Source organism: Mycobacterium sp. E2989 (genome assembly GCF_001667595.1).
GTDB lineage: Bacteria > Actinomycetota > Actinomycetes > Mycobacteriales > Mycobacteriaceae > Mycobacterium.
Map to the genome: position 1 here is coordinate 1 of NZ_LZJX01000119.1, position 112,886 is coordinate 112,886.

A 112,886-nucleotide genomic window follows, 5' to 3' on the forward strand; every position below is an offset into this window, starting at 1 on the left:
CAACCCGCTTTGCAGGAAGTTCTGGATGGCGCTGGTCAGCCAGGTGAACGGCCCGGGCGGTGTCGTCGCGGCGGTGCTGGCCTGCTGCACGGCGGCGGCTTGCGGTGCCAGCGCGGCGACCTGGGTGGCGTTGGAGGCCACCGTCTGGGCGGTGTTGCCCGCCGGCTGAGTGGCCGCCTGGCTCACCGCCAACGCCTGATCGGCCAACCCATCAGGCGTGGTCGTGTTGGGCGGCGCGGCAAACGGGGTCAACTCCGAGGCCGTGGCCGAGGCCGCCGCATACCCATACATCGCCGCCGCGTCCTGGGCCCACATCTCCATGTACTGAGCCTCGGTCGCCATGATCGCCGGGGTGTTCTGACCAAAAAAGTTCGTCGCGACCAACGTCGCCAACAACACCCGATTCGCCGCAATCACCGGCGGCGGCACCGTCATCGCAAACGCCGCCTCAAACGCCGCCGCGGCCGCCCGACCCTGACTGGCCGTCTCCTCGGCCAACCCCGACATCGCCGAGAGCCAACTCACAAACGGCACCACCGCGGCCACCATCGACGCCGACGCCGGACCCACCCACGGCCCACTGGTCAACTCCGAAACCACCGAGCCATACCCACTGGCCGCCGTCGCCAACTCCGCGGCCACCTCATCCCACGCCGCCGAGGCCGCCATCAACGACCCCGAACCCGGACCCGCATACATCCGCCCGGAATTCACCTCCGGCGGTAACGCCCCGAAGTCAAACACCTGTTCTCCTCAGTTGGCCGCGATCGCTTGCGACCGCGGCAGTCGCATCGGAATCAGTGGTGGCCGTGGTCACGGCTTCGTAAGCATTCGCCACCCGCGGGTAGCTGACCGCCCGGAACCACCCGACTCAGACCCCTCGGTCTGCCACCCCAGTCGGCGGGCTGGCCGGCGCATCCTGCCAATTCCGTGTCGGGCGCCCAATTGTGGTCTCGCACCACGCTTCTCAGACGTCCGGTCAGGAACAACGTGCACCTTTAGCCTCGATTGATCCCTGCTGTCAGCAACCGAGCGACAGTCCACTGTCTGCCAGAACTGCCGCTCGCGATTGAGATTAGTTCGTTATCGGGGACGCTCCGATACGCAACGCCAAGTGTTCATTCCAGGCCAGCGATTGTTCATTCCCCGTCGACTGGCGTTCATTTCCGGCAACGGTTTGTTCATCTCCGGTTTGCTTCTGGCGCAGTCAGTCTTCGTCGAGAACCAGCGCCATCTCCGGGCAGGAGGCGACCCCGTCGCGGGTCACCTGCTCGTCCTCGGGGCGCACCTCGTGCTCTTCGAGGATCGAATAACCCGAGTCGTCGATCGGGAACAGGTTCGGGTCGACGGCGTAGCACTGGGCGTGGCCCACGCATTTGGATTGTTCGAGACGAACCCTCACGAGGTGTCCTCCCTACCCGGGATCAGTCGCCCAAGTGTAGAAGATCGACGCGCAGCCGGACCGGCCGCTGTAGACCCTTGCGACACATGCGATATTGGGGTGCCAACCGCAATCGGTGCCGACGACGCCCCCGCCGCCGCGGTTGGGAGAACAATTCGGACAAGCGGAGAGCTTATGAGCACTCCTGGCCAAGGCCAGCAAGACACCTTCCACCTGCCGCGGCTCGATTTCGAAAAGCTGCCGATGACCGTGGACCGGGGCGTCGGGTGGAAGGCGCTGCGGGACGCCGGGCCGGTGGTATTCATGAACGGCCACTACTACATCACGCGCCGCGAGGACGTGCTGGCCGCGCTGCGCAACCCCAAGGTGTTCTCGTCCACCATCCTGCAGCCACCGGGCCACCCATTGCCCGTGGTACCGCTGGCTTTTGACCCTCCTCAGCACACCCGCTACCGCAAGGTGCTGCAGCCCTTCTTCAGCCCGCTCGGCCTGAGTTCATCCCGGCCGGTGCTCGAACGCCACGCCGCGGAAATGATCGGCGCCCTTGCCGGCCAAGGGAAGTGCGAGGTGATGGCGGATTTCGCGCACCTGTATCCATTCCAGGTCTTCATGGACCTCTACGGCTTGCCGATCGAAGATCGCGATCGCCTGATCGACTGGAAGGACGCGGTCGTCAGCGACAAGCCCTACGTCACCCAGTCCGATATCGAGAAGAGCGAGCTGCTGCTTCAGTATCTGGCCGACGCGATCCGGCAGCGCAGGCAGCATCCCGGATCCGACATGCTGTCGCGGGTCATGGCCAGCGACGGTAACTTCACCGATCTGGAGCTGTTGGGCATGAGCCACCTACTGATCCTGGCGGGCCTGGACACCGTCACGGCGGCGATCGGATTCTGCCTCTTCGAATTGGCCCGCCGGCCGCAGCTACGCGAGGCGCTTCGCGACAACCCAAGGCAGATCAGGGTTTTCATCGAGGAGATCGTCCGGCTGGAGCCTTCGGCGCCGGTGGCGCCGCGGATCACCACGCAGTTCGTCAACATCGGCGGGATGACGCTGCCCCCCGGCACGTCGGTGCGGCTGTGCATGGCGGCGGTCAACCGCGACGGCAGCGACGCCACGTCCGTCAACGATCTGGTCATGGACGGGAAGGTGCACCGCCACTGGGGATTCGGCGGCGGGCCGCACCGTTGCCTGGGCTCTCATCTGGCCCGGATCGAACTGACGGTAATCGTCGGGGAATGGCTTCGGCAGATTCCCGACTTCGAGGTGCCCGCCGACTACGTCCCCGCGATCAACTACCCGTCAAAGAGCTTCGCGCTCAAAGAGTTACCGCTGCGCTGGGGCTGATTCAGCCCCAGCGCAGCGGTATCCGCCTTACTTGCGAAACTCCGTCGCCGCTACCTGTACGAACACACCGGTGTCCTCGGCCATCAGCAGGCCTCGACCGCGGGGCAGCGGGCCACCCTTCATCTTGCCGCGGATGAAGCCCTCGTCGGGGTCGGCGTCCATCACCAGCAGCGGGGCGTTCGCCTGGGCCAGCGCCCGCAGCATCGGGTCGCTGCCCGCGGACGACCAACCACCGAAGGTTCGCGTGACGAGCACGTGCAACCCGACGTCGGCGGCCCGGGTCACCCACGGCGCGGCCTTGTGCAGCGGTGAATCGAATCCGGCCGGCAGCTGCTGGATGTCATCGACGATCAGGAAGATCTCCGGGCCGCTCCACCACGACCGCGACAACAACTCCTCGGCGGACAGGCCGGGCGGCGGTTCGCGTCCGGCCAGGACCGCCGCGAGCTCGCCCATCATCGCCTGGACGCCGTCCAGGTTGTACGCGAACTTCTCGACGTAGTCCGCACCCAGCGTGGTCAGCAGCTGACGCCGCGGGTCCACCAGCCACACCTGGGCCGACGGCTGGCCGGCCGGCGGGGTCGGCGCGCTGCTGGCCCCCGGCGCGTACAGCCGGCCGATTTCACTCATGATCGTGGCCAGCGTCGTGGTCCGTCCACATTCGCGTCGACCCGTCACCATCAGGTGCGCGTTCTCGGCGAAGTTGAGATAGACCGGCGACAGATCCAATTCCGAGATGGCCCAGGCGATTCCGCCCGCGCCGACGCCCTGGCGGGTGTCCCGTGCGGCGACCTCGCGCAACTGCTCCAGGTCGAACCGCGCGGGCAGGCGGCGCACCGGCGGCGCCTGCGCGCTGGTGAGGCGGCTGACCGCGTCGATGATGCTGTCGGACTCGAACACGTAGTCCGGCGTGTTGGCCAGCGCGGGCCGCGCGACCAAGGTGTGCAGACCGGCCTGTGGGTCGGAGTCGAGTCGGACGTAGTTGACCGCGACCATGCCGCGGCCCGGCTTGACGGGCACTTCCTTGGCGAACCGGGAACGCACCAGCTTGGCGTCCTCCACGGCGGCCAGTCGCAACTCGACCCGAGAACCGAAGCCACTGCGCACCGGTGGTCGCAGCTCCGACTCCCGGTCGGCGGTGACCACCACGTGGACCCCGAACGAGGGGCCCTGGTTGATGATCAGGTTCACCTGCTCGATCAGCACCTCGTTCTCTTCGGCCAGCGCCCGGTAGTTGTCCACCACCAGGTAGACATCGCCGAACCCGTCGTTGGGCACGGGGCCCGGCTCGCCGCCGAACTTGCGGCGCCGGAAGACCTCCATCGAGGCGATCCCGTACTCGAGGAAGGTGCGCTTGCGGTCGCGGACCAGGGCCAGCAACTCGGCCACCGTGCGGCGCACGCCGTACGGGTCGGTCGGGCCGGCCACCTCACCCACGTGCGGCAGCCGGGCGACGGTGGTCAGGGCGGTGCTGCTGTAGGCCAGGCAGTAGAACTGGACCTGCTCGGGCGTGTGGGTCAGCGCGGCCGAGCAGATCAGGGTCTGCAGGGCCGTCGTCTTACCCGAACCGCCGGCGCCCAGGATCAGGACGTTGGCGCCCGGCCCCGAGGTGTCGACGGTCCACGGCGGCTGGTCGTGCTTGAACGGGCGGTCGATGATCCCGATCGGGAAGACCAGGTCCTTGGCCGAACCGTAGTCCTCCTGCCACGGGTGGCCGAGGAACCGGTTCACCAATTCGTCGATCGCGACGGGCTGGTTCAGCGGCGGCTGCCACAACCGGTAGGGCTCGAAGTCGATCTTGCGCAGCTGATCGATGATGACCGTGCCGACCTTCGGCACCCGGATGCCCTCGATGTCGTCGTCGTCGCGCGTCGCGCCGTCGGCGTCGAGCGTCTCGCCGTTGGTGATGGCGGCCGGGGTCAGCTCCGGCCCGCCGACGCTGACCTCGAGCGGGGTGAACGAGTTGGTAAACAGTTGCGGGCGAACGTAATCGATGCTGTGCACCAACGCCGGGGCTTCTTCGCCGTCATCGTTGAGCCCGCGCGGGAAGTAGTCCCGCCACAGGAACTCGGCCTGGAACCGGACGATGTCTTCCAGGCTGCGCCGGAAGTAGCCGAGGCCGGCCTGCGCCGGCAGGTTGACGGCGTTCGGCACGCCCGCGGCCTGCGCGGCGCCCGCGGTACGCGCCTTCAGCACCAGCCGGTAACCCATGTTCTCCATGAGCTTTTCGGCGCGGCTCTCGATGGTCTGCGAGGCCATCATCAGGTGGATCCAGTAGGCGCGGCCCTGGCGGCCGATCGAGTCGAGCACGTCGACCGCGGTCGGCATGATCCGGAACCACTCGTAGAACTCGTCGATGACGACCACGAGCATCGGCAGCGGCGCCATGTCCTGGCCCCGCGCCCGCATCCGCAGGCGCACGGAGTTGTACTCCTTGGCGTCGTCGACGCCGGCGCTGTCGCAGATCGCCTTGCGCCGGGCGATCTCACCCCACAGGGCGTCCAGGAAGCGCTCCATCAGCGCCTGGTCCTCTTCCAGGTCGGTGATGATGCGCGACACGTGCGGGACCCCGGCGAACGGCTTGACCGCCGACCCACCCTTGAGGTCGGCCAGCACGAATTGCAGCTCCTCCGGCGGGTGGCTGAGCATCAGCGATTCGATCACGGTCCGCACCAGGGTCGACTTACCCGAACCCGTCGTTCCGGACATGACGCCGTGCGGGCCGTCGCCGCCCTCGTCCAGCGACTTCATGTCGAGGAACAGCAGCTCGCCGTTGTCGGACCGAACACCGAACGGCGCCCGCAGCCGCGAGCGGCCCATGGAGTCGTTGCGGCTGCCCCAAAGCGCCTCGAAGTCGATGTGACCGGGGTCGTCGATTCCGTAGTAGGCCATGATGTCCCGGGCGCCGATGTGGGCCACCCGCTGGCCGATCTCCTCGTAGGCCTCGGCGAGCCGCCAGCGCGCCAGCGCCTGCGCGAATTCCTCGGCCTCGGCGATGCTGATGTGGTCGGTGAGCGCGAAGAACCACGGCTTCTCGTCGATCACCATCCAGGTGTCGCGGTCGCGGGGCAGCGCCTCGATCACGCCCTTCTCGTCGAACCGCAAGGTGCGCTCGGGAACCGATGTCCACATCGAGGAGCCGGTCAGGTCGAAGAAGGTCACGCCGTCGACGCCCTCGGAGCTGATCACGTATTCCCACTGGGGGTCGACGACGTCGGCGACGATCACCGTGTGGGGCGTCGGGGTCTGCGCCGACGAACTGGCGTGCCGGGGCGTGAAAGAGCCACGGCCGGCGAACAATTCGGCTTGCTCGGCGGCGAACTCGCGCACCGAGCTGTAGACCATCCGCGCGTTGCCCGCGGCGTCCTGACGCCGGGGGTCACCGACGTGCGGAAGCCACTTCACCCAGTCCCACTCGTCCAGATCCGAGGTGACGACGACCAGCTGCACGTGGTCGGGGCCGTGCGAGAAGGCCAGCTGACAGACGATTGCCCGCATCAACCCGAGGACCTGTTCGCGCTCGCCGTCGAGCGCGTACCAGGGCTCGACCAGCAGCGAGATCATCTTGGGCAGGTTGTAGACGACGCTCTGGTAGCGCCCGAATTCCTGCAGCGCCTTGCCCGTCACCGGTTCCAGCTCGATATCGGTGGGCATGTTCTGGGGCTCACCCCAGGTCACCTCGGGCCGCGTCATGCCCACGCCGACTCGCACCACCCCGAAGTTGAGGTCCTTGCCGTCGGGCTTGCGTTCCCACATCCGCGGCGATCCCACCGCGGCGGACAACGTGGTGGGCGCCGGGTGGTACCACCGGTAGTTGGCGTCCATGCTGTCGGCCGACTCGTGGGCGGTCTCGCGCAGCATGTCCAGCATCAGCATGAACTGGGCGCGCATCGCGTCCAGCTTGGGCCGGCTCATCTGCTGCTGACCGCCGAACCGGCCGCCGAACATCATCATCGCGACGCCACCGATCATGAAGATCGGGAAGATGGCGCCCGCGCCGCCGAACACGCGCGAGCCGCTGGCGAACGTCATGCCGACCATGCCGATCAGCAGGCCGACCACGAGGACGCCGACGACGACCAGCCACCAGGGTTTGCCCTCCGGCGGCGGAATGCTCAGCGGCGTCGGAAGGACGATGTTTTCCGGCTTGATGACCGGAGGCTTCTCCGGGGTCGGCCGCGCAAACCCGCGTTTCACTTAGGCACCGCCAATTCTGCTGGGGACATATCCATCGGAAGGGTGTCGTGCTCCACGAGCGCATCCGCCCGCGAGAGCGTCGGACCCTGTGGGAGCAGGCGCAGCGCCACCCACGGCGCCAGGCTGGGTTTCGTCTTCAGGCCCAAAGCCTCGCGGACGTCGCGGGTGTCGTCGACGCCAAACCGGGCGCCCGCGTCGGTCAGCCACCACAGCGACTCCGTGGTCTTGGCGCCGGGGTCGTTGCCGGTTACCGCCACGAAGTTGCCGTAGTCGGGGCCGAAGTACACCTGGTCGGCCACCCGACCGGTGGTGTCGGCCTTGACCAGCGACACCACCTTGTTCTCGTCCTTGGCCGCGACCGGAATGGTCGCGCCGGAGATGACCTGGATGCGGGCCCGGTTCTCGCCGGAGGTCTTCTGCCACCACCAGCAGGTCGCCGGGTTCTCGCGGATGTCCGCCACGTTGAGCGGCGCGTCCGGATAGGAGGACAGGTCCAGCTTGTTGACGACGGGCATCTTGGCCAGGGCGGACGGTTCCACGGTCACCGGCCGGGTGTTGCCCGGCCCGGCGTTCTGCAGGATCTGGGCGACCAGCGGCGGCAGCGTCTGCACGCCGTCGGCGAGCACCAGCGAATACTGTTGCGGGCCACTGATTTGCGGCGTGACGATCACGGTGCCGATCGGCCCGGGGGCGCCCGGGAACGACGCGGCGGCGCCGGCGTTCTGCACCTGCGGCACGGTCAGCTCCGGGCCCACGGGCAGCGCGTCGAACAGGGCCCGGCTCATGGGCTTCGCCTGGCCGACCTGTTCGGGTGTCAGGCCCAGCGGCAACAGCACCGACCGGTTCGTCGCGTCGATGCGCGACCGGCGACCCTCTCGGATCACCCACGCGTCCCCGCTGTAGTTCAGCACGACGGCGTCCGATCCGTTGAGGACGCGGCGGTGATTGCTGAGGTCGGGGTTGCCGTCGATCACGGTGACGGTCACGCCGGACGGCGCGCCGACCCCGGTCGAGGTGGCGACGGTGTCGCACACCAGCCACGACGACGTGGACGGGCTGGTGGTGTGGAAGTTCGACGGCGCGCCCGGGATGCCCACCATCGGCCCGCGCGGCATGGTGGCGATCTGGCTCGACCGCACCAGGTGCGGATTGTCCGCCCGGCCGGTGATCAGCCGCGCCGAAGCCAGGTTCAGCGCCGGGTACAGCCGGTCCCCCACGCGGACGTACAGCGCGCCGGAATCCCGGTCGGCGATGATCGGCGACTCGTTGATCTGCCCGGACGGGCTGATGAACGACCAGAGCAGGGCGCCCAGGCAGATCACCATCGCCGCCGAGACCGAGGCCACCACGGCCAGCGTCTGCCGCCGCCCCGGCTCGACCTCCATGCGGACGCGCCACCGGGTGAGCGCCATCGCGGTGCGGCGAGCGAGGAACTGATAGCCGGTCACCTGGGTCCGCGTCGACAACCCGAGGCCGTACCCCGACCCGCGTTGGCCGCGACTCTCTTCCGCCACTTAATTCACCATCCGGTCTGCTAGAACGCCTGGATATTGTCCCTCGCGCGAATTACATCGACAACGGTAAGGCACCGGTACCGCCCTCGCCACGCGGCGCCGATGGCGTTCGCTGCTACATCTGTTTATCTGCCGGTGTCCGGTGCTCGCCCGCCCGTCCGCGCCGGCCGTGCGGGCAACGCGCCAGGCGACGTTGAACTGGCACTTCGGGTTTTCCCCGCCGATCCCCGCCCGGACTCCTCATGTCTCCTCAGGGCATCGTAATGGCGCACGGGCAGTTCGTCCTGTTGAGCGGGCGCCGGAGCCTGGCAGCAAGATGAGCGGTATGAGTGAGCTCGCGCCGTCGCTGGTCGAACTTGCCAAGCGGTACGGCATCGCGACCGAGTACCAGGACTGGACGGGGCGGCGGGTGCCGGTCTCCGAAACCACCCTGGTGGCCGTGTTGGCCGCGCTCGGCGTGGCGGCCGGCACCGAACAGGAGCGCAACGCCGCCCTGACCGCGAAGCTGCGTGCGTATTGGGCGCGCCGGCTGCCGCCGACGATCGTCGGCCGCGCCGGTGAGCAGACGCGATTTTGGGTGCACGTGACCCACGGCGATCCCGCCGAGGTGTTGGTGCAGCTCGAGGACGGTTCGGTGCACGGCGGGATTCAGCAGGTCGACAACTTCACCCCGCCGTTCGACTTGGACGGCCGCTGGGTCGGCGAGGCCAGCTTCGTGCTGCCGGCCGACCTGCCGCTGGGTTATCACCGGGTGCGGCTGCGCTCCCGCGACGGTGAGACCAGCACCGCGCTGATCATGACGCCGGACTGGCTCGGGCTGCCCGAGCGGCTCGGCGCCCGCCGCGCCTGGGGGCTGGCCACCCAGCTCTACAGCGTGCGGTCCAGCCAGTCGTGGGGCGTCGGCGACCTGACCGACTTGACCGACCTGGCCGTGTGGTCGGCGTCGCGGCACGGCGCGGACTACGTGTTGGTCAACCCGCTGCACGCGGCGGCCCCCACTCGCCCCATGGAGCCGTCGCCCTATCTGCCGACATCGCGGCGCTTCGTCAACCCGATTTACCTGCACGTCGAGTCGATTCCGGAGTTCGCCGAGCTCGACAAGCGCAGCCGGGTGCGACGGCTGCGCTCCGAGGTCCAGGAGCGGGCCGCCCGGCTGGACGCCATCGATCGCGACAGCGCGTGGGCGGCTAAGCGGGCCGCGCTCGAGCTGGTGCATCGGGTGCCGCGCTCGGCGGGCCGCGAGCTTTCCTACGCGGCCTTCCGCGCCCGGGAGGGCGGCGCGCTCGACGACTTCGCCACGTGGTGCGCCCTGGCCGAGAAGTACGGCGACGACTGGCATGCCTGGCCGAAGTCGCTCCGGCACCCCGACGCGCCGGGTGTCGCCAAATTCGTCGAAAAGCATTCCGAGACAGTCGATTTCCATCGCTGGCTGCAATGGCAACTCGATGAGCAACTCGCCTCGGCGCAGTCGCAGGCCGTGCGCGCGGGCATGGCGCTGGGCGTGATGCACGACCTGGCCGTCGGCGTGCACCCCAACGGCGCCGACGCGTGGGCCATGCAGGACGTGTTGGCGCTCGGCGTGACCGCCGGCGCTCCCCCGGACGAGTTCAATCAACTCGGCCAGGACTGGTCCCAGCCGCCGTGGCGGCCCGACGGGCTGGACGCGCAGGAATACCGGCCGTTTCGGGCGTTGATCCGGGCGGTGCTGCGGCATGCCGGCGGTGTCCGCATCGACCACATCATCGGGTTGTTCCGGCTGTGGTGGATCCCGGAGGGCGCGCCGCCCACCCAGGGCACTTACGTGCGCTACGACCACGAGGCGATGATCGGCATCGTCGCCCTGGAAGCGCATCGCGCCGGGGCGGTGGTCGTCGGCGAGGACCTCGGCACGGTCGAACCGTGGGTGCGCGACTACCTGCTGCTGCGCGGCCTGCTGGGCACGTCGATCCTCTGGTTCGAGCTCGACCGGGACGGCAACGGCGGTCCGCTGCCGGCTGAGCGCTGGCGCGAGTACTGCCTGTCCTCGGTCACCACCCACGATCTGCCGCCCACGGCCGGCTATCTGGCGGGCGACCATGTGCGGCTGCGCGAATCGCTGGGATTGCTGACCCGGCCCGCCGCCGACGAGCTCGCCTCCGACCGCGCGGAGCTGGCGGGCTGGATCGCGGAGTTGAACCGGGTGGGCTTGCTCGACGAGGGTGACACCGACCCGGACAGCGTCGTGCTCGCCCTGTACCGCTATCTCGGGCGGACGCCGTCGCGGCTGGTGGGCGTCGCGCTGACCGACGCGGTCGGCGACCGGCGGACCCAGAACCAGCCGGGAACCACCGACGAATACCCCAATTGGCGGGTGCCGCTGACCGACCCCGACGGCCGCCCGCTCCTGCTCGAAGACGTGTTCACCGACGCCCGGGCGGCCGCACTGGTCGACGCCGTGCGCCGGGCAATCGCGCCCGCGGCCGTCGAAACCGCGCCTGTTAGCTTCTGAGGCCATGAAGGTTTCCGTCGTCGCCCCGGTGACCGACGGCGTCACCGCGGACCCCGAGTGGATGGTGGGCTTCGCCGGGCACCTCGAGCGGTGCGGGTTCGAATCGATCGTCGTCGCCGAACACACCGTCCTGGCCACGACCTACGACAGCGTCTATCCCTACGACAGTTCGGGGCGCGTCGGGATGGCGGCGGACTGCCCGATCCCCGATCCCCTGGAAATGTTGGCGTTCCTGGCGGCCCACACCGCCCGGCTCGGGTTGGCCACCGGCGTACTGGTGTTGCCCAACCATCATCCGGTGATGCTGGCCAAACGCGCGGCGACCCTCGATGTGCTCTCGGGCGGCAGATTGCGGCTGTGTGTCGGCGTCGGCTGGCTCAAAGAAGAGGTCCAGGCGTGCGGCGCCGCCTTCGACAGCCGGGGCAGGCGCGCCGACGAGCAGCTGGCCGTCCTGCGGGCGCTGTGGGCCGAGCGGCCCCAGGGCGTGTCGCACCACGGGGAGTTCTTCGACTTCGACAACGTCATGTGCTACCCCAAACCCGTTGCCCGCGAACGGCTCCCGATACACATCGGCGGGCACAGCAAGGCGGCCGCGCGCCGCGCCGGTCGGCTCGGCGACGGGTTCCAACCGCTGGGCGTCACCGGTCCCGAACTCGCGTCGCTGATCGCGCTGATGCGCGACGAGGCCGCCGCGGCCGGACGTGACCCCGCCGCCCTGGAGGTTTCGCTGGGCCACCTGGTCACGAAGATCGATGCCGAGCGGGCGGGCGCCCTGGCCGATCAGGGGGCCGACCGCCTCGTGCTGGGCATGCCGCCGACGACCGACATCGAGCAGGCCAAGGACTGGCTGTCGGCGTGCGCGCAACGCCTTTCGTTGATCGCGTGACCGCGATGACCCTGTCAGCCGACGACCGATCCGCGCTCAGCGACCTGGTGCACCGCTACGCGGCCCGGGTCGACGAGCGCCGATTCGATTCCGTGGCAGCGCTTTTCACCGACACCGCGGTGCTGCAGGTGCCCGAACCGCCCAAGTCGCTGGAACCGATCCAAACCCATCGCGGTCGGGACGCGATCGCCGCCGCCGTCGCCACCGTCGCGGCGGTCGTTCGCACCGAGCACGCCATCGTCGGCGAGGTGTATGACGGGGGCGACCGACCGGGCACCGCGCGCGGTCGCGTCGCGTGCGTCGCGCACCACTGGGACCGCCGCGGTGACGAGTTGGTCGACGTGGTCTGGCACCTGCGCTACGACGACTCCTACGAGCTGACCGACCGCTGGCGGATCGGCCGCCGCGCCTTGACCATCAATGCGATCGAGACCCGTCCGGTCCGCCGAGTCCGGCCACCCGACGCGAATTAGCTCAGAAGCATTCGCCCGTTAACTGGGGCACACCTGCTTGACCCACCCGTCGACAAGCTTGTTGTTCTTGGTGTAATCCGGGTCATCGAAGTGGGCGCCGCCCACGCTGGCGAAATGTTCGATGGCATCTTTGACCGAAGCCGGCGGGTTGTATCGCTCCAGGGTGTCGGCGGCCTTGCGCGCGGCGTCTTTGTCCGATGCGGCCAGCAAATCGACGTTCGCCCCGGTGACATCCACGCACTGGCTGGAATCCAGGGTTGCGACGGCGGGCGCGTTTGCGGAACTGGTATCGCTCGACGCAGCGCTGGACGAGCTGGTTGCTGTGGAGGTCGAACGACTGCTCGTGGCCGAACTCGCCGGAGAACTCGCAGGTTTGCTGCTCGAGCAGCCGGCCATTAGCGCCGCCGCAAGGACAAGGGCCGCAATCAGCCACCGTCGCATCATGTAAACCTCCAAATCGAATTGTATTTTTATTTGCCCGGACATTGCCTGTCGATGCGCGGTCATCCGGACGCCGTACAGTAACCCAACTTTGGTGGGAACGCTCGGCTTTGTGCCGCGAATTCATTTTGCTGGCGGGTGCCAAACGCCGCCGTTTCGGCGGGATCACGCCGTGGGCGGCGGTGCAATAGCGCGGGACCCGCTTCCGGAACCCGGCCTGCGCGCCGATGGGTGGCGCCCGGCGCACCGGACCGGGATCATCCAGACACTTGTGCCCAAATCCACAGGCGCCTTTAAGGAACCGTATATGCGGCGATATCAGCGGATTTATTGGGCAAATGCTGAAACGTCTATCCGTGCCGGGGCGGATTTTGCCCGTCGGCAACTGTTGCCGGCGGCCGCACCGTCTCGGACGCCGCGTGGCGGCGCTTTTCTTCCCGATCGAGTCCAATTAATCCAATTGCGTTCGTGTATTTTCGGCCGCGTGACGAACACCGAACATCGGAACCGCAACGTCGACACTCCTGAAGCCCCCGCGGAACGGCAGGCACCGAACGGCAACGTATCGACACTCGCGGTGGGCACGCCGCTTCAGTCCGCCCCGGACTACCGCAACGAGATCCACACCGCCGAAGACATCATCGATGTCGAAACCTACGGTGGCGGTTTCGATCTCACCCGGCGGGCGACCGCGCCGAAGCTGCGCATCGGCCGCGACCGGTGGTTCAACCTGCTGTGGCTGATCCCGATCGGTTTCGCCCTGCTGGTCGTGGGCGTGGCGATCGGCAAAGGCCTGCACAACATGCCGGCGGTGCAGTCGTTCATCCAGCGCTACCCGGGAACCGACACCCACACCGGCGTCAGCCCGGGCCTGCCCGCATGGATCGGGTGGACCCACTTCTTCAACCTCTTCATGATGATGTTCATCATCCGGACGGGCATCCAGATCCTGTGTGACCATCCCCGCCTTTACTTCAGCCGCAACGCCACCCCGGGCAAGGACGAGTGGTTGCGGGTGGGGCCGCCGGTGCCCGACGACGAACTGTGGACCGCCAACGCCGACACCGTCGCGCTCCCGCCGCAACTCGGGCTGCCCGGATTCCGGCATTCCATCGGGCTGGCCCGGTGGTGGCACCTCGGCATCGACGTGCTCTGGCTCGTCAACGGGTTGGTCTTCTACGTGCTGCTGTTCGCCACCGGCCAGTGGCGCCACATCGTGCCCACCAGTTGGGATGTCTTTCCCAACGCCGTATCCGTTGCGGTGCAGTATCTCTCGCTGGACTGGCCGAAGGACAACGGCTGGGTCGCCTACAACGGCCTGCAGCTGCTCGCCTATTTCACGACGGTTTTCATCGCCGCGCCGGCGGCCCTGATCACCGGCTTGGGCATGTCGCCGGCACTGTCGCAGCGCGTCCACTGGCTGAGCAAACGGCTCAGCATTCAGCACGCGCGCTCCCTGCATTTCGTTGTGCTGGTGTACTTCTTGTTCTTCATCCTGGTCCACGTGACGATGGTGTTGACCACCGGCGCGCTGCAGAACCTCAACCACATGTTCGCCTCGCGTGACGACGACAGCTGGGTGGGTTTCTGGATCTTCGCCGCGGCCATGGTGGTGACGGCCGTCGCCTGGGTGTGGGCCACGCCCTTCACCATTCGCCATCCCCGGGTGATCCAGCGGGTCGGCTACGCGCTCGTCGGCCCGTTCCAGCGCCTGCTGGAGCAACTCGACCCGAAGCCGGGCGCCTTCACCGAAAAGGACATCTCGCCGCACCACTGGCGCAACGGCCGCCTGCCGGAGACCGTCGAATACAAGGAACTGGAGGCCAACGACTTCAAGGACTGGCGGCTCAAGGTCTACGGTCTGGTCGAGCACCCGATGGAGTTCTCGCTCGAGGACCTGCAGGCGCTGCCCTACCACGAGCAGATCAGCCAGCACTTCTGCATCCAGGCCTGGTCGGGCGTCGCGAAATGGGGTGGCGTGCAGATGAAGACGATCATGGACATCGTCAAGCCGCTGCCGGAAGCTAAATGGGCGGTGTTCTACTCGATGGGCCTGGGCGCGACCGGCGGCATCTATTACAACGCCCACCACATCGGTCAGATGGATCACCACATGACGATGCTCGCCTACAACATGAACGACCAGCCGCTCCCCTACATGCACGGCAAGCCGCTGCGGTTGCGCAACGAATTGCAGCACGGGTTCAAGCTCGTCAAGTGGATCAAGGGAATCGAGTTCGTCGCCGACTACCGCGACATCGGCAGCGGCTACGGCGGTTACAGCGAGGACCACAAGTACTTCGGGCGGCATCAGACGCTGTAGGCCCCGCGCACGCGTCGTTTGTTCCGACGGCGATTCGGGTAGCTCCACGGAAGCGCCCGAACGAAGCGACCGGAGGAGGCGGCCATGACGCACGGCCCTGTCGACAGCACCACCCGCCGGCGCGGTCCCAAGCCGGATTTCGACGATTTCGGGCGCACGCCCGGACTGGTCATCGTCGGGGCCGCGGTCCTGGCGTTCGCGGTGTGCGTGGCGACGTTCGCGCTGGGCGACGCCGGCGTGGGGGTGGCCGCCGCCATCTTCGCCATGCTCGCGTTCGGGGCCGGCCTGGCATGGCTTGCCATGGACCGCAGGCGGATTCGCGAGGCGGAGCGGGACTGGCCGTTCGGCCACGCGGCGCGCTAGGCGCTCTCGACTATTGCGGCGAGCCTATTGCAGCGAGGCGAGGTTTTTCACGGACTTTTCCACATCGGAGCGCAGAACGCGGGCAACCAACCCTCCGATCGGACCGCTGAGCAATCCGCCCCGCAGGTCGGCGGTGAGGTGAAAATCGGTCCCCGGATGCTTGTCCGTGACGGTCATCGCGACGCCGAGACGAATCCCGCCGCGCCCGCGACCTTGCAGCTCAATCGATTTCGGTTCGTCGTAGCGGGTGACCGTCCAGTGAATGACGTTGCGGAAACCCTTGACCTTCACGCACGACGACACGCAGGTGCCCTCCTCGATCTGGTCGGGAATGGGCCCGCGCCAGCCGGCGAAAATCGTCATCCACTCGTCGAATCGGCTCAGGTCGGACGCCAGCTTCCAGGCGGCCTCCGGGTCCACCTTCGACGACACCGAAACATCTACTCGTGCCAAGTCCTGCCGCTCCTCCCCAGACGATGATGGCGGTTGGCGCCGGCACGGCAACCCGAGCCGCCAGCGCGCACCTCGCAGGTGAGTACCCCGGCCGGGCCGGGCCTATGCGTTACCCGCTAGGGCCAGGTTTCGTTCAATTGCTGGGCCACGTCGATTATCTGCGCGGACTGCGACTGGGGCGCGTCGATCTCCTCGGCGACGTACTGGGCGACGAACCGGCGGATCTCGCCGTCGACTCCGGCGAGGATGCGCAATACCTCACCGCGGAAGGACTTCGACGACACGTTGACCGTGATGTCCGAGGGACGCGGCTTGGCGACGTCGACGATCAGCAGCAGCGGCTCGGCGGCCCGCGCCGTCGCCCGCAACGCGATGTCTCCGGAGACCACGAACCGCTGCTTGTCGAGCCGAAGGTCGAGCAGCAGATCGATCGACAGGGGGATGTGGATGACGAACGTGATGCTGTCACCCAGGCGACGGGTGACCTTGGGTTCGTGGATCTTGACGTTGGCGCTCACCTTGGCGATGCCGCCGGGCCCCTGCGCGATGGGCTCCATGGCGAACTCGTTGCCGGCGATGTCGGCGAAGGCGGCCGCGACACGCTCGGGGGTGACGGCGACCTCGAAGAATCTGCGTCCGAACTCTTCGTAGGTGAGATAATCGTGATTCTCCATAGGCTTATACCGTCTCATGTCGGCCGTCGGAACCGTCGCTGATCTGCACGCGTCGCCAAAAATCCGCGTCCCGCCCGGATCACCGGCGATTCGGCCACGTTGTGAAGCACGCCACACGGGGGGCCGTTCGATTCGGTGCGGCGGCCGGTGGCCTGGGAGGCTTGTTGACTTGGGAGGTGTTTTCGATGTGCGCCCAGATGGTTACCGACCGGCGCTCGGACGTGTCGCCCGCGGGCGTGCTCACCTGGCTCGGCGGCGGGCAGTCGCGGGAACTGGGTGAGCGCCACGAGCGGTCCACGCACGCCGTGGCCGGCGCCGTGGTGTTGTTCGGCGGGTTGCTGGCCTGGTTGGTCGCGACCCTGGCGGTGAGCGAGTCGGCCCGCTGGCCACTGCTTGCGGTCGTGCCCCTGACCCTGGTCTTCGGCCTGCTGGTCGGCGCGGTCACCCGCGCCACCACCTCGGGGTCTCACCGCGGCCGCCCCGGCGTTGCCGCACGCGCGGTGGTCGCGGCGGCGCTCGGCGTCGTCGTCGGTGAACTTGCCGCCATCGTCCTGCTATCCGGCTCGATCGACCACCGCCTCGACGAACGCGCCCTGCGCGGCGCCGGATCGACGGCCCCGGTCGCGCAGTCGTCGGCGGCGCTGCAGCAAACCAGGAGCGCGCGCGCCGCGCTCGACGGCGCCGTCGACCGGGCCCACCAGCAGCAGGATCAGGCCCTGGTCACCGCGCGCTGCGAATACCATCCGACTCCCGGCTGCCCGCAAACCCGAATCACCGGCGACCCCGGCGCCGGGCCCGAAACACGAACGGCGAACGAACTTCTCGCCGACAGCCAGCGCGAACTCGACAGTGCCCTGGCCGCACGCGACCGCCAGGCGCCCGCGCTGGACGCGACGATCGCGCGCCAGGAGCGAGCGCTGGACGAAGCGCGTCAGGGCGTGGTCGCCGGCGCCGATCACGGACTCGGCGCGCGCTGGGTCGCGATGAACGACCTGGGCGCTGGCGCGCTGACGCTTCGGCTGCTGACCGACGCCTTTTGCGTGCTCCTCTACCTGCTGCCGCTGATCCTGGGCCGCTGGCGCGGCGAGACCACCCACGATCGCCACACGGCGGCGCGCGCCGAGCGCGAACGCGCGGAACTCGAGGCGGACACCGCGATCGCGATCAAGCGGGCCGAGGTCCGTCGGGAGGCCGAGATCATGTGGGCCGAGCACCAGCTGACCCAGGCCCGGCTGGCCATCGAAGCCCAGACCGAAATCGACCGGGAGCAGCAGCGCCGGCGGATCGCGGATGCCATCGAACCTCCGGTGGTGAAGGCATCGTCGCAACGCGCCTTCGAGCCGGCCCTCGAGCCGGCCCAGGACGACATCTACCTGCCCATCGCGGCGGAAGCCGAGGCGGCCAGCCGCGCGGCCATGGGGCTGCAGACCCCGACGCACAGCGCCGAGGTGGAGAACTTGCCTGCGCCCGTCGCGCGGGAGGTCGCGCCCCGTGAAGAGCGCACCGCGTCGCCGATTCCGTCGATTCCCGACGCCACCAAGGCGGCCGCGCGGTGGATCCGCCCGCTGGTGCCGCCGTTCGTCGCGCGGGTGATCGACACCACCAGCGCGCCGCTGCGCACCGCTCGCCAGGTCTTCGAAGAGGTCGAGGAGATCACCTTCGCCCTGCGCCGCACCCACAAAATCACGCTGGACTCCGAAAGCTCCGAGCCGGGCCAGGGGGCCGCCGCGGCCCCCGCCAGCGAATCCGATTCCCCGAGAAGCGGATTCATCGACTCGTCGCGCGCGGACCGTCCGGTGGTGACGCACCGGCAGGTGGGCGGCCGGGCGCGGCGTGGCCCAGCGCTCGGCACGTCGCAGCGGGGCACGGATCCGGAACTGACGCGGCGGGACGGACCGGCGGAGCTGGATTCACCCGCCGGCCCGCGACAGCTGCCGCCCGCCTGACGACCTGCGCTGGTAGAACCTGCGGACCCGGGCCCGGTTGCCGCAGTCGGCCGCACTGCACCAGCGGCGGTTGTGCCGGTGGCTGGTGTCGAGAAACAGCCACCCGCATTCGTCGTCGCCGCATCGCTTGACGCGCGAGCCCGGGGCCCCGGTCAGGAACGTCACCGCCTCCACGGCGAGCCGGTGTAATGGCGTGGCCGTCGTCAACGCCGTCTCCCGCCAGCCCGCCGAGCCCCGCTCGACCACCAGGCGCCTGGCCCGCAGCGCGGATCGGTAAGCGCCGGCCACCACCTCGCCGTCGCGCGCCGATCCGCTGCCGGTCCAAATGCGGTGAAGGGCCTCCCGCAACTGCCTCGTCCGCTGCACGGTTCTTTCGGCCGCGCCCGGCTTCCCGGCCTCGGCCAGTGCGCGCGACTCGCGCGGCGACAACACCCCGGCGTGCTGTGCCCACGCCACCAGGTCGGAATAGTCCACCAAATACTCCGTGCGGCGGTCGGGGTCGCCCCGCCAGGCCACCGTGTTGACCAGGTCGACCGCGGGATGTCCACCGCGCAGGTCGAGACTGGCCGCTGCCGACCGCACCATGAAAATAATGCTAATGGGTAATTGATGATTTACCCATTAGCACGACGGGTATCCGTTCGGGCATGGACAGTGTGCGCGCGAGCTCAGTGGACCGGATCGGATTGGCAACCGGGGCGTTGTGCGTGTCGGCGTCGGCGGTCCTGCTCAAGTTGGCCGGTACCACGCCGGCCACCGCCACGGCGGCACGCTGCCTCATCGCGTTGCCCGTCGTCGTGGCCCTCGCGATACCGGAATGGCAACGCCGACATGGCTTGTCGCGCCGCGGGCTGCTATCGGCCGCGCTGTGTGGCGCGTTGTTCGCCGGCGACATGTTGTTGTGGACGCAGGCCATCCCGGAAGTGGGAGCGGGGCTCTCGACCGTCCTCGTCAACGCCCAGGTCGCCCTCGTGCCCCTCCTGGGCTGGCTGGTGGACCGGGAGAGGGTCGCACGCCGGTTCCTGCTGACCCTGCCCGCCCTGTTGCTCGGCGTCCTGCTGGCCGGCGGCATGCTCGAGCACGGGATTTCCGGGAGCGATCCCGCGCGCGGAACCGTGCACGCCGTGGGGGCGGCGCTGTGCTACTCCGGATTTCTCTTTCTGTTGCGCCGCGGCGGCCAAGCCGGTCAACCCATGCAGACGTACAGCGTCGTGCTGGCGACCTCCGCGGTGGTGGCGGTGGCCGTCGGTCCGTGGTGGCACGGCCTGCAGGTGTGGCCCGGCTGGCGTGCGGCCGGCTGGTTGGTCCTGGTCGCAGCAACCGGGCAATTGCTCGGATGGCTGCTCGTCGCCTTCTGCTCGGGCCGCCTGCCCAGCACGGTCAGTTCCGCGCTGCTGTTGCTGACGCCGGTGGGCGCCGTCGCGCTCGGCGCCGTCGCGCTGGGCGAACGCCCGTCCGCCCTCCAGCTCGCCGGTTGCGCGCTCGTGCTGTTGGCGGGCTACCTCGGCAGCGCGCGAGAATCCGCACCCGCTAACCACCGCGCCGAGGCGCCCGAGGCCACCCTTGCGTCGCCAGCGGCCGTCTATTCGTCGCCGAAGGCCTCGAACAGTTGCGGGAGGAAGCCCGCCAGGTGATTCATCTCCTGGGCGCAATGCACCATCAGGTTGCGCGCGCTGGTCTCCGCGTTACCGAGCACCCGCGCGGCGATCGGGCGCACCGCCCGCGACGCGACGCCCGGCACGTTGCGCACCTCGATGTGCCGTCCGCCCATCCAGAAGCGCGACCGCATCTCGGCCCCGGCCGGGGTTGACCGGACGTGGTGGATGAACCATCCGACGTCGACGGGGGCCTCGCTGGAGCCCAGCCGGGCACAGATCGCCACCGCCGCATCGCTGTCGGGCGGGCAGCCCATGCTCGCCGGATCGACGAATTGGATTGCGCCGTTGAGCATCGTCGAGCCGATGTACTCGCTGATCAACGACCAGCGTCCGATGTAGCGCCGGCGACTTCCGGCGCCCTCGTCATCGCGGCCGTCTTGCCGCTGCCCTTTCCAGGCGGCGCTCAGGTGCGCCCGCGGGTGCCACAGCTTGTAACGCCGGGTGTCGCAACCGTGCCAGCCGAACCACCAGGACCACATCGCGGGCGTGACGTCCGGCATGTCGGTGCGCACCGACACCTGGTAACCGCCGTCGTCGAGGACCCCGTAGCCATTCTCGGTCCGCTGGTAGCCGTCCTCGGCGACGCTCGCGGCGTCGTCGAACGCCGGCAGCGCCATCGCGCCTTGCGGCCCGTGGTTCAGTGCCTCGACGACATGGCTTGGCAGCGGGGCCATTTCGGGCATGAAGAACTTGCCGAACGGGGTTTTCGCATCGTCGTCGCGGTAGCCCAGATACAGGTTGCCGCCCATCACAGTCGCCCCATCCAGCTGTTGAACACGCCGTCGGGGTCGTACTCGGCGCGCACGCGGTCGAGCTTGGCCATGGCTGCGTCGCTGGCGAACCGCGCCGGCCGCCGGCCGAGGTTCTCGTCGGCGAGTTGAATGCCGATGGCGAACTCGGACATCGCGGTCATGTTGGACTGCGCCCAGTCGGCATACTTCGTCTCGTCGGCCGGGTCCTTCCAGGACCCGTAGAGCGCCAGGTAGATGTCGCCCTCGATGCTGTAGGCCATGTCTTGGCGCGGCGGGCAGGGTCCCCAGTTCAGCCACAGAAAGTGCGCGGGATGCGGGGGCATCGTGTCCAGGATCGTCCGGATGCCCGGCAGCAGGTCTGCGGCCGGCGCCGAGGTCCACATGTTGTCCACCGCGTAGTGATGGTCGGACAGGTAGTGGCTCATCGCGACGTCATACCAGGTGGGCAAATCGGTTGGCAGGTAAGGAATCTTGACGAGCGCTTGGTCGGCGACCGGGCAGGTGCCGAATAGCGACAGCGCCTTTTCGGCCTCCTCCTCGGAGTCGGCAAACGCCGGCGACGCGAACGAGATGCACGGGACTTCGATGCCCATGTTCGGCTCGCCGCGGGAGGCCACGGCCTGCAACTCGACGCGGGGGTCCACGTCGGCGCTGACCGCGCGGGCCCAGGTGAAAACCTCGTCCGCCAGCTCGAACGGATAGACGTAGACGCTGGTGCCGCACACGGCGGGGCGCGGATAGAGCTTGAGGTAGAACGCCGTGACGACGGCGAAGAAGCCCGGCCCCGCGCCGCGCGCCGCCCAGTAGAGATCGGCGTTGTTGCTGGGGTCGCAGTGGATCTGTTCGCCCTCGGCGGTGACCACGTCGAGGCCGACGACGCTCTCGCAGGCCGGTCCGTAGACGCGGCTGTTCCAGCCGTAGCCGCCCTGCAGCAGGTAGCCCCCGAGGCAGACGCCCTTGCAGTGGCCGCCGGGGAAGAACAGGCCCTGCGCCTCGAGCTCGGCCATCAGCAGGCTGCCGCCCTTGCCCGGGCCCACTCGGGCGAGGCCCTGCTCGGTGTCGATCGAGACGTGGTCGAGGCGGCTGACGTCGAGCAGCACGGAGCCGTCGCGCAGGTGGCTGGCGGCGAAGCTGTGCCCGCCCGAGACGACGCTGACTTTCAGCCCGTGGGTGGTGGCGTAGCGGATGCCGGCGACGATGTCGTCGGCGTCGACGGCCTGCAGGATCACTTCGGGATAGCGGTCCGGCACCCGCTGGTGCCACACGGTGCGCCGGCGGGCCGCCTCGTAGCCGTCATCGCCGCGGAAGTGGTGCCGCCCGTCCGGTAGCCCGCTCATCCGAATCCCCTTCGATTCGTAATTCGGATCTTCACGATCCGCGATGCGGAACACTATAGTGGACGGATGCCGTCCCCGGGGAGAAATCATTCGGCCGCTCGCGACGAAGGGATCCAGGTGCTGCGGCGCGCCGCGGCCGCGCTGGACGAGATCGCCGCGGAGCCCGGCCGGCTGCGGCTCGTCGACCTCGGTGAGCGGCTGGGCCTGGCCAAGTCCACGTCCCGCCGGCTGCTGGTGGGCCTGGTGGAGGTCGGGCTGGCCAGCGTCGATTCCCAGGGGCGCTTCTCCCTCGGCGACCGCTTGCTCGGGTTCGGCAATTCCGACGGGGCGCGCCTTTCGGCGATCTTCCGGCCGACGATCGAACGGGTGGCGCGGGCGACCGACGGCGAAACGGTCGACCTGTCGGTGCTGCGCGGGCAGCGCATGTGGTTCGTCGACCAGATCGAATCGACGCACCGCCTGCGCGCCGTATCGGCCATCGGCGTCCGGTTCCCGCTGGAGTCGACCGCCAACGGCAAGGCGGCGCTGGCGGCCCTCGACGACGCCGACGCCGAGGCGGTGCTCGCGCGCCTGCCCGCCGAGACCGCCGACCGGCTCCGCGCGGAGATCGACGAGATCCGTTGCACGGGAATCGCTTTCGACCGCGACGAGCACACCCCGGGGATCTCCGCGGCCGCGATCGCGCGGCGCGCCACGGCCGACAACATGGTCGCCATCTCGGTGCCGGCGCCGACGGAGCGTTTCGGCGAAAAAGAAGAGCGCATCGTCGCCGCCTTGCGGGCGGCGGCCGAATCGCCGGCCTGGGCCCGCTGACCTCTTCGAGGTGATGTTGGAGACGGCCGGGTTTACCCCTCGAAAGCTCGGCCGTCCCAACGGGTCAGCAGGGCACCGCGGCCGACGCGAACAGCTGTCCCCACTCGTGCCGAGCCGCGGACTGCGCATCGGTGAAGCTCGGTGTCTTCTCGCCGTCGCCGGCCAGGTGCACCAGCGCCCAGGCCATCGCGAATACCGGCACCTTGTGCCGCAACGCCGCGCTGTGCAGCTCGTCCAGCGCGGCGTCCGACGGACAGCGGCGCAAGCCGATGAGGATGCCCCGCGCGGTATCGAGAATGCGGCCGGAGTGCGGGCCACACGAAGTCTGGGCGGGAACCCAATTCGTCGTCATTGATGGATACCTCCTGCGGCGCCGTCGCGAATCCGCACTCGCGTAGCGGATGAGGAATTCCTGCGCTACGCATCGTCGCGGCCGCAAACCTCAATAGCGCCCTGTGCCATGATTTGTCGATCGGGCACGTTGTGCCAGAGCACCGCCGAGATCGATACGCGCCCGTGACCGTTTCGGGATCGGCTGCTAATCAACCAATCCCATGTCGTCCGGGAGTTTCGCGATAGACCGCGTAATTCGAATTAGCTTGCCAAGGCGAGTAATTCGTCGAAACCGCTGACGATCGCGTCATGGAAAACGTCGTAGTCGGGAATCGCGGTAGTGTCGATGTTCAAACCGAGCGCGCAGGTGTCGACGTACGTGAGCAGGGTGACGTTGACCGCCGATCCGATCGTGGGGCCGAAGGCATATTGCGCGCGCACCGCGGCGCCACCGAGGAACACCGGCACCGGAACGCCGGGCACGTCGCTGGCCACGAAATCCACGTGACGCAGGACGGAGCCGATGTACCACCGGGGCGCCAGGTTCAGCACCCCGGCGATCAATTGCGTGTACGGCAGCGACCTTTCGTTGCGCACGGCCGCGGTGCGCCGCCGTATCGCCGCGATGCGCTTCGCCGGATCGGCTTCGCCGACGGGCACGTCGAAGCGCATCAGCGTGATCCGGTTCCCGCCCATGCCGTCGTCTTTGGTTCGAAGGCTGATCGGCATCGAGATGTGCAAGTCACCCACCTCGACGCCGTGCTTCTCGTGGTAGATGCGCAGTCCGCCCGCGACCCCGGCGACGAACGCGTCGTTCAACGCCCCGCCGCAGCGGTGGGCCGCCTCCCGCAGCGGCCGCTTCGGCACCTGATGCACGCCGAGGCGCCGGATCAGGCCGCGGTCGGTCGCCAGCGACGACCCGGTCCGGTTTATCGGCCGGACGGTTCGGTAGACCGACGCCGCGGTGGTCGCCGCGGACCGGATGGTGGCCACGGGCCGCCGAACACCGTCGTACATCAAGCGCGGCACGCGGGTGGCCGCGCCGGTCAGGGCGCCGTTGAGCAGGCCCGTGTCATAGCGCACCGCATCGCGATAGCCCCCGAGCAGCGACGACTCCCCGACCTCCGGTTCGGGCGGCAGGGATTCGAGCGGATACAGATCTTCGGAGAGATCGAACAGGTTCATCGCGATCTGGACACCGCCGACCCCGTCGGTGAGCGCGTGGTGGAACTTGCAGATCATGGCGGCCCCACCGTCTTGCAGGCCGTCGACGAACGTGGTCTCCCACAGCGCGCGGGCCCGGTCGAAGTCCTGCATCTCGGCCACCCGCGCCATCTCGAGCACGTCGTCGAGGGTCGCGGGCGCGGACAGGGTTGTTCGCCGCAGGTGGTAGTCCAGGTCGAAGTCGCGATAGTTCTCCCACCGCGGCGGGGCCGGCGGGGGCGACTGCACCACCCGCTGCCGGAACATCGGCAGCGTGCGGCTGATCAGGTCGAACCGCGTCCGCACTTCGTCCCAGTCCGGGGACCGGTCCAAAAGCACGACACTGACCACGGTGGATCGCAGCCGTGGGTCACTTTCCATTGCCCAGGTGAACGCGTCGCTGGCGCGCATGAATGCAGTCATGTCGGTCTCCTCGCACCGAACGTACGACTGCGGGCGGCCCAGGTCACCCGGTTATCGGCACGCGATGACTTTGGTCCTCATAGATTGCGCCTTTCGTCGATGCGCCCTAGAGAATGGCGTTGAGGTCCTTGGCCCTGGCGATGTCGTCCCAGTCGACGTCGAGTTCCAGCAGGATCTCCTCCGTGTGCTGGCCGTGTTCCGGCGCTCGTGCGGGCCCCGGCGGGGTTTCGTCGAACTGAACGGGCGCGGCGACGATCCGGTACCTCTCGCCGTAATCGTCGACGTTGGTGATCACATACCCGTTGGGCTCGACCTGCGGATCGTTGAGGGTTTCCCGCGGCGTCGCCAGGGCGCCCCACACGCCGGGCTCGTCCTCGAGCGCCTTTTGCCAGTGGGCCAGGTCGTGGCGGGCGAACACGTCGGTCAGGATCTCGGTGGCGGCCGCCGCGTTGGCTATCAGGTTGCTGGACGGCACGAAACGCTCATCGGTCGCGAGCTCGGCCAGGCCCATGCGCCGACAGAAACCCGCCCAGAACTTGTCCGGCTGCAAGAACACCAACTGGATCCACCGGCCGTCCCGGGTCTTGTACCTGTTGACGAGGGGGTTGATGGCCAAGCCGGGCGGTGCGCCGGGGATGCCGTCGATGTCGAAGAAGTCGGCCGCGCAGATGGACGGCGCAATCGCCCACATCGCCTGGGCCAGCAGCGACGAATCGACGATCGTCGGCTCGCCGGTGCGTTCGCGATGAAACAGCGCGGCGCACACGCCGCCGGCCAGCGTCGCCCCGCCCTGCAGGTCACCGAACCCCGGACCCTGCACGGCGGGCGTCTCGGTGCCGAACGGCGTGAGCGTGTAGGCGACGCCGCCCCGCGCGAGGTAGGTGGCCGCGTCGAACCCGCCGCGGTCGCGATCCGGCCCGCGCACCCCAAGCCCCGTGCCGCGCGCGATGATGATTTTCGGGTTGAACGCGCGGATGTCGTCCACGGTCAGCCGGGCCCGCTCCAGCGCGCCGGGAAGCCAATTGGTAAGGAACACATCGGCACTGGCCAACAGGCGGCCGAACAGCTCGCGACCGGTCTCGGACTTGATGTCGATGGCGATGCTGCGCTTGCCGCGATTGCCCAGCTCGAGGATGAAGTCGGCATCCGGGCGCGCCGCCTGCCGGGTAAACCCGCCCACCACCAGGGCGCGCCCCGGATCACCCGAGGCGACGCCTTCGACTTTGATCACGTCGGCGCCCCAGTCCGCCAGGGCCGCACCGGCCGACGGCACGTAGGTCCACGAGGCCAACTCGACCACCCGCACCCCGGAAAGGACACCACCGCGCACGTCCGACATTCCCGACTCCTCGCCCAACGACCATTCCTTGCTATTTTAGATATTCTAGCTAGTCTAAGGCGTAGCGGTAGACCCGCTGCAGGTCAGGGCAGTTTTTTGGAAAAGAGATGCGATGGATCCGACCGTCGGCGCCGTTCCGACACCCGTGACCGCGCATCCGGGCGCAACCGGGTCGCCAACCGCGCCACCCGCTTCGCGCGGGCGGCGACGCAGACGAATCGCATTGGGCCGCAACGCGGTAGCGGGACACGGGACGAAGGACGGGCGATGGGCAGGGTAACGGGCAAGGTGGCCGTGATCAGTGGCGCGGCGCGCGGTCAGGGGCGTTCACACGCGCGCATGCTGGCCGCCGTGGGCGCGGACATCATCGCGGTGGACCTGTGCGCCGACATCGAGACCAACGAGTACCCCCTGGCCCGCCGGGAGGACCTGGACGAGACGGCCCGGTTGGTGGAGAAGGAGGGCCAGCGGGCGTTCACCGCCGTCGCCGACGTGCGCGACCGCGCGGCGTTGTCCGCGGCGATCGACGAGGGCGTCGCCGAATTCGGGCACCTGGACGTCGTCGTCGCCAACGCGGGCATCTGCCCGCTGACCGCGGGGCTGCCCCCGCAGGCGTTCGCCGACGCGGTGGACGTGGACCTGGTGGGCGTGCTGAATCTGGTGCACGCGAGCCTAAAGCATTTGCAAGCCGGCGCGTCGATCATCGTGATCGGTTCCAACGCCGCGTTCATGTCGTCGATGAACACCACGGGCATCGACGGGGGCCCCGGCGGGGCCGGGTACGCCTTCGCGAAACTGGCCGCCGCGCACTATGTTAACGACTTCGCCCTGGCGCTGGCCCGGTTCTCCATCCGGATGAACGCCGTGCACCCCACCAACGTCAACACCGACATGCTGCACAGCCCGCCGATGTACCGGGCCTTCCGGCCCGACCTGAAAGAGCCGACCCGCGAGGACGCCGAACCGGTCTTCCCGTTCGTGCAGGCGATGCCGATCCCCTACGTCGAACCCGAGGACATCAGCGAGGCGGTGCTCTTCCTCGCCTCCGACGCGGCGCGCTACATCACCGGGCAACAACTCCGTGTCGACGGCGGGGGCTTTTTGAAGGTCAAGCCGTGGTCGGGTGCGTGATCGCATGAGCGAGGGGGCGACGGGCGTCGAGCGCCGGTTGTACGAACTGATGGCGCTGATGAAGGCGGCCGACGACCGGCTGTCCAAAGGCATTGGCACCGGCGAGTTCATGTGCGTGTACTGGCCCTCGCGCGGACAGGAAGCCATCGCCGCCGCGATGGGGGTCGCGCTGCGCCCGGACGACCAGTTGGTGACCACCTACCGCGGCCTGCACGACCTCATCGGCAAGGGCGTCCCGCTCGAGGAGATCTACGGCGAGATGATGGGCCGCACCGTCGGCGCCGGCCGCGGCAAGGGCGGCACCATGCACATCGCCAATCCCGCTCGGGGCGTGATGCTTTCGACCGGCATCGTCGGGGCCGGACCGCCGGTGGCGGTGGGGCTGGCGATGGCGGCCAAACGCAAGGGCTCCGATCGCGTCACGGCGGTCAGCTTCGGCGACGGCGCCACCAACACCGGCTCCTTCCACGAGGCGGCGAACATGGCCGCGCTGTGGGACCTGCCGATCGTCTTCGTCTGCCAGAACAACCTGTACGCCGAGATGACCCCCACGGCCGACACGATGAAGCTCGAACACGTCGCGGACCGGGCGGCGGGCTACGGCATGCCAGGGGTGCGCGTCGACGGAAACGACCCGCTGGCAGTCAAATCGGCGGTCGAGGACGCACTGCGACGCGCCCGCGCAGGCGAAGGCCCCACCTTCATCGAATGCGTGACGTTCCGGTTCCGCGGCCACTACTTCGGCGACCGGATGCCCTACATCCCCAAGGATCAGCTGGCCGCCGCCATGGAGGCCGACCCGGTCCCCCGATTCCGCGACCACCTGGCCGAAACCGGCATCTGCGATCGCGAAGACCTCGACCGCATCGACGACGAGGCACTCGCGACGGTGGAAACGGCGCTGCGGACCGTGCTCGCCGCGGATTCGCCCTCGATCGACGAGCTGGACCTCGACGTGTACGCGACCCCGATCAAGTTCCCGGTGTGAGCAGGCAAGACGACGACATGCAAGAACAAGAGATGACGATGCGCGAGGCGCTCAACCTCGCGCTGGACCAGGCGCTCGCGGCCGACGCCCGGGTGTTCTTGCTCGGCGAGGACATCGCCGACCCAGGAGCGTCCGGGCCGACCGCGGGTCTGTCGACGAAGTACGGCCACGAACGCGTCTTGGACACACCGATTTCCGAAGCGGCGATCGTCGGCGCGGCCATCGGCGCCGCCATCGACGGCCTGCTGCCGGTGGCCGAGATCATGATCATGGATTTCATCGGCATCGCCGCCGACCAGCTGATCAACAACGCGGCCAAGCTGAGATTCATGACCGCCGGACGCACGTCGGCGCCGATCACCATCCGCACCCAGGTCTACTCCGGGCTGGCCACCGGCGCCACGCATTCGCAGAACCTGGAGGCGTGGTTCATGCACATCCCGGGCATGAAGGTGATCGTGCCCGCCACCCCGCGTGACGGAAAGGGCCTGCTGACGACGGCGATCTTCGACGAGGATCCCTGCCTGTTCGTCGAAACGATCCGGTTGCAGGGCAAGAAGGGGCCCGTGCCCGTCGACCCCGGGTTCTCAATCCCGTTGGGCCAAGCCGACATCAAGCGGCCCGGCACCGACGTGAGCCTGATCGGTTACGGGCGCTGCGTGCACGACGCGCTCGCCGCCGCGGCCGCACTGCAGGAACAGGGTGTGAGCGCCGAGGTCGTCGACCTGCGCACCCTGGTGCCGCTCGACGTCGAAACCATCGTCGACTCCGCCCGCCGCACCCGCCGGGCCGTCGTCATCCACGACGCGGTCCAATTCGCCGGTCCCGGAGCGGAGATCGCCGCGATCCTGCACTCGGAGCTGTTCGCCGAACTGGCCGCGCCGGTCGAACGAGTCGCCGCCCGATTCGTGCCGAACCCGGCCGCGGCCGCGCTCGAGGCGCAGGTATACCCCTCGCCGGAGCGGATCATCGCCGCCGCGCAGCGGACCCTCGAAAAGACGGGTGCGGGGGCGAGAGTGCATGGCTGACTTCATCATTCGCATCCCGCGGGTCTCGGTGGCCGTGTCGGAGGCCGAGCTGACCGGTCTGCTCGTCGACGCCGGGGAGCACGTGGAAGCGGGCACGCCGATCTACGTGATCGCGACCGAGAAGGTAGAGCAGGAAATCGAAGCCGGAGCGTCGGGCACCGTGCGGTGGACGGGGCAGGTCGGAACCACCTATGACATCGGCGCCCAAATCGGCGTCATCACTTCGTGAACCAGGAAAGGTGAGCACGTATGGATCTCAACGAGACTCGCGAGAGAATCATCTACGAAAAAGAAGGGCCCATCGCCCGGGTCACGCTGAACTGGCCGGAAAAGGCAAACGCCCAGGACCAGAAGCTGGCCGAAGAGGTCGATGCCGCGCTCCTGGACGCCGACCGCGACTACGACATCAAGGTGCTCGTCCTGAAGGCCAACGGCAAGGGCTTCTGCTCGGGACACGCCATCGGTAACAACGCGGTCGACTACCCGGCGTTCGTCGAGGGCGCCAAAGTCATGGGCACGCCGTGGAAGCCGCAGGCCGACCTGTTCGTCAAGCCCGTGCTCAACCTGTGGGAGTTCTCCAAACCGACCATCGCCCAGGTGCACGGATACTGCGTCGGCGGCGGCACCCACTACGGCCTGACCACCGACATCGTCATCGCCTCCGAGGACGCCTACTTCTCCTACCCGCCGCTGCAGGGCTTCGGGATGCCGTCCGGCGAGTGCTCGATCGAGCCCTGGGTCTTCATGAACTGGCGGCGCGCGGCCTACTACCTGTACCTCGCCGAGGTCATCGACGCCAAGAAGGCGCTGGAGGTCGGGCTGGTCAACGAGGTGGTGCCACGCGACCAGCTCGACGACCGGGTGGAGGCCATCGCCCGCCACATCGCGCAGGCGCCGATGACCACGCTGTTGGCCACCAAGGCAAACCTGAAGCGGGCGTGGGAACTGATGGGCATGCGGGTGCACTGGCAGAGCTCGAACGACCTTGTCGCCCTGGCCTCCATCAGCAAGGACGTCCAGGAGCTGATCCAGACGGTCTTCCGGGACAAGGTGCTGCCGTCCGAGCAGGCCCGGCGCCAGGCCGCGGCGGCCGCGTCGACCGACGGCGCAACGGCCACTTAGGTTTTCCGCGGGGGCTCGCCGGTGAACATCGCCGACCACGCCACGAGGGCCGGGCAGGCGCCGGCCCTCATCGTCGCGGGCGGTGACACGATCTCGCACTCCGCGCTGTACGCCCGCAGCCAACGCGTCGCCGCCGCGCTGCACGACGCCGGGCTGCGCCCGGGCGACGGCGTGGCGCTGGCGCTGTCGAACCGGCCCGAGTTCCTCGAAATCACCTGGGGCTGCCAGCTTTCGGGCCTCTACTACACCGCGGTCAACACCCACTTCACCCCCGACGAGGTCGCCTACGTGATCGACGACTCCGACGCGCGGGCGGTGTTCGTGGACTCCGGCATGCCCGAGCTCGCCGCGCACGTGCGCGCGGCCAACCCGGCCGTCACCGTCCACCTCGCGGTCGGCGGCCACCTGGCCGGCTGGCGTGACTACGAGGACGCGCTGGCGGCGGCGGGCGACCCGCCCCCGGTGTCGGACGGGTCGGAGATGCTGTACTCGTCGGGAACCACCGGGCGGCCCAAGGCCGTCCGCCGGCCGCTGCCCGTCGACGGCAACGGCTCGTGGGCGCAGGCCGTGCTGGAGCTGGCGCTCACCCACAAGTACGGGATGACCCGTCAGAGCGTGTACCTGTCCCCCGCACCGCTCTATCACGCCGCGGGAGTGAACTACACGATGGCCGTCAACCGCGTCGGGGCGGCGGCGATCCTGATGCGCAAGTTCGACGCCGAGACCGTCCTGCGGCTGATCGAGACCCACCGCGTCACGCACGCCCAGTTCGTGCCCACCATGTTCGTGCGAATGCTCAAGCTGCCCAAGGCCGTTCGGGAACGGTATGACGTCTCGAGCCTGCGGTGCGTGATCCACGCGGCCGCGCCCTGCCCGGTCGACGTCAAACATCAGATGATGAAGTGGTTCGGGCCGATCATCCACGAATACTACGGCGGCACCGAGGGATTCGCGGGAACGACGATCGGCCCGGAAGAATGGCTCGCCCACCCGGGTTCGGTGGGCAGACCGATGTCACCGGTGCACGTCATCTCCGACGACGGCCAGGAGCTACCCGCCGGCCAGGCCGGCGAGTTGTTCTTCGAGGGCGGGCCCGCGTTCGAGTACTTCAAGGACCCCGCCAAGACCGCGTCGGTGTCCAACGACCGCGGCTGGCGCACCCTGGGCGACATGGGATACGTCGACGAGGACGGATACCTCTACCTCACCGACCGGTCCACGTTCATGATCGTTTCCGGCGGGGTGAACATCTACCCCCAGGAAATCGAGAACCTGCTGATCATGCATCCCAAGCTCGTCGACGCGGCCGTCTTCGGGGTCCCCAACGACGAGTTCGGCGAGGAGGTCAAGGCCGTCGTGCAGCCGGTCGACGGCGCCACGGCGGGACCGGACCTCGAGGCCGAGCTCATCGAGTACTGCCGGGCACACGCGGCCGGCTACAAATGCCCGCGCACCGTCGAATTCGTCGGCGAATTACCCCGGGACCCGAACGGAAAGCTGTACAAGAGGCGCATTCGTGAGCGTTACTGGCAGGGGCGGGCATCCCGAATCCTATGAGCGAGGGAATGGACATGGTGACCACCCGGAAAGTCAACGCCAACTGGACCCCACTGCCGGTCCCGCTGGCCGTACAAGCCGCCGACCGCATTCCCAAACAGCGGTACTACGACCCGGAATTCTTCGCGCTGGAGAAGGAACTGCTTTGGCCTCGGGTCTGGCAGATGGCATGCCGGCTCGAGGAGATCCCCAAGCCCGGCGATTACGTCGAATACGAGATCCTCGACGAGTCCGTGATCGTGGTGCGCCTCGACGCCGAAAATGTCCGCGCCTATCACAACGCCTGCCGCCATCGCGGCGTAAAGCTGGTGGAGGGCAACGGTAATCGGCGCACGTTCGTGTGCCCGTTCCACGGGTGGTGTTGGGGTATCGACGGACGCAACACCTTCGTGCTACGGCCCGAGGAGTTCGACGAGCACAACCTGGACCCGGAGGATCTTCGGCTGGTTTCGGTTCGATGCGAGCTCTGGGGCGGATGTGCGTGGATCAACCTCGACGACGATGCCCCGCCGCTGCGCGACTGCTTCGAGCCATTCGCATCGATCTACGACGCCTGGAGGGTGGAGTCGCTGCGCGTCGAGTGGTGGCAGTCGTGCCGGCTCCCGGTGAACTGGAAGCTGGCGACGGCCGCGTTCATGGAGGGCTACCACGTCCCGCAGACCCACCCCCAGTTGTTGCCGTCCAGCATGCCCAAGCAGCCCGACGCCGCCAAGCCACCGGGACTGGCGCGGACCAACCTGTACTTCATGCGCACGCTGGGCGAAGGCATGGCGGGCATGACGCATGAGAACGACGTCCGCATCGCCGAGGGCCTGCAGGACATGGAGCTGCCGGCCGACCCGGCCGCGGCGATGGCCCTCTGGCGCAGCACCCTCAACGACGCGATCGTCCACTGGCATCGGGCCCGGGGTTGCGACATCCCCGACCTCAACGAGCTGGAGCGGCGCGGCATCACCGAGGCCATCAATTTCGCGTTCCCGCACTACTTCCTGCTCCCGCAATACAGCAGCGCCTCCTCGTATCGGATCCGCCCGCTCGGCCCCGAGGAAACGCTGTTCGAGATCTGGTCGCTGACCCGCATCCCACCGGAGGAGATCACCGGCCGGCCGACACCGCCGGAGCCCATGGCACCCGACGACCCGCGCTGGCCGCCGATCCCCGCGCAGGATTTCTCCAATCTGCCCAGACAGCAAAAGGGATTGCACTCCAAGGGGTTCGAATACATGCGCCTGTCCAGCCGAATCGAAGGCCTGATCTCCAACTTCGAACGCGTCATCGACGGGTTCCTCGCCGGCCTGCCGTATGAGGCCCTGGTGCCGGCCATCCAGAAGACCAACACCACCATCGACGTCCCGATCGCCGATCTCGGCCTGCACGCGACGTCGGAGGCACGATGACGACCCGGTGGGATCGCTGTGTGGATCTGCTCATCGCGGGCAGCGGCGGGGGCGGCATGGTCGCGGCGTTGGCGGCGCTCGACTCCGGAATCGAGCCCCTGGTGATCGAGAAGCAGCCCCTGGTGGGCGGTTCCACCGGACTCTCCGGCGGCATGGTGTGGCTGCCGAACAACCCGTTGATGCGCGCCGACGGCATTCCAGACTCGCACGAGGACGGCCTGGCGTACTTCGACGACGTCGTCGGCGACATCGGCCCCGCGTCGTCCCCGGCCCGCCGTGAGATGTTCCTGACCGCCGGCTACGAGATGATCAACTTCCTGACCCGCAAGGGCGTCCGGTTCGTGCGCTGCCCGGGCTGGAGCGACTACTACCCAAACCACAAGGGCGGCAACGAGGCCGGTCGCGCCATCGAATGCGTGCCCTACGACGCGGCCGCCCTGGGCAGCTGGCACGACCGGGTCCAGCCCTCGATGGCCAAGAGCTACGGCGGGTTCGTCCTCAAGACGAACGAGCTGCGTTCGGTGCAGTACTTCAACCGGTCGCCGCGAGCCTTCGCGGTGGCCATGCGGGTGTTCGCCCGCACCAGGGCGGCGCGGCTGCGCCGCCGGGAGATGCTCACCAACGGCGCGTCGCTCATCGGCCAGATGCTCAAGGCGCTGATCGATTTGCGCGGCGAGCCACCGATCTGGACGGGCGCGGCCATCGAGGACCTGATCGTCGAGGACGGGCGTGTCGTCGGGGCGCGCGTCGCGCGCAACGGCACCGCGCTGAACGTCGGGGCCCGCAAGGGCGTCCTGCTCGCGGCGGGGGGTTTCAGCCGCAACGCCGACATGCGCCGCCGCTACAGCGGCGAGCAACCCAACGAGGGCCTGTGGTCGATCGCGAACGCCGGCGACACCGGTGAGGTGCTGCAGACCGCCATCCGGTTGGGCGCCAAGACCGACCTGATGGACGAGGCCTGGTGGCTGCCATCGGTTTTCATCGCCGACGGTGGAGACGCCGCCCGGGCGCTGGGCAGCGGCCGGCAGCGGCCCGGCGCGATCTACGTCGACGGAACCGGCCGGCGATTCTGCAACGAGTCCAACTCCTACGTCGAGGTCGGCAAGGCGATGTACGCGAACAAGGCGGTGCCGTGCTGGATGGTCTTCGACGAGGGCTACATCGGCCGGTACGTGTCGGGCGCCAACCCGTTCAAGAAGCGCAGCCTGCCCGAGGAACTCATCACGCGGGGCGCGGTCATCCGGGGCCAGACCGTCGGCGACCTCGCGCGCCAGATGGGCGTGCCGGCCGACGCGCTGGAGCAGACGATCAAGCGCTTCAACGGTTTTGCGGTCAAAGGCCTCGACCCGGACTTCGGGCGCGGCCAGTCGGCGTACAACGACTGCCTGGGCGATCCGGGGTATCGCCCGAACGCCGCCCTTGGCCCCCTCGCGCGGCCGCCGTACTACGCCACCAAGGTCGTTCCCGCCGACGTCGGGACGTGCGGCGGGGTGATCACCAACGAGCACGCCCAGGTGCTCGACGAGGACGACTGCGTGATCGACGGGCTGTATGCGACGGGCAACATCACGGCGACGGTGATGGGCCGCAATTATCTGGGCGCCGGCGGCAGCATCGCCTACACGATGGTGTTCGGCTATGTGGCCGCCCGCCACGCCGCCGGCCGGCGGCTCGCCGGTGAGCGAAACCGCTAGAGATCGCGGGCAGACGCAGAATCGCCCAATCGCACGCCGAAAGATGCGACTTTGCGTCTGCTCGCGCTAGGGATTTTCGTCGCGGCCGACGAAATCGCGCGGCTTCATGCCCGATTGCTTCAGCTCGGCCCGCCGCGCCTGGACGTCGGAGGCGGCGCCGACCATGTTCGTCAGGATGTGGCTCACCTGCAGGTGCACCCGCATGCCCATCAGTTCCCAGGCGCGCTTGACGTTGTTCTTCACAGCCATCAGCGTGGTCAACGGGATTTGGGAGATCTTGCGCGCCATCTCCTCGACGACGTCGTCGAGGTCGTCGCGGGGCACCACCTTGTTGAGCAGGCCCCAGTCGAGCGCCTCCTGCGCGGAGAGCGTGGGGGCCAGCAGCAGCCAGTCCATGGTGCGATGCCAGTTCATCAGCAACCACGGCTCGATCATCGTGTGCCCGCCCGGCTCGCCGAGGCTTTGGGCAAGCGGCATCTGGAAATACGCGTCCTCGGACGCGACGCAGAAGTCGGTGAGCAGGCCGAGATAGATCCCGCCGCCCATGCAGTAGCCGTGGATCGCGGAAATGGTCGGCTTGGGAAACTCCCACAGGTACAGCGTCGGCCACAGGAACAGGTCGGCGGTGCCCTTGTACAGATCCTCGAACGTCTCGCCGAAGTCCGGATACGGATTCTCGTCGGGTCCCCAGCGAGCCACGTGCCCGCCGCAGAACCCCTTTCCGTTGGCCTTGAGGATGACGACCTTGATCTCCTTGTCCCGGTCGGCCTCGTGCAGGCACTCGTCGACTTCGGTTACCAGCACCGCATCCTTGGTGTTGGCCTTGTCGACCCGGTTCAGGATGATCCGAGCGATCGGCGGTTCGCGCTCGTAGATGATGGCTTCCAGGACCCGCCGCTCCATGCGCGTGACCTTACCCGACACGCCGATCGGCAGGATGGGAAAAGACACGCCGCATCGGGCGCCGCAGTTGCGCGATCTTCCCGCGGCCGAGCGCGGATTCGTTGGACAATGGACCGCGGTGCGGCTGGGTTGCCCGCGACCGCAATTGATGATCGCGACGGCGAGTGGAGGTTTCATGGCGACTGCCCGGGACCGGGTGAACCAGCTCGACTTGGTGGCCCGCCTCAAGTCCTCCTACCCCGAACTCCCTGATGCGCCAACGCCCGACCTCATCGATCACGACCGCTTCGCCGCCTATACCAAGACCCCGCACGATGTCGGGGGCGAGCCGGACGCCCCGTTGAGCTTCGAGAACAAGCAGTACGAGATGTGGGAAGAGAACACCTACGTCATGTGCGAGCTGCTCGGCTGGCGCGGGATCTGGCTGTCGGAGGAACGGCGCAGGATGGGCAACGTCGATCTCGGCCGCACCATCTATCTCGGGCTGCCCTATTACGGCCGGTGGCTGCTTGCGGTGGCGCGCGTCCTCGTCGAGAAACACCACATCGGCCTGAGCGAGCTGGCGGAACGAATGGCCGAAGTCAAGGCGCGCTATGCGGGCGGGCTGCAAGGCAGGGCCTTGGCGGCCGAGCCCCGCTGCGAAGGGGATCCCGAGGGGGTGCGGCGCAACGAGCACCACCTCCACGCCGTCGGCAAGGGCGATCCGCAGGTGTATGCCGGACAGGCCGGCCCCCCGAAGTTCGCAGTCGGGGAAAGGGTTTCGGTCCGGGAGCTACCGGTGCTGTTCTACACCCGCACGCAGGAGTATGTCCGGGGCGCCACCGGGGAGATCGCGGCGGTCTCCTACGAAAGCCCCGCGGCCGAGGACGAGACGTGGGACGCCCCCGATCAGAAACCCGAATGGTTCTACATCGTTCGGTTCAACCTCTCCGAGCTGTGGGACGGCTATACCGGGCCGGCCAACGACACGCTGCAGACCGAGCTCCCCGAGCGCTGGCTCGAGGCCGCAGGCTAGTCCCGCCCCGTCGAACGTGCCCTCATCGAATCGCGAAAGGACTTCCAGCATGGCCGATCACGACCACGATCACGACCGCACCGCCGCGCCGATGGTCGACGAGGTCACCGACTTCGAAGTCCTCGAGATCGCGTTGCGCGAATTGTGCATCGAGAAGGGCATTTTCACGGCGGAGGAGCATCGCCGCTTCACCGAGTACGCCGAACAGATCGGTCCGACGCCGGCCGCCCACATGGTGGCCCGGGCGTGGCTCGACCCGGACTACAAGAGGCTGACGCTGTCCGACCCGCTGGCGGCCAGCAAGGAGGTCGGGGTCGACTGGTTCGAACCCACGGGTTTCGGAACACCCAGCGACTTCACGGCTTTTCACGTCCTCGAGGACACGCCCACCCTGCATCACGTCATCGTGTGCACGCTGTGCTCGTGCTATCCGCGGCCGATCCTCGGCAACTCACCCGAGTGGTACCGGACGCCAAACTTTCGCCGCCGCATCGTGCGCTGGCCGCGCCAGGTGCTCGCGGAGTTCGGCCTGTATCTGCCGGAAGACGTCGAGATCCGGGTCGAGGACTCCAACCAGAAGCACCGCTTCATGGTGATGCCCGTGCGGCCCGAGGGAACCGACGGCTGGACGGAGGACCAGCTGGCCGAGATCGTCACCCGCGACTGCCTGATCGGTGTCGCGCTGCCCAAGCCCGGGGTGACGACGAACGCGATCATCCAAACCCGCCCCGCCACGCATCCCGTCCAACATTGATGGAGCCGAACGTGAGCACGCCCGCTGAGCCGGCGATCGCACCGCTGAGGAAGATCGTCGAGCGCAACCAGGTTTGGAGTCGGATGGCGGCCGAATACGGGGTGGACAATCCCGTACCGCCGTGGAAAACCAGCCTCGACGGCATGTGCGACGCCCTCGACCGAAGCCCTTGCGGCCCGGACGTTTTGAGCTTCATTGACCGGCGCAACGAAGAGGACGCCCTGTCGGCGACCGTGTACGCCGGCCTCCCCTATCCGGAGAACCGCTTGATGGCGCTGGCGCACTCGCTCGTGGCGCGCGGCGTCATCGACGAGGACGAGTTGGCAAGGCGGCTGGAGGCGGTGCGCGCCAGGCTGGAATCCTGACGTCACGCCCGCGCCAGCAACCAGGCCTGACCCTCGCCCTCCCCGGCGGCGACCACGTCCAGTTCGGTAAAGGCCGCCATGAGCTCCCCGGCGGCCGCGCGAAACGGCCCGGGGGCGGCCCCGACCTCACTGAGCACCGCCATCGCCAGCAGCCCGCCGGGCGCCAGCCGGTCGATGATCGCCCGGTCGAGGCGCCGGTCGCGGAATCGGTGGCACAGAATGACGTCCACCGGCGGCCCGGCCGGGAGCCCGTCGTCCAGGTCGGCGGCCTCGAAGCCGCACCGATCGCTCACCCCGGCCCGCCGGGCCAGGTCGCGCGCCTGGCCGACCGCCACCGGTGACACGTCCAAGCCGAGCACCCGCAGCCCACGCCTCGCGAGCCACACCGCGCCGAGCCCGGACCCGCACGCGAGATCGAGAGCCGTTCCCGCAGTGGGCAGTACGTCCGCGTGGGGGGCCAGGAATTCGGGCGGCCCCACCGCCTCCACCGACGGCGGTGTCTGGGTCGCGTACCGCTCGTCCCAGCGACGCCGGTCCGCCTCGGCCATGGTCGCCACTCTAGAGCCAACCGCTTCGCGCCTGATTCTGGACGGCTGTCCGCAAATCACGCCAGCGGACACCGGGCCATAGCGGAGAACGCCTTCCTACACTGGACGAGTGTCTAGAGATGCGGCGCGGCGATCGGACCGCCGGCCGGGGCAGACGATCCGCAAGGTCCTCGACGCCGGGCTGGCGGAGCTGCGCGAGTCGTCCTACGCACGGCTGACGATGCGCTCGGTGGCGAGCCGCGCCGGAGTATCGCCGGCCAGCGCCTACACCTACTTCCCGTCCAAGAGCGCGTTGGTGGCGGCGGTATACCTGCGATTCCTGCGCGAGCTGCCGGTGCACACCGACGTCAACGACACGACGAAGACTCGGGTCAGCGCGACGCTGCGGGACATGGCCGTCGTGGTCGCCGACGAGCCCGAGCTGACCGCCGCCTGTGGCGCGGCCCTGATGGCGGACGACCCGGCGGTCAAGCCAATTAGGGAGCAGATCGGCCACGAGGTGTCCACGCGGATCGGCGCCGCCCTCGGGCCGGGCTGGCCCCGCGCCGTGAAATCCACGCTGCAGATGACCTTCTCCGGCGCCCTGATGACGGCCCGCTTCGTCAGCTTCGACGAGATCGCGGGGCAGCTCGACGAGGCCGTCAACCTCATCCTGGGCGCATCGGTGGCCTAACCGGCGGCGCGGCAACGGATTAGCGGCCCGCGGATCGGGCTTTCCGCCGCGCCCGACGCGTGGTGCACATCCGGACTGATCAGCCCCCTGAAGAGGCTATTATCCAGCTGTGGGGTTCACCGACTACGGGTTTGCCGCTCGTTAGATGCGCAGTCACGGTTGGGCAGGAAACACGCCCGCCTCCGACGAGGAGGCCATCGAGCGCATCCTGGATGCGGCCGACACGATCGTCGACGAACGCGGCTCCGCACTCCGGATCGCCGACGTGGCGCGGGCGCTCGGGGTCACCCGTCAGACGGTCTATCGATACTTCCCCGGCACGCAGGCGCTGTTGGTGGCGTCGGCGATGCGTTCGGCCGACGGCTTCCTGGATCGGATGGCGGCCCACCTCGGGGGCGTGACCGACCCGGTGGTGGCCATGACCGAGGGCCTCGCGTTCGCCATCGAGGAACTGGCCTGCGACAACCAGGTCGAGTTCGTGCTCAATCAACGCAGGGGCCACAAGGTCTCGATCGTGTCGGACACCGCCCTGGCATTCGGCCGGTCGATGCTGCACCGCTACGACATCGATTGGGAGAGCTACGGTTTCGACGACGCCGGCCTCGACGAACTGAACGAGTTCAGCCTCCGGTTGCTGCACTCGTTCCTCACCGACCCCGGGCGGCCCGCGCGCAGCGGTGCCGATCTGCGCCGATACCTCACCCGTTGGCTTGGGCCGGCGATCGCCTATCCGCAGATCATGCGCGCGATGGACGCACTGCAGGGCCCCGCGCCGCAGCGCACGCGACGGCGCCCTTCCAAGGCATCCTGACCTGCGTCTGCGAGCGGCGTTGACGACCACCGGAAGGAGCGGGCATGGCGGGCCTGGGACAGATCGCACTCAATAGTGCACCCGTTTTCGGCGGCGCCATGCTGGCCATCGCCGCAGGGCAGTTCAGGGGGCCGGACTATCGCGGCCTGATCGCGCAGGACATGGACTTGCTGGAACGGCTGCCGCCCGAAGCCGCCAAGCGGCGCGCCGATTTGCAACGCAGCATCGACGCGCGCATCGACGACCTGGTCGCGATCGCGGACCGGAATCAGGCGCTGCGCAGGGCGGCGCTGTCGTACCGGGGGAACTGGCGCGACATGGTGCTCGTCATCTGCGCGGTGCTGTTCACCATCGTCTGGTGGGACGTCGACCACAGCAGGGGCAATTGGCTGCCGATGTTCGTCTTGCTGATCCTCCTCACCATCGTGAGCGCCGTGTATGCGTTTCGCGGCGCGCTGCGCGTCGCCACGTCGTACCTGCACCGACGACACGCCCCGGGCGGGGACACGCCGGGGTAGCCCCGGCGTCGGCCGCAACCGCATAACGCGCGCACTTTGTCACCCTGTGACAAAATCACGCTGTGCAGGCGAACACCCTCGGCAAGCTGATTTGTGCTGTCCTTCTACCCTTTTCGGCGCTCACCGTCGCTCCGGTCGCGGCCGCCGAACCGTGCCCCGATGTCGAGGTGGTGTTCGCCCGGGGCACCAACGAGCCGCCCGGCGTCGGCCGGATCGGCCAGAGCTTCGTCGACACCCTGCGCTCCCACGTGGGCGGCAGGTCGGTCGGCGTCTATCCGGTCGACTACCCGGCGACCACGGACTTCCCCCGGGCCGCGGACGGCATCAGCGACGCCGGGGCGCACGTCGAACACATGGCGGTGTCCTGCCCCAGAACCCGGATGGTGCTGGGCGGATACTCGCAGGGCGCGGCCGTGATGGGTTTCGTCACCGAAAGCGCGATGCCGGACGGGGTGCACCTGGTCCGGTCGCTGCAGCCGATGCCGGCCGAGGTCTCCAGCCACGTGGCCGCGATCGCGCTCTTCGGAAAGCCATCGAGCCAGTTCATGAGCATCCTCAACGAGCCGCCCGTGACGATCGGCCCGCAGTACGCGGGCAAGACCATCGAGTTGTGCGTGCCCGGCGACCCGGTGTGCTCGGACGCCGGGAACCCGGTCGCCCACCGCCAGTACGTCGAGGCGGGCCTGGTCGACCAGGCGGCCGACTTCGCGGCCGGTCGCCTCTAGGCGGGGGCGCCCGGCGTCACCGCGGCCCGGCCTCGAGGACCTCGAGGGCCGCATCGACGTTGGGCATGATCGTCGGGCCGTAGCTGTTCACCAGCTGCCCGAGCGCGCGGGCGATGTGCGGCCCGACGGCGCCGGCGGCGAGCACCTCCTCGGCCAGGACGATCCCGTTGACCACGTGCGCGGCGCTCAGGCGGCCGTCGGCGGTCACCTCATAACGCCAGTCGCCGATCTGCACCCGCTCGGGCTGAGACCGGAAGAAGCCCCGCCGCGCGGGGACCAGGATCACCCCCGGAACCCCGCAGAACACCCGCAGCACCAGCCCGACTCCCCCGGGCCCCGCCAGGGCCGTCCCGACCGCCTGGCCGACGCGCTGGTGATCGAGGGTCGTCATCAATCGCTCATGGGCAGGACGAACGACGGGGTCAGCGTTTGCGCCTCACCGCCGCGCCGCACCGCGGTGCCGGCCACGTAGAACTCGACCGTGTGGTGTCCCCACGCGTAGTTCGAGATCGCGAAGTGCACGCCGACGACGCCGGTTCCGCCGTCGCGCTCGGCCTCACTTTGCATCCGGGACATGGCCAACTCCCGGGCCTGGTAGCTGCCCTGCGTCCACTGCGGCATCTCGGCGTTGCGTCCAACCTGGCTCAGGGTGCGCAAAAACCCTTGCACGGCAATGTGAAACACGCAGTTTCCCATCACGAACGCCACCGGGGCGAATCCGGACCGCAGGAGGGTCGTCAGATCCTGCCCGGACAGGTGGCTGGTGAATGCTTGCCCGTTGGGGCGCCGGTAGGCGCCGGGCTTCGCGACGTATCGCACCGCGGTTCCAACGGCGATGAACTCCAGATGCTCGCCCTCGCCCTGATGGCGCCATTCGAGACGGACGCCGACCACGCCGTCGGCGCCCAGCGAATCGGCCTCCGCCTGCATCCGCGACATCGCATTCCAGCGCGCGCGATAGGTCGCGTCGGTTAGCACGGGAAGTTCGGATTGTTGCCGGATCCCGGTGAACTGGTAACCGACGTGGTAGACGGAGACGCCCATCACGAGTTCGATCGGCTCGAACCCGGCCCCGTGCAGCAAGGCGAATTCGTTGATCGACAGATCGGAAGTGAACACTTTGCCTGCATGCGACAGCCGTTCGCTGGCCACGGGGTCGAGCGGGTTCGGTTGCATTGTCAAAACACCCTCCTGCGGTTCGCAGGACAGCGTAGGCCGCCCGCACCCACAACGTGCGACTTCGGGGTGGATCGAGGGCGAAATCACGGTGCGCTGACGACGCCGCGCCCGGCCCGGCGCGCCGCACCCGCGACGCGCCGGGATCGGTTTGCTGCCAATCGGTGGTGGCCGGCTCAGCGCGCGGGTTGCGCGGCGCCGATCATCTTGTGCAGGTCGTCAATCGACCAGGGTTCGGCCTCGTGGTGGTCGCGGTAACCCAGCAGCCGCGGTGCCGGCCGGTCGAAGCGGCCGACGAATCCGCCTGCGGCAACCAGGATTTGGCCCGTCACCGCCCGGGCCAAGTCGCTCACCAAATAGGCGTAGACCGGGGCCACGAAGGCGGGCGGCGCGCTGTCCAGCGAGGCGCGCATGGTCATTTCGTCCAGCAGCCCCCGGCGGTGCAGGTCCGCGATGTGATCCTCGTACTCGGCGCCGCTGGACAGGCGCGTCCTGGCCCCGGGACACACGACGTTGGCCCGCACGCCGTGCGCCTTGAGTTCGGCGGCGATCGCCATGGTCAGGGCGTTCACCGCGCCCTTGCCCGCGGGATAGCCGGTCCCGCCGTAATCACCCAGAAACGCGACCGAACTGGTGTTGACGATGGCCCCGTGGCCTTGGGCGGCCATGACGCGTGCCGCCGCGCGGCACGTGTGGAACGCCGTCCCGAGGTGGGCGCTGATCAGGCGGTCGAAGTCCTCCGGCGAGATGTTCAGTATCGAGGACCCGGCCGGCTCGGCGATGCCGGCGCAGTTGATCAGGGCGTCCAGCCGCCCGTGGCTGCGCAGGCAGTCGTCGACCAGCGCACCCGCGATGCGCTCCTCGTCCGCGGGACCGACCACCGCGCTGGCCCGCCCGCCGGCCCCTCTGATTGCGACGACGGTCTCCTCGACCGCGTCCGCGTCCCGCCCGTTGACCACCACGCCGGCGCCGAGCGCGCCGAGCAGTTCGGCGACCGCACGCCCGATCCCGCGGCTACCGCCGGCCACCACCACTGCGCGCCTGTCCAGCAGGCGGGCACCCGCGCCTGCCATCAGGGGAGCCGTAATGCGTTGGGCGCAAACCGGTCTCGGCGCACGCAGAGACCCGGTCGCGGGAGGGTGGTCACGAACACTAGGCGAACAGTACCCAGCCCCCACGGAAATGAGAACCGCGGCCGGCGCAGCTACGGCCGCGGCGAGGGTCCGGCGTTCTTGCGACCGCGGCCTGGATATCTGCCCGCGGTTCGCCGCCGTCCGGTCGGTTCACAACGGAAACTGTTCAAAAACTATCTGAATCGAGTTGGGGCAAGCGATCGCGGGCGTCCGCGATGGGGCGTATAGTCACCAGTGAAGTCCGTTATGGACGTGTCGCCGTTTAGCTCAAAGCGGCCTGTCAGCCGCACTGCTGCTGAGCACATGGCTCCGGCGAAAACCACCTCGAGTCATCTCATTGGTAGCCCTGCGTGTTGGGAATCGACCCGTCCTGCGGATACAGGTGCAGTGAGGCGACTCTGCGCATAGCTGCCAGGCCTCGTTGCACACGACTCAGAGGAGTGAGTCAGCAATGCCAAACCGATTGTGCACCAAAGTTTTCAGGATCAGCCGCGCCACCACCGGGCGCGTGCGCCTATGACCGACGTACTAGCCCCCAGCCGTCCCGCCGAGTGCCGCGACAGCAAGTCCGACGATTCCTACGACGACGTGGTCGAAATGTTCGTGGCACTGCGCCAGATGCCGGCCGAGTCGCACGAGTACGGCCGCCAGCGCGAACGCATCGTGGCCCGATGCCTGCCGCTGGCCGACCATGTGGCCAGCCACTTCGCGCGCCGGGGCGAAGGCCTCGACGACCTCGTGCAGGTGGCGCGCGTGGGGCTGATGAATGCCGTCAACCGATTCGACCCGGCCAAGGGGCCCAGCTTCATCGGTTTCGCGGTCCCCACCATGATGGGCGAGGTTCGGCGATACTTCCGGGACTACAGCTGGGGCATGCGGGTGCCGCGGCGGTTGCGGGAACTCCACGTGCAGATCAGCAGGACGACGGGTGACCTGGCCCAGAAGCTGGGGCGTGCGCCCACGGCCGGCGAGTTGTCACAGGTGCTCGAGGTTCCCCGCGAGGAGATCGTCGAATGCCTGGTGGCGGGCGACGCCTACCGGCTGGATTCCCTGGACGCGCCGGTGGGCACCGACGGTTCGGGTACGCCCCGGTCGGTCGCCGACGCGGTCGGCGGTATCGATCCGCAGATCGAGCACATCACCAATCGGGAGGCGCTGCGCGTCCTGGTCGCCGGCCTTCCCGCGCGCGAACGCGAGGTTTTGCGGATGCGGTTCTTCGAATCGATGACGCAGAGCCAGATCGCCGAGCGGATCGGGGTGTCGCAGATGCAGGTGTCCCGCATCCTGGCCAGCACCCTGCGCTGCCTGCGCGACCAGCTCGAATAGGTCGTTGCCGGCCCTCAGGAGCCCTCGAGCGCCACTGCGGCGCGACGTCCGCAATGTACTGTGCGATTCGGAAACGACTCGACTGTGGCGCCGCAGGCCGCCCTGGAAGGGAGCTCGACTTCGATGAGGACTTCACGGACGGTGACAGCGGGCGTCGCGGTCACGGCGGCGCTGGCGGTGGCGGTAGCGGGGTGCGGCGGCAAGAGTTCGACGCCCTCCACGTCGAAACCGGCATCGTCCAGCTCGGCGACCAGCGCGACCAGCGCCGCACCGAGTTCGTCGGCGGCCGCGCAGCCCAACGAGTACACCGGGCTGCTGATCCAGGCGAGCGACATCAACGCCCCGATACCGTTCACGGCCGCCCCACCGACCAGTAACCCGAACGGCCAGCCGGGCGTCGCGACGACCTTCAAAGACGACGACGGCAGCCACGTCATCAAGGACACGATCCAGGTGTTTGCCGACCCCGGCGCCGCCACGAACGCGCTGAACGCGGCCAAGGGCGCTCAGGGTGACGTGATCAAGAACCCGACCACCCAGGCGGCCAACGTCGGCGCCGGCGGGACCACCTTGTTGGGCAACTCGCCGGACCGCAGCAAGGGCGTGACGATAGTGCTCTTCACCGAGGGCAGGGCCTTCGTCACGCTGCAGTTTGACGGGCCGCCCGACACGCTGGCACCGACCGATTTCGTCAACGACGTGGCCCAGAAACAGGACGCGGCCGTCAAGAAGGGGCTCGGCGGCTGAGCGCGAGCTGACCGCCCACAACCCGAGGAGCCCGATGAACGTCATCAACGGCATGCCGGCCCACGCCCTGCTGCTGCACTTCGTGGTGGTGCTGGTGCCGCTGACCGCCCTGTTGGAGATCGTGTGCGTGCTGTGGCCGACGGCGCGCCGCGGCCCGCTGTTGTGGCTCGCGGTGACCTCGGCTGCCGCCACCATGGTGTTGACGCCGATCACGGTGAATGCCGGGGAATGGCTTTACGACCTGAGGGCCAAACCCAGCGCCATCCTGCAAAAGCACGCCACCCTGGGCGGCACGATGAACTACTTCGCCGCCGCACTGCTGGCGGCCGCGCTGGTGCTCGTGGTGATGCGCGTGATCGAACGCCGCTCGGACAAGAGCCGGGTGGCCGTCCGGGCGACCATCGCGATCGTGGTGCTCGCCATTGCCGTCGCGTCGACGGTGCAGATCTACCGCGTGGGCGACGCCGGGGCTCAGTCGGTGTGGGGCGACGAGATCGCGCACCTCAAGAAGGCCCACCCGGGTTAGTTCGTCGCGACGCCTACGGCGTGGGCGTCAGGAGAAACAGCCGGAATTGCCGCCCGGCCGCGCGATTCTGGGCCAGCTGATAGTTCGGCCAGTGCGCCAGGACCGTGGACCACGCTTGGTCGCGCTCCTCGCCGGTGAGCAACCGCACGGTCGCCACGAACCGCCGGCCGCGCCGCCGGACGGTAACGCGTTGGGCGGCCTTCAGATTCGCCGACCAGGACGGGTGGCGAGCCCGTCCCCAGTTCGAACCCACCAGCAACAGCCCGCCCTCGACGGGCACGTATTGCACCGTCGCCGTGCGGGCGAGACCGGTCTTGCGGCCCGGCGTCGTGATCCGGACGTTCGGAAGTCCGGCGAGGTCCAGCACGCCGAACCGCTCGCCCGTCGCGAACCGCAGCAGCGCCTCCGCGCGTTCCGCCACCGGCTGACCGTTGAGGACCAGCCGGCGGTAGGCCACCGGATTGCGAGCCACCCGCTGGAGCGGATTCATACACCAGACTGTATTCCGGGGCGGGGCGGCCCGGGCGGCTGAGCGATGAAATCACCTTGAAGCCCAGGGATTCCGGCGGGACCGCTGGTTGACAAGCGGGCGGCGCGCCGTGACAAATAAATTGCTTGATTTAATTCCGTGCGCGGTGTTCACTGAGGCGATGACAGCCGAGCGGATCGTCCGTGCCGACAGGTCGACGGGCACCCGCGAGGCGATCCTGTCGGCCGCGGAGGAGCTGTTCGCCGAGCGCGGCATGTACGCGGTGTCGAACCGGCAGATCAGCGAGGCGGCCGGACAAGGGAACAACGCCGCGGCCTGCTACCACTTCGGGACGCGGACCGACCTGCTCCGGGCGATCGAGAGCAAGCATCGGGAGCCGATCGAGGAACTGCGGGCGCAGATGCTGACCGCCATCGAGGACTCGACCGACCTGCGCGACTGGGTGGGTGTGTTGGTGCGGCCGCTCACCGATCACCTGCACGCGCTGGGCACGCCCAGCTGGTACGCCCGGTTCGCCGCCCAGGCCATGGCCGACCCCACGTACCGTCACGTCGTCACCAAGGACGCGCTCGCGTCGCCCCTGCTGGTGCGGACCATCGACGGCATCAACCGGTGCCTGCCCGACCTGCCACGGCGGGTTCGTTCCGAGCGAATGGTCATGGTGCGCAACCTGCTCATGCACACCTGCGCCGAGCACGAAAGCGCGCTGGCCGAGCACGGACCTCGTTCGCGTTCGGCCTGGCCGGTCGCCGGCGAAGGCCTGATCGACGCGATCGTCGGCCTGTGGCGCGCCCCGGTCCACGTGCGCGCGGCGGCCGGCCGGCCCGGCGATACCACACCGGCCCCGCACCGAGGAGAACGATGACCGACGTCTCGACCGCCACCGATATCCCGGCTTTCCCCATGCCACGGGCGCCGGGATGCCCGTTCGCGCCCCCGCCAAAGGTGTTGCAGCTCAACGCCGACAAGCAGCTGAGCCGGGTGCGGATCTGGGACGGCAGCACGCCGTGGCTGATCCACGGCTACGAGGCGATTCGCGCGTTGTTCACCGACTCGCGCACCAGCGTCGACGACCGGCTGCCCGGTTACCCGCATTGGAACGCGGGGATGCTGGCGACGGTGCACAAACGCCCCCGTTCGGTGTTCACCTCCGACGCCGAAGAGCACACCCGGTTTCGCCGGATGCTGTCAAAACCGTTCACGTTCAAGCGGGTTGAGGCGCTGCGACCGGCGGTGCAGCAGATCACCGACGACCACATCGACGCGCTGCTGGCCGGTCCCAACCCCGGCGACATCGTCACCACGCTGGCGCTGCCGGTCCCCTCGCTGGTTATCAGCCAATTGCTGGGCGTGCCCTACGAGGACGCGGATTTCTTCCAGACCCAAGCCCAGCGGGGCATGGGCCGCTACGCCACCGAGGAGGACACGGCACAGGGCGCCGCATCGTTGGCGAAGTACCTGGCGAACTTGGTGCGGACCAAGATGCAGAGCCCGTCGGAGGATCTGGTTTCCGATTTGGCCGAGCGGGTCAACGCCGAAGAGCTCAGCGTGCGCGAGGCCGCGCAGCTGGCCACCGGCGTGCTCATCGCGGGCCACGAGACCACCGCCAACATGATCAGCCTCAGCGTCGCGGCCCTGCTCGACCACCCCGATCAGCTGGCGCTGATGCGCGACAGCGATGATCCGAAGGTGATCGCCGTCGCGGTCGAGGAATTGATGCGCTACCTGAGCATCATTCAGACGGGCCAGCGCCGCATCGCCGTCGAGGACATCGAGGTGGGCGGCGAGACGATCCGCGCCGGCGAGGGCATCATCCTCGACGTCGCCCCGGCGAACTGGGACGCCCGGCAGTTCCCCGACCCCGACCGGCTCGACCTGCGTCGGGAGGACGGCCCGCACGTCGGCTTCGGCTACGGTCGCCACCAGTGCGTCGGGCAACAGCTGGCGCGCATGGAACTGCAGATCGTCCTGCCCACCTTGCTGCGCCGGGGTCCGACGCTGCGGCTCGCGGCGCCGGTCGAGGAGCTGCCGTTCAAACACGACGCGCTGGCCTACGGCCTCTACGAGCTTCCAGTGACATGGTGATGGCCTTCCCCGGGAACGCCTCCGCCGTCGAGATACCGGACGAACCGGATTGGGCGCGCATGCGTGCGGAGACCGGCGCGCGGCTACGGTCCGCGATGGCCGATCATGGTGTCGATGCGCTGATCTTGTTGATGAACGGCTACGTCGGATACGCGACCGGCGCCAGCTGGCCGCTCGTGGACGCGGGCCTCTCGCACGTCGAGCGCCCCGTTGCGGTCGTCCTCGCCGACGACGAACATCCCCACCTGTTCATGCCGTACCGCGGCGGGGCTTCGGCGGAATCGCCGGTGCCCGACGACCATCTGCACGGGCCCGTCTACCTCGAATTCGACCATGGGGTCGAGCAATTCGCGCGTGTGCTGGCTGGGCTGGTCCCGTCGGGCGCGAACGTCGCCGTCGACGAACTGACCGGAGCGATGCGACGGGCCGGCCGTACGCTGTTCCCCGGGGGCGAACCGACGGATGCGGCGATCGTGGTCGGTGCGGCGCAATTGGTTAAGACTCGAGATGAGTTGTCCTGCCTTCGCCGGGCCACCCGCATCACCGAACAGGCGATCGTGGATGTGCAGCGGGCCCTGGAACCCGGCGTGCGGCAGATCGATCTCTCGGCCAGGTTGGTGCGCCGCGCGTTCGAGCTGGGGGCCACCACCAACATGCTGGAGGCCATCTGGCAGGTGATGCCGAGTTCCCGGGCAGCCGGAATATGGACGACACACGGGGATTTGGCGCTGCCGCTGCTTCCCACCGAGCGGGAATTGGCGGACGGCGATGTGCTGTGGACCGACATCAGCATCACCTATGCCGGATATTGCTCCGATTTCGGCCGGACCTGGGTGGTCGGCCAACCGCCCACGCCACGCCAGCAGGACCAGTTTCGGCAATGGCGAGCCATCCTAAATGCGGTGCTCGCGGTGACCAAAGCCGGTGTCACCTCAGGGGATCTGGCGCGCGCGGCGATCGCCGCCAACGGCGGCCGCAAACCATGGCTACCGCATTTCTATCTGGGCCACGGCATCGGCACCTACCCCGCCGAAGCGCCGATGATCGGAACCGATCTCGGCGAAGAGTTCGACGACAACTTCGTCTTCGCGCCCGGCATGGTTCTGGTTCTGGAACCCGTGGTGTGGGAGGACGGCACGGGCGGCTACCGCAGCGAGGAGATCGTCGTCATCACCGAAGACGGCTACCTGCCGATCACCGACTACCCCTATTCCCCCTATGGCGACTGAGGTTCTCCCCGACCCCACCGCGCTGCGCGTGGGCCGCCGGGAACGGGCGCTGGCCCAAATGGACGCACACGGGCTCGACATCCTCGTGCTCGGGCGGCAAGCCAACATTCGCTACGTCACCGGCGCGCCACAGCTGTGGATAGCCGGCACCCGGCCCTTCGGTCCGATGTGCGTGCTGGTGCGCGTGTCCGGGGACATCTACCTCAACAGCACCGACGACGAGGGGGTTCCGGAGGAGATCGGCCGCGATCACCTCTACGGTCTGGCCTGGAACCCGATGACGCTCATCGACGTGCTGAAGAAGATCGAGGGCGCCGACACGGCGCGGCGGGTCGGAACCGATGCGATCACACCGACTTTCGCCGCCCTGCTGCCCGACGCGTTCCCCCATGCGGAGCTCGTCGACGCGGAACCCGCGATGCGCGCGGCGCGGCGGGTCAAGACGCCCGACGAAATCGCGGCGATGGGCGCCGCCCTTCGCGTCGCCGAGCACGGGTTGGCCGCCGCCCTTGCCGAATTCGCGCCGGGGGTGTCGGGGCGGACGCTGGCCGGGGCCATGATGGAGGCGATGGCCGCGGGTGGGGTGAGCACGCCGGCCACCCAGGACGCCGCATGGGTGACCTCAAAGGAACACCCGTGGCGGCGCGCCGGCCACGACGAGGTGCGCCCGGGCGACCTGGTCGCGTTCTCCGCCGGCGCCCTGGCAAATGGCTATGTCGCCGAGGTCGGTCGGACCTGGCCGGCCGGCGACGGGGTGCGCGAGTTGTTCGACCGGTCGGATGCGTTGTACGACAACATGCTTGCCGCGTGCCGGCCCGGCGCGCCGACCGCCGATCTGCTCGCCGCGTATCAGGCGGCCGGCGAGCCGACACCGCCGATGCCGATCGCGCACGGATTGGGGTTGGGCTTCGACCCACCGGTGGTGTCCCAAACCCTGCTGGCCGCGGGCGAACGCGACGAGTTGGAGGCCGGCATGGTTTTGGCGATCACCGGCTACGTGTGGCAAGAGCGTGTTGGGGCCGTATTCAGACGGGACACCGTGCACATCACCAAGGGCGGTCCCGACGTGCTGACCGCCAGCCCGTCGTGGTCCGGTCAATGAAACCACTTGCGTCACTGCGTCGCTGGCCGCGCCATCGTTAGAACTGCGGCATCAGCCCCGGGACACGCGCTGAATCGCGCGCGCCAACGGTCGGCGGCCTGGCGAAGGGGTATTTGGGAGGAAATTCTCCGGCGCATCGATGACTTTGGGCCCTATGCCGCGGAACCTGGGCACCGAAACGATGGCGACGAACCACCAGGCGCTGTGGGGTGTCCCCGATGGCAGGGGTTGAGGCGATGAGGATTCCGCGGTTGCGCTCCTCGCGGGCGGTCCGGCAGATCACTGCGGGCCTGAGCACCCTCGACACTGAGGTTTTCGACGCGATCGCGGAGTCACGGAGTCCGCTGCTCGATAAATTGATGCCGGCGCTCTGCCGGGCGGCCGATCATGGCAAGCTGTGGTTCGCGACTGCGGCGGCGCTGGCGATGTCGGGCAACCGATCCGCTGGCCACGCCGCGGGCCGCGGTGTGGCCAGCCTTGCGGTGGCGAGCCTGGTCACCAATCAGGTGGCTAAGCGGATGTGGCGCCGCAAGCGCCCCTCCCACGAATCCGTTCCGCTGCTGCGACGTCTGCATAAATATCCCAAGTCCAATTCGCTGCCGTCCGGCCACTCCGCCAGCGCCGCCTCCTTCACGGTGGGCGTCGGGATGGAAAACCCGATGCTGGGGCTGCTGATCGCGCCGCTTGCCGGCCTCGTCGGGGTTTCCCGCGTCGGAACCGGTGCGCACTATCCCAGTGACGTGTTTGCGGGCGTCGGCATCGGCGCGTCGATCGCAGTCCTGGGCTCGCGCTTGGTCCCGCCAATAGCCGAGTACAAGCTCCCCTCGGCCGACCCGCTACGCATCGAGACGCCGCCCCGACCCGATGGCGCCGGGGTGGTCCTCGTGGTCAATCCCGCTTCGGGGAGCGGGAGCGGGGCGCGCGTCATCGGCGAGGTTCGACGAGAACTGCCGAATGCCGAGATCGTCGAACTCACCAAGAACGACAACATCACAAACGTGTTCCGTGCGGCAGCCGAACGGGCTGGGGTACTCGGCGTCGGTGGTGGCGACGGAACGGTGGCGTGCGCAGCGGCCATCGCGGTAGACACCGGACGGCCGCTCGCGGTCTTCCCGGCCGGCACGTTCAACCACTTCGCGAAGGACATCGGGTGCGACCACCAAGCCAAGACGATCCGTGCCATACAGCAGGGCACCATTTCGTGCGTCGATCTGTTGTGCTTCAACGATTCCCAGGTGATCGTCAACACCGCAAGCATCGGTACCTATCCGAGGCTCGTGCAAACGCGCGAACGGTTGGAGCACACAATAGGCAAGCCGTTAGCAGCCGCCTACGCAATGCTTCGCGTCCTGCGCCATGAGCAGCCGGTGCGAATCAGCTACGACAACAAGACTATGCAGACATCGCTGGTCTTCCTGGGCAATTCGATCTACCTACCGTCCGGCTTCGCGCCCGCGCAGCGCAGCCGGTTAGACACCGGGTTGATCGATGTTCGCATTCTGGAGACAGGCCGCCCTTTCAGCAAGACTCGAGTCATGACGGCACTCATGCTGGGGCGGCTGCAACGCAGCCGGCTATATCACGAGCATCACGTTCCCGAGTTCAGCTTCCGATCCGTTGACGGGCCGACCGCCGTGGCGATGGACGGCGAGGTGGATGGACAGCACGAGCATGCACGCTTCACCGTCCGGTATCGGGCTCTGCCGGTGTTCTGCCCATCGCGACGGCGCTGAGCCTCACAGCCGGACCGCCGCCGCGGTTACGCGGAAGCCCGTTCCCCGGTCAGATCGAGGGCGATATCGATAAGCATGTCCTCCTGGCCGCCGACCAAGCCCCTGCGGCCGGCTTCGACCAGAAGCGTGCGCGCATCGACGCCGAACCGTTCGGCAGTTGCCTCGGCATGACGCAGGAAACTTGAGTACACGCCCGCGTATCCCAACGTCAACGTCTCCCGGTCCACGCGCACCGGACGCTGCTGCAGGGGCCGCACAAGATCGTCGGCGGCGTCCTCCAGCGCGTTGAGGTCACAGCCGTGTTGCCAGCCCATCCGGGTGGCCGCCGCGACGAAGACCTCCAGTGGCGCGTTACCGGCGCCGGCGCCCATACCCGTCAGTGATGCGTCGACGCGGTGAGCGCCATGCTCCACGGCGACCATCGAATTCGCCACACCCAGCGACATGTTGTGGTGGGCATGGATGCCGACTTCGGTTGCGCTGTCGAGGCTTTGCCGCACCGCGTCGACCCGTTCGGCGACGTCGCGCATGGTCATCGCGCCACCGGAGTCGACGACGTAGACGCACCCGGCCCCGTATCCCTCCATCACGACGGCCTGCTCGGCGAGCTTCTGCGGGGTGGTCATGTGGCTCATCATGAGGAAACCGACGGTGTCCATGCCGAGTTCGCGCGCCGCGACGATGTGGTGCGCGGAGATGTCGGCCTCGGTGCAGTGGGTCGCGACGCGCACGACACTGGCGCCCGCCCGGTGCGCGGCGGTCAGGTCGCGGACGGTCCCGATGCCCGGCAGCACGAGGGTCGCCACCTTGGCCCGTTCTACGGTCCCGGCCACGGCTTCGATCCACTCCAGGTCGGTGCGGGCGCCGAATCCGTAGACGCAGCTGGACCCGGCCAGCCCGTCGCCGTGGGCGACCTCGATCGAGTCCACCCCCGCCTGGTCGAGCGCCCGGGCGATCTCGGTGACCTGCTCCAGGGTGTAAGAGTGTCGCACGGCGTGCATGCCGTCACGCAGCGTGACATCGCTGATGTACAGCGGCTTGCTCATTTCCTCACTCCCACAGTCGTCATCGAGTGCGCGGCGATTCGTTCCGCGGTGGCCAGGGCGGCCGACGTCATGATGTCGAGGTTGCCCGCGTAGGCGGGGAGGTAGTGCGCGGCGCCCGTCACCTGCAGCATCACGGTGACCCGGGTGCCCATGAACTTCCCGGTCTCCGGGATGTGCAACGGACGGTCGGCGTCGAACGTCTCGAACTGGACGGGTTTGGTGAGCCTGTAGCCCGGCACATACCGGGCGACCCGCTCCACCATCTCGGCGATCGACCCGCCGATGGCTTCGTGGTCGCAGTCGCCCTCGACCAGGCAGTAGACGGTGTTGCGCATGAGGATCGGGGGGTCGGCCGGGTTGAGGACGATCACCGCCTTGCTGCGCTGCGCTCCGCCAACCACTTTGAGCGCGGTGGCGGTCGTCTCGGTGAACTCGTCGATGTTCGCGCGCGTGCCCGGGCCGGCCGACTTCGACGAGATGGACGAGACGATTTCAGCGTACGACACCGGGGCCGCGTCATTGACGGCGGCGACGATCGGCACGGTGGCCTGCCCCCCGCACGTCACCATGTTCAGGTTCGGCGCGTCGATGTGGTCCTCCAGGTTCACCACCGGCACACAGAAGGGCCCGATGGCCGCCGGCGTCAGGTCGAGGACCCGAACGTCCTTGTCGCGCAGCATGTTCCAATGCTTGACGTGTGCGCTCGCGCTGGTGGCGTCGAAAACGAGCCGGATGTCGTCGAAGTGGGGCATCGTCAGCAGGCCCTCGATGCCCTCGGACGATGTCGGGACGCCGAGGCGATTCGCCCGGGCCAGCCCGTCGGAGGCGGGGTCGATGCCGATCATCGCCGCCATCTCCAGCGGTCCCTCGCTGCGGAGAACCTTGATCATCAGGTCGGTGCCGATGTTGCCGGATCCGATGATGGCGACCGGATATCGTTCGTTACTCACTTGAAACTGCCCTTCATTACTCGAAACTCACGCTGACGGAACCGAGTCCGCTGACCGTCGTCGACGCGCGGTCGCCGGCGGCCACGAACACGGCCGTGGTGTACGAGCCGGACATGACGAACTCGCCGGCCTCGATGGTGGTGCCGTATTTCGCGACCGCGTTGGCCAGCCAGGCGACGGCGGCGGCGGGATGACCCAGCACGGCGGTGCCCGCGCCCGTGGCGACCGTCGCGTCGTTGACGGCGAGGGTGGCGGTGGTCTCGGGGAGCGCCGGCGCCCGGCCGATCGGCACCCACTCGCCCAGCACCACCGCGCCGGAGCTGGCGTTGTCGGCGATGGTGTCCGCCAACGTGATCCGCCAGTCGGCGATTCGGCTGTCGACGATCTCGCACGCCGGGGCGACGGCCTCGGTGGCGGCCAGCACGTCGTCGATCGTCACGCCCGGCCCGCGCAGCGGCGCGCGCATCAGGAACGCGACCTCGGGTTCAACGCGCGGCGCGCAGAACGCGGTGACCGGCACGGTCGCGGCGTCGGGTAGCACCATGTTGTCGAGGATGTAGCCGAAGTCGGGCTCGTCCACGCCAAGGAGCTCCTGCATGGGCGCGGAGGTGATGCCGATCTTGTGGCCGCGCAGCGCGTGGCCCTCGGCGAGGTAGCGGGCCATGTTGATGCGCTGCACCGAATACGCTTGGGCCACGGTCAGGTAAGGGTGTGTCTCCGTGAGCGGCGCGATCGGTACGCGGCTGTTCTGGGCGTCGTAGAGGAGTTGAGCGGCGTCGGTCAGCTGGGCGGTTTGAACGGTCATGCCGAGTCCCCGGGCTCGAGCAGCTTGGCCGCCATGTCGAAGACGATGCGGACGTGCAGGTCCAACAACCTGGCCAGGTCGACGGAGTCGCCACCGACTTCCTTGGCGATGAACAGCCCGTCGGCGCCGGCGATCGCGTAGGTGGTCAGCAGGTGCACACCTTCGTCGTCGAGCTCCGGCGCAATCTGCCGCACCATCTCCGCGAACCGGTGGAACGCGCGATCGCGCACCTCGAGGAACATCTCCCTCGCGCGCGGTTCGACGGGCCGACGCTCCAGGCTCAGCATCAGCCCGAGGCGGAGGAAGTCCGGCGCATCGAGCAGGGCCTTGGCGACCCGGCCGCCGAACTCCGTCATCCACTCGCGGTCCGGCGTCACTTCTGTCAGGTCGAGCTCGGCCAGCCAGCGCTGGAAGCTGCGCTCGATCACCGCCGCGATCAGGTCGTCCTTGTCGGTGAAGTGCCAGTAGATGGAGGTCGGGGGGAGGCCACTCTTCTTGCTGACGAGTGAGATCGTCGTGCCGTCGTAGCCGCGCTCGGTGGCGACTTCGGTCGCCGCGTCGAGGATCCGCTCGCGCGACTGTTCCCCGTTGGCGCGCGTCCGCCGCTGAGCACGGGGTTCGGGGGCTTTGGCGCCGGCCGAATTTTTCTGTGCCACATTCCCTCCTTCTCAGGTGTTGACGATCACGCTATCGAGAGCTTACTGTATGGAGCACTACATTAACAACCTCTCCTCCGAAGGTTCCCCTCATGTCAGACCAACCGATTTATGACGTAGCGATCGTCGGGTACGGGCCGGTCGGTGTCACCGCCGCCAACCTGCTCGGCCAGCTGGGCCTCAAGGTCGTCGTCGTGGAGCGCGATCCGAACATCTACACGCGCGCCAGGGCCATCTCGACCGACGAGGAGGTCGTGCGCATCTGGCAACAGGTCGGCCTGGCCGACCGGCTCAATGCCGACATGCAGCCCGGCAACGGCGCAAACTTCGTCGACGCCAATGGCGTGCCGTTCGTGCGGCTCCTGCCCGTGTCGCGCGGCAACGGCCACCCGCCCCAGCAGTTCATCTACCAACCCGCGCTTGAGAAGGTGCTGCGCGAGGGGGTGGACCGCTTCCCCAACGTCACGGTGATGCTCGAGCACGAGTGCCTACGGGTGGTCCAGCGTGACGAGCACGTCGAACTCATGCTGGCCGATCTTCGCGCCGACGAGTTCCGGCGGATCCGGGCGTCGTACGTGATCGCCGCGGACGGCGGGTCGAGCTTCATCCGCGGGCAGCTGGGCATCGGTTTCAGCGGGCGCACCTACGGGGAGCGCTGGATCGTCATCGACACCAAGGTGCTCAAGGAATGGCCCGGCCACGACCGGCTGCGCTTTCACTGCAACCCCGAACGGCCGACCGTCGACTGCCCCACCCCGCTGGGCCATCACCGGTGGGAGTTCCCGGTGCGCGACGAGGAGGATGAGAAGGACCTCCTCTCCGAGGAGGCGATCTGGAAAGTGCTGAGGCGGCAGGGCATTTCGCCCGACAACGTGAAGATCCTCGGGTTCGCCTGCTACAGCCACCACGTCCGCTTCGCCGACCGGTGGCGCGTCGGCCGCGTCTTCCTGGCCGGCGATGCCGCCCACGCGATGCCGCCGTGGATCGGTCAGGGCATGTGCGCCGGTGTCCGCGACGTCGCGAACCTGTGCTGGAAGCTGGCCGCGGTGCTCAACGGGTCGCTGCCCGAGTCGGTGCTGGACACCTACCAAGCCGAGCGGATGCCACACGTGAAGGAGGTCACCAACCGCGCGGTCAAGACGGGCAAGCTGATCATCCAGCGCGACCCGCGGCGCGCCGCCGTGCGCAACCACTTCTTCCGCACCGCGAGCAAGGTGCCGGGGTTCACGTCCTGGCTCCGCCAGCACCGCTGGCTGCCCGACGCGCGTTACCAGAAGGGTTTGTTGGCGCACAACGGAAACGGTGCCGTCGGCTGGCTCATCCAGCAGCCGTGGGTGGTCGAGGAGAAGGGTGACGCCGTCCGCCTGGACGACGTCATCGGCGGCCGCTGGACCGTGCTGCACCTGGGGCCGGCCCCCGATCTTCGGGAGTGGCGCGAGGCGGGTGTCCCCGTCCTGAAAATCCTTGTGCCCGGCGCCGTTCCGAGCGCGGACAGCGTCGTGGACGCCGACGGCATTCTGACGCGCTGGCTCGACAAGCGCGGCGCGTCGGTGGTGGTGGTGCGGCCCGACGGGTTCGTGTACGCCGCCGCAAAGGAAGACCAGCGGTTGCCGGGGCCCCCGGCCGGGCTGAAGGTTTAAGGAGCGAATTGATGACCAGCAACACCATGATCGAGCGCACCGTGCGCGTCAACGGGAAAGACATCTTCCTCGTCGAGGCTGGGGACGGCCCACCGGTGGTCCTCCTGCACGGCGGCGGGCCGGGCGCATCGGGCGTGTCCAACTATTCGAAGAACATCGAGCCGCTGGCCGAGAACTTCCGCGTGATCGTCCCCGACATGCCCGGCTACGGCCGCTCGTCCAAGGGCGTCGATCGCGACGACCCGTTCGGATTCCTGGCCGATCACATCCGCGGGATGCTCGACCAACTCGGCATCGAGCGCGCGCATCTGGTCGGCAACTCCTACGGCGGGGCGTGCGCGTTGCGCCTCGCCCTGGACACCCCGCATCGGGTCGACAAACTCGTGCTGATGGGCCCGGGCGGTGTCGGGACGAGCCGTGGGCTGCCGACCGCGGGGCTGAAAAGCCTGCTGTCGTACTACGGCGGCGACGGGCCCAGCCCCGACAAGCTGCGCACCTTCATCCGCTCGTATCTGGTGTACGACGGCGAATCCGTCCCGGAGGCCCTGATCGAGTCGCGCTACCAGTCGTCGATCGAGCCCGAGGTCGTCGCCAATCCGCCCCTGCAACGGCCGACGAGCCCAAAGGCGTTGTGGCGCATGGACTTCACCCGCGACCGCCGGCTCAAGCACCTGGCCACCCCGACGCTCGTTATCTGGGGACGTGACGACAAGGTCAACAAGCCCAGCGGCGCGGCGATGCTGGGCGAGCGGATGCCCAACGCCGACGTGCTCATCACGGCGAAGACGGGCCACTGGGTCCAGTGGGAACGCGCCGACTTCTTCAACGCCGTCACCACCGCGTTTCTGACGGCATGACCATCTTTAAGGAGAACCCCATGACCACTGACATCTTCGGCAACGTCCACCTGGGCTATGTCGTGATCGAAACCAACAAGTTCGCCGACTGGAAGCGCTTCGGGCGCGACGCGATCGGCATGCACCTCGACGAGATGCTGCCCGACACGATGCGGTTTCGCTTGGACGCCAACGAATGTCGCTTCCTGCTGCGGCGGGGGCCGGCGGAGGACGTCGTCGCCCTCGGTTGGCATCTCGATGACCACGCCACCTTCGACGAAATCTGCCGGCGGGTCACCGACCACGGCGTGCCGGCCGTGGACGGCTCCGACGACGACGCCAAGCTCCGCGGCGTGGAGCGCTTCCTGCGGTTCCCCGGACCCAACGGGCTGGCCCAGGAGGTGTACACCACCGCCCGCACGGCGCCGCTGGCGCTGGACATACCGGGCAGCGGGTTCGTCACCGGCGCGGGGGGCCTGGGCCACGTGGCGATCTTCACGAAGAAGCCGCACGACATGCGGGGCTACTACGACCACGTGTTCAACGCGCGCCTGTCGGACTACATCGACGAGACGATCAACGGCCTGAAGCTGAAGGTCCGCTTCCTGCGCGTCAACGAACGTCACCACTCCGTGGCGATCGCATCCGTGAATATGTTGCCCGTCAACCCGATTCGCACGCGGGTGCAACACGTGAACGTCCAAGTCGCCACGCTCGACGACATGGTGACGTCGTATCAGCGCGTCAACGCGCTGGGTTTCGAGATGACGATGTCGGTCGGGCAGCACACCAACGACAAGGAACTGTCGTACTACGCGATGACCCCGTCGGGCTTCGAGTGGGAGGTCGGCTGGAACCCGATCGTCGTCGACGAGTCCGTCTGGAAGCCGACGACCCACCAGGGCATCAGCATCTGGGGGCACAAGCCGGAGGGGCAGACGGTGGTCGACAAGCTCGAGATGTTCGCCGTGGCGGCGAGGTCGGCGGTGCACCGCGAAGCGACGGTCCCCGCGCTCAGTTCCCCGCCGATCGCCGACGACTGAGGTAAGCGAGGTGGATAGTGCCGTCATGAGCGCCAACGCCGCCGCCTCGGTCCCGGACGTGTAAGGAGTCGTCGATGAATGGCGCGGACGCCGCGATCGCACATCTGGAACGAGAAGCCGGCGCGGTGACGTCCCACGGTCCCGGCTATGCCACCGTGGTCATATCGCGGCGAGTAACCGACAACGAACACCGGCGGTTTCGACGCTGGCTGCGCCGCCTGCGCCGGGCAATCGAGCGGTCTTCCGGTTACATCGGCATGAGCGTGCAGCCACCCGACGAGAACCACCCGTGCGAGTGGGTGGTGATCTATCAGTTTCGGTCAGAACGAGACCTTGATGCGTGGCTGTGCTCTGCACAGCGCGCGGCCTTGATCGCTGAATGCGACGCATATCTTGTGGATCGGCCTATAGAGCAACGCATCGTTCAACCCCGAACCGATAGCGTCACCCTGATCAGTGCTGTCCGTTTACGCCAGGGAGCCGAAAAGGCCCACCGCGAGCTCCACGAGAATGCCGTGGCGGCCGCCGGCGCGCTGGGTGGTCTTATCCGCCACCAACTCATCCCGGCCGTCGCGGGCGCTCAACCGGACACGGTGGCACTGCTGACGTTTCACACGCGCGACGATCTCGACCGCTGGATGAGGTCTGCGCAACGCCGGGACATTCTGCGCGCCATGTCGGCGCTGACCGAAAGCGAGCGAACCGTCAACGTCGTCGGTGGCTACGCCGGCTGGTTTAGCCCGCCGGGCGCGGCACCCAAACAATGGAAACAAGCGATCGCCGTGATCGCCGGATTGATACCGGTATCACTTCTGGTCACCGCCGTCCGCCAGTCGACCGTCCCCGACCTTCCATTGTGGGCCGTGGTGCCGTTGACCGCGGTGGCGAACGTGGCGATCCTGACATGGCTCGTGATGCCGCTGATCACCCGTGCGCTACGAGGGTGGCTGACCTAACTCATCGGCCGAAAGGTCGGGCCGCATGGGACGGTCGGGGCAACGCGCCGGTGGGGCGGACTCCATCATGCCGCCATCGGCGAGTATGTCATCGAGCAGCACGCCCACGCGGTGCCGTTCCCACACGAACAACAGGTTCGACAGCATCTGCAGCGGTGCCCGCACGCTCTCGTCGTCGCGGATCAGGGGGTGCTCGCGGCTGTCCGGGATGGCCTCGAATCGCCTGCCGATCAACGCGGGCACGCCCAGGAGCCACGCGGCGCCCATTGACGCCGCATACAGCAGCGTGTGCCGGCGCAACCGCGTGGGATCGAGTTCTGGCCCGCCGCAACGACGGAACTCGGCCACGAACAGCTCCAGCAGCTCGTCGAGGTGGGACTCCCACAACCCGGTTTCGGCGCCGGACATGGCTCCCCAGATCGCCATGCCCAGGTTCATCTGCCCGACGCATCCCCAGTCCATCAGGCCGCAGCGCAGAATGCCGCCCGTGTCGCGCCAGAACCACGCGTTGTCGATGTTGGCGTTCCAGTGGCACAGGGCGACGTAGTCGGAGTCACCAGCCAGCAGGCCCGCGATCGTGTGCTCGTGACGCGCCACACGCGGCACATCGTCACGCAGGCGTGCGAGGAGTTCCGGCGAACATGCGGGAAGCAGCCCCGGCCGGGTCCGGGCGAATTCGGCGAGTTGGTCCACCCGGCGTTCCAGCTTGTCGGCCGACAGTGGCGCGCGCTCCCCCACCGTCGCCGCGGCCACGTCCAGCGGGAAGTGTTCGGTCAATGCGGCCGGCAGCCGTCCGGACCGGTGGGTGCCGGCGAGCCGGGCCAGCGCGGTGAGCAGCGCGCGGTAATGCTCGACGGGCCGGGGCATCTCGTAGTCGAGGCACTTGTGGTATTGGGTCTCGATTCCGTTGTCGCCGAATCGAATCCGCTCGGTGATCAGGATCCCGGTGCCGCTGCGGCGGTGATAGTCGGCGAATTGCGGCTCGGGCACCGCGATTGGAAAACCCGGCGCCCTAGCCAGCGCGGCGAACCGCACCTCCGGCTCCATCTGTGTCTTGCCGCGATCGCGCGCCGGGTCGTCGAAGTCGCGCGAGAACTTGACGAACAAATCTGTGCGCAGGTTCGGTGCGGGCTTGGCGTATTCGACCGATAGCGTGACTTTTCGGCCGGTGCTGCCCCCGGTGACCTCGCGGAAATCGGTGACGCGACTGACACTGTTGTCCCGCATCGCCCCCGAGGCGAGAAACGCCTCGGTGAGAAAGCGCGGCCCGCCGGCGTACAGCGCCGCCGCGTCAGCCGGAAACGCCAACCCGTAGTGGTCCCCGACCACCCAATGCGAAGTCAATTGATTACCAGGTTTGTTCGGCCGCTCGCACCAACATGTGATTGACGGCCACCCGGCGATCACGCGTGACCATGAACAGCACCGCGTCGGCGATGTCCTCCGGACGCAACTTGACCATGCCGGCGGTCTGGCGCTCGAACGCCTCCCGCGACGGCTCGGCGAGGTGGCTGAAGATCTCCGTGTCGACCGTTCCGGGGCCCACGACGCCGACCCGCACCCGCTTGCCTAGCACCTCTTGGCGAATCCCCTCGCTGAAGGCGTTCACCCCGAACTTGGTCAGCGAGTAGACGGCGGTGTTGGGTCGGGCGACCCAACCGGCGGTCGAGCTGATGGTGACCACATCCGCCACCCCGCGCGGCGAGTCGGCCGCGGCGTCGATCAGGTGCGGGAGCGCCGCGCGGGTGACATACAGGACTCCCTGCACGTTGACCTTCACCATGGCGTCCCAGTCCCGCAGCGACGCTTCGGCCGCCGGACCGGATTGCATCAAGCCGGCGTTGTTGACCACGGTGTCGAGCCGGCCGAACTCCGCGACCATGCGCTGCACGGCCGCTGCCACCTGTTCGGCGTCGGTGACGTCGGCGGTCACGGCCAGCGCTGTGCCACCGGCGGATTCGATGTCGGCCGTCAGTTCGGCGAGCCGGTCCGCGCGCCGCGCGAGCAGTGCCACCGCCGCGCCCTCGGCGGCCAGCGCCTTGGCCGTCGCCGCGCCGATGCCGCTGCTGGCGCCGGTGACCAAGGCCGTGGTGCGTGCAAGTGTCCCCGTCATGTGCCCAGTATCTCGTGTAGCACGTACTCGGTGTGCTCGCCCAGGTCCGGTGCGCCCCGGGCGATGCGGGCCGGGTTCCGCGCCATGCGCCAGGGCGGCCCGACGATCGGCCGCTGGCCCTCGCGGTGATCGCTGACGAACCGATACAGCTCGCGGTCCCACAGCCGCTGGTCGCCGATGACGTCGACCGAGGTGGCGCTCTTGCAAGCCGGGACCCCCGCCGCGCGCAGGCGGTGGGCGAGTTGCTCGGCATCGTGGTTTCGGGTGAGCTGTGCGAGCTCGGCGTCGAGTGTTTCGGCGTGACAACGCCGTTGGCTAGTGGTGGCATAGCGTCGCTCCCGGGTCAGGGATTCGGCGCCGAGCACGTCGCACAGCGCGCGCCACTGCCCGTCGTCGGCCACGGCCACCGCGATCCAGGCGCCGTGCGCGCAGGGGTAGCAGCCGTGCGGGCACATGTCCGGGTGATCGTTGCCGTCGGGGCCGAGCGGCCGCCCGGTCAGCGCCTGTTCGAGCAGGCGGTCGCCGATCATCGACGACAGTGTCTCCACGGCCGAGAGGTCCACGAATTGCCCGGTGCCGGTGAGTTCGCGATGCAGCAGCGCCACCACGGCCGCGTACGCCGCCGCCGCGCCTACGGTCGAATCACCGTAGCGCATGCTCGTTCCGAGCGGCGGCCCACCGCGATAGCCGACCAGCGAGGCGACGCCCGCCAGGGCGGCAAAGCATGGCGCGTAGCCGGTTTGGTGGCCCAGCGGTCCGTCATTGCCCCACATCTTGATCGACACGGAGACGATGTCCGGCTTGATCCGGGTGAGCGCCGAATATCCCAGGCATTGGCGTTCCATCGCTCCAGGGCGCAGGTTGTTGATGACGAGGTCGCTGCGGGCGATCAACTCGCGCAGACTGGCCATGCCCTCCGCGGACTTGATATCAAGGTCCACGCTGAGGATTTCGGGGTTGATGCTCAAGAAGTACGGCGCGTGGTCGATGTCGGTCCCGCCGTAGGCGCGCATCTCCTCGGGGCTGCCCGCGGTTTCGACCTTGATGACCTCGGCGCCCAGCATGGCCAGCAGCTTGCCCGCGTAGGGGCCGGCCCACACCTTGGTGAGCTCGACGACCCGCACCCCTTGCAGTGGGCCGCCGCGCGGCTCCCGGGGCGGCTTGAGTTGCGCGGACGCGACCCGCGGCCGAGGGCGCGGCGTGTCGACGCCGTCCAGCACCTGCCGGTTGTGCCGGCCGAGAGTCGGTGCGGCGGAGGTGATTCGGGCCTGGGTGGCGCTGAATTTGTAGGGCACCGTCGGATACGCCGCGTCGCCCAGCACGGGGTGCCTGACCGGCTGGAAGAACCCCCGGTGGCGGTACTGCGCCGACTCGTGCAGGTCCGCGGCGCCGTTCACCGGCACGAGCGGCACGCCCAGGCGCTGCGCCCGGTCGGACGCCTCGTCCTTGGCGAGGTCCCGGACCCACGCCGCGAAGCCGCGCCGAAATGCCGCGACCTTCTCCGCGGTGACGGAGAACTCCAGCCAATCGTCCTCGAACGCGCCCAGCCAGTCCGGGTGACCCAGCAGTTCCTTCAGGCCCACCCAATGGGCGAGGCTGGTCATGTACAGGTAGACGTAACCGTCGGCGCACGCGAAAAACGCTGCGGGGCCGGCCTGGTCGTAGTCGCCTCGGTGACCCTGCGCGGTCACCTCGCCGGTGATGAATCGGCCGAGGATGCAGTCGGCGCGGGAGGCCAGCACGGCCTGCGCGGAGAGGTCGATGGACTCGCCGTGGCCGCTGTGCAGGCGCCCGAAGAGCGACGCCGCGACGCAGAGCGCGGCGTCAAGTCCGGCTTCGTAGTCGGCCAGGAACCGGCCCGGCCCCTGCAGGGGCGGTTTGGCGGGATCCGGGTGGCTGGGCGTGTGGTATCCCCAACCGCTGGCGTGGAAGACGTTGATGCTCTTGGCATTGCCGAACTCGGCGGCCGCGCCCCGCCCGAACGGGGTGATCGAACAGAACACCACATCGGGATGTCGCTGTGACCAGTCGTCGTCGCGGTCGTCGATGACCGCGTCCGCGGTGCCGATGAGCCGGTGCAGGGTCTCGACGCCGGCGGCCGAACCGAGATCCAGCACCACCGACCGTTTGTTGGTGTTGAGGTACGCGAACAGCCCGCTGCCGTCGCGACCGTCGGCCAGGATGGGCGCCATCGCCCGCGTCGGGCTGCCGCGCTCCGGCGCCTCGACCTTGATGATCTCGGCGCCGAAGTCGGCCAACAGCTTTCCGCAGTACTCCCCCGCGACGGACCCGGCCAGCTCGACGACCCGGAAACCCGTCAGCGCCGACATGCGAGCTCTCCCAAGGCGGTCAGGGCTTGGCGCGCCCCGAGCGGCTCAGGCGCCACTCCGGCGGGAAGTTCAGGTCGTTGTCCTTGACGACGTTGTTCAGGCCCTTTTCGAAGGTGCCCTCGGTCAGGTCGACCTCTTGCGCGTCGTTGGTGATCAGCGGCAGCATGCCCTCGACCATCCCGGTGAGCAGGCTGCCGAAGTATTCGCCCTTGTGTTGCTTGTAGAGCTCCAGGAAGGTCTTCTGGACCGCGACGGTGTCGGTCGGGCGGGAGCGCGAGCACGCCAGCGCGTACTTCTCCGTCTCGGCTTCCAGCTTGTCCCGCGGCACCACGCTGTTGACGAAGCCGCAGTCGTACATCTCCTTGGCGCTGAATGGGCGCCCGGTGAACAGCATTTCGGAGAACTTGCGCAGACCCATGGTCTCGGCCCACCACCACAGCCGCGGGCCCCAGCCCACGTAGCGGAAGGCCGGGTGCCCGAAGAGGGCGTCGTCGCTGGAGATCACCAGGTCGGCGTCGCCAGCCTGGTAGAAGTGCCAGCCGTAGCAGTAACCCTTGGCCTCGATGATGCTGATCTTGCGCAACTCCTGCAGCGGCCGGTTACCCGCGCGGGCCTTGGCGTAGAAGTCGGTGACGGTCGACAGGTAGCGATACGATCCGCCGGGCGGGTACTTCACGTCGTCGTCGTTGATCGCGAGCTCGTGCAGCAGCGGCAGGCCCGGGTTCTCCAGCATCGGCCGCTGTTCGGGCAGGTCCCCGCCGCTGCCGAAATCCTCGCCCTCGCCGCGAATCACGACGACCTTCACGTCGTCGTCGACGTTGCACTTGTGGATCAGGTCGGCATAGTTCTGCCGCATGCCCAGGGTGGTGGCGTTCTGCGCGTCGGGACGATCGAACGTGATGTAGGCGATCCGGTTCTTCTTGTCCTTCTCGAACTTGATGTACTGCTCGGCTTCCTTCTTCAGTTCTTCGTAGTCGTATTCGGGCATCGTCTTCTCCTCCTGAATTGGCGCTATTTGAGCAAGCTGCCCGCGTCGACGGGAAGCGAAACGCCAGTGACATAACGCGATTCGTCAGAGGCGAAGAACAACACCGCGTTGCTGATGTCCGCGGGTTCCACCCAGGGCACCGGCAGCGTGTGCATCATCTGGGAGATGGGGGCGAAGTCCTCCGGACCGGGGTTTTCCAGGTCCGGACGGAAGAGCCGGAACGTGTTGTCGTTCATCACCATCGTGGTGCTGACCTGGGTGGGCAGCACCGAGTTGACCCGGATCATGTGCTGGCCCAGTTCGACGGCGAAGGCGCGCATCAGGCCGATCACGCCGTGCTTGGCCGCGACGTAATGGCCGGTGTTCGGGTACGCCTTGCGCCCGCCGACCGAGCTGGTGAGCACGATCGATCCGCCGCGGACACCCGAAAGGATATGCGGCACACCCGCTTTGACCGTGTGCCAAACCCCGGTCAGGTTGATGTCGATCATGTCCTGCCAGACGTTCTCACGGATCTTGTGCAGCTTCCTGCCATCGGTCCCCACGCCGGCGTTCGCGACGATGATGTCGAGGCGCCCGAGTTGTTCGACACCCGCGTCCACCACCGATTTCAGCGCCGCGTAGTCGCGGACGTCGACCTGCGCGGTGACAATGCGCCGGTCCTGGGCCTTCACCAAGTCGGCCGTCTCGGCCAGGTCCTCGGGCGTCGAATGCGGGTAGGCCAGGTTCTCGATCGGGCCGCAGACATCGATCGCGACGATGTCGGCGCCCTCCTGCGCCAAGCGCACCGCGTGGCTGCGGCCCTGGCCGCGGGCGGCGCCGCTGACGAACGCGACCTTGCCCTCGACGCGGCCCGTCATCAGGGCACCACGGTGGGCAGGGTTTCCCAGCCCCGCACCGACGACGTCGGGCTGAGCTTTGCGTTCGTCATATCGGGCTCCCACTCCGGGAAGCGCTTGAGGATTTCCTCGAGCGCGACGCGCCCTTCCAGCCGGGCCAGCGCCGAGCCCAAGCAGAAGTGGGCACCGACGCTGAACGTGAGGTGCGGCCGGGCCGGGCGGTGAATGTTGAATTCGCCTGCGTCGGGGCCGAATTGCCGCTCGTCTCGGCAGGCCGCCCCGAGCAGCATCAGCATGACACTGCCCTCCGGCACCGTCTGGTCGTAGATGCTGACGTCGCGGGTGACATAGCGTGCCATGTGCGGTGCGGGCGGCTCGAAGCGCAGCAGCTCCTCGATGGCCTGCGGGATGAGTGCAGGGTTCTCGACGAGTTCACGACGCTGATCGGGATGTTCGGCGAGAACCTTGCCCGCCCAACCGATCAGACGCGTGGTCGTCTCGTTTCCCGCCCCCGCCACCACGTTGAGGTACACCAGGATCTCCTCGCGCCTCAGCCGCCGCGTGGTGCCGGTCTCGTCGACGAACTCGACATTGAGCAGCTCGGTCATGATGTCGTCGGACGGATTGTTGGCGCGCCAGTCGATGTAGGCCTCGAACTGCTCGCCCACCGACAGGCCGTGTTCGGCGACACTCATCGGCTTGCCGGGCTCGGTGCGCAACTGGGCGTTGCCGCGGTCGCGGATGTATTCCTGATCCTCTTCGGGGATGCCGAGCAGGGCGCTGATCACCTTCATCGGCATGATGGCGCCCAGGTCGGTGACGAAGTCGAACCGCCCCGACCCCACCAGCGGATCCAGCGATTGCGCGCAGAACTCGCGGATCATCGGCTCCAGCGCGGCGATCTTGCGGGGCGTGAACATGCGCGACAGCAGCTTGCGGTGCACGTCGTGGATCGGCGGGTCTTCGAAGATCAGCATGCCCGAAGGGATTTCGAGGTTGGCCTTGATCAGTTCCATGATCACGCCCCGCGCGGAGCTGTAGGTGGCGTGGTCGACGATCGCCTTGTTCACATCCGCGTATCGACTCAGCGCGTAGAAATCGTATTCGGAGTTGTAATACAGCGGCGCCTCGTCGCGCAGGCGCTTGAACATGGGATACGGGTCGGCAATCAGCTCGACGTCGTACGGATCGAATCGCACGTGGCTGTCGGTGCTCGTCGTCACGAAATCCCTCCTACGGCTGCCGGTTACCGGACATCCCCACCGCCTGGCAGCACCGGATCCGGGTCGGGCAATTTATACACTCCGCTTAATTGCCTTGCTATATGACGTGTGCACGGGCTGGGCTGAAATCGGCCCGTCAGTGTGGCCTAACTCTATTCTCGTAGAGAACCACACGGCGAATGGTCTGGCAAGACCCCATGCCGCGCGGCTCGCCGTCGATCCAGGCGCGGTCATCCGAGCGCCGTGGCCCGGCGCTCGCCGGCGGGGCGCTGCCCTTCGGCGCCGGTCAGCCGGCCGCGGTGGGAACTACGAAGAATGCCTGCCGCGATGGCCGACAGGATCCCGTCGAGTTGCTCGGGACTGTCGACGACCCGGTCGCCGTGCGCGAAGCGCACCAGAAGGCCGTTGATGAACGTCAGCGTCACGTTGCTCAGGTCCTCGATGACGGCGGGGTCCAAGTCCGCGCCGTGCGGCATGAGCTGGACCAGAATCTCGCGGTGCAGCTTGGTGAATTCGTCGGTGGCCCGCTGCAGGATCGCGGCCAGCGACGGGTCGCGGGCGGCCTGCATGGTGAGCTCGTAGCGGGCCTTGGTCCGAAACAATTGCGGCTCGCTGCCGGATCGGATGACCACCTGGGACAGCCGCGAGGGCGAGGGGTTGTTGCCCCGACCGTCGGAGTCGTCGGCAACGGATTTCAGGTCGGCGAGATCGAGCTCGGCCAGCCGCTCGGCCACGGCGCGCAGCAACGCGGAGCGGGTGCGAAAGTAGAACGACGTGGTGCCGTCGGGCACGCCGGCCTTGCGATCGACCTTGAGATGACTCAATCCCTTGGCCCCGTCGTCGGCCAGCAGCTGAATCGCCGCGTCGCATAAGTCGCGGCGGCGCTCCCCGGGATTGGGCTTACGGCGTTTGTCCATTGTCTTGGAATGAGAGGCTACTCTATATTCGTAGTGTCGGCAAAGTTTGGCAACCCGGGACGCCGGACGCTTTTTGGCAAGGGAGCGGGGGTGCACCGCCGAGCCAAACGGCTAACCGCCCACGTCCGCATCCTCGATCGCCCGGCCGAGATCACTGATCCTCGTCAGGCCGTAGCGCGCCGCGGTCGCGGCGGTCACCACGATGCCGTTCTTGTTCTCGGCCGGCGCCGGCCGCAGAGCGACGAGCCCCGTTTTCTGCAGCGCCCGGGCGAGCACTGCATGGGCTTGGTGCGGATCCGAGATCCCGCCCCGGCCCCCGTCCAGATAAGCGAGGAGGCTACCCACATACTCGGGGACGAGTCCTACCGCGCCGTCGCGGAGCAGCGGAAAGTACGTGTCGCGGTTGCCGATTCCCAGCCGCCGCTCGACCGGGAAGCCGGCGTCCACGAGCGCATGGGCGTAGAGCTCCGCCACGGTCACGCTCTCGGCGAAGTTGGCCGAGCCGACGACGATCGGCGGCCGGTCTCTTCGCGATTCGCGCGGCGTCGGGTTGTTCCCTCGCTCGGCGAGGAATTCAGCCGCCGCCGCCGCGGGAGGTGAGCCGCGAAGGACGCGGCGATTGAGCTCGGCGAGGCGCTCGGTCGTGAGTTCCGCGCTGACGGCATCGATCGTCGCGGCGAGGCGTGCTCCGTAAGTCACGCGCAACTCGTCGCGCAGGATCGGCGTCACACTCTCGGCGGGCTGGGCGTGCCGGTCATCCTCGAGCAGTACGAAGTCGCCGGCGAGGAGGCGTGGATCGGTCGTGAAGAGCACGCCCACCTGAATCGCTCCGGTTTGCAGCGCGTCGACGGTGCGCGGCCCTCCGGCATCGGTGACACGAAACTTCTTGAAGGTGAGCCCATACCGCGCGCGCAGCAGCGGCAAACAGAGCAGTTCGCTTGGACATTCGGGACCAGAGCCGAACACCAATGTCTCGGCCACCATCACGTCCGGCTCCGCTCGTTCACGGGTCGAGCTTGTCGCTTTCGAAGACCAGGAAGCTCGCCCCCTGGGGATCGCTCAGGACGCTGAAGCTGCCCTTCGGCTGCTCCGTCGGACCCGAGAGAACGGCGCCGCCGTTGGCGACGGCGGTTGCGCCAGCCTCGGCGACGTCGGCCACGACGAAGTAGGGCAGCCAGCGCGACGGCCCCCCGGCGTCGGCCGCCGTCAGACCGCGCAGCCCGCCGTTGTCGCGCGCTCCCACACGGATCACCCAGTAGGGCACCGGCATGCCCGCAAGGAACTCGATGCGCCAGCCGAACAGCCGGCGGTACCAGGCGATCGCGACATCGACATCCGGGGTGGCAAGCTCATTCCACGTCAGGCATCCGGGCTCGTTCACACGGGTCGCGCCGAAGTGCCGGCCGGGCTGACAGAGGTGGATAACGGCCCCGTGCGGATCGCGCACGACCACCAACCTCCCTCGGTCTCCGAAATCCAGCGGCCCTTCGAGGATGGCGCCCCCCAGCGCACGGGCGCGGGCGGCCGCCGCGTCGACGTCGGCGACCGAGACGTGCGAGTTCCAGCGTGGCTCAGCACCGGCGGGGTCGGTCGCGCGGAGCGCATAGAGCGCGGCGACCTCCTGCTGCTCGCGGCGCAACACCGTGTACGCGCCGCCGTTCGCCATGCGCCGCTCGTCCGGCGTCCAGCCGAAGAGCGTCCCATAGAACGCTGTGGCGGCCTCCGGGTCCGTCGTAGCGAGGTCGACCCAGCTGAACGTCCCCTCCGCATACCCGGTGCGCGCTCCCATCCGCGCAGCCTACCCAGGCGAATCGCGCACGCAGGTCGAATCGAGATGCGGGGACGGCGATCGAACGCCCGCCGCGCTTCCCGGGATTGGGCTTTCGCCACCCCCGGGACGGCGGGGGCGTGGACCGCCAAGCGCACGCGCGCCGGCGCGGGTGAAACCGGCTGCCGGACGACGACTGGAACAATGGCCGAATGGTTCAACGCCGAGTGCACATCACTGCGGGCGCCCGACTCGCGTGCGTCGGCCTGCTTGCGACGCTGTTGTGCGGCTGCCACTCGGCGCGGCAGGCGGCCACACCCACCACCTCGAGCGCCGGCGCCACCACCACGATGCCCACGCCCGCCACGCCACCCGCGCCGATCGTGAAAATCGCGCCGTTGCCCGTACGCCCGGTGACCAAATCGCAGCCGACCAGCCCGGAGAAGTGCCCCGCCACCGACCCGAATCGACCGGTGGCCCCGACCGATGCCCTCACCACGTGCGACATCGGGCGGACCACGCTGTACATGCTGGGCCCGGAGTCCATGCAGCTCGGGCTGATACACGTCGATCCGCCGAAGGCGCTGACGGCCGACTTCTACGAGGTGACCCTGATCCTGGACCCACCATCGGCGGCGGCGTGGGCGTCATACACCGCCGCGCACCTGCAGGACCACGTGGCCTTCGTCCGCGGCAATCTCGTTCTGGAGGCGCCGATAATCGAGGATCAGGTCACGTCCGGGCGCATCGCGCTGACGACCCAAACCACCCAGGGCGCCGCGCAATTGGCGCAACTGGCCGGCCGGCCATCCTGACATGACAACGGGCACCGACCGGCTCGGCATCGGCATGCTCAGCGTGTTCGGCCTTCCCCCAGTGGAATTGGTCAACCTGGCGGCGGATCTGGGCTGTCGTTACGTCTCCGCCGCGCTGCAGGGAATGCCGTTGGTGCCGCTCGGCTATCCGCGCTTCTCGCTCAAGGATGACGCCGCCCTGCGGAAAACCCTGGTGGCGGCGATGAATGACCGCGGCGTGACCATTTCACTCGGCGACGGGTTCCTCGTGCTCCCCGGCGCCGACGTGGGCGCGTTCGCCGGCGATCTCGACGTCCTAGCCGAGCTCGGAGTTCCGCGGATCAATGTCGTCAGCCTGGACCCGGACCTTTCGCGCAGCGTCGACCAGTTCGGCGCCCTGACTGCGCTTGCCGCCCAACGGGATATCGAGTCACTTGTCGAACCGGTGCCCGGCCTGACCGTCGGCGACCTGCCGACCGCGCTGGCCGCCCTGCGACATGTCGGACGCCCCGACTTCCGGTTGCTGATCGACACCATGCATCTGGTGCGCTCGGGTTCGGGCGCCGCCGATCTCGCCGCGATCGACCCGGCTTGCATCGGGTACGCCCAACTCAACGACGCCACGCTGCGCCCGCGCAGCGAAAACTACATGGAGGAAGCCATGTTCGAGCGCATGGTGCCCGGTGAGGGCGAACTGCCCCTGCGCGACATCCTTTCGGTGCTCCCGCCCGACATCGTGATCGAGATCGAGGTACCGCGACGGTCGTTGGCGTTGTCCGGGGTCAGCCCGATCGACCGGCTGCGACCATGCGTCGAGGCGGCGCGTCGGTTGCTGTCCGAGATGCCCTGAAGCGGCGCGTCCGCCCCGCACAGGACGGGGCGGACGTCAGCCGGGTCGAACTACGTGCAGGGAACCCCGTGCGGGCCGCCGATCCACTGCCCGGGCGGCGATTGCCACGGGCAAATCTGCTTGACCTGTCCGGGCGGCAGCGGGTTCCAATGACCGTTGTCCACGACGTGTGGGCCCGGCGGAACCGGCGGCGGCCACGGACCCGGGTGCGCCTGCGCCATACCCGTACCAAGTCCGAGCGCCGCCGCGCTCAACGCGCCGACGATCGCGGTCTTACCTGCGAATTTCTTGACGTTCACTCTGCTGGCCTCCTCTCGGTCCCGTGGCTTTCCCCATCGGGAACTCCGCGGTGTGCGGGGATGGACCGATCTCACGACCCCCAAATTGTCGCCAGAAGATTACCCCCGCCAGCGAAGTCTCAAACCGCCCCCGCGCCTAGGGTGACCTCGCCGTGGCGGTCAGCCGTTTGGGCGGCGGGCGAACGCCGGCGCGTGCTCCGGTAACACCCCGACACCGACGAAGTAGGCCGGCACGACCGAGAGCCACGGCAGCCGTCGCATCAGGCCCAGGAGGGCCGACGGCGGCGTGGGGTCGGCGCCGCGCAGCAACGGCCCGAGCAACATGCGGTGCAGCACCTGCTGCACGAGTTGCGTCACCACGGTGGGCAGGACGCGCCGGCGGTGCACCGCCGCGAGGTCGCGGTCGCCGACGCGGTGCCGTCGCAGCGGTTCGGCCAGGATGGTCGCGGCCGCGACCGCATCCTGGATCGCCAGGTTGATGCCGACGCCGCCGAGCGGCGACATCGCGTGTGCGGCGTCGCCGATGCACAGCAACCCGTCGGTGTGCCAGCGGCGCAGCCGATTCACATGCACGTCCAGATGCTTGACCTCGTCCATGGATTGCAGCGCCGCCACCGACTCGGGCATGTCGGGCAGCAACTCCGCGACGTCCTGCCGAAACGCTTCGATGCCGCGCGCCCGCAACTGGGCGTCGGTGCCCTTGGGCCCCAAATAGGCGATCTGGAAATAGCGTTCGCGCGGGATCACGGCAAGACCCTTGCCCGGACCGAGGCGAGGGAGGAACGAGTATTCCACGTCTTCCTTGTGCGGCAACCGAAACCACCACACGTCGAACTTCACCGGGAACTCGCGTGCCTTGAGCCCGGCCTCCTGGCGGGCGACCGACCAGCGGCCGTCGCAGGCAACCGTCAACTCGGCCCGCAATTCGCCCTCGCCGTCGGGGCCCCGGTAGCGCACCCCGGCGACCCGGCCGGCCTCCCACAACAGCCCGTTCACCTCGGTGTTCATCCGCAGCGAGAAGTTCGGTTCCGCCTGGGCCGCATCGGCGAGCAGATTGAGCAGGTCCCACTGCGGCACCATCGCGACGAAGGGGTGGGGCTGGCGCAACCGTTCGAAGTCGACATAGGTCACCGATCGCCCGTTGGATTCGAGCTTCGCGGTGCGCACCTCGGTAAAAGGCAAGGCCGAGAAGGGTTCCCACAAGCCGAGCTCGTCCAGGAGGCGCATGGTGGTCGGATGAACCGTGTCGCCGCGGAAGTCGCGCAGGAAGTCGCCGTGCTTCTCCATCAGCGTGACCTGCACGCCCGCCCGGGCCAGCAGCAGCCCGAGCACCATGCCGGCCGGGCCGCCGCCGATGATCGCGCATGTCGTGTTGTCAGCCATCAGAATTCAACATCGAATACCGAGACGGGATCGAGGATCACACCGGCCTCCGCGACATAACGGTCCCAGAGCGCCAACAGCTCGGCCAGCTTCTCGGGGCGCGAGCCGGCGAGGTCGTGGATTTCGCCCGGATCCGACGCGAGGTCGTACAGTTGCCAGTCGCCCGGACCATACGGTGCGGGCAGGTGCAGCGCCTTCCAGTCCCCCTGGCGAATTGCCCGGCGGCCGAACAACTCCCAGCCCGTGCCGGTGTCGGCGTCGTGGACCGCCTCCGCACCGCCGGACAGATAGGGCACCAGGGAGCGGCCGCGGACGGGCGCCACCTCGCGCCCGCGGTAGACCGTGCCGGGGTGAACGGCCCCGGCCAGTTCGAGCACCGTGGGGGCGATGTCCATGACCGTGCTGAACGCGGTGCCGATCTGCCGCTGCCGCTCAAAGCCCCCCCAGGTGGCGAACCCGACCACGCGGATCCCGCCTTCGGTGGTGAACGCCTTGTGCAGGCGCGACGGCGCGGTGGCCGCCTGCGCCCATCGCGGCCCGTACCAGATGAACGAGGAGGGCCGGCCGAGGTTGTCCAGGCTGTTGTCGCAATGCTTTTCGATCTGGGCGGCGATTCGCGGACCGTGCAGCGGCATCGCCTCGACGATGGCGCCCTCGGCGCCGTTGTCGGACAGGAAGATGACGACCGTGTCGTCGAGCTCGCCGCGCTCCGACAGGTAATCGGTGACCCGGCCGATGTTCCAGTCCATCCGGTCGACCATCCCGGCGTAGACCTCCATGCTGCGGGCCGACACCGCCCGCTGCTCGTCGGTCATGTCGGCCCACTCCGGCGCGCCGTCCGCAACGACCGGGTGCGGCTCGACATCCGGCGGGCACAGGCCCAGCTTCTTGAGCGCCGCCAGTCGCTCGTCGCGAAGCGCGTCCGGCCCGGCGTCGTAGCGGCCACGGTATTTCGCGATGGATTCGTCCGGCGCCTGCAGCGGCCAGTGCGGGGCCTGGAAGGGCAGATACGCGAAGAACGGCCGGTCGTCGTCGGGTGCGCGTTCGCCGAAGTATTGCAACAGCTTGTCGGTGTAGAAGTCCGACGAGTAGAAGTCGTCGCCGACGGTGACGAATTGATCGTCCTCGGTGTAAAGCGTTGGTACGGGCGAGAAGCTGCGCGCCCCGCCGCCACCGAAGTGGCTGGCCCCCGCGGGCAGCAACGCGAACGAGCGCTCAAACCCGCGGGCCCAGGGCGACGTCTCGATGGTGGCGCCCAAGTGCCACTTGCCCGACATCAGCGTCAGGTATCCGGCGTCGCGCAGCAGTTCCGGCAACGCCACCACCCGGTCGTTGAGATAACCCTCGTAACCGGGCGCGCCGCGGAAGGCGGGGCCGGCGACCTCGAGCATAGTGCCGATGCCCGCGATGTGGTGGTCCGTGCCCGTCATCAGCATCGCCCGGGTCGGCGAACACGCCGGCGCGGAATGGAAATCGGTGAACCGGATGCCCGCGTGCGCGAGCCGGTCGAGATTGGGCGTGTCGATTTCGCCGCCGAAGGCGCCGATGTCGGAAAAACCGAGGTCGTCCGCCACGATCACGAGGAAGTTGGGCCGCTTCACGCTGAAGCATCCTGCCAGGTGCGGAGCCCGGGCGGAATGCTGCCGCGTCGCGCCGTCGTTATTCTCGGGGCGGCGCTACCCGCGCCCGCACTGTGTCGTCGGGAGGGCTTGAGATGCTGGCACCGTTCGAAACGTCCATTCCGCTGGTGGCCGCCCCGATGGCGGGCGGGCCGACCACCCCGGCCATGGTGTCGGCCGCGACCCGCGCGGGCGGCCTCGGCATGCTCGCCGCCGGCTACAAGACCGTGGAGGCCGTCGAGGCCGAGCTCAAACAGATTCGCTCGGAGGGAATCCTTTTCGGTATCAACCTCTTTGCGCCCAACCCGCTGCCGGTCGACCCCGCGAGCTACCGGACGTACGCCGCGATCGTGCAGCGCGACGCCGATCAGTTCGGGCTGAGCCTGCCGCCGGACCCGATCGAGGACACCGACAAGTTCGACGAGAAGGTCGCGCTGCTGCTCGACGACCCGGTTCCGCTGGTGTCGTTCACCTTCGGTATCCCGCCGCGCAGCGTCCTCACCGCGTTGCATAAGGCCGGCAGCGTCGTGGCGCAGACGGTGACGACGCCCGAGGAGGCGGTGCAGGCGCGCGACGCCGGGGTCGACGCGCTCGCCGTGCAGGCGGCGACGGCCGGCGGACACTCGGGCACGCTCTCGCCGCGGAAGCCGTTGACGCCGGTGCCGATCGCCGAGTTGGTCGAACGGATCGTCGCGGCGGTGCCGCTGCCGGTGATCGCCGCCGGCGGGCTTGCCACCCCCGCCGCGGTCGCCGAGGTGATCCGCGCGGGAGCCGCCGCGGCCGCCGTGGGAACGGTGCTGCTGCGTGCGGACGAGAGCGGCGCCTCCGCCACGCACCGGGCGGCGCTGACCGATCCCGCGTACACCGAGACGGTCCTCACGCACGCCTTCACCGGCCGCCCCGCCCGCGGTCTGCGCAACGCCTTCATCGACGCCCACGAGGCGCAGGCGCCGCTGGGCTATCCGGCCATCCACTACCTCACCAGCCCGTTGCGTAAGGCCGCGGCCGCGGCGGGCAAGCCCGACTACGTCCACCTGTGGGCGGGCACCGGGTACCGGAACGCCACCGCGGAGCCCACCTCGGTGATTCTGCGGCGGCTGGCTTCCGACCTATGAGTATTCGAAGCGATTGAGCACGTCGTAGTTGCGGGCGCCCGCCACCCACATGACCTGATAGATCAGCCGCACCGGCGTCGAGTCGATCTGTCGGTAGCCGGCGAGCGTCGAGGTCTGCTCGAGCAGCCGCAGCCGCGGGTTCCATGCCTGAAGCGCCCGAGCGTCGCGGATGCCCCATTTGATGATGCCCCTGGTGAACGCCTTTGACAGCAACGGCGCCAGCGTCGACAGCGTGTCGAAATGCATTTCGCCGCAGCCGAATCGGTCGGTTAGGCGCAGCAGCAGCCGGCGAACCTCGCCCTCCGTCAGATACATCAGCAGGCCCTCCGCGATCACCAGCGTGGGGCGCCCGGTCGGCGTCTGCTCCAGCCACCGCGGGTCGGTCACCGACGAGCCGATCATGCGGTAGCGCTCGGTGTCGTGGTAGAGCCGGCGCCGGAGCTCGATGACGCCGGGCTGGTCGACGTCGAACCAGGAAACCGATGGCGGCACGGCGAGCCGGAACGCGCGGCCGTCCAGCCCGCAGCCCAGGTGCAGCACCACCGCGTCGGGGTGACGCCGCAGGAAGTCGGCGCACCAGTCGTCGAGTCGCTTGGCCCGCAACGCGACCAGGTATTGGTTGGACGCCGGCAGCGAGCTGCGATGGATTCGCTTGAAGTCGTAGTCGATGCGCTCCACCGCTTCCGCGGCCGCCTTATCGCCCAAAATAGGCCGGCGCGAGCGGCTTTCGTGGGCGCGCAGGTACAGCGTTACGAGGTTTGTCCACTCCACCGAGCCCCACGGCACGGCGGTGAAGTCGACCTTCTCCGTCGAGGTCATGGCTTCCTCCTTGCCGCCCGATATTCGGTCCACATCTGCATCAGCTTCTCGCGGTAGGCATCGGTGCAGAACTCGCAGAAATCGCGGAAATCCTCGACGCGCTGCCGCTGCTCGGCCCGGTCCTCGTCCAGCACGGAAAGCGCGAACTCGGCGGGTTCGATGCCCAGCCGCATCAGCGAGAGCTGCGTTCCCAAAACGCTGGTGAACCCGCCCGGCGTGACCCGGTAGAGGTGTTGACGGTCTGGGCTGGGCAACCGCTCCACCATGCCGCCCTCGAGGAGCTGCCGGGCGACGGTGCTGATGGAGGCCTTGCTGACCGACAACGCGTCGGCCAGCTGGGTCAAGGACTGCTCGGGCGGGTGGCAGATCAGCAGCCACCCGTATAGCCGGCCCATGGTCCGGGTGGCACCGAGCATTTCGAAGAACAGCCCGAGGCGGTCGACGAACTCGGACTCTTCCGGCGACATGATTCTCCATTACGTTTAGTACATACTGAACGTAGTTTACGCAATGTATGCCGGTCAAGGAGGGGCGCTTGCGGCGACGGCGATGCCCGCGGGATCAGAACGCGTCCGGGTTACGCTGCACTTCCGTCGGCACCGGGTGCCGATACAGGCGAGAGGCGTTCTCCCAGCTGAACTTTCGTATCACGTCGGCCGGCAGGTCACCGATCTGTTCGTGGATCGTCTGCTGGGTGTGGGGCCAGGTGGAGTCGCAATGCGGGTAGTCGGCCTCCAGCATGATGTTGTCCACGCCGATCCGGTCGCGTTGCACGAACGACGATTTGTCCTCCACCGCGCAGAACCAGAAGTTGCGGGTGAAAACCTCCGCGGGAGTCAGGCTTTCGCCGAGGGCCTGCCAGGTGCCGTACATCGCGTGATAGCTGAGCATGTGGTCGAGGCGATCCAGCAACCCGGCCACCCATCCGATACCGCCCTCCGACAGGCAGATCTTCAGGTTGGGGAACCGGCTGGGCAGGCCCGAGTACAGCCAATCGACGGCCGCCGAGATGGCGTAGGCGAAGAACAGCACGCCCTGCACGTCCGGCGGGGCGTCGTCGGTGGTGGACGGCGAGGAGCCCGACGACCCGATGTGCAGGTTGACGACGGTGCCCGTCTCGGCGCACGCCGCCATCATCGGGTCCCAGTGGCCGGAGTGGATGCTCGGCAACCCCAGCATCGCGGGGTTCTCGCTGAATGTGACGGCGTGGAAACCGCGCTCGGCGTTCTCGTAGATCATCCGCGCGCCGAGCTCGGGGGCCAGCAGCCACGGCAATTGGCATGGAATGATGCGTTCGGGGTAGGAGCCCGCCCACACGTCGAGGTGCCAGTCGTTCCAAGCGCGCACCGAGGCCAGCGCCAGGTCGCGGTCGCTGGTCACCTGCTGCAGGCGCTGGCCGGCGAATCCCGGCAGAAACGACGGGAAATTGAGCGAGGCGTAGATGCCGTTGAGGTCCATGTCCCTGACGCGCTCGTGGATATCCCATGCGCCCCTGCGCATCTCGTCGAAACGGACCGGCTCGAAGCCGTACTCGGCCACCGGCCGGCCGACGACGGCGTTGAACCCGACGTTGGGCAGTTCCCGCCCGTCGTAGACCCACGTCTGTCCCCCGGCATCGGTGTCCACGACTTTGGGTGCCCGGTCGGCGAACTTGCGCGGCAGCCGGCCGGTGAACGTGTCGGGCGGCTCGACGATGTGATCGTCGACCGAGATCACCGTGTACCGCCGCGGCGAGCGCGGCGGATCCGGCAGGAACGTCACCGAGCGCTGCCCGCCGGTCTTTGCGGTGGTGAAGTTCAGGTCGGCGGCCAGCTCGTCGATCGATTTCACTCGTCAATCTCCTTGCCGGACAGCGTGCGTGTAGCGTGCGGCGAGGGCTTCCGGCGTGAGCCCAGGGCGGGAATCCAGCCCGAATTTCGCCCTGAGCGCACGCCCGACGCCCTGGATGCACACTTGACGGTGTTCACGTGAGCACGTCGGGATCGGCCTTGATGGTCATCCTGGCCGCCCCCGCCCAATACACGTCGGCGGCGCGTTCGACGAGCGACCGCTGCATGCCCGCCATGTCCGACCACTTCATCGACACCGGTTCCTTGCCGGTGAGCAGCACGTCGTAGGCCAGCTTGCACACCCGCTCGATGGACGCCGCGCGGTAGACCGCCTCGGGCAGGTTGCGGCCGGTCGCGATGACGCCGTGGTTGACCAGGATGGTCAGGTTGGCGGAGCCGATGCGGGCCGCGAGTTCGGCCGCCCGAGCCGGGGTGTCGATCTCGCCGTCGTAGGTGTCCACCAGGCAGAGGTCGTCGAGGAACAGCGAACCGGTCTGGTGCACCAATTCGGGCAGCCGGCCCAACGCGGCGAGCACGCACACGTAGTAGGGATGGTTGTGAATCACCACCCGGGCGTCGTCGCGGACCCGGTGCAGCTCGGTGTGGATGTGGATGGCCGGGGTGACGTCCCACCGGCCGCGCAGCACCCGGGCTCCGTCGTCGACCACGCAGATGTCGGACGCGGTGATCTCCTGCCACCACAGACCCCACGGGTTGACCAGCATCTGCGTCTGCCCGTCCGGTTGCCAGGTGATGTGTCCGGCCATGTTCTCGGCGAATCCGATGCCGGCCAGGTGCCGGAAGGCAACGGCGAGGGCCTGCTCGTCGGTCAGCTCGACCCCGATGGGCGGGACCACCGACGGCGCCCACACCTCCAGGCCGCCGCGGCGCGGATCAGGAGCGGTCATCTTCGGCCTCCGTTCTGGCTCGAATATCCTCGCGCAACCGGCCTTTGGCAACCTTCCCGCCCGAGGACCGCGGCAGCTCGTCGACCACGACGAGCCGCTCCGGCCAGAGCTCCTTCGACACGCCCAGCCCCGACAGGTGATCGCGCAGCTCGGGCAGGTCGATGGTGGCCGAGTCGACGAGTTCGGTGTAGAGGCAAACCCTTTCGCCGAACAACGGGTCGGGCATCGCGACCGCCGCCGCGACCGCGATGGCGGGGTGGGTGGTGGCGGCGTCCTCGACCTGGGTCGCGCTGATGTTCTTGCCGCCGCGCAGGATGAAGTCGGAGGTTCGCCCGGTCACGGTCAGGTAGCCGTCCGAGTCGATTTCACAGATGTCGCCCATGCGCATCCAGCCGTCGCGGGTGAACAGCTTGTCGTGATCGGTCCCGCCCAGGTAGCCGAGGCTGGTCGCCGGACCGCGGCACGCGGGCTGGCCGCGCCCCGACGCGGTCACGTCCCGTTCCCCGTCGAAGAGCCGGACCGCCATCTCGGGGACGATCCGGCCGCCGGTGCGCAGCCGGCGTTCCCGCGGGTCGTCGACGGTGGTCGCGCTGAGCATCCCGGTTTCGTTCGAGCCGTAGAACTGCAGAATCGTGGCGCCGGTCAGCTCCTCGAACTCGGCGGCGGGGCGGTACGGCAGCGCCTCGCCGCCGGTGAACACCACGCGCAGCGAACTCAGGTCGTAGCCGGGCGTGGCGGGATCCGCCATCAACATGGTCAATTGGGTGCTGACACAACACAATACGGTGGCGCGGTGGCGAGATATCGCCTCGCAGGTGGCCGCGGTGCTGAACCGCTGCAGGATGACCGCGGTGGCGCCGAGGTAGATCGGCGTGGTGTGGCTGGTCCACAGCCCGAAGCCGAATGGCGTCGGGATGACCGGCAGAAAAACGTCTTCCGGCGTCAGCAGGCCGTTGGCGACGGCCTTCTGGTGGAAATAGTGCCAACGATTCTGGGTGTGCACCACGCACTTGGGCAGGCCGGTGGTGCCGGAGGTGGAGTTGATCAAAAAGACGTCGTCGGGCCCGAGCCGACATTCGGCCGTGAGCGGCTTCGGCTCACCGTCCAATCGCGGGGCCTCGGCGCCCAAAACCAGCGCGGGCAGCGAAAGCTCGTCGGCAACCGCAGTCGCGGCACCGCCGCGCTGGGAGTCGCTGATCAGAATCTTCGGTTGCGAGCTGCGCAGTATCGCGGCGACTTCGCGGGCTCCGGCGCGCGCGCCGACGCCGACGACGACGGCCCCGCACCGCTCGATCGCCACGAACAACACGTGCAGGGCGGCGGAATCGCCATGCCACACCGCCACCCGAGCGCCGGGCGCGACCCCGGCCCCGACCAAACGCCGGGCTAAGTCCGTTGCGGCGGAGTCGAATTCGCTCCAGGTAAGTGACTCACCCGGATGGTCGACGTACGCGCGACGACCCGGTGATCGTTCGGCGTTGCGGCGCACCGCATCCGACAACGTCGTGTCGGACCACCAGCCGGCGGCGTGGAAGCGGGCCACGTCCTCGTCGGTGAACGCCGGCGAGGACGGTGTCTGCATGAGCCGATCATAGGAAAGCCATGGACGGGCCCGTGCGCCAATCGCCGCTAGGGGTTCTCCGGGGCCGGCGCGGGTGCGTCGTGTTGCGGGTCGCTAACGGGACCCGGAGGACGGGGGCGCGGCTTATGGCAGTTGCGCGTGCACCCGCAGTTGAGGCCGATGATGCAGCCGCCCCCGCCGGCGGGTTGCACCGGCAGGGCACCGCCCGGAGCGGGCGGTGGCGCCGGCGCCACGTGGGACGAAGACGTGGGGTTCGCGGCCCGGGTGACCATGCCGGCGTCGGACCAACCGAACGCCAGGACGAGCGCTGCGAAGACACCGCAAACCGCGGCCACGGGCTGGGCTTGTCGAATCTTCACGATCTCTCCAGTGTGTTTCTCGCCGCAGGGAGGGCAATTGCGTTGTTGGACTAGGGATTTGGCGGCGTTGAGGCGGGCGGGACGTGCTGTGGATCGCCGGCTACAGCCGGCGGATGTGGGCGCGGCGGCGATTGGCAGTGTTGAACACATCCGCAGTTGAGGCCGATAAAACAGGGCGAGCTGGGCAGTCCGAGCGCACTGTCACCGATCCGTGAGGACGGGGCCGACGCAACGGGTCTTGTCAGCTCCGCCGTCGCGGCGACGTCGAAAGGCGTAAAGACAAGTGCGGCCAGGCAGGCGCACAGCGCCGTCGCCTTCCCGGTCCGCCCATTTCCCATGCCGACCAGAGTAGTTACTCCCCGCGCACCGCGCAGAACACGCGCGGGCTTTCAAAGAACACTCCAAGAAGTCGCCAAGAATCCTTCAAGCGCGGCCGTGGACGGTGAAGTCGCCCAGTGCCCTTTGGGATCGGTAGCGGCGTGGGTCGGTTGCACTTGCCCGACCACCGCTGCCGCCCGCAGCGAACAACACGGAAGGTACACCGCGGATGAAAAGCAAGGTCGTCGTGCTACTGGCCGGCGGGATGCTCGCGCTCGTGCTGCTGACGCGCTATTTCGCGCTGAGCCAGGCCGGTATGCCGTTGGGGTGGATGCTCTACCTCGGCCTGCCGATCATCGGCGCCGGAGTGCTGTTCGCGCTGCGGCTGCTCGACCTCGGCGCCGGGTGGACCACCAAGGACGCGGCGCTGCGCCACCACAGCGGCATCCAGGCCCAGCCGGTCGCGCTCCCGGTATCCGAGCCGCCGCTCTACCAGCGGCTCAGGCAGCTCGAGGACCTGCACGCCAGGGGCGCGATCTCCGACACCGAGTACAGCGCCCAGCGCCTACAGATCATCGCCAACATGTAAGCCGGGCGCGGGCTCGGGCCGCCGATGCGCCCTCGCCACGCGGATCGCATAGATCGCCGCGCTGACCCCGAACATCGCCGCGGTCAGCAGCAGCCACCGCCCGAGAAATGGATCCTGGGTTTGCCCGGTCGCCGCCGAATACGTCGGGGCGCCCTGCTTGATGATGCCGGGGAGGAACACCAGCAGCGTCAGGCCCGCCCCCAGCGCGGGCACCCGGACGTGATTGATTACCGGCACCCGGGGCGGCGCCGTACCGACGACGGCCCGCGACAGCAGCGCGTCGAGAAGCGCATAGACCGGGAACAACACCAGGTCGTGCGCGACGATGGCCGCGGCGAACCACACGATGATCGACTGCCACCACACATGTGGGTTCCACAGCGTGACCGGTTTCATGGTGGCCACCACGTAACCCAGGAGCGCGAACCCGGCGATCAGGGTGAGCAGATGCACCGGGCCGGAACCATAGATCCTAACGAAACCCGTTCGGGCGCTAGGCATTTGCGGCCCCTCGAAAGGCGATGGACTCCACCCATTTGGTGTTGTGCACCCCCGGCAGCGCCGGCACGATGACGCGCGCCGGGTAGCCGTGATCAGGCGACAGGTCGGCGCCGTTGACGCGCAACGCCAGCAGCGCATCCGGGTGCAGCACCTGGCTCTTCTGCAGTGTCGCGCGGCCGAACGCGCCGTTGCGCTCGAGGGAGGATACGTAAGCCGACTCCGGCGCAGGGACGCCGGCCCGCCGGGCCAGCTCCGCCAACCGCACCCCGGTCCACGTCTGGGTGGTCGACCAGCCTTCGACACAGGCGATCGGAAGCACGGCGGTGTGCTGCGGCATGGCCAGCAGCGCCGCGCGATCCAGCACCACCGGGGCGGCACCGCCGCTCAGGGTCAGCCGCCAGCGCTCGCCGGCCTCCGCGGCGGAGATGCCGGCCACCGCCGCGGTCCGGTTGATCTCGAAGTCGTTGGGTCCGTCTCCACGGGTGCGCCCCCGGGGCAGCAGCAGCGCGGCGGGCCGCGTCCAGCCACCCAGCGTCTGACCCGCGGTGATGACCGCCATGAACAGCGCGCCGCCGCCCACCAACGCCAGCGCGCCGCGGCGGCTCATCGTCGCCGGGCTCGGGTCCGCGGCGACCAGCCCGTCCGGCTCCCACGGCTGCGCAACGGTTTCGGCGCGCCCGGTGCGCAGCACGTCGCGCGGCGAGATCGAGCGCAGGCCGGACCACATCGTCGGAATCTTGATCGCGATGTGCACGACGAATCCGGCGATGAACACCCAGGCGCCGAAGTAGTGCGCGGTGTAGAAGCTGAAACCGAAGATGTAGTCGTACTGGATGTTCAGCACGCCGGTGATGATTTCGAACAGGATGCCACCGACCAGCATCAGCAACGAAACCCGTTCCAGCAGTTGGGCTGTCGACCGGGCGGGCGGCCAGGCGAACAGCCTCGGTATCACCGACCATAGTTTGGCCAGCACCACCGGGATCAGGACGAGCCCGAGCCCGACGTGCAGCCCCTGGGTGAGCCGGTACAGCCACGAAGGGTTGGTGGGCCAATCGAACGTCGGCAGCTTGAGCCACCCGACGTCGCCCGGAATGGCCTGGCCGAACCGCGGCCCGTAGGCGACGTAGGACAGCAGGCCGGTGATGATGACGATCGGCAGCGTCACCAGCAGCACCGAGCCGAACACCGAGGTCAGCCACGGACCCCGCAGCGGGCTGCGCCATCGCTGCGCCCGCCGGACGCCCGGCGGCGGGTGCTCGTCCAGCCGACGCCACAGCCACGCGGGAAACCCGTACCCGTCGGAAGCGTCCGGCGCGTCGGTGTCTGCTTTCGGTTCGCCCATGCCGTGCATCATCGATGATGAGACACGGCGGGCCGGCGAAAATGGTTCAGACTCGCCGATCTGCGGCGCGCGTCAGTCCTTGCCCCGCGGCGGCGGCTGCACCTCGACGCCGGAGGAGTCGTGTTCGGGACCGGCGGCCGGGTGTTCGGCCGGGACCCGATCTCGGAAGCGGTCGCCCTCGCTGGGCCGGTCGGGATCGGGCCGGTGGACGTTGCCGTGGTAGGGGCCGGGCTTCGGCCGCGGCGCTCCGCCCGGGAAGGCCAGCCGGAAGATGCTGCGGTGCACCATCCCCCACTGCTTGCCGAAACGACCGGAGTTGTACGGCAGCTCGTAGCGCTCGCAGATCTCTTTGACCTGTGGCGCGATCTCCGAGTAGCGACTGCTCGGCATGTCCGGGTAGAGGTGGTGCTCCACCTGATAGCCCAGGTTGCCGCTGATGATGTGGAACAGGGGGCTGCCGTCGATGTTCGCGGCGCCGAGCAATTGGCGCACGTACCAACCGCCGCGCGTCTCGTTCTCGACCTCTTCCTGGGTGAACGTGTAGGTCTGGTCCGGGAAGTGGCCGCAGAAGATGATGGCGTGCGCCCACACGTTGCGGATGACGTTGGCCAGCGCGTCCGCGGCCAGGGTGCGTAGGTAGGTGCTCTCGACGCCGGGCGCGACTTTGTCGAGGAAGTTCGCCGCGGCGCCGGCGCGACGGCCCTTCGACACCCTGCGCAGCCTTCTGGCGATGCGGGATTGCGACGGCTGTTCGAGCCGGCCGCCCAGCGCCAACTGGGTGAGCGCGAACGCGCCGGCGCTGATGGCCGGCCAGCCGAGGTAGTCCTTGTAGATCTGCGCGCGCGCCTTGACCCCGATGCCCCGTAGGTCCTTGCGCACCTCCGACCACGGCTTTTCGCGCTTGCGGATGGCGTCGATGTCCATGTCGTGGACGGCCACGCCCCACTCGAACAGCAGCGTCAGCAGCAGGTTGTAGATCGGTTGGCCCAGGTAGCGCGGAGCCCATTTCTGATTGGGGTCGATGCGCATGATCTCGTAGCCGAGATCCTTGTCCTTGCCGAGGATGTTGGTGAACGTGTGATGGATGTAGTTGTGCGAGTGCTTCCACGACTCGGCCGTCGAGGCCGTGTCCCAGTCCCAGACCGACGAGTGGATGTCGGGATCGTTCATCCAATCCCATTGGCCGTGCATCACGTTGTGGCCGATCTCCATGTTCTCCAGAATCTTGGCCATGGAGAGGCAGGCGGTGCCCAGCAGCCATGCGGTCTTGGACCGCGACGCCAGCAACAGGATTCGGCCGGCCACCACGATCTGACGTTGTGCCGAGATGACGTTCTTGATGTAGCGGCGGTCGCGGTCGCCGAGGTCGGCGAACACCTCGTCGTGGATCGCGTCGAATTCCTTGGCGAGTTTTTCCAGTTCCTGCTCCCCCAACCGGGACAGCGGGCTCTCCCCGGCCCTTTTAACGGCAGTTGTCACGAGCCGCTCCTTTCCATCACAGTTCGAGTTCGACGTCGCCCTCGGCGGTGTTGATGCAGATCCGCACGTCTTGCTCCGTCGGCTCGATCACGTCGCCCGAGCGCAGGTCGCGCAGCTTGCCCGACTTCAGCGTCCCGACACAGGTATGACAAATTCCGATCCGGCAGCCGAACGCAAGATTGAGTCCCGCCTTCTCGCCGGCTTCGAGAATGGATGTGCCACCGTCACATTCGACTTCCTTCTCGCTGTCCAGGAAGCAGACGGTGCCGCCCTCGCCGGCGTTGGCGTCGCCGCCGATCTTGGGCTGGAACCGCTCGAAGTGCAGGCGATCGCAATCCCCGTTCTCTTTCCAGTGCTCGATCAGGGCGTCGAGCATTTCCCCCGGACCCGAGCAGAACGCCTCGCGTTCACGCCAGTCCGGGCACACGTCGTCCAGCTCCTCGGGTGTCAGGCGCCCCTGCTCGGAGGTGAGGCGCAGATCCAGCCGCAGCCCTTCGTGGCGTTCCTCGAGCTCTTCCAGGGCCGGCAGGAACATGGCCTGCTCGCGGGTCCGCGCCGAATGGATGACCACCGCGTCGCGCAATTCGTCGCGATGGTCGAGGTCGCGCAGCATGCTGATGATCGGCGTGATGCCGCTGCCGGCACTGATGAACAGCAGCTTCGGCGGCAGCGGGTCCGGCAGGGTGAAGACGCCCTCGATCTCGCCGAGCCGAACCAGATCGCCCGGCTGAATCTTGTGCACGAGATACGGCGACACGACGCCGCCGTCGACCCTCTTCGGCGTGACGCTGATCAGCCCGTCGTCGGGCCTGGGATCAGACGTCAGCGAGTACGCACGCCAGTGGTAGACGCCGTCGATGACCACGCCGAGGCGCACGTACTGTCCGGGCTTGTGGCCGGGCCACTCGTACCCCGGGCGGATCAGGACGCTGGCCGCTTCCGAGCCCTGGGCCTCGATGCCCTCGACCTTCCCGCGCAGCTCCTTGGTGGTCCACAGCGGGTTGATCATCTCGAGGTAGTCGTCCGGCTGCAGCGGGCTGAACAGCCGCCGGACCGCTCGCAGGAACAGCCGACGCCCGCGTGGGACCTGGGGTTCAGCGCCGCGCTCAGCCATGCATTCAGAGTACACACTTGTACACCGACTTTAAACGTCGATATTGAATTAGGTTGTACTATCAGGCAACACGACGTTTTTCAGGCGCTATACAGAAGACACGCCTGTTCACTATTGCAATTGCTGTGTGACTGGATCTGGCGCGATGCGTTACACCCCGCGTGCCCGGATCCGGCAACGCCCAAACATTTGTTCAGCGGATTCTCAGCTGACGCGCCACCGCGTGAGCGGTGCGCCTATTGTTCGACGTGTGCTGATCGGCTTCCTCCTCGCGCTGGGCTGCTCGGTCTGTTACGGCACGGCGTCGGTGTTGCAGGCGGCCGCGACGCGATCGGTGGAAGCGGGCAGCGGCTCGGGCGTCGACACCGTGCTGCTGATGCGCGCCGCCCGCCAGTGGCGCTACCTCGTCGGCGTCGGCCTGGACGGGCTCGGCTTCCTGCTCCAGGTGGCGGCGCTGCGACTCGTGCCGATCTACGTGGTCGCCGCGGCGCTGGCCGCCTCGATCGCGGTCACCGGCGTCGCGTCCGCGTGGCTGCTGTCGGCCCGGCTGTCGCGGGCGGAATGGACGGCGGTGGGCGTGGTGTGCGTGAGCCTCGTCGCGCTCGCGCTGGCGGCCGGCCCCGGGCACTTCCGGCACGCTCCGGCCGGGCTGGGCTGGGCATTGCTGGGCGTGGTGGCCGTGGTGTTCGTCGCCGGCGCCGTTGCGGGCCGGCTGCCGGACCGCCCGCGGGCGCTGGCGTTGGGGTTGGCGGCCGGAACCGGTTTCGGTGTCATTGAGGTCGGTGTCCGGCTGATCGAGGTGATCGACCCGACCCGGCGCGCCTTCTACACCAACCCGGCGTTGTACGCGGCGGCCGCGGGCGGGGTCGCGGGTTTCCTGCTGCTGACCTCCGCCCTGCACCGCGGATCCGTCACGACCGCCGTCGCCGGGATGGTCGTCGGTGAGACCATCGCGCCCGCGTTCGTCGGGGTGGTCTGGCTGGGCGACAACGCGCGCGACGGGCTCGGCTGGTTGGTGATCACGGGGTTTGTGGTGGCCGTGTCCGCCACCCTGGTACTGGCGCGGTTCGGGGAAGCGCCGCAGGAAACCGTCGCCTAGCTCACCGGGACCTGCCGGCCGGGGGTGCGCTCCGGACGGTATGTCCTCTCGCGCGCCGCGCGGGTCCACAGCACGCCGCCCTGCGCGCTCGCGCCCGCGGCGATCAGCGCGCGTTTGAGGATCTTGTTCGTCGCCGTGGTGGGCAGGTCGGCGTTGATCCGCACGTACCGCGGCCAGCCCTTCGGCGACAGATCGGGTTGCGCGGCAAGGAAACTCGCGAACTCGTCGGGCCCCAACCGCGCGCCCGGGCGCAACACCAGCGCGGCCATCACCTGATCGCCCACCCGCTCGTCGGGCACCCCGTAGACGGCGACCTGGCTGACCTCGGGCAGCCGCTCCAAAATCCGTTCGATCGGGCCCGCCGCCAGGTTCTCGCCGTCCACCCGCAGCCAATCCGCCGTCCGCCCGGCCAGGTAGATCCAGCCGTCGGCGTCGCGGTAGGCCAGGTCACCGGACCAGTACATGCCATGCCGCATCCGCTGGGCGGTGGCGTCCGGATCGTTGTAGTAGCCGACGAACGGCCCCGCGCCCTGGGTGTTGACGAGCTCGCCCACCGCGTCGTCGAAGTTGGTCAGCGCCCCGTGCTCGTCGAATTGGGCGACGGCGCATTCGCGCAGCGTCTCCGGGTTGTAGACGCTCACCCCCGGATACGGCCGGCCGATCGATCCGGGCGGGGTGCCGTCCTCCCGGACGACGATCACCGCGAATTCGCTGGAACCGAAGCTGTCGACCACCCGGCACCCGAAACGCCTTGCGAATTCGGCGATGTCGCGGTCGGTCGCCTCGTTGCCGAAGGCCACGCGCAACGTGTTGTCCGCGTCGTCGGGGCGCTCGGGGGTGGACAGGATCAAGGCGAGCGGCTTGCCGACATAGTTGAGGTACGTCACGCGGTAGCGGCGCACGTCGTCGAGGAACCGCGACGGGGAGAACCGGGCCGGGACCATGGTCGCGCCGGCCCCGATGGCAACCGCCCAACCGGCGGCGACGCCGTTGGAGTGGAAGAGCGGCATCGACAGGTAGCAGACGTCTGAGGCGGTGACGTCGTACTGGTAGATCAGGCTGGCGCCGCACATGACGGTCATCGCGTGGGCGAGCCGCACGACCTTCGGGTCGCCACTGGTCCCGGAGGTGAAGATCATCATCAGGGTGTCGCCGCCGGCGACCTCGCGATGCGGGACCAGGGCCGGCGCCGCGGCCACCAGGTCGGCGTAGCGCCGGCCGGTTACGTCGAGCACCTGAATCCCGTTGAGGTCCAAGCCATCCAGGAGGGCGACGTGCTCGGGGTCGACCAGCAGCAGCTGACAGTCGGAGCGCCGGATGTCGGCCACCAGGCCCGCCCCGCGCCGCGTCGTGTTGATGCCGCACAGCACGTAGCCGCCCAGCGCGGCCGCCGCCATGGCGCGCAGCATCGCCGGGGAGTTGGGCAGCAGGGCGCCGACGTGCAGCGGGCGGGCGGGGTCGGCGAGGGCGATCAACGCGGCGGCCTGCGCCTCGGCCTCGGCGAGGTGTTCGCGCCAGGTCCACACGCGGTCGCCGGAGGCCAGCGCCGGGGTGTCGTCGTTGCGGCGTTGCCGCAGCAGCTGCTGGACCGTCTCGATCATCGGGTGGTCAGCACCAGCCCGGCGTAGTGCCGACGGGCCACCTCGTCGCAGTGGCGCCGATACGTGCCGAACCCGCCGGCGTAGGGCATGAAGATTCGTTTCTTGCCCTCGATGTTCGCGCCCAGGTACCAGGACGAGGCCGCCCTCGGGAACAACGTCTGCTCGGCCGCCTCGGCGACGTGGTCGGTCCAGGTGTCGGCGGCGTCGCGGCGCGGTTCCACCTCCGTCACCCCGAGGCGGCGGGCGGTCAACATCAGCTCGGTGACCCAATCGACCTGCACCTCGGCGTGCAGCACCATGTTGGCCAGCACCGAGGGACTGCCCGGGCCGCTGATGGTGAACAGGTTCGGCAGGCCGGGCACCATCAGGCCCAGGAACGTCACCGGGCCGTCCGCCCAGACGTCGCTCAGCCGCACTCCCCCGGGCCCCTGTGGATCGATGCGGGTCAGCGCGCCGGTCAGCGCGTCGAAGCCGGTGGCGAAGATCAGGACATCGCAGGGATAGGTCGCCGCGCCCGTGCGCACGCCGTCGGCGGTGATCGCCTCGATGGGCTCGCGACGCAGGTTGACCAGCGCGACATTGTCGCGGTTGAACGCGTCGTAATAGCCGCCGTCGGTGCAGATTCGCTTCGACCCGATCGGGTGGTCGACGGGGATGAGGTCGGTGGCCACTTCGGGGTCGGCGACGATTTCGCGGACCCGCTGCTCGGCGAACTCACGGGCGATGTCGTTGGCCGCGAGGTCGGAGTTCTGGTCGGGGAACGTCTTGGCGAACAGCACGCCGCCCTCGCGCCAGCGCCGCCACAACGCCTCGGCGCGTTCCTGCGGTTCGGTGTCGACGGCCCGCTTGTGGTAGGTGCCGTGCGGGGTGCCGGCCGCCGCATAGGCCGACATGCGGCGCCGCTCGGGATACTGCTCCCGAATCTGTTGTTGCTCCTCCGGCGTCCAGGGGCGGTTGGGCATCGGGATGCTGTAGTTCGCCGATCGCTGGAACACCACCAGCCGATCGGCCTGCGCGGCGACGATCGGAACCGCTTGAATGCCAGACGATCCCGTGCCGATCAGGCCCACGTGTTTGCCACGCAGGTCGGGGTCCTCGCGCGGCCAGGCGGCGGTGAAGTACACCTCGCCCGCGAAGTCGTCGACGCCGGGGATGGCCGGACGGTTGACCGCCGACAGGCAACCCGTCGCGCAGACGAGGAACGACGCGGCGTGGGTCCGCCCGTCGCGGGTTCGTATCCGCCATTGGGCTTGCTCGAAGGCCGCGCCGACCACGTCGACCTCGAATCGATAGTGCCGGCGCAGATCGAATCGGTCCGCGACGTGCCGCAGGTAGGCGAGGATCTCCGGTTGCGCGGCGAACCGTTCGCTCCACGTCCAGTCCTGCTGCAGCGCGTCGTCGAACGAGTAGGAGTAGTCGACACTTTCGACGTCGCACCGGGCGCCGGGGTACCGGTTCCAGTACCAGGTGCCGCCCACGTCGGGCGCCGCCTCGAGGCCGATCACCGACAGGCCGGCCGAGGCCGCCCGGTGCACGGCGTAGAGCCCGGCGAACCCGGCCCCGATGACGATGACGTCGGTGTCTGTCTTCGGGGTCATGTCGACTCGCAGACGGTGGGTTGCAGCAGTTCCCGAAGGTCGGCGTAGATCATGGCCTGCGCCGAGGCCGCCGGGGGGAAAGCGGGAATGGTCAGGAAGCCGTGGAACAGGTCCGGGAAGTCGCGGTGCACCACGGGCACCCCCGCGTCGCGCAGTCGGCACGCATAGTCGCGGCCCTCGCCGTGTAGCGGATCGAGGCCGGCGGTGACGATCACGGCGGGTGGCAGGTCGGCGTGCGAAGCCGCGCGCGCCGGCGCGACCAGGTGTGGCGGATCCAAAAGCGTTGTGCTGTCCAGGTATTGGCCCCAGTACCACCGCATGGCGGCGCGAGTGAGGAAGTAGCCGGTGGCGCAGCGCCGATAGCTCTCGGTGTCGAAGGACGGGTCGATTACCGGGTAGATCAGCAGCTGCGCGGCCGGCGGGGCGACCGCCCGGTCCCGGCAGAGGATGGCGGTGACGGCGGCGAGGTTGCCGCCGGCGCTGTCGCCGGCGACGGCGGTCCGCACCGGGTCGATGCCGAGTTCGGCGGCGTGGTCGATCACCCAGCAGAACGCCGCGAACGCGTCCAGTGCGGCCGCGGGGGCGCGGTGTTCGGGCGCGAGGCGGTACCCGACCGACACCACGACGGCCTCGGTGCCGCGGGCCAGCGCGCGGCAGAAGCCGTCGTGGGATTCGATGTCGCACAACACGAATCCGCCGCCATGGCAGAACACGATCGCGGGGCGCTCGTCGCGCGTGTCGCCATGGGGGTGGTAGACCCGCACGGGGATGGCGCCGGCGGGGCCGGGGATCGACCGGTCCTCGGTGCGGCGGACGTCGTCGATGTTGTTGACCGGCTGGCGTCGCTGCGCGACGGCGGCGCGGGCCTCGTCGGCGGTCATGGTCTCGATGCGCGGGAACCCGGCGTCCAACTCGCGCAGCATCGCCCGGACGCCGTCAAGGGGGCCGTCCATGTGAACCTCCGCCCGCATCGCCGGGCCGCTCATGCCGGCCGGTACTTCAATAGGGTGATTCCGTTTTCGGGCAGATCGTAGAACACCGGCCGCACCCGCATGCCGATTCCGACGTCGCCGGGGTCGACGTCGACCAACTCGGTGCTGAACTTCGGCCCCGCGTCCCACTGCACGACCGCGAGCAGCTGCGGCAAGGCGTCGGCCCACGGTGGCGCGGTGGGCCGGCGGGCGATCGTGAACGTATACAGCGTTCCGGCGCCGTCGATTTCGCGCCATTCGAGGTCGTCGGCCAGCGTTCCCGGGGCCAGCGTGCGCGGGTAGAACACGTGGCGCGCCAGCGAGGGCGAGTACTGCACCACGATGCGGTGGCGGGCCAGGCCGTCCCAGAAGGGGCGTGACACCGGCGTGGGCTCGGGAACGGGGACACTCATCGCTAGTCCCCCCGCATCAGCAGCGCGACTTGCTCGCTCATGATGCCGCCGTTGCCGGTGACGAACGCGGTGTGGCAGTCGCGCACCTGCGCGTCGCCGGCCCGGCCCATGACCTGCCGGGCGCCGTCGACGACGTGGTGCATGCCGCCGGCCATGCCGGCCTGCCCGTAGGACAGCTGGCCGCCGGCGGTGTTGAGCGGAAAGTCGCCGCGGTAGGTCAGGTCGTGGCCGGCGATCCACGCCATCGCCTCGCCCTTGCCGCAGAAGCCCGCGTCCTCCAGGCTCATCAGCACGGTGATCGTGTAGCAGTCGTAGATCGACGCCATGTCCACCTCGGACCGGGTCAGGCCGGCCATCGCGAAGGCCCGGTCGGCGGCGCGGGCGATCGGGGTGCGCAGCATGTCTTCGGCGTAGGTCGGGGTCTTGAAAGCGATGTGTTCGCCGAAGCCGGTGACCCACACCGGCCGGTGGCGACCGCGACGGGCGATGTCGGCGTTGGCGATCAGCACGCCCGCTCCCCCGTGCACCCGCATCACGGTCTCCAGCATGTGGATCGGGTCGGCGATCATCGGGCTGGCGAGCACGTCGTCGACCGTGAGCGGGGTGCCGTGGAACACCGCGCCGGGGTGGGCGCACGCGTTGGTGCGTTGGTCGACCGCGATCTTGGCCAGCGTGGAAGGGTCGTAGCCGAATTCGGCGGCGTAGCGCTGGGCGATCTGCGCGTACGGCGCGTTCTGGCCCACGTTGCCGTACGGGATCTCGAATTCGGCTTGCGGCGATCCGTAGTTGTTCGACGACGCGCCATACCAATTCGGTGCCGGTGGTGGTCGCTTCTCGGACTGCGGCTGCGACGCCGAGCCGGGGACCACGGCCAGCACCGCGTCGCAGATGCCGAGCTCCACGGCGGCGGCGGCCCGCCAGATCATGCCCGCGGCGGTGGCCCCGCCCAGGTCGACGCGCTCCCCGAAATCCAGTGCCAGGCCGAGGTATTCGCACAGGGTGGCGGGTGCGAACATCGTCGACTCGGCGATGCCGTGCGTCAGCAGGCCGTTGACGCAGGCGGGGTCGACGCCCGCGTCCTCGACCACCATCTTGGCCAGCAGCGCGTACTGGTCGAGGGTGAACAGCGGCGGGCGGGTGGGGCGGCGCTGCGCCGGCAGCTCCGCGATGCCGACGATCGCGGCCTCGCCGCGCAGCCCGGTCACTGATCGGCTTCCGGAGGCGCCCCGCGTCGGGGCAGCGCGACCGTCGCCGTGCCCGGCATGAGCACGGTGTCCTGGCGGCGGCCCGCGATGTCGAGGTCCACCAGCCCCGCGCCGTCGTCGGAGAGGCGTTTGCCGGTGATCGTCCCGCCGAAGCTCAGGGGTTGCCCGGGGTGGGCGACCGCACGGTTCTGCACGGAAAAGGACACCAGGCGGCCTCGCCCGCCGATCCAGTCCCCGATGGCGCGGCCGAGGAGCGCGGCCTGCAGCGGACCGTGCACCAGCACGTCGTCGTACCCCTCGACCGTGCGCGCCCAGTCCTTGTCGTAGTGGATGCGATGGCCGTTGTAGGTCGCGGCGCTGAAGAAGAACAGCTGCGTTTCGTCGACGGTCACGGTGAGTTCGGGCATCCGGTGGCCCACCTCGACGTCCTCGTAAAAGACTTGGTCGGTCATGGCGCTCCTAGGGGCGGGCGATCATCGAGGTCGAGGCTTCGGCGAGCAGTTCGCGGTGCTGGTTGCGGTACACGGTGGTCCAGGTGACCAGAACGAATCTGCCCGATCGGCCCTCCTTTTCGACGATGGAGTCGATGGTGCGGACCATCTCGATGTCGTCGCGGTGGTAGGCCGGCAGGTGGAAGGTGAAGCTCTCCCCGCCGGCCATCCGCTTGGGCGCGCGGGGAAACGCGAGGCTGCCGGAGATCGCGCCGGAGGAACCGTCGGGGCGCAGCGCTTGCAGGTGGGTCACGCCGAGCACGGCGTACTGCAGGAAAAGCGGCGGGCAGATGATGTCGCGAAACCCGTTGGCCCTGGCGTGATCCGGGTCGAAATACAGCGGGTTGTGGTCACCGACCGCGGCCGCCCATCGCTGCCAGTCGCGCCGGTTCACCTCGCCCGTCGCGGACGCCGCGACGGTGCCGACCCGCGACGCCGATTCGGCGTCGATCAAGCTGTCCTGAATCACCGGCCCTCCTCTGCATCCAAGGTTTCCTCCAGCCACGACGCGGCGACGTCCGCCCCGCCGCCCCACGTCGAGCCCAGCCGCGCCCGCTCGGTCCACAGGTGCAGATCGGTCTCGGTGACATACCCCATGCCGCCGTGCAATTGGTGGGCGTCCAACGTGATCAGCCGGGCGGCGGTGGCCGCGTGCATCCGCGCGATGGCGGTCTCCCGGGTTGCCGTGTGGCCGTGCGCGATCCAGAAGACGGCCGCATGCGCGGCCAGTCGCGCCGCCGCCAGGGCGATATGCATGTCGGCGACCAGATGCTGGGCGGCCTGGAAGGACGCGATGGGCCGCCCGAATTGGTGACGCACGGTGGTGTAGTCGACGGTGCGGTCGATGACCGCCTCCCCTGCGCCCACCAGGTCGAGCGACCCCAGGGCCACCGCCGCGTTGGCCACCCGCCGCAAGGCCGACGCGGGGGCGTCACCGAGCAGCGCGTCGCCGGCGACCAGGACGCCGTCGAAGCGGACCGTGAACGCGCGGTGCCCGCCCGCCATGGCGAGGGCCTCCATCGTCACGCCGGTCGCTCGGGCGTCGACGACGAAGACCAGCGTATGCCCTTGCGCGGCAGCCGAAATCACGATGACGTCGGCGACGTCGGCGTCGGCGACGTAGTCCGCGGCGCCGGTCAGCCGCCACTGCGCCGACACGGGTTCGGCGCGCACCGAGGCCGACACCACGGCGGCGTCGCGCGCGCTGAAGAGCGCCGTGGTACCCCGGGTCGACCCGCGCGCCAGGTCCGGCAGCAAGGCCGCCTTGGCGTCCGGTGAGCCGAGCTGGTCGATGGCGAGCGCGGCCTGGATGCTGCTGTGGATGGTCGTCGGGCACAGCGCGCGGCCGGCCTCGGTGTAGAAGACGGCGAGGTCGTCCAGCGAGCCGCCGGCCCCGCCGTATTCCTCCGCCAGGGCCAGGCCGGGGACGCCCGCGTCGGTCAGGGCCTTGTGCAGCGCCGGGGTGCGGCGGTCGGCACCCGGTTCGCTGAGCCCGCGCACCAACTCCACCGGGCACTCGGCCGCCAGCAGGGCGCGCAGCGAAGAGGCGAACTGGCGCTGTTCAGCGGTGGGGATCGCTCTCATGGTGTCCGGTCGCCCCGTCAGCGCCCGTAGCTGGGCATCTTGCGCCCGCGCTGGGCGATGATGTCGCGAAGCACCTCGTTGGTCCCGCCGCCGAAACGCATCAGGGGCGCGGCCCGGTACAGTCGCTCGAACTTGCCGGCCAGCGGCGCGTTTTGGCTGCGGTGCGCCAGCAACCCGTCCGGGCCGAGGAGATCGAGCGCGAGCACGGCGATGCGCTGGCGCAGTTCACTGGTGAACACCTTCTCGACGCTGACCTCCACCGACGGGATCACGCCGCTGTCGAGGATCGAGGCCGCCTCGTACCCCATCAGCGTGGCGACCGCCACGTCGGCCTCGGCCTGCGCAAGCCGGCGTCGCAGCGACGCGCTCTCGGCCGGCACCGTGCCGTCCCGGCGCGGCCGCCGCGCGAGGTCACGCAGCTCCTCCACGGCGCGCCGCAGGTCGCCGGCGTTGGTCAGGGCGCCGCGTTCGAGGTCAAGCGCACCGGTGATGTACGTCCAGCCGCGGTTGACCTCGCCCACCAGGTTGGTGACCGGGACGCTCACGTCGCGGAAGTGCACCTCGTTGGTGCGATAGCCCGACCACGCGTACAGCGGCCGGATCGTCACGCCGGGGCTGTCGATCGGCACGATGATGACCGAGATGCCCCGGTGGCGAACGGCGTTGGGATCGGTGCGGACACACAGCCACTCGTGGGTGGCGCGCTGAGCGCCGCTGTTCCAGATCTTGGTGCCGTTGATCACCCACTCGTCGCCGTCGCGCACCGCGCTGGTGCGCAGGCTGGCCAGGTCGGTACCCGCCTCGGGCTCGGAATAGCCGACGGCGCAGACCATTTCGCCCCTGGCGATCGGCGGCAGCCATTCGGTCTTGTTTCGTTCGGTGCCGTGCCGCATGATCATCGGCGCCACCGACGTGACCGTCAGATCCGGGCCGGGCACGCCCCAGTACTCGAATTCGCTGGCGAGCAGATGCAAATGGACGGCGCCCAGGCCGAGTCCGCCGTACTCGCGCGGCCAGTTCAGCCCGAACCAGCCCCTCTCCCCGATCTTGCGGCGGAACCGCGCCACCTCGCCGTCGGGGAACTCCAGGTCATGCTGGGCCAGCTCGGCTCGCAACTCGGCGGTGACGTTGTCGCGGAGGAACTCGCGGACCTCGGTCAGCCATGCGCGCTGCCCGGCGTCGAGTTCGAAGTCCATCCGGGCGCCTGTGCCTTTCCGCGAGCCTTACACCGAGCAGCGTCAGCGTAACGCCACGGCGAGATCGCGCCGGGGATTTCGCCGTGACGGTAGGCCGGGCCGAGGCCCGGACTGTAAAGACGCTGTCAAACTCCCGTTAATTCGCATCGGCGCTCTCGCCGTTGTGGGGAGGGACTGCGAAGATTTGCATACCGGCCGGTCGACGGGGACCGGGCACTCTGCCCAGCCGCAGCCTGAGGGAGAAGTCATGCCCACTGTTGAGACACGCCTCCGTGACGACCTGCGCAACTACTCGGTCGAATTGCGCCAGCTGGCCTACACCCTTCCGCTCGGCGTCGGCGAGCACGATCTCCTTGCGCTGTCGGATCGCATGCGCGCCGCGGCCGACCAGGTGATGCGCAAAGGGGCCTGACCGGCGGGGCCTCAGCCGCCCCGCAGGCGGATCTTCCAGCGGACGAAGCCCAGGTAGAAGAGGCTGATCAGCACCAGCATGGCGATGTCGAACCACCACGCGCCCGGCGTGTGACGCCAGTGGGAGTCCTTCGGGCTGAGCGGGCCGGGCACCAACGCGGTGAGGTCGGCGGTGGAGGCCGACGCGGCGAACCCCCAGCGCGCGGGCGTCGCCCAGGACATCTGGTCCAAACCCACCCGTCCGGTCACCGGGATCATGCCGCCGGAGAACACCAGCTGCGACATGACCGCCACGACGAGCAGCGGCATGATCTGTTCGTTCGACTTGGCGACGGCCGACAGCGCCAACCCCAGCATCGCCGAGGCCACGCACGTCAACGCCACGTCGACGAACAGCTCGAGGCCGGGCCGGCCCAGTGCGACGGCCCCGTGGGTCGGCCCGCCCTTGCCCAGCAGCACGATGATCGTCACGATCGCCGATTGGATGATGGCGAAAACCGTGTAGACGCAGACCTTCGCGAGCAGGTAGGCGGTGGTGGACAGGCCGACCGCCTGTTCGCGCAGGAAGATCGGGCGTTCACCGATGAGGTCGCGGATGGTCAGGGCCGTTCCCATGAACACCGCGCCGACGTTGAGCAGCACCAGGATCTGACCCGGCTCGTTGGGCGCGGCGCCCATCGGATTGGGGGTGCCGAAGCCGACGGTGCCGGGCACCGACATGGATAGCGAACCCATGATGAACGGCAGCAGCGCCAGGAACACGAAGTAGCCGCGGTCGGAGAAGATCAACCGGACCTGCCGCCTGGCGATCGTGGAGAACTGCCGGAACAGGCTGGTGTGCGAGGGGTCGCCGAGGTCGGCGGGCTGTTGCGCCGGGGGCGGTGGCGGCTGCGGTCCCGTGCGCGCCAGGTAGCGCGCCTTGGACCCGTCCGGATCGCCGGCGACCGTGCTGAAGATGTCGGCCCAGTTCGTGGTCCCCATGGCGGGGCCGATCTGGCTGGGCGGGCCGCAGAACGCGGTCTTGCCGCCCGGGGCCAGCAGTAGGACCTGATCGCACACGTCCAGGTAGGTCAGCGAGTGGGTGACGACGAGCACCACGCGGCCCGCGTCCGCGAGTTGCCGCAGCATGGTCATCACCTGGCGGTCCAGCGCGGGGTCCAGGCCGGAGGTCGGCTCGTCGAGGATCAGCAGCGACGGCCCGGTCAGCAGCTCCAGGGCGACCGACGCGCGCTTGCGCTGGCCACCGGAGAGCTTGTCGACGCGGGTGTGCAGGTGCTGGGTCATCTCCAGCTCCTCGAGCACCCGGGCCACCACCTGAGCCCGGTCGTCCTTGGTGGTGTCGGGCGGCAGTCGCAGCTCGGCGGCGTACATCAACGCCTGCTGCACCGTGAGCTGGCCGTGCACCACGTCGTCCTGGGGCACCATGCCGATCCTGCTGCGCAGCGAGGCGTACTCGGCGTGGACGTTGTGGCCCTCGAACGCGACCGTGCCGCGGGTCGGGTGCGTGTACCCCGCGACCAGTCGGGCGAACGTCGACTTGCCCGCCCCGGAGGGGCCGATCACCGCCGTCAGCGTGCCGGGCTGCGCGCCCAGCGAGATGTCGTCCAGCAGCGTCTTGTTGTTCTCGATCGTCCACGTCACACCGCGCACGTCCAGCCCGCCGGTGCGGGTGGCGGTGGCGCTCTCGTCGCGGCGAGCCAGGGTGCCGCCGGCGAAGACGAGGTCGATGTTGCCGATGGTGACCACGTCGCCGTCGTGCAGCACCGCCGAGTCGACCCGCGCGCCGTTGACGAAGGTGCCGTTGATGCTGCGGTTGTCGTGGATCTCGGTGCCGTGCGGCGTCGGGACCAGGGTGGCGTGGTGCCGCGACGCAAGCACCTCGGGGATGACGATGTCGTTGTCGTTGGCGCGGCCGATCTTGATTGCGCCCGGGGTCGACTCGACCGCCCGGCCCGGCCGCAGGATCTTCATCATCGACGTCGCGAGGTTCGACGCGTCACCGCTGACGCGCTGAGTCTCCAGCCCCGGCGGCTGCGCGGCCTGGGCCGGGGGCAGATTCATCGACTGCGAGCGGTAGATCTGGGGGGCGTGCTGCGGCCCGCTGGGTGGTGCCGCCGGCTGGCCACCGGTCGGGTACCGGGGCTGGGCGGCCGACGGCTGGCTGGGCATCGATCCGCTCGGCGGATGAACGGGCTGCGGCGCGCTCGGCGGGTGGACGGGCTGCGGGCCGCTGGGCTGCCGAAAGGCGGCCGACGCCGACTGCTGGCCGGGCCATGGCGCGCCGGGCTGAGGCGCGGAAGCCTGCGGGCTCGCCGCGGTGGCGGGGTTGACGATCGGTATCGACGCCGTCAGCGGGGGCCGTCCGGCCGAGCCCTGGTGGCGGCCGACCTCGAAGGTCAGCGCCGGACCGTCCGGGTTGCCGATGTTGACGCGCGTGCCGTCCTGGATGTCGACCATGGACACGCGATGGTGGTTCACGAACAGGCCGTTGAGGCTGCCGTTGTCGATGGCGACCCATCGGCCCTGGTCGAAACGGGCGATGAGGTGGGTGCGGGAGATCAGCGGATGCGCCACGCGCACGTCTGCGCGTAGGTCGCGCCCGATCGCTACGTCGTTGCCCGGGGCGAACGTGCGCTCGGATCCCTCGTACCGCACGGTCAACACAGGAGGGGATGGTCGGCTCATCACGACCAACTGTATCGGCAGCCGGGTGAATCGGGACGGCCAATCTCGATCGCGCCCTCGCCGGCCGCGAGGAGGCGTGGGTGCCGCCGCGTGTTGGACGGTGGGACCGTGGGCGACCGGCCGTGGATGCCCGAGCGCGACGATGGCCTTTCCGGCGACGTTTCCGTCGGCGACGCCCCACCCGGCGATCCGCAGGGCGGGGTCCCTCTCGAGGGCCCGGCGCCGGGCCGGAGCGAACAGCGTAGAACCGGGTGCGGGCGCTGGCCGATCATCAGATGGGTTGTGGTGCAGCCGATTACGACGACTGTGTTAGCCCGCCGCGGCGGTGGCATGCAGGTGGTGGCGCCACGGCGAGGCCGCCGCGGTGACGTCCTTGACGAAGTCACCGATGTAGCGAATGGCCCGCCTGCCCTCCGGCAGGATGTCCGCGGCCAACGGGAAGTCGTGAATCTGCCTGTCCCAGAGATGCAGATCGCACGGGATTCCGCTGGCTTCCAAGCGCTTTGCCATCAGTTCGGCGTCGGGAAGCAGCAACTCGTCGGAGCTGGCGTGGATGGTGACCGGCGGCAGCGCGGACAGCTCGGCGTCCACCGGCGATGCCACGGCCGAATCGCCCCGTCCCTCGAGGACCTGCGCCTGGCTGAGGTATCGGGCGAACATGGACAACGCGCCGCGGGTGAACATGGAGCACTTGCGCGCGTTGGGGTGCTTGAGCTTTCGTGCCGGGTCGGCATCGGTGAACGGTGAGATCGTGGCGATCCCGGCGGGCCTCATGAACTCGCTGTTGATGGCCAGCAGCGTGGTCATGAAGGCGAGATATCCGCCGGCCGAGTCGCCGGCGACAACGATCCGGTCGCCGGTGAAGCCGCGTTCCTCCAGCCAGCGCAGCCCGTCCATGCCGTCGTCGATCGCGTCGGTTATCTGATGGGTGGGCAGCTTTCGGTATCCGACGGTGAGCACCGCGGCATCGGCGGCCTTCGACAATCGGGTGACCACCGAGCGGTGCGTGTTGAGGCCGCAGGTGAGGAAGGCCCCGCCGTGCAGGTAGAGGATCGCCCGATCGGTCGAGGCGCCTGGCGCGCAAACCCACTCGGCGGCACAGTTTTCCAGCCGCACCGGCTCGATCTGCGCCGAAATGCCAAACCGCGGCATCAATCCCGCGAAGCCGTCCACATATTCGAACGGCCAGTGCAGGTTCGGCGTAAAGGCCCACGCACGGATGGTGTTCTTCACGATCAACCGGCTGGCCAGCGAGACCGCTACCGATTGCGGGCTGTGGCGGTGGTGGACTCGCCGCTTCATTGCGCCACTTGGCAATAAGCGACGTGGATCGGTGGTGCTAACCATGCAATCCTCCTAAGTGCGGACGGAATACCCACCGGCGGCCAGGAAAAACTGCGGGTGAAGACGGCGCGAATGTTGGCTACATCACGGTTTACCGCCGGTTAAGGGTGGGTATAGGACGGTATTCCGGCTGTTTGCCGTCCCGGGGTTCGCGATCGGTTCGCGGTGGCCCAAGATATGAGCGATGAACGACGAAACGCGCCCTGACGCGCTGCTGGATGATCGGGTGGCGGTGGTGACGGGGGGCGGCGGCGGCATCGGCGCCGCCACCGCGCGACTGTTCGCCCGGCAGGGCGCCCACGTGGTCATCGTCGACATCGACGGCGGGCTCGCCGCCGGCGTCGTGGACGACATCGCCGACGCGGGGGGTTCGGCCGTCGCGGTGGTTGCCGATGTGCGGCTCGCGGCCGCGGTCGACGACCTGGCGCGATCGGTGCTCGATCGCTACGGCAGGGTGGACGTGCTGGTCAACAACGTGGGCCACTGGCTGCGGCACCCGGGGAATTTCGCCGACACCGATCCCGGTCTCTGGGACGAGCTCTACCGGATCAACCTGCATCATGTCTTCCTGGTCACCCACGCCTTCCTGCCCGCGATGGTGGCCCGGCGGGCCGGTGCGATCGTCAACGTGTCGTCGGTCGAGGGCCTGCGCGGCTACCCGGAAGACCCCGTCTACGCCGCGTTCAAGGCCGCGGTCATCCAGTTCACCCGCAGCCTCGCGGTGCAGGTCGGTGGCCGCGGGGTGCGGGTCAATGCGATCGCGCCCGACGTCACCGAATCCCTTCAAGTGCCCTACTCGCGATGGTTGTCGGCCGACGAGCGGGCCCAGTGGCCGCAGTGGGTTCCGGTCGGCCGGATGGGCGTGCCGGAGGACCAGGCGCGTGTGATCCTGTTTCTGGCCTCGGATTTGTCGGCCTTCGTCACCGGCCACACCGTCCCGACCGACGGCGGTACCGCCGCGGCGGGCGGCTGGTTCCGCTCGACGCGCCGCCCGGACCGCGAGTGGACGAATCGCCCCATCGCGCCGTGAGCGCTCACGCATAACCCAAGGCGGCGTTCTCAGCGCGGATCCGCACGCGCAACACCGCCGCGTTTGCAACGCTGAACGCGATGGCCGTCAGCCACGCCGAGTGGACCAGCGGCAGCGCGGCCACCTCCGCCGTGACCGCCGCGTAATTCGGGTGGCGCACCCATCGATACAACCCGTCGCGAACCAGCGGTGCTCCCGGGAGCACGATCAGCCTAGGGTTCCAACGCTTTCCGAGAATGCGCACGCAGCGCCAGCGCACCACCGTGCTGAGCGCCACCACCGTGAGCATCGGCCAACCCAGCCACGGGACGAACGGCCGCGCCAGCGCGAAAGTCTCGACCAGACACGAGACCAGCAGCAGGGCGTGCATGCCGACCATCGCCGGGTAATGGTCGCGGCCGAATTCCTTGCCGCCCTGCGCCAGTGACCATTTGGTGTTGCGTTGCGCGACGGCCAGCTCGACCACGCGCTCGGCGGCGATGGCCAGGATGAACAGGCAGTAATACATGGTTTCCCCCGTCACCACTGCAGCAACAACAGTTCGAAGCTGAAGCCCGGCCCCATCGCCAGCATGACCCCGAAAGACCCCGCCGCAGGTGGCTGGTTGCCGGTCCGGCGCAGCACGTCGAGCACGGACGCCGAGGAGATGTTGCCGTTGTCCCGCATCGAGTCCCGGCTGTGGCGCAGGGCGGCGGGCGGCAGCCCCAGCGCGTCCTCGATCGAGTCGAGCACCTTCGGGCCGCCGGGGTGACACACCCAGGCCGAGATGTCGGCCAGGGACAGGCCGTGGTCCGCCAGGAACCCGTCGACCTCTTCGCGGAGGTAGGTGTCGGCCATTTTCGGCACGTCGCGCGACATCACAAGCTGAAAGCCGCTGGAGCCGACGTTCCACCCCATCACGTCAACCGTCTCGGGAACCACGCGACTCCTGGTCGCGAGCAGCCGCGGGGCGGACCGGTCGTTGCGGCGCAGCGGAATTCGTTCTGCGCCCGTGGCGACCACGGCGGCGGCGCCGTCGCCGAACAAGGACACACCGATGAGGGCGGGGATCGAGGTGTCGTCGCGTTGCAGGGTGAGCGAACACAACTCGACCGACAGCAGCACGGCCACGTCCTCGGGGTGGCCCTGCAGGTAGTCGTGCACGCGCGCCATGCCTGCGGCGCCCGCCACGCAGCCCAGGCCGAACAGCGGAACGCGTTTGACGTTGGGCCGCAGGCCGATCCGTGTCATCAGTCGCGCGTCGATGGTCGGCACCGCGATGCCGGTGCTCGAGACCATCACAATCGTGTCCACCTCGTGCGGGTCGATGCCGGCCTCGGTCAGCGCCGAGCGTATCGCCCGCTCGCCGAGGTCCACGGCGACCTCGAGATAGGCGTCGTTGGCTTCGGTGAATCCGCTCAACCGCGGGTACCGCGACAGCGGCAGCGCGAGGCTGCGCTGGTCGACCCCCGTCGTCTGCGCGAAGCGCAGGAACCGCGGATCGGTGAATTCGGTGAGCTCGCGCGCCACTTCGTCTTGGTTGTAGCGGTGCTGGGTGAAGGCCACCGCGGTTCCGGCGACGTGCGCCCCCGCGCGCCGTCGTCGAGCGGGTCGGCCCTCGGATCTCAAATGCGTTGTTGCAGTCATGCCTATGCCGACGACGGGCTCGCTTCGATGGTTCAGCCGGAGGCGCTCCGGGTGAGATGAACCACAGTGCGGTGCACGCCGTTAACGATGCGGCGGGGGAAACATCTAAGCGGCTCAGGTTGTTTGCGCGGGACGGAACCGGGCTTGGTCGTCGATGATCGTGACCGGTATGCCGTTCAGTGCGCCGTTGCCGGACGGCTCGTCGATAAACGTCGGCGGGGAAAGCACATTCGTGTTGGCGCCCGGCGAGCCGTTTGCCACGGCCATCCGGGTGCCCGGCTTGCCGTGTCCCCAGCCGTGGGGCATCGACACCACGCCGGGCTTGATCGCGTCGGTAACCTCGACGGGCACTTTGATTTCGCCGGCCTCGGACTTCACCGTGACGACGTCGTTGTCCGCGACGCCGCAGCGGGCCGCGTCGTCGGGGTGAATCAGCAACGTGCACCGCTCCTTTCCCTTCATCAGGGCGGGCACGTTGTGCAACCAGGTGTTGTTGGAGCGCAGATGCCTGCGGCTCACCAGGACGAGCGGTTCGGCCGGTCGCTCCAGCCGGGCGGCCAGCCGGGGCAGGTCGTCGAGCAGGTACTGCGGGGCGAGCCGGATCTTCTTGTCGGGCGTGTCCAGAATGTCGGGCAGCTGCGGCACCATCGGCCCGAAGTCGATGCCGTTGGGGTTGGCCTTGAGCAGGTCCAACGTCAGCCCGCCGGGGTTCTTGCCGTACTGGTCACCGAACGGGCCGGTTCGCAGCGTGAGGTCCAGCATCCGCTCGGGGCCGCCGTGCGCGTAGAGCTTGCGGATCTCGGCCCCGTCGAGTCCCCGCGTGAAGGCCAGGTAATCGAAGAAGCCGTCGTCGATCGCGGCGACGTCGACGTCTTCGGCCGGCGTGCCGGTGCACAGGCCGGTCAACCGGATCAGGATCTCCCACTCGTGCGGGCGATCCCCCGGGTCGAACACCGGCGCCGAATAGTTCGCGATGCTGCGGATCGCGAAGAGCAGGATCAGATCGTCGTGGTGCGGCTGCTCGAGCGGCGACAGCCCGGGCAGGATCACGTCGGCGTGCCGCGTCGTCTCGTTGAGCCAAAGGTCAACGGAGATCATCGCTTCCAGCATCGGCAGCACCTCGTCGAGCTTGTCGCCGCCGGGGGTGGACAACACCGGGTTGCCGGCGACCGTGATCAGCGCCTTGAGCTGCCCTTCTCCCGGGGTGGCGATCTCTTCGGCCATGCATGACACGGGCGCCTGCCCGAGCACCTCCTTGGCCCCGCGCACCCGGGTGTGCCATCGCCCGAATTCCGCGCGGCCGCCCTCCAGCCCGGGCAGCGGCTGCGTGGTGATCGACCAGGCCGCCGGCCGGGGAAACATCGCTCCCCCGGGCACGTCGAAATGACCGGTCAGGATGTTGATGACGTCCACCATCCAGCTGGCCAGGCTGCCGAACTCCTGGTTGCACAAGCCAATTCGCCCGTACACCACCGATCTCTCGGTGCCGGCGAGCTCGCGTGCCAAGTCCCGGATGCGGTCCACACCGATACCGGTGACCGCGCTCACCCGTTCCGGCGGCCAGTCCGCGGCGACCCGGCGCATCGTGTCGACACCGTCGACGTGTGGTCCCGGATTGATCAGGTTTTCGTCGAACAGCGTGTGCGCCAACGCCAGTAGCAGCGCGGCGTCGGTCCCGGGCACGATGGGCAGCCATTCGTCGGCGCGGGCCGCGGTCTGCGTGCGCACCGGGTCGATCACGATCACCTTGCCGCGCTTGCGGATTCGATCGATCAGGCCCATCACGTCGGGCGCGGCCAGCAGTGAGCCCTGCGACGCGGCGGGGTTCGCGCCCATGATGACCATCAGGTCGGTGCGTTCGATGTCGGGCACCGGGAAGTTCCACCAGAGGCCGTACATCAGGTGTGACGACAGGTTCTTCGGCCATTGGTCGACCGTGCCCGGCGAATACGTGACCGGCATTCCCGACATGCCCATCAGGACGCCCGCATACCGGGCCAGTGAAAACGAGTGCGCGAGCGGGTTGCCGGTGTAGGCGGTGACCGCGCCGATGCCGTACTCGGCGATCACCGGCGTCAGCAATTCGGTGCAGCGCCGAAACGCGGCGTCCCAGCCCACTTCGCGCCATTGCCCGTCGACCTTGATCATGGGCCGGCGGATGCGGTCCGGGTCGTCGTGCAGCGCCGCGAGTGAGACGCCCTTCGGGCAGATGTGCCCGCGGCTCCACACGTCGTCGCGATTGCCGCGGATGCCGGTGACCCTGCCGCCGTCGACGTGAATCTCCAAGCCGCACATGGCTTCACACAGGGGGCAGGTGCGCAGGTGCCTGCCGTCTTCGCCCGTCGTCACCCACCCACTGTATTCCGCTACCGGTCGTCGCGGAAGTGGCAGATCGGGTGTCAGGCCGCCCAGGGGCCGATGCCGCCGACCTTGTCGATGCGGATGCGGGTCAAAAATCCCGGCGGAGCGCCGTCCGGCGGAAACTTCGTGTTCGGGTCGCCCAGGATCGGGTTGAGCTCGGCGAGAAGCTCCGGCGCGCCGCCCTCGACGATTCGCGCCGTCCCGGCGATCGAAAGGTATGGCCGCATCCCGGCGCCGGACCCGTCCAGCGACACGATGGTGACGGCCACCCGGGGGTCACGACGGACGTTGCGAACCTTCTTGTGCGCGGCCAGGTGTGCGGTGACGAGCTCGTCGCCCTCCGGCGTCGACCGCAGCGCCACCCAGACCAGGCTGACCTGTGGGCTGCCGTCGGGGTTGAGGGTGACCAGCGTGGCATCGGCGCCCTTGCCGATGAGGTCGCGGGCGGCGGCGTTGAGTTCCATGCCTGTTGTACGACTTCGGACCGGGATTCATTCCCGCGCGTGGCAGACACATTTGAGTTTGGCCAGTTGGCTGTACACCGGCGACGCGCGGCAATTAGCGTCGAGGCGGGAACTTTCGCCGAAGGGAGCTGGCTCGTTGATCACCGAACCGGGTCCCTGGCGCGATCGGGATGCGCGATGAGCGACCTGCCGTCGGGCATCGATTATCTGCGCGACGAGGTCCTCAGTCGCCTCGACGCCCAGCCCTTCGAGGACTGGTCCCCTGCCCTGCTGCGGGCCCTGATCGCCGTCTTCGACCTCAACGGCGTGACACCGGCGGCCCCGATCGGTTTCCGGCCCCACATCGTGAAGTAGCGATCGCCCTTTCGCGTATTAGGCTGCGCGCGAGGAGTAATCACTGTGGAGATCTGGGAATTGGTCGCGCGGGAACTTATCCGCGACACCCTCGCCCGATACAACTGGGCCGGTGACGCCGGCGACCCGGGCGGTCTCGCCGACACGTTCTGCGCGGAGGGCGTCCTGGAAATCCGCGGCATGGAGCCGCTGCGCGGGCGATCGGCGATCGCGTCGTTCCTCGGCCGCGTCGACGTCGCCGGGCAACCCGATGCCAAGCCGGTCGTCCGGCACAACCTCACCAACGTGCTGTTCACCGGCCTGACCCGCGACACTGCGCACGTGTCGTCGTATTTCACCGTGGTCACCCATGTCGGGCTCGACCATTTCGGTCGCTACCGCGACACCCTGGTGCCCGACGGCGACAGCTGGCTGATCAAGCACCGCAAGGTGTCCACCGACTGGGCGGCCCCCAACTCGGCGATGGCCCGGGGCCCGGCGAATCGCTGACTTTTCGATGTTTGCCCGAGACCGCACAACGGCTACAGACAGTCATCACATCTAGAGATTGCGGTCGGTCCTGATCGCGTTCGCCCGCGTGGACCGGGGCTGACCACAGGTCATCTGACCAGCGGTCACGGCCGCGCAAAAGAGACGAGCGGAAATGCAACGACTCAGTGGGTTAGACGCGTTCTTTCTATACCTGGAATCGCCGACGCAGCCATTGAACGTTTGCTGCGTGATGGAGCTGGATCCCGGTGACATGCCGGGCGGCTACACGTTCCACCGGTTTCGCGACGCGCTGTCTGAGCGGCTGGACGCGGTGCCCGAATTCCGGCTCAAGCTGGCCGACAACCAACTGAACTTCGACCATCCGGTCTGGGTGGACGACGATCGATTCGACCTCGCGCGCCATCTGCACCGCGTCTCGCTGCCCGCGCCGGGCGGCTCCAGGGAGTTAGCCGAGATCTGCGGGCACATCGCCGGGCTGCCACTCGATCGCGATCGCCCGCTGTGGGAGATGTGGGTGATCGAGGGCATGCACGGCGGCGAAGCGCTGTCCGTCGTCCTCAAGGTCCACCACGCGGTGGTCGACGGGGTGGGCGGGGCCAACCTGTTGGCCAAGCTGTGCAGCACCGCCCCGGACGCCCCCGCCCCGGAGCCCGCCACCCGCGCCGGCGGGGCGAGTCCCCTGCAGATCGCGGCCTCCGGGCTGATCGGTGCCGGGCTGCGGCCATGGCGCCTGGCCAAGGTGGTGCCCACGACGGCGCTGACGCTGGCGCAGACGATTCTGCGTGCTCGTGGCGGGGGCCAGACCATGGCCGCCCCGTTCGCGGGGCCGTCGACGGCGTTCAACGGCCCGTTCAGCCGGCGGCGCAACGTCGCCTTCGCCAACCTGGACCTCGACGACGTCAAAACGGTCAAGAACAGGTTCGGCGTCACCGTCAACGACGTCGTGACGGCCCTGTGCGCCGGGGCGCTGCGCCAGTTCCTGTCGGACCGGGGCGAGCTACCGGACCGACCGATGGTCGCCAGCGTGCCGGTGTCGGTGCGGGGCAGGTCAGGCCGGCCGGGCCGCAACCAGACCAGCTGGATGCTGTGCCGGCTCGAAACCCACCTTGACGATCCCGCCGAGCGGCTGAGCAGAATCGCCGACGGGAACGCCGCGGCCAAGGACCACGCCGCCGCCATGGGACCCAGCCTGCTGCAGGACTGGACGCAGGTGGTCGGGCAGACCATGTTCGGCGCCGCGCGCCGGCTGCTGCCTCGCTCAGCCCTATCCCAATACCCGCCGCACAACCTGGTGCTGTCCAACGTGCCGGGACCGCAGGAACAGCTCTACTTCACGGGTTGCCGCGTCGACGCCATGTACCCGCTGGGCCCGCTCATCGCGCCCGCCGCGCTGAACATCACGGTCATGTCGCTGGGTGGCCGGCTCGGCATCGGCCTGAACTCCTGCCCCGACCTGGTTGCCGACCTGTGGGAGCTCGCCGACGCGTTTCCGGCGGCGCTCAAAGAGCTACTGAACTGCAGCGAGCCCAGCCACGATTAGGCCCGGTGAGCGGAACCGCGTCCGGCGATGCCGCTACGGCATGGCAAGGTGACATGCGTGGCGAACCCCGTTGAACAGCCCGAGCTGCGCGAAATCAGCACGCCGAAGGGCGCTTTGCGCTATTACGACACCGGCGGCGAGTCCCGTCCGGTGCTGCTCTTCCTGCACGGCTCCGGCCCCGGCGTCACCGGGTGGCGCAACTTCCGCGGCGTCCTGCCCGCCTTCGCCGAGCGCTTCCGCTGCCTGATCCTGGAGTTCCCCGGGTTCGGCGTCAGCGACGACTTCGGCGGCCACCCGATGGTCACCGCGTTCGGCACGGTGTCGCCCTTCCTGGACGCGCTGGATGTGCGGCGGGTGCACATCGTCGGCAACTCGATGGGCGGCGGTGTCGGCATCAATTTCGCCACCCACAGCCCGGATCGCGTGGACCGGTTGGTGACCATCGGCGGTATCGGGACCAACATCTTCAGCCCGAGCCCCAGCGAGGGCATCCGGCTACTGCAGGAGTTCGTCGAGGACCCCACCCGGCAGCGGCTGGTCGACTGGCTCAAGTCGATGGTCTACGACCAGGCGCTGATCACCGAGGAGCTGGTCGAGGAACGTTGGGAGCTGGCCACCGACCCGGACACGCTGGCCGCCGCGCGCCGGATGTACGGCAAGGCGGCGTTCGCCGCGATCAACGCCGCGATGGCCGCTTCCGACCGCCCGCAGCCGTGGGCCGTCATGCACAAGCTCACCGCGCCCACCCTGCTGACCTGGGGACGCGACGACCGGGTGAGCCCGCCGGACATGGCGCTCATCCCGATGCGGACCATCCCGAATGCGGAGTTGCACATCTTCCCCAACTCCGGCCACTGGTCGATGATCGAGGCCAAGGAGGCGTTCGAGAGCACCGTGCTGGCGTTCCTGTCGCGCGGCCATCAGGGCTAGCGGCGATCGCGAGCGCGGCGGAGCCGGGCGAAGCGGGTCGCCGCCATCAGGGTTAGCGGCCATCAAGCCTCGGCCAGCCCCGCCAGGCCCGCGGTCAGCAGCGCGTGGGCTTCGGGTTTGCCGTCCAAAATCCGGCTGGTGCGCGCACCGATGTGCCACCGGCCGTCGATCCGGCGCAGCACGAAATGATTTGCGGTGCAACGCCACACGCGATACCCGTTGCCGTCACGAACCAGCACCAGGGATTCACACACCGCCACCGCCGAGTCCCCGGTGACCGTGACGACGCACGGCCCGAGGAAGTGACAGCACCCCTTGGCCACCAGGTTCCGGTGCGCCGACGAGTTGACCATGGCGTGCACGTCCGCCCTGCCTTGCATCCGCCAGCCGTCGACGTCGTAGCTGCCGTCGCTCGCCCACAGCCCGGCGGCGGCCTCGGGATCCGCGGCGTCGACGGCCGGCCCGTACGAGGCGATCAGCCGCTCGATGTCGCGCTCGTCCTCGAGCCGCCGCAGCCGCGCCTTCAGGTCGTCGATGTCGCTCATGGTTGCTCCTCATCGCCGGGATCGCGGCAGCGGATTACTACTAATCCCCCACACGTTAGGACGGACGGCATGAGCATCAGGGGCTAACGGCCGCAATCCGGGGCGGGTGTAACCACAACGGCTGGTTCGGGTTTGCTCCAGCTTTGAATCAGGCGGCCCGAACAATCTGATCGATGCTCCCTAACAGCCGCGATCACTTTTTACATGTTATTTACGCGACTCCATCTCAAGTTGCTGGCCCCTTGACCCCGGGTTAGGTTGGTCGGGTTTGCGGTCGCGGCCAGCGTCGGTCGTCGGCCTCCCTCGCGGAAAACCGCGAAGCAGCCATTCGTCATGTGCGTGAAAGGGGTTGTGCGTGCGGCAGCTTTCACCCCTGGGGATGGTGTCCACGGGACTCGGCGCCGCCGCGGGACTCGGCGACGCGGTCGGCAGGCTGGCGATCGCCGGCCTCGATGTTGTCGCGCTGCCGGTCCGGGTCGGCGCACAGGTGCTCTCGGGCGAGGTCTCCCGCTCCACGCTGACCCGGCGGTGCGGCCGCGGCGACGGCCGCGTGTGGATCGAGGTGCGTGGCCTCGACGGCGCGGGCGGGACGGCGCGTGGCCGCGCCGTCCTCCACGCGCTGCGCGCGCACCCCGGCGTCACGAACGTCGTCCTGAATCGCCCGCTTTCGCGGGTGGTTGTCGAGACCGACGGCGACGGGGTATCGCTGAACGAGCTGTGCACGGTGCTCGATGACACCGAAAAGGACCATGGTGCAGCCGATTCCACGCGGTCGGACAGCTTGCCCGGTGA

At 68.6% G+C, this 112,886-nt stretch carries 109 protein-coding genes (1 of these 109 running past the window's edge); 49 read left to right on the plus strand and 60 right to left on the minus strand.

Annotation, left to right across the window (positions count from 1 at the left end; translation table 11 throughout):
- The coding region (locus A5680_RS21185) for a PPE family protein (RefSeq protein WP_156675196.1) at positions 1-744 on the minus strand (744 nt) is incomplete at its 3' end.
- Between the two features lie 463 nt (positions 745-1,207).
- Positions 1,208-1,402, minus strand: a complete 195-nt coding sequence (locus A5680_RS21190; RefSeq protein ID WP_055402217.1) for a ferredoxin — start codon at positions 1,400-1,402, stop codon at positions 1,208-1,210.
- Positions 1,403-1,576: 174 nt separating this feature from the next.
- Here A5680_RS21190 and A5680_RS21195 point away from each other — a divergent pair, with 174 nt between their 5' ends.
- Positions 1,577-2,749, plus strand: coding sequence for a cytochrome P450 (locus tag A5680_RS21195; RefSeq protein ID WP_055402216.1), 1,173 nt, complete (start codon positions 1,577-1,579; stop codon positions 2,747-2,749).
- A gap of 27 nt (positions 2,750-2,776) precedes the next feature.
- On the opposite strand, the gene eccCa is transcribed toward A5680_RS21195, so the two are convergent.
- Positions 2,777-6,946, minus strand: a complete 4,170-nt coding sequence (gene eccCa / locus A5680_RS21200; protein WP_055402215.1) for a type VII secretion protein EccCa — start codon at positions 6,944-6,946, stop codon at positions 2,777-2,779.
- Positions 6,943-8,460 (minus strand): type VII secretion protein EccB, encoded by a 1,518-nt coding sequence (gene eccB, locus A5680_RS21205; RefSeq protein ID WP_055402212.1) that lies wholly within the window; start codon positions 8,458-8,460, stop codon positions 6,943-6,945. Before eccB ends, eccCa begins: the two co-directional genes overlap by 4 nt.
- Before the next feature lie 325 nt (positions 8,461-8,785).
- Here eccB and malQ point away from each other — a divergent pair, with 325 nt between their 5' ends.
- Genes malQ through A5680_RS21220 form a run of 3 tightly spaced genes read left to right on the plus strand, consistent with a single transcriptional unit; the run spans position 8,786 to position 12,307 of the window.
- Complete coding sequence (gene malQ, locus A5680_RS21210; RefSeq protein WP_055402210.1) at positions 8,786-10,948, plus strand: 4-alpha-glucanotransferase; 2,163 nt, start codon at positions 8,786-8,788, stop codon at positions 10,946-10,948.
- A gap of 4 nt (positions 10,949-10,952) precedes the next feature.
- Entirely contained in the window at positions 10,953-11,834 is an 882-nt protein-coding gene (locus tag A5680_RS21215) for an LLM class F420-dependent oxidoreductase (protein ID WP_067822812.1), read from the plus strand.
- A gap of 5 nt (positions 11,835-11,839) precedes the next feature.
- On the plus strand, positions 11,840-12,307 hold the full coding sequence (locus A5680_RS21220; protein WP_067823088.1) for a nuclear transport factor 2 family protein: 468 nt from the start codon (positions 11,840-11,842) through the stop codon (positions 12,305-12,307).
- An 18-nt stretch (positions 12,308-12,325) separates the two neighbouring features.
- Here A5680_RS21220 and A5680_RS21225 read toward each other — a convergent pair whose 3' ends face one another.
- Positions 12,326-12,544: a hypothetical protein gene (locus tag A5680_RS21225; RefSeq protein WP_156349497.1), complete on the minus strand. Its 219-nt coding sequence runs from the start codon at positions 12,542-12,544 to the stop codon at positions 12,326-12,328.
- Here A5680_RS21225 and A5680_RS21230 point away from each other — a divergent pair.
- The 3 genes from A5680_RS21230 (at position 12,534) to A5680_RS21240 (ending at position 15,434) form a co-directional block, all read left to right on the plus strand.
- Positions 12,534-12,755: a hypothetical protein gene (locus A5680_RS21230; protein ID WP_067822816.1), complete on the plus strand. Its 222-nt coding sequence runs from the start codon at positions 12,534-12,536 to the stop codon at positions 12,753-12,755. The genes A5680_RS21225 and A5680_RS21230 overlap by 11 nt on opposite strands.
- Before the next feature lie 570 nt (positions 12,756-13,325).
- Positions 13,326-15,071, plus strand: a complete 1,746-nt coding sequence (locus tag A5680_RS21235; protein WP_055402231.1) for a molybdopterin-dependent oxidoreductase — start codon at positions 13,326-13,328, stop codon at positions 15,069-15,071.
- A gap of 84 nt (positions 15,072-15,155) precedes the next feature.
- A complete protein-coding gene (locus A5680_RS21240; RefSeq protein WP_067822819.1) occupies positions 15,156-15,434 on the plus strand; it encodes a hypothetical protein in 279 nt (92 codons plus the stop codon).
- 24 nt (positions 15,435-15,458) lie between these two features.
- On the opposite strand, the gene A5680_RS21245 is transcribed toward A5680_RS21240, so the two are convergent.
- Together A5680_RS21245 and A5680_RS21250 are read right to left on the minus strand one after the other, a co-directional pair.
- Positions 15,459-15,887 (minus strand): SRPBCC family protein, encoded by a 429-nt coding sequence (locus A5680_RS21245; protein ID WP_082459812.1) that lies wholly within the window; start codon positions 15,885-15,887, stop codon positions 15,459-15,461.
- A 116-nt stretch (positions 15,888-16,003) separates the two neighbouring features.
- The gene (locus A5680_RS21250; RefSeq protein ID WP_055402198.1) at positions 16,004-16,561 is read right to left on the minus strand and encodes a hypothetical protein; all 558 of its coding nucleotides are present in this window, start codon (positions 16,559-16,561) and stop codon (positions 16,004-16,006) included.
- A 185-nt stretch (positions 16,562-16,746) separates the two neighbouring features.
- Between A5680_RS21250 and A5680_RS21255 the strand changes: the two genes are divergently transcribed.
- Positions 16,747-18,507 carry a DUF4407 domain-containing protein gene (locus A5680_RS21255; protein ID WP_067823091.1) on the plus strand — a complete coding sequence of 587 codons (1,761 nt, stop codon included), beginning with the start codon at positions 16,747-16,749 and terminating at the stop codon, positions 18,505-18,507.
- Here A5680_RS21255 and A5680_RS21260 read toward each other — a convergent pair.
- Complete coding sequence (locus A5680_RS21260; RefSeq protein ID WP_067822822.1) at positions 18,472-19,092, minus strand: CGNR zinc finger domain-containing protein; 621 nt, start codon at positions 19,090-19,092, stop codon at positions 18,472-18,474. The genes A5680_RS21255 and A5680_RS21260 overlap by 36 nt on opposite strands.
- A 62-nt stretch (positions 19,093-19,154) precedes the next feature.
- Between A5680_RS21260 and A5680_RS21265 the strand changes: the two genes are divergently transcribed.
- Entirely contained in the window at positions 19,155-20,141 is a 987-nt protein-coding gene (locus A5680_RS21265; RefSeq protein ID WP_082970446.1) for a DMT family transporter, read from the plus strand.
- On the opposite strand, the gene A5680_RS21270 is transcribed toward A5680_RS21265, so the two are convergent.
- On the minus strand, positions 20,090-20,914 hold the full coding sequence (locus A5680_RS21270; RefSeq protein WP_067822828.1) for a DAPG hydrolase family protein: 825 nt from the start codon (positions 20,912-20,914) through the stop codon (positions 20,090-20,092). The genes A5680_RS21265 and A5680_RS21270 overlap by 52 nt on opposite strands.
- Positions 20,914-22,254, minus strand: coding sequence for an FAD-binding oxidoreductase (locus A5680_RS21275; protein WP_067823093.1), 1,341 nt, complete (start codon positions 22,252-22,254; stop codon positions 20,914-20,916). Before A5680_RS21275 ends, A5680_RS21270 begins: the two co-directional genes overlap by 1 nt.
- 66 nt (positions 22,255-22,320) lie before the next feature.
- Between A5680_RS21275 and A5680_RS21280 the strand changes: the two genes are divergently transcribed.
- Positions 22,321-23,067 carry an IclR family transcriptional regulator gene (locus tag A5680_RS21280; protein WP_067822831.1) on the plus strand — a complete coding sequence of 249 codons (747 nt, stop codon included), beginning with the start codon at positions 22,321-22,323 and terminating at the stop codon, positions 23,065-23,067.
- 64 nt (positions 23,068-23,131) lie between these two features.
- On the opposite strand, the gene A5680_RS21285 is transcribed toward A5680_RS21280, so the two are convergent.
- The 3 genes from A5680_RS21285 to A5680_RS21295 form a co-directional block, all read right to left on the minus strand.
- Positions 23,132-23,419 carry an ANTAR domain-containing protein gene (locus tag A5680_RS21285; RefSeq protein WP_055402192.1) on the minus strand — a complete coding sequence of 96 codons (288 nt, stop codon included), beginning with the start codon at positions 23,417-23,419 and terminating at the stop codon, positions 23,132-23,134.
- Positions 23,420-23,661: 242 nt separating this feature from the next.
- Complete coding sequence (locus A5680_RS21290; protein WP_067822835.1) at positions 23,662-25,026, minus strand: wax ester/triacylglycerol synthase domain-containing protein; 1,365 nt, start codon at positions 25,024-25,026, stop codon at positions 23,662-23,664.
- 106 nt (positions 25,027-25,132) lie between these two features.
- Positions 25,133-26,365: a CaiB/BaiF CoA-transferase family protein gene (locus A5680_RS21295; protein ID WP_067822839.1), complete on the minus strand. Its 1,233-nt coding sequence runs from the start codon at positions 26,363-26,365 to the stop codon at positions 25,133-25,135.
- A 267-nt stretch (positions 26,366-26,632) separates the two neighbouring features.
- Between A5680_RS21295 and A5680_RS21300 the strand changes: the two genes are divergently transcribed.
- Genes A5680_RS21300 through A5680_RS21335 form a run of 8 tightly spaced genes read left to right on the plus strand, consistent with a single transcriptional unit; the run spans position 26,633 to position 35,282 of the window.
- Positions 26,633-27,496 (plus strand): mycofactocin-coupled SDR family oxidoreductase, encoded by an 864-nt coding sequence (locus A5680_RS21300; RefSeq protein ID WP_067822842.1) that lies wholly within the window; start codon positions 26,633-26,635, stop codon positions 27,494-27,496.
- 4 nt (positions 27,497-27,500) lie between these two features.
- Positions 27,501-28,484, plus strand: coding sequence for a thiamine pyrophosphate-dependent dehydrogenase E1 component subunit alpha (locus A5680_RS21305; protein WP_067822845.1), 984 nt, complete (start codon positions 27,501-27,503; stop codon positions 28,482-28,484).
- 17 nt (positions 28,485-28,501) lie between these two features.
- Positions 28,502-29,512 carry an alpha-ketoacid dehydrogenase subunit beta gene (locus A5680_RS21310; protein ID WP_067823096.1) on the plus strand — a complete coding sequence of 337 codons (1,011 nt, stop codon included), beginning with the start codon at positions 28,502-28,504 and terminating at the stop codon, positions 29,510-29,512.
- Entirely contained in the window at positions 29,505-29,741 is a 237-nt protein-coding gene (locus A5680_RS21315; protein ID WP_055402182.1) for a lipoyl domain-containing protein, read from the plus strand. Before A5680_RS21310 ends, A5680_RS21315 begins: the two co-directional genes overlap by 8 nt.
- A 20-nt stretch (positions 29,742-29,761) precedes the next feature.
- A complete protein-coding gene (locus A5680_RS21320) occupies positions 29,762-30,634 on the plus strand; it encodes an enoyl-CoA hydratase-related protein (RefSeq protein ID WP_067822849.1) in 873 nt (290 codons plus the stop codon).
- A 21-nt stretch (positions 30,635-30,655) separates the two neighbouring features.
- Complete coding sequence (locus A5680_RS21325) at positions 30,656-32,191, plus strand: acyl-CoA synthetase (protein WP_067822852.1); 1,536 nt, start codon at positions 30,656-30,658, stop codon at positions 32,189-32,191.
- Positions 32,192-32,199: 8 nt separating this feature from the next.
- Positions 32,200-33,588 carry an SRPBCC family protein gene (locus tag A5680_RS21330; protein WP_067823098.1) on the plus strand — a complete coding sequence of 463 codons (1,389 nt, stop codon included), beginning with the start codon at positions 32,200-32,202 and terminating at the stop codon, positions 33,586-33,588.
- Entirely contained in the window at positions 33,585-35,282 is a 1,698-nt protein-coding gene (locus A5680_RS21335; protein WP_067822856.1) for an FAD-binding protein, read from the plus strand. Before A5680_RS21330 ends, A5680_RS21335 begins: the two co-directional genes overlap by 4 nt.
- A gap of 66 nt (positions 35,283-35,348) precedes the next feature.
- Here the strand turns inward: A5680_RS21335 and A5680_RS21340 are convergent, their stop codons facing one another.
- Positions 35,349-36,185, minus strand: a complete 837-nt coding sequence (locus A5680_RS21340) for an enoyl-CoA hydratase-related protein (protein WP_055402174.1) — start codon at positions 36,183-36,185, stop codon at positions 35,349-35,351.
- 175 nt (positions 36,186-36,360) lie between these two features.
- On the opposite strand from A5680_RS21340, the gene A5680_RS21345 reads away from it, so the two are divergent.
- From A5680_RS21345 to A5680_RS21355, 3 genes are read left to right on the plus strand one after another with little or no spacing between them, the layout of a single operon-like run.
- Positions 36,361-37,200, plus strand: coding sequence for an SH3-like domain-containing protein (locus tag A5680_RS21345; RefSeq protein WP_067823101.1), 840 nt, complete (start codon positions 36,361-36,363; stop codon positions 37,198-37,200).
- A 49-nt stretch (positions 37,201-37,249) separates the two neighbouring features.
- Complete coding sequence (scnC, locus tag A5680_RS21350) at positions 37,250-37,954, plus strand: thiocyanate hydrolase subunit gamma (RefSeq protein ID WP_067822859.1); 705 nt, start codon at positions 37,250-37,252, stop codon at positions 37,952-37,954.
- Positions 37,954-38,319, plus strand: coding sequence for a thiocyanate hydrolase (locus tag A5680_RS21355; RefSeq protein ID WP_067822862.1), 366 nt, complete (start codon positions 37,954-37,956; stop codon positions 38,317-38,319). Before scnC ends, A5680_RS21355 begins: the two co-directional genes overlap by 1 nt.
- Positions 38,320-38,321: 2 nt before the next feature.
- Here the strand turns inward: A5680_RS21355 and A5680_RS21360 are convergent, their stop codons facing one another.
- Positions 38,322-38,867, minus strand: coding sequence for a bifunctional 2-polyprenyl-6-hydroxyphenol methylase/3-demethylubiquinol 3-O-methyltransferase UbiG (locus A5680_RS21360; protein WP_067823103.1), 546 nt, complete (start codon positions 38,865-38,867; stop codon positions 38,322-38,324).
- Positions 38,868-38,976: 109 nt separating this feature from the next.
- Here A5680_RS21360 and A5680_RS21365 point away from each other — a divergent pair, with 109 nt between their 5' ends.
- The 4 genes from A5680_RS21365 to A5680_RS21380 all read left to right on the plus strand — a co-directional run bounded on the left by A5680_RS21365 (position 38,977) and on the right by A5680_RS21380 (position 41,594).
- On the plus strand, positions 38,977-39,540 hold the full coding sequence (locus A5680_RS21365) for a TetR/AcrR family transcriptional regulator (protein WP_055402166.1): 564 nt from the start codon (positions 38,977-38,979) through the stop codon (positions 39,538-39,540).
- A gap of 145 nt (positions 39,541-39,685) precedes the next feature.
- Complete coding sequence (locus tag A5680_RS21370; protein WP_067822865.1) at positions 39,686-40,351, plus strand: TetR/AcrR family transcriptional regulator; 666 nt, start codon at positions 39,686-39,688, stop codon at positions 40,349-40,351.
- A gap of 44 nt (positions 40,352-40,395) precedes the next feature.
- Positions 40,396-40,869: a hypothetical protein gene (locus A5680_RS21375; RefSeq protein ID WP_055402162.1), complete on the plus strand. Its 474-nt coding sequence runs from the start codon at positions 40,396-40,398 to the stop codon at positions 40,867-40,869.
- Positions 40,870-40,955: 86 nt separating this feature from the next.
- Positions 40,956-41,594 (plus strand): cutinase family protein, encoded by a 639-nt coding sequence (locus tag A5680_RS21380; protein WP_067823105.1) that lies wholly within the window; start codon positions 40,956-40,958, stop codon positions 41,592-41,594.
- Positions 41,595-41,610: 16 nt separating this feature from the next.
- On the opposite strand, the gene A5680_RS21385 is transcribed toward A5680_RS21380, so the two are convergent.
- The 3 genes from A5680_RS21385 to A5680_RS21395 all read right to left on the minus strand — a co-directional run bounded on the left by A5680_RS21385 (position 41,611) and on the right by A5680_RS21395 (position 43,843).
- Positions 41,611-41,985: a DUF5073 family protein gene (locus A5680_RS21385; protein ID WP_067822869.1), complete on the minus strand. Its 375-nt coding sequence runs from the start codon at positions 41,983-41,985 to the stop codon at positions 41,611-41,613.
- On the minus strand, positions 41,985-42,770 hold the full coding sequence (locus tag A5680_RS21390) for a heavy metal-binding domain-containing protein (protein WP_055402158.1): 786 nt from the start codon (positions 42,768-42,770) through the stop codon (positions 41,985-41,987). The genes A5680_RS21385 and A5680_RS21390 overlap by 1 nt, the downstream gene beginning before the upstream one ends.
- A 176-nt stretch (positions 42,771-42,946) precedes the next feature.
- Positions 42,947-43,843, minus strand: coding sequence for an SDR family NAD(P)-dependent oxidoreductase (locus A5680_RS21395; RefSeq protein ID WP_067822872.1), 897 nt, complete (start codon positions 43,841-43,843; stop codon positions 42,947-42,949).
- A gap of 576 nt (positions 43,844-44,419) precedes the next feature.
- Here A5680_RS21395 and A5680_RS21400 point away from each other — a divergent pair.
- The 3 genes from A5680_RS21400 (at position 44,420) to A5680_RS21410 (ending at position 46,502) form a co-directional block, all read left to right on the plus strand.
- Positions 44,420-45,229: a SigB/SigF/SigG family RNA polymerase sigma factor gene (locus A5680_RS21400; RefSeq protein WP_055402154.1), complete on the plus strand. Its 810-nt coding sequence runs from the start codon at positions 44,420-44,422 to the stop codon at positions 45,227-45,229.
- A 123-nt stretch (positions 45,230-45,352) separates the two neighbouring features.
- Positions 45,353-45,976 carry a hypothetical protein gene (locus tag A5680_RS21405; protein WP_067822875.1) on the plus strand — a complete coding sequence of 208 codons (624 nt, stop codon included), beginning with the start codon at positions 45,353-45,355 and terminating at the stop codon, positions 45,974-45,976.
- A 34-nt stretch (positions 45,977-46,010) separates the two neighbouring features.
- Positions 46,011-46,502 carry a DUF2231 domain-containing protein gene (locus tag A5680_RS21410; RefSeq protein ID WP_067822879.1) on the plus strand — a complete coding sequence of 164 codons (492 nt, stop codon included), beginning with the start codon at positions 46,011-46,013 and terminating at the stop codon, positions 46,500-46,502.
- 13 nt (positions 46,503-46,515) lie between these two features.
- On the opposite strand, the gene A5680_RS21415 is transcribed toward A5680_RS21410, so the two are convergent.
- The gene (locus tag A5680_RS21415; protein ID WP_067822882.1) at positions 46,516-46,992 is read right to left on the minus strand and encodes a nitroreductase family deazaflavin-dependent oxidoreductase; all 477 of its coding nucleotides are present in this window, start codon (positions 46,990-46,992) and stop codon (positions 46,516-46,518) included.
- A gap of 145 nt (positions 46,993-47,137) precedes the next feature.
- Between A5680_RS21415 and A5680_RS21420 the strand changes: the two genes are divergently transcribed.
- The 5 genes from A5680_RS21420 to A5680_RS21440 all read left to right on the plus strand — a co-directional run bounded on the left by A5680_RS21420 (position 47,138) and on the right by A5680_RS21440 (position 53,141).
- A complete protein-coding gene (locus A5680_RS21420; RefSeq protein WP_067822885.1) occupies positions 47,138-47,857 on the plus strand; it encodes a TetR/AcrR family transcriptional regulator in 720 nt (239 codons plus the stop codon).
- Positions 47,854-49,077, plus strand: a complete 1,224-nt coding sequence (locus tag A5680_RS21425) for a cytochrome P450 (RefSeq protein WP_067822888.1) — start codon at positions 47,854-47,856, stop codon at positions 49,075-49,077. The genes A5680_RS21420 and A5680_RS21425 overlap by 4 nt, the downstream gene beginning before the upstream one ends.
- Positions 49,077-50,306 carry a Xaa-Pro peptidase family protein gene (locus A5680_RS21430; protein WP_156675199.1) on the plus strand — a complete coding sequence of 410 codons (1,230 nt, stop codon included), beginning with the start codon at positions 49,077-49,079 and terminating at the stop codon, positions 50,304-50,306. The genes A5680_RS21425 and A5680_RS21430 overlap by 1 nt, the downstream gene beginning before the upstream one ends.
- Positions 50,296-51,408: a Xaa-Pro peptidase family protein gene (locus A5680_RS21435; protein ID WP_067822893.1), complete on the plus strand. Its 1,113-nt coding sequence runs from the start codon at positions 50,296-50,298 to the stop codon at positions 51,406-51,408. Before A5680_RS21430 ends, A5680_RS21435 begins: the two co-directional genes overlap by 11 nt.
- Before the next feature lie 218 nt (positions 51,409-51,626).
- Complete coding sequence (locus tag A5680_RS21440) at positions 51,627-53,141, plus strand: bifunctional phosphatase PAP2/diacylglycerol kinase family protein (protein ID WP_231977666.1); 1,515 nt, start codon at positions 51,627-51,629, stop codon at positions 53,139-53,141.
- A 26-nt stretch (positions 53,142-53,167) separates the two neighbouring features.
- Here A5680_RS21440 and dmpG read toward each other — a convergent pair whose 3' ends face one another.
- Genes dmpG through A5680_RS21460 form a run of 4 tightly spaced genes read right to left on the minus strand, consistent with a single transcriptional unit; the run spans position 53,168 to position 56,598 of the window.
- On the minus strand, positions 53,168-54,187 hold the full coding sequence (dmpG, locus tag A5680_RS21445; RefSeq protein ID WP_067822898.1) for a 4-hydroxy-2-oxovalerate aldolase: 1,020 nt from the start codon (positions 54,185-54,187) through the stop codon (positions 53,168-53,170).
- Positions 54,184-55,137: an acetaldehyde dehydrogenase (acetylating) gene (locus tag A5680_RS21450; protein ID WP_082970447.1), complete on the minus strand. Its 954-nt coding sequence runs from the start codon at positions 55,135-55,137 to the stop codon at positions 54,184-54,186. The genes dmpG and A5680_RS21450 overlap by 4 nt, the downstream gene beginning before the upstream one ends.
- 16 nt (positions 55,138-55,153) lie before the next feature.
- The gene (locus A5680_RS21455; protein ID WP_067822902.1) at positions 55,154-55,942 is read right to left on the minus strand and encodes a 2-keto-4-pentenoate hydratase; all 789 of its coding nucleotides are present in this window, start codon (positions 55,940-55,942) and stop codon (positions 55,154-55,156) included.
- Complete coding sequence (locus tag A5680_RS21460; protein WP_067822905.1) at positions 55,939-56,598, minus strand: TetR/AcrR family transcriptional regulator; 660 nt, start codon at positions 56,596-56,598, stop codon at positions 55,939-55,941. Before A5680_RS21460 ends, A5680_RS21455 begins: the two co-directional genes overlap by 4 nt.
- 92 nt (positions 56,599-56,690) lie before the next feature.
- On the opposite strand from A5680_RS21460, the gene A5680_RS21465 reads away from it, so the two are divergent.
- The 4 genes from A5680_RS21465 to A5680_RS21480 all read left to right on the plus strand — a co-directional run bounded on the left by A5680_RS21465 (position 56,691) and on the right by A5680_RS21480 (position 61,073).
- Entirely contained in the window at positions 56,691-58,238 is a 1,548-nt protein-coding gene (locus A5680_RS21465) for a bifunctional 3-(3-hydroxy-phenyl)propionate/3-hydroxycinnamic acid hydroxylase (protein ID WP_055401497.1), read from the plus strand.
- Between the two features lie 11 nt (positions 58,239-58,249).
- The gene (locus A5680_RS21470) at positions 58,250-59,095 is read left to right on the plus strand and encodes an alpha/beta fold hydrolase (RefSeq protein WP_067822908.1); all 846 of its coding nucleotides are present in this window, start codon (positions 58,250-58,252) and stop codon (positions 59,093-59,095) included.
- A 20-nt stretch (positions 59,096-59,115) separates the two neighbouring features.
- The gene (locus A5680_RS21475) at positions 59,116-60,117 is read left to right on the plus strand and encodes a VOC family protein (RefSeq protein ID WP_067823110.1); all 1,002 of its coding nucleotides are present in this window, start codon (positions 59,116-59,118) and stop codon (positions 60,115-60,117) included.
- A gap of 74 nt (positions 60,118-60,191) precedes the next feature.
- On the plus strand, positions 60,192-61,073 hold the full coding sequence (locus tag A5680_RS21480; RefSeq protein WP_067822911.1) for an antibiotic biosynthesis monooxygenase: 882 nt from the start codon (positions 60,192-60,194) through the stop codon (positions 61,071-61,073).
- Here the strand turns inward: A5680_RS21480 and A5680_RS21485 are convergent.
- The 9 genes from A5680_RS21485 to A5680_RS21525 form a co-directional block, all read right to left on the minus strand.
- Entirely contained in the window at positions 61,053-62,402 is a 1,350-nt protein-coding gene (locus A5680_RS21485) for a hypothetical protein (protein WP_231965111.1), read from the minus strand. The genes A5680_RS21480 and A5680_RS21485 overlap by 21 nt on opposite strands.
- A 19-nt stretch (positions 62,403-62,421) precedes the next feature.
- Complete coding sequence (locus A5680_RS21490; RefSeq protein ID WP_067822915.1) at positions 62,422-63,186, minus strand: SDR family NAD(P)-dependent oxidoreductase; 765 nt, start codon at positions 63,184-63,186, stop codon at positions 62,422-62,424.
- Positions 63,183-65,516 carry a CaiB/BaiF CoA-transferase family protein gene (locus A5680_RS21495; protein WP_067822918.1) on the minus strand — a complete coding sequence of 778 codons (2,334 nt, stop codon included), beginning with the start codon at positions 65,514-65,516 and terminating at the stop codon, positions 63,183-63,185. Before A5680_RS21495 ends, A5680_RS21490 begins: the two co-directional genes overlap by 4 nt.
- Before the next feature lie 19 nt (positions 65,517-65,535).
- Complete coding sequence (locus tag A5680_RS21500; RefSeq protein ID WP_067822921.1) at positions 65,536-66,504, minus strand: enoyl-CoA hydratase/isomerase family protein; 969 nt, start codon at positions 66,502-66,504, stop codon at positions 65,536-65,538.
- Between the two features lie 23 nt (positions 66,505-66,527).
- A complete protein-coding gene (locus A5680_RS21505; RefSeq protein ID WP_067822925.1) occupies positions 66,528-67,364 on the minus strand; it encodes a mycofactocin-coupled SDR family oxidoreductase in 837 nt (278 codons plus the stop codon).
- A complete protein-coding gene (locus A5680_RS21510) occupies positions 67,364-68,566 on the minus strand; it encodes a cytochrome P450 (protein WP_067822928.1) in 1,203 nt (400 codons plus the stop codon). Before A5680_RS21510 ends, A5680_RS21505 begins: the two co-directional genes overlap by 1 nt.
- A gap of 230 nt (positions 68,567-68,796) precedes the next feature.
- Positions 68,797-69,483, minus strand: coding sequence for a TetR/AcrR family transcriptional regulator (locus A5680_RS21515; protein WP_067822931.1), 687 nt, complete (start codon positions 69,481-69,483; stop codon positions 68,797-68,799).
- 111 nt (positions 69,484-69,594) lie between these two features.
- Positions 69,595-70,467: a glycine betaine ABC transporter substrate-binding protein gene (locus tag A5680_RS21520; RefSeq protein ID WP_231977671.1), complete on the minus strand. Its 873-nt coding sequence runs from the start codon at positions 70,465-70,467 to the stop codon at positions 69,595-69,597.
- Between the two features lie 19 nt (positions 70,468-70,486).
- A complete protein-coding gene (locus A5680_RS21525; protein ID WP_067822937.1) occupies positions 70,487-71,272 on the minus strand; it encodes a VOC family protein in 786 nt (261 codons plus the stop codon).
- Between the two features lie 191 nt (positions 71,273-71,463).
- Here A5680_RS21525 and A5680_RS21530 point away from each other — a divergent pair, with 191 nt between their 5' ends.
- The gene (locus A5680_RS21530) at positions 71,464-72,066 is read left to right on the plus strand and encodes a preprotein translocase subunit SecD (RefSeq protein WP_067822941.1); all 603 of its coding nucleotides are present in this window, start codon (positions 71,464-71,466) and stop codon (positions 72,064-72,066) included.
- Position 72,067: 1 nt separating this feature from the next.
- Positions 72,068-72,895, plus strand: a complete 828-nt coding sequence (locus tag A5680_RS21535) for a sugar phosphate isomerase/epimerase (RefSeq protein WP_067822944.1) — start codon at positions 72,068-72,070, stop codon at positions 72,893-72,895.
- A 50-nt stretch (positions 72,896-72,945) separates the two neighbouring features.
- Here the strand turns inward: A5680_RS21535 and A5680_RS25445 are convergent, their stop codons facing one another.
- The 3 genes from A5680_RS25445 to A5680_RS21545 all read right to left on the minus strand — a co-directional run bounded on the left by A5680_RS25445 (position 72,946) and on the right by A5680_RS21545 (position 76,178).
- Positions 72,946-73,194, minus strand: coding sequence for a hypothetical protein (locus tag A5680_RS25445; RefSeq protein ID WP_055401525.1), 249 nt, complete (start codon positions 73,192-73,194; stop codon positions 72,946-72,948).
- 159 nt (positions 73,195-73,353) lie between these two features.
- Entirely contained in the window at positions 73,354-74,577 is a 1,224-nt protein-coding gene (locus A5680_RS21540) for an FAD-dependent oxidoreductase (protein WP_067822948.1), read from the minus strand.
- Positions 74,577-76,178 (minus strand): arylsulfatase, encoded by a 1,602-nt coding sequence (locus tag A5680_RS21545; RefSeq protein WP_067822951.1) that lies wholly within the window; start codon positions 76,176-76,178, stop codon positions 74,577-74,579. Before A5680_RS21545 ends, A5680_RS21540 begins: the two co-directional genes overlap by 1 nt.
- A gap of 113 nt (positions 76,179-76,291) precedes the next feature.
- On the opposite strand from A5680_RS21545, the gene A5680_RS21550 reads away from it, so the two are divergent.
- On the plus strand, positions 76,292-77,311 hold the full coding sequence (locus tag A5680_RS21550) for a nitronate monooxygenase family protein (protein ID WP_067822954.1): 1,020 nt from the start codon (positions 76,292-76,294) through the stop codon (positions 77,309-77,311).
- Here the strand turns inward: A5680_RS21550 and A5680_RS21555 are convergent.
- The 5 genes from A5680_RS21555 to A5680_RS21575 form a co-directional block, all read right to left on the minus strand.
- Entirely contained in the window at positions 77,306-78,130 is an 825-nt protein-coding gene (locus tag A5680_RS21555) for a class I SAM-dependent methyltransferase (RefSeq protein WP_067822957.1), read from the minus strand. The genes A5680_RS21550 and A5680_RS21555 overlap by 6 nt on opposite strands.
- The gene (locus tag A5680_RS21560; RefSeq protein WP_067822960.1) at positions 78,127-78,597 is read right to left on the minus strand and encodes a GbsR/MarR family transcriptional regulator; all 471 of its coding nucleotides are present in this window, start codon (positions 78,595-78,597) and stop codon (positions 78,127-78,129) included. The genes A5680_RS21555 and A5680_RS21560 overlap by 4 nt, the downstream gene beginning before the upstream one ends.
- Positions 78,598-78,691: 94 nt before the next feature.
- The gene (locus A5680_RS21565) at positions 78,692-79,960 is read right to left on the minus strand and encodes an amidohydrolase family protein (protein ID WP_067822963.1); all 1,269 of its coding nucleotides are present in this window, start codon (positions 79,958-79,960) and stop codon (positions 78,692-78,694) included.
- Positions 79,961-80,093: 133 nt separating this feature from the next.
- Entirely contained in the window at positions 80,094-80,867 is a 774-nt protein-coding gene (locus A5680_RS21570; protein WP_067822966.1) for a class II aldolase/adducin family protein, read from the minus strand.
- Positions 80,854-82,449, minus strand: a complete 1,596-nt coding sequence (locus A5680_RS21575; RefSeq protein WP_067822970.1) for a class I adenylate-forming enzyme family protein — start codon at positions 82,447-82,449, stop codon at positions 80,854-80,856. The genes A5680_RS21570 and A5680_RS21575 overlap by 14 nt, the downstream gene beginning before the upstream one ends.
- Positions 82,450-83,355: 906 nt before the next feature.
- Here A5680_RS21575 and A5680_RS21580 point away from each other — a divergent pair.
- Positions 83,356-83,715, plus strand: coding sequence for an SHOCT domain-containing protein (locus tag A5680_RS21580; RefSeq protein ID WP_067822973.1), 360 nt, complete (start codon positions 83,356-83,358; stop codon positions 83,713-83,715).
- Here the strand turns inward: A5680_RS21580 and A5680_RS21585 are convergent.
- The 4 genes from A5680_RS21585 to A5680_RS21600 all read right to left on the minus strand — a co-directional run bounded on the left by A5680_RS21585 (position 83,692) and on the right by A5680_RS21600 (position 88,154).
- Positions 83,692-84,216: a hypothetical protein gene (locus tag A5680_RS21585; RefSeq protein ID WP_067822976.1), complete on the minus strand. Its 525-nt coding sequence runs from the start codon at positions 84,214-84,216 to the stop codon at positions 83,692-83,694. The two genes, A5680_RS21580 and A5680_RS21585, sit on opposite strands and share 24 nt — an antisense overlap.
- Positions 84,209-85,561 (minus strand): molybdopterin-dependent oxidoreductase, encoded by a 1,353-nt coding sequence (locus tag A5680_RS21590; RefSeq protein WP_082970452.1) that lies wholly within the window; start codon positions 85,559-85,561, stop codon positions 84,209-84,211. The genes A5680_RS21585 and A5680_RS21590 overlap by 8 nt, the downstream gene beginning before the upstream one ends.
- 72 nt (positions 85,562-85,633) lie before the next feature.
- Positions 85,634-87,040, minus strand: coding sequence for an acyl-CoA desaturase (locus tag A5680_RS21595; RefSeq protein WP_055401548.1), 1,407 nt, complete (start codon positions 87,038-87,040; stop codon positions 85,634-85,636).
- Between the two features lie 16 nt (positions 87,041-87,056).
- The gene (locus A5680_RS21600) at positions 87,057-88,154 is read right to left on the minus strand and encodes a ferredoxin reductase (RefSeq protein ID WP_055401550.1); all 1,098 of its coding nucleotides are present in this window, start codon (positions 88,152-88,154) and stop codon (positions 87,057-87,059) included.
- Positions 88,155-88,404: 250 nt separating this feature from the next.
- Here A5680_RS21600 and A5680_RS21605 point away from each other — a divergent pair, with 250 nt between their 5' ends.
- Positions 88,405-89,253, plus strand: a complete 849-nt coding sequence (locus A5680_RS21605; protein ID WP_067822980.1) for a DMT family transporter — start codon at positions 88,405-88,407, stop codon at positions 89,251-89,253.
- Here the strand turns inward: A5680_RS21605 and fadD1 are convergent.
- The 9 genes from fadD1 to A5680_RS21650 are packed head-to-tail and all read right to left on the minus strand — an operon-like array spanning position 89,250 to position 98,312.
- Entirely contained in the window at positions 89,250-90,854 is a 1,605-nt protein-coding gene (fadD1, locus tag A5680_RS21610) for a fatty-acid--CoA ligase FadD1 (RefSeq protein ID WP_067822983.1), read from the minus strand. The genes A5680_RS21605 and fadD1 overlap by 4 nt on opposite strands.
- Complete coding sequence (locus tag A5680_RS21615) at positions 90,851-92,452, minus strand: NAD(P)/FAD-dependent oxidoreductase (protein ID WP_067822987.1); 1,602 nt, start codon at positions 92,450-92,452, stop codon at positions 90,851-90,853. Before A5680_RS21615 ends, fadD1 begins: the two co-directional genes overlap by 4 nt.
- Entirely contained in the window at positions 92,449-93,405 is a 957-nt protein-coding gene (locus tag A5680_RS21620; protein ID WP_067823116.1) for an alpha/beta hydrolase, read from the minus strand. Before A5680_RS21620 ends, A5680_RS21615 begins: the two co-directional genes overlap by 4 nt.
- Positions 93,406-93,434: 29 nt before the next feature.
- Positions 93,435-93,836, minus strand: coding sequence for a Zn-ribbon domain-containing OB-fold protein (locus A5680_RS21625; protein ID WP_067822990.1), 402 nt, complete (start codon positions 93,834-93,836; stop codon positions 93,435-93,437).
- Positions 93,837-93,838: 2 nt separating this feature from the next.
- Positions 93,839-95,041: a thiolase family protein gene (locus tag A5680_RS21630; RefSeq protein ID WP_067822993.1), complete on the minus strand. Its 1,203-nt coding sequence runs from the start codon at positions 95,039-95,041 to the stop codon at positions 93,839-93,841.
- Positions 95,038-95,493: a MaoC/PaaZ C-terminal domain-containing protein gene (locus A5680_RS21635; RefSeq protein ID WP_067822996.1), complete on the minus strand. Its 456-nt coding sequence runs from the start codon at positions 95,491-95,493 to the stop codon at positions 95,038-95,040. Before A5680_RS21635 ends, A5680_RS21630 begins: the two co-directional genes overlap by 4 nt.
- A 7-nt stretch (positions 95,494-95,500) precedes the next feature.
- A complete protein-coding gene (locus A5680_RS21640) occupies positions 95,501-96,001 on the minus strand; it encodes a MaoC family dehydratase N-terminal domain-containing protein (RefSeq protein ID WP_067822999.1) in 501 nt (166 codons plus the stop codon).
- The gene (locus A5680_RS21645) at positions 95,998-97,116 is read right to left on the minus strand and encodes an acyl-CoA dehydrogenase family protein (protein ID WP_067823002.1); all 1,119 of its coding nucleotides are present in this window, start codon (positions 97,114-97,116) and stop codon (positions 95,998-96,000) included. Before A5680_RS21645 ends, A5680_RS21640 begins: the two co-directional genes overlap by 4 nt.
- 17 nt (positions 97,117-97,133) lie before the next feature.
- The gene (locus tag A5680_RS21650; protein ID WP_067823005.1) at positions 97,134-98,312 is read right to left on the minus strand and encodes an acyl-CoA dehydrogenase family protein; all 1,179 of its coding nucleotides are present in this window, start codon (positions 98,310-98,312) and stop codon (positions 97,134-97,136) included.
- Positions 98,313-98,559: 247 nt separating this feature from the next.
- Between A5680_RS21650 and A5680_RS26100 the strand changes: the two genes are divergently transcribed.
- Positions 98,560-98,724 (plus strand): hypothetical protein, encoded by a 165-nt coding sequence (locus tag A5680_RS26100; RefSeq protein ID WP_197281170.1) that lies wholly within the window; start codon positions 98,560-98,562, stop codon positions 98,722-98,724.
- 11 nt (positions 98,725-98,735) lie between these two features.
- On the opposite strand, the gene A5680_RS21660 is transcribed toward A5680_RS26100, so the two are convergent.
- Complete coding sequence (locus A5680_RS21660; protein ID WP_082956138.1) at positions 98,736-101,408, minus strand: FHA domain-containing protein; 2,673 nt, start codon at positions 101,406-101,408, stop codon at positions 98,736-98,738.
- A 309-nt stretch (positions 101,409-101,717) separates the two neighbouring features.
- Entirely contained in the window at positions 101,718-102,755 is a 1,038-nt protein-coding gene (locus A5680_RS21665; RefSeq protein ID WP_067823009.1) for an alpha/beta hydrolase, read from the minus strand.
- Positions 102,756-102,936: 181 nt separating this feature from the next.
- Between A5680_RS21665 and A5680_RS21670 the strand changes: the two genes are divergently transcribed.
- Positions 102,937-103,782: an SDR family NAD(P)-dependent oxidoreductase gene (locus A5680_RS21670; RefSeq protein ID WP_067823012.1), complete on the plus strand. Its 846-nt coding sequence runs from the start codon at positions 102,937-102,939 to the stop codon at positions 103,780-103,782.
- A 4-nt stretch (positions 103,783-103,786) separates the two neighbouring features.
- On the opposite strand, the gene A5680_RS21675 is transcribed toward A5680_RS21670, so the two are convergent.
- From A5680_RS21675 to A5680_RS21690, 4 genes are all read right to left on the minus strand, one after another.
- Positions 103,787-104,290 (minus strand): isoprenylcysteine carboxyl methyltransferase family protein, encoded by a 504-nt coding sequence (locus tag A5680_RS21675; RefSeq protein WP_067823015.1) that lies wholly within the window; start codon positions 104,288-104,290, stop codon positions 103,787-103,789.
- An 11-nt stretch (positions 104,291-104,301) separates the two neighbouring features.
- Positions 104,302-105,408 (minus strand): type III polyketide synthase, encoded by a 1,107-nt coding sequence (locus A5680_RS21680; protein ID WP_082459784.1) that lies wholly within the window; start codon positions 105,406-105,408, stop codon positions 104,302-104,304.
- A 114-nt stretch (positions 105,409-105,522) separates the two neighbouring features.
- Positions 105,523-107,757 carry a molybdopterin-dependent oxidoreductase gene (locus tag A5680_RS21685; protein ID WP_082970448.1) on the minus strand — a complete coding sequence of 745 codons (2,235 nt, stop codon included), beginning with the start codon at positions 107,755-107,757 and terminating at the stop codon, positions 105,523-105,525.
- A 50-nt stretch (positions 107,758-107,807) separates the two neighbouring features.
- Positions 107,808-108,233, minus strand: a complete 426-nt coding sequence (locus A5680_RS21690; protein WP_055401580.1) for a PPOX class F420-dependent oxidoreductase — start codon at positions 108,231-108,233, stop codon at positions 107,808-107,810.
- A 177-nt stretch (positions 108,234-108,410) separates the two neighbouring features.
- Here A5680_RS21690 and A5680_RS25920 point away from each other — a divergent pair, with 177 nt between their 5' ends.
- The 4 genes from A5680_RS25920 to A5680_RS21705 all read left to right on the plus strand — a co-directional run bounded on the left by A5680_RS25920 (position 108,411) and on the right by A5680_RS21705 (position 111,549).
- Complete coding sequence (locus tag A5680_RS25920; RefSeq protein ID WP_156349483.1) at positions 108,411-108,587, plus strand: hypothetical protein; 177 nt, start codon at positions 108,411-108,413, stop codon at positions 108,585-108,587.
- 45 nt (positions 108,588-108,632) lie between these two features.
- Positions 108,633-109,076: a nuclear transport factor 2 family protein gene (locus A5680_RS21695; RefSeq protein ID WP_055401582.1), complete on the plus strand. Its 444-nt coding sequence runs from the start codon at positions 108,633-108,635 to the stop codon at positions 109,074-109,076.
- Positions 109,077-109,230: 154 nt separating this feature from the next.
- On the plus strand, positions 109,231-110,619 hold the full coding sequence (locus tag A5680_RS21700; protein WP_067823023.1) for a wax ester/triacylglycerol synthase family O-acyltransferase: 1,389 nt from the start codon (positions 109,231-109,233) through the stop codon (positions 110,617-110,619).
- A 57-nt stretch (positions 110,620-110,676) separates the two neighbouring features.
- Positions 110,677-111,549: an alpha/beta fold hydrolase gene (locus tag A5680_RS21705; RefSeq protein WP_231977667.1), complete on the plus strand. Its 873-nt coding sequence runs from the start codon at positions 110,677-110,679 to the stop codon at positions 111,547-111,549.
- A gap of 62 nt (positions 111,550-111,611) precedes the next feature.
- Here the strand turns inward: A5680_RS21705 and A5680_RS21710 are convergent, their stop codons facing one another.
- Positions 111,612-112,094: a nuclear transport factor 2 family protein gene (locus A5680_RS21710; protein ID WP_067823026.1), complete on the minus strand. Its 483-nt coding sequence runs from the start codon at positions 112,092-112,094 to the stop codon at positions 111,612-111,614.
- Between the two features lie 379 nt (positions 112,095-112,473).
- Between A5680_RS21710 and A5680_RS21715 the strand changes: the two genes are divergently transcribed.
- Positions 112,474-112,886, plus strand: partial view of a cation-translocating P-type ATPase gene (locus A5680_RS21715; RefSeq protein WP_082970449.1) — the start only. It continues 4,012 nt past the right edge of the window; the window shows 413 of its 4,425 coding nt (coding positions 1-413); the start codon lies at positions 112,474-112,476; the stop codon falls past the right edge of the window.

Excerpts from the sequence above, each read along its gene's own strand:
- A5680_RS21195 (WP_055402216.1), top strand. The coding sequence starts at position 1,577 with ATGAGCACTCCTGGCCAAGGCCAGCAAGACACCTTCCACCTGCCGCGG.
- malQ (WP_055402210.1), top strand. The coding sequence starts at position 8,786 with ATGAGTGAGCTCGCGCCGTCGCTGGTCGAACTTGCCAAGCGGTACGGC.
- A5680_RS21215 (WP_067822812.1), top strand. The coding sequence starts at position 10,953 with ATGAAGGTTTCCGTCGTCGCCCCGGTGACCGACGGCGTCACCGCGGAC.
- A5680_RS21220 (WP_067823088.1), top strand. The coding sequence starts at position 11,840 with ATGACCCTGTCAGCCGACGACCGATCCGCGCTCAGCGACCTGGTGCAC.
- A5680_RS21240 (WP_067822819.1), top strand. The coding sequence starts at position 15,156 with ATGACGCACGGCCCTGTCGACAGCACCACCCGCCGGCGCGGTCCCAAG.
- A5680_RS21250 (WP_055402198.1), bottom strand. The coding sequence starts at position 16,561 with ATGGAGAATCACGATTATCTCACCTACGAAGAGTTCGGACGCAGATTC.
- A5680_RS21255 (WP_067823091.1), top strand. The coding sequence starts at position 16,747 with ATGTGCGCCCAGATGGTTACCGACCGGCGCTCGGACGTGTCGCCCGCG.
- A5680_RS21260 (WP_067822822.1), bottom strand. The coding sequence starts at position 19,092 with ATGGTGCGGTCGGCAGCGGCCAGTCTCGACCTGCGCGGTGGACATCCC.
- A5680_RS21265 (WP_082970446.1), top strand. The coding sequence starts at position 19,155 with ATGGACAGTGTGCGCGCGAGCTCAGTGGACCGGATCGGATTGGCAACC.
- A5680_RS21270 (WP_067822828.1), bottom strand. The coding sequence starts at position 20,914 with ATGGGCGGCAACCTGTATCTGGGCTACCGCGACGACGATGCGAAAACC.
- A5680_RS21275 (WP_067823093.1), bottom strand. The coding sequence starts at position 22,254 with ATGAGCGGGCTACCGGACGGGCGGCACCACTTCCGCGGCGATGACGGC.
- A5680_RS21280 (WP_067822831.1), top strand. The coding sequence starts at position 22,321 with ATGCCGTCCCCGGGGAGAAATCATTCGGCCGCTCGCGACGAAGGGATC.
- A5680_RS21285 (WP_055402192.1), bottom strand. The coding sequence starts at position 23,419 with ATGACGACGAATTGGGTTCCCGCCCAGACTTCGTGTGGCCCGCACTCC.
- A5680_RS21290 (WP_067822835.1), bottom strand. The coding sequence starts at position 25,026 with ATGACTGCATTCATGCGCGCCAGCGACGCGTTCACCTGGGCAATGGAA.
- A5680_RS21295 (WP_067822839.1), bottom strand. The coding sequence starts at position 26,365 with ATGTCGGACGTGCGCGGTGGTGTCCTTTCCGGGGTGCGGGTGGTCGAG.
- A5680_RS21300 (WP_067822842.1), top strand. The coding sequence starts at position 26,633 with ATGGGCAGGGTAACGGGCAAGGTGGCCGTGATCAGTGGCGCGGCGCGC.
- A5680_RS21305 (WP_067822845.1), top strand. The coding sequence starts at position 27,501 with ATGAGCGAGGGGGCGACGGGCGTCGAGCGCCGGTTGTACGAACTGATG.
- A5680_RS21310 (WP_067823096.1), top strand. The coding sequence starts at position 28,502 with ATGCAAGAACAAGAGATGACGATGCGCGAGGCGCTCAACCTCGCGCTG.
- A5680_RS21315 (WP_055402182.1), top strand. The coding sequence starts at position 29,505 with ATGGCTGACTTCATCATTCGCATCCCGCGGGTCTCGGTGGCCGTGTCG.
- A5680_RS21320 (WP_067822849.1), top strand. The coding sequence starts at position 29,762 with ATGGATCTCAACGAGACTCGCGAGAGAATCATCTACGAAAAAGAAGGG.
- A5680_RS21330 (WP_067823098.1), top strand. The coding sequence starts at position 32,200 with ATGGACATGGTGACCACCCGGAAAGTCAACGCCAACTGGACCCCACTG.
- A5680_RS21335 (WP_067822856.1), top strand. The coding sequence starts at position 33,585 with ATGACGACCCGGTGGGATCGCTGTGTGGATCTGCTCATCGCGGGCAGC.
- A5680_RS21340 (WP_055402174.1), bottom strand. The coding sequence starts at position 36,185 with ATGGAGCGGCGGGTCCTGGAAGCCATCATCTACGAGCGCGAACCGCCG.
- A5680_RS21345 (WP_067823101.1), top strand. The coding sequence starts at position 36,361 with ATGGCGACTGCCCGGGACCGGGTGAACCAGCTCGACTTGGTGGCCCGC.
- scnC (WP_067822859.1), top strand. The coding sequence starts at position 37,250 with ATGGCCGATCACGACCACGATCACGACCGCACCGCCGCGCCGATGGTC.
- A5680_RS21355 (WP_067822862.1), top strand. The coding sequence starts at position 37,954 with ATGGAGCCGAACGTGAGCACGCCCGCTGAGCCGGCGATCGCACCGCTG.
- A5680_RS21360 (WP_067823103.1), bottom strand. The coding sequence starts at position 38,867 with ATGGCCGAGGCGGACCGGCGTCGCTGGGACGAGCGGTACGCGACCCAG.
- A5680_RS21370 (WP_067822865.1), top strand. The coding sequence starts at position 39,686 with ATGCGCAGTCACGGTTGGGCAGGAAACACGCCCGCCTCCGACGAGGAG.
- A5680_RS21375 (WP_055402162.1), top strand. The coding sequence starts at position 40,396 with ATGGCGGGCCTGGGACAGATCGCACTCAATAGTGCACCCGTTTTCGGC.
- A5680_RS21385 (WP_067822869.1), bottom strand. The coding sequence starts at position 41,985 with ATGACGACCCTCGATCACCAGCGCGTCGGCCAGGCGGTCGGGACGGCC.
- A5680_RS21390 (WP_055402158.1), bottom strand. The coding sequence starts at position 42,770 with ATGCAACCGAACCCGCTCGACCCCGTGGCCAGCGAACGGCTGTCGCAT.
- A5680_RS21395 (WP_067822872.1), bottom strand. The coding sequence starts at position 43,843 with ATGGCAGGCGCGGGTGCCCGCCTGCTGGACAGGCGCGCAGTGGTGGTG.
- A5680_RS21400 (WP_055402154.1), top strand. The coding sequence starts at position 44,420 with ATGACCGACGTACTAGCCCCCAGCCGTCCCGCCGAGTGCCGCGACAGC.
- A5680_RS21405 (WP_067822875.1), top strand. The coding sequence starts at position 45,353 with ATGAGGACTTCACGGACGGTGACAGCGGGCGTCGCGGTCACGGCGGCG.
- A5680_RS21410 (WP_067822879.1), top strand. The coding sequence starts at position 46,011 with ATGAACGTCATCAACGGCATGCCGGCCCACGCCCTGCTGCTGCACTTC.
- A5680_RS21415 (WP_067822882.1), bottom strand. The coding sequence starts at position 46,992 with ATGAATCCGCTCCAGCGGGTGGCTCGCAATCCGGTGGCCTACCGCCGG.
- A5680_RS21425 (WP_067822888.1), top strand. The coding sequence starts at position 47,854 with ATGACCGACGTCTCGACCGCCACCGATATCCCGGCTTTCCCCATGCCA.
- A5680_RS21430 (WP_156675199.1), top strand. The coding sequence starts at position 49,077 with ATGGCCTTCCCCGGGAACGCCTCCGCCGTCGAGATACCGGACGAACCG.
- A5680_RS21435 (WP_067822893.1), top strand. The coding sequence starts at position 50,296 with ATGGCGACTGAGGTTCTCCCCGACCCCACCGCGCTGCGCGTGGGCCGC.
- A5680_RS21440 (WP_231977666.1), top strand. The coding sequence starts at position 51,627 with ATGGCAGGGGTTGAGGCGATGAGGATTCCGCGGTTGCGCTCCTCGCGG.
- dmpG (WP_067822898.1), bottom strand. The coding sequence starts at position 54,187 with ATGAGCAAGCCGCTGTACATCAGCGATGTCACGCTGCGTGACGGCATG.
- A5680_RS21455 (WP_067822902.1), bottom strand. The coding sequence starts at position 55,942 with ATGACCGTTCAAACCGCCCAGCTGACCGACGCCGCTCAACTCCTCTAC.
- A5680_RS21465 (WP_055401497.1), top strand. The coding sequence starts at position 56,691 with ATGTCAGACCAACCGATTTATGACGTAGCGATCGTCGGGTACGGGCCG.
- A5680_RS21470 (WP_067822908.1), top strand. The coding sequence starts at position 58,250 with ATGACCAGCAACACCATGATCGAGCGCACCGTGCGCGTCAACGGGAAA.
- A5680_RS21475 (WP_067823110.1), top strand. The coding sequence starts at position 59,116 with ATGACCACTGACATCTTCGGCAACGTCCACCTGGGCTATGTCGTGATC.
- A5680_RS21480 (WP_067822911.1), top strand. The coding sequence starts at position 60,192 with ATGAATGGCGCGGACGCCGCGATCGCACATCTGGAACGAGAAGCCGGC.
- A5680_RS21490 (WP_067822915.1), bottom strand. The coding sequence starts at position 63,186 with ATGACGGGGACACTTGCACGCACCACGGCCTTGGTCACCGGCGCCAGC.
- A5680_RS21495 (WP_067822918.1), bottom strand. The coding sequence starts at position 65,516 with ATGTCGGCGCTGACGGGTTTCCGGGTCGTCGAGCTGGCCGGGTCCGTC.
- A5680_RS21500 (WP_067822921.1), bottom strand. The coding sequence starts at position 66,504 with ATGCCCGAATACGACTACGAAGAACTGAAGAAGGAAGCCGAGCAGTAC.
- A5680_RS21505 (WP_067822925.1), bottom strand. The coding sequence starts at position 67,364 with ATGACGGGCCGCGTCGAGGGCAAGGTCGCGTTCGTCAGCGGCGCCGCC.
- A5680_RS21515 (WP_067822931.1), bottom strand. The coding sequence starts at position 69,483 with ATGGACAAACGCCGTAAGCCCAATCCCGGGGAGCGCCGCCGCGACTTA.
- A5680_RS21520 (WP_231977671.1), bottom strand. The coding sequence starts at position 70,467 with ATGGTGGCCGAGACATTGGTGTTCGGCTCTGGTCCCGAATGTCCAAGC.
- A5680_RS21525 (WP_067822937.1), bottom strand. The coding sequence starts at position 71,272 with ATGGGAGCGCGCACCGGGTATGCGGAGGGGACGTTCAGCTGGGTCGAC.
- A5680_RS21530 (WP_067822941.1), top strand. The coding sequence starts at position 71,464 with ATGGTTCAACGCCGAGTGCACATCACTGCGGGCGCCCGACTCGCGTGC.
- A5680_RS21535 (WP_067822944.1), top strand. The coding sequence starts at position 72,068 with ATGACAACGGGCACCGACCGGCTCGGCATCGGCATGCTCAGCGTGTTC.
- A5680_RS21540 (WP_067822948.1), bottom strand. The coding sequence starts at position 74,577 with ATGGCTGACAACACGACATGCGCGATCATCGGCGGCGGCCCGGCCGGC.
- A5680_RS21550 (WP_067822954.1), top strand. The coding sequence starts at position 76,292 with ATGCTGGCACCGTTCGAAACGTCCATTCCGCTGGTGGCCGCCCCGATG.
- A5680_RS21555 (WP_067822957.1), bottom strand. The coding sequence starts at position 78,130 with ATGACCTCGACGGAGAAGGTCGACTTCACCGCCGTGCCGTGGGGCTCG.
- A5680_RS21560 (WP_067822960.1), bottom strand. The coding sequence starts at position 78,597 with ATGTCGCCGGAAGAGTCCGAGTTCGTCGACCGCCTCGGGCTGTTCTTC.
- A5680_RS21570 (WP_067822966.1), bottom strand. The coding sequence starts at position 80,867 with ATGACCGCTCCTGATCCGCGCCGCGGCGGCCTGGAGGTGTGGGCGCCG.
- A5680_RS21575 (WP_067822970.1), bottom strand. The coding sequence starts at position 82,449 with ATGCAGACACCGTCCTCGCCGGCGTTCACCGACGAGGACGTGGCCCGC.
- A5680_RS21580 (WP_067822973.1), top strand. The coding sequence starts at position 83,356 with ATGAAAAGCAAGGTCGTCGTGCTACTGGCCGGCGGGATGCTCGCGCTC.
- A5680_RS21585 (WP_067822976.1), bottom strand. The coding sequence starts at position 84,216 with ATGCCTAGCGCCCGAACGGGTTTCGTTAGGATCTATGGTTCCGGCCCG.
- A5680_RS21590 (WP_082970452.1), bottom strand. The coding sequence starts at position 85,561 with ATGGGCGAACCGAAAGCAGACACCGACGCGCCGGACGCTTCCGACGGG.
- A5680_RS21600 (WP_055401550.1), bottom strand. The coding sequence starts at position 88,154 with ATGGCTGAGCGCGGCGCTGAACCCCAGGTCCCACGCGGGCGTCGGCTG.
- fadD1 (WP_067822983.1), bottom strand. The coding sequence starts at position 90,854 with ATGATCGAGACGGTCCAGCAGCTGCTGCGGCAACGCCGCAACGACGAC.
- A5680_RS21615 (WP_067822987.1), bottom strand. The coding sequence starts at position 92,452 with ATGACCCCGAAGACAGACACCGACGTCATCGTCATCGGGGCCGGGTTC.
- A5680_RS21620 (WP_067823116.1), bottom strand. The coding sequence starts at position 93,405 with ATGGACGGCCCCCTTGACGGCGTCCGGGCGATGCTGCGCGAGTTGGAC.
- A5680_RS21625 (WP_067822990.1), bottom strand. The coding sequence starts at position 93,836 with ATGAGTGTCCCCGTTCCCGAGCCCACGCCGGTGTCACGCCCCTTCTGG.
- A5680_RS21635 (WP_067822996.1), bottom strand. The coding sequence starts at position 95,493 with ATGACCGACCAAGTCTTTTACGAGGACGTCGAGGTGGGCCACCGGATG.
- A5680_RS21645 (WP_067823002.1), bottom strand. The coding sequence starts at position 97,116 with ATGAGAGCGATCCCCACCGCTGAACAGCGCCAGTTCGCCTCTTCGCTG.
- A5680_RS21650 (WP_067823005.1), bottom strand. The coding sequence starts at position 98,312 with ATGGACTTCGAACTCGACGCCGGGCAGCGCGCATGGCTGACCGAGGTC.
- A5680_RS26100 (WP_197281170.1), top strand. The coding sequence starts at position 98,560 with ATGCCCACTGTTGAGACACGCCTCCGTGACGACCTGCGCAACTACTCG.
- A5680_RS21660 (WP_082956138.1), bottom strand. The coding sequence starts at position 101,408 with ATGAGCCGACCATCCCCTCCTGTGTTGACCGTGCGGTACGAGGGATCC.
- A5680_RS21665 (WP_067823009.1), bottom strand. The coding sequence starts at position 102,755 with ATGGTTAGCACCACCGATCCACGTCGCTTATTGCCAAGTGGCGCAATG.
- A5680_RS21670 (WP_067823012.1), top strand. The coding sequence starts at position 102,937 with ATGAACGACGAAACGCGCCCTGACGCGCTGCTGGATGATCGGGTGGCG.
- A5680_RS21675 (WP_067823015.1), bottom strand. The coding sequence starts at position 104,290 with ATGTATTACTGCCTGTTCATCCTGGCCATCGCCGCCGAGCGCGTGGTC.
- A5680_RS21680 (WP_082459784.1), bottom strand. The coding sequence starts at position 105,408 with ATGACTGCAACAACGCATTTGAGATCCGAGGGCCGACCCGCTCGACGA.
- A5680_RS21690 (WP_055401580.1), bottom strand. The coding sequence starts at position 108,233 with ATGGAACTCAACGCCGCCGCCCGCGACCTCATCGGCAAGGGCGCCGAT.
- A5680_RS25920 (WP_156349483.1), top strand. The coding sequence starts at position 108,411 with ATGAGCGACCTGCCGTCGGGCATCGATTATCTGCGCGACGAGGTCCTC.
- A5680_RS21700 (WP_067823023.1), top strand. The coding sequence starts at position 109,231 with ATGCAACGACTCAGTGGGTTAGACGCGTTCTTTCTATACCTGGAATCG.
- A5680_RS21710 (WP_067823026.1), bottom strand. The coding sequence starts at position 112,094 with ATGAGCGACATCGACGACCTGAAGGCGCGGCTGCGGCGGCTCGAGGAC.